This window comes from Streptomyces sp. NPDC015127 (assembly GCF_043080095.1).
Classification (GTDB): domain Bacteria; phylum Actinomycetota; class Actinomycetes; order Streptomycetales; family Streptomycetaceae; genus Streptomyces.
On the sequence record NZ_JBIBVE010000001.1, the window covers coordinates 1 to 115,084 of the forward strand.

Annotated in this window: 94 protein-coding genes, 2 tRNA genes, 7 pseudogenes and 2 riboswitches; of the genes and pseudogenes, 48 read left to right on the forward strand and 55 right to left on the reverse strand. The window is 70.5% G+C overall.

The genetic code is table 11. The annotated features are described in order from the left end of the window. Positions 1–89: 89 nt before the first annotated feature. A pseudogene (locus tag ACF08N_RS00005) lies at positions 90–460 on the reverse strand (IS5/IS1182 family transposase); the annotation flags it as partial. A gap of 103 nt (positions 461–563) precedes the next feature. On the opposite strand from ACF08N_RS00005, the gene ACF08N_RS00010 reads away from it, so the two are divergent. The 6 genes and pseudogenes from ACF08N_RS00010 (at position 564) to ACF08N_RS00035 (ending at position 5,520) form a co-directional block, all read left to right on the forward strand. Continuing rightward, positions 564–1,385 (forward strand): SH3-like domain-containing protein, encoded by an 822-nt coding sequence (locus ACF08N_RS00010; RefSeq protein ID WP_392322236.1) that lies wholly within the window; start codon positions 564–566, stop codon positions 1,383–1,385. 41 nt (positions 1,386–1,426) lie between these two features. Further along, complete coding sequence (scnC, locus tag ACF08N_RS00015) at positions 1,427–2,155, forward strand: thiocyanate hydrolase subunit gamma (protein WP_392322237.1); 729 nt, start codon at positions 1,427–1,429, stop codon at positions 2,153–2,155. Positions 2,156–2,172: 17 nt separating this feature from the next. Beyond that, positions 2,173–2,556, forward strand: coding sequence for a hypothetical protein (locus tag ACF08N_RS00020; RefSeq protein ID WP_392322238.1), 384 nt, complete (start codon positions 2,173–2,175; stop codon positions 2,554–2,556). 87 nt (positions 2,557–2,643) lie between these two features. Continuing rightward, positions 2,644–2,736: pseudogene (locus ACF08N_RS00025) on the forward strand (IS5/IS1182 family transposase); the annotation flags it as partial. A gap of 754 nt (positions 2,737–3,490) precedes the next feature. After that, complete coding sequence (gene ctaD, locus ACF08N_RS00030) at positions 3,491–5,134, forward strand: cytochrome c oxidase subunit I (RefSeq protein WP_392322852.1); 1,644 nt, start codon at positions 3,491–3,493, stop codon at positions 5,132–5,134. Beyond that, positions 5,131–5,520 (forward strand): cytochrome c oxidase subunit 4, encoded by a 390-nt coding sequence (locus tag ACF08N_RS00035; RefSeq protein ID WP_392322239.1) that lies wholly within the window; start codon positions 5,131–5,133, stop codon positions 5,518–5,520. The genes ctaD (ACF08N_RS00030) and ACF08N_RS00035 overlap by 4 nt, the downstream gene beginning before the upstream one ends. A gap of 10 nt (positions 5,521–5,530) precedes the next feature. On the opposite strand, the gene ACF08N_RS00040 is transcribed toward ACF08N_RS00035, so the two are convergent. The 6 genes from ACF08N_RS00040 to ACF08N_RS00065 form a co-directional block, all read right to left on the reverse strand. Continuing rightward, positions 5,531–7,174: a cytochrome bc complex cytochrome b subunit gene (locus ACF08N_RS00040; RefSeq protein ID WP_392322240.1), complete on the reverse strand. Its 1,644-nt coding sequence runs from the start codon at positions 7,172–7,174 to the stop codon at positions 5,531–5,533. A gap of 286 nt (positions 7,175–7,460) precedes the next feature. Next, positions 7,461–7,694 carry a hypothetical protein gene (locus tag ACF08N_RS00045; protein WP_392322241.1) on the reverse strand — a complete coding sequence of 78 codons (234 nt, stop codon included), beginning with the start codon at positions 7,692–7,694 and terminating at the stop codon, positions 7,461–7,463. 272 nt (positions 7,695–7,966) lie between these two features. Further along, positions 7,967–8,140, reverse strand: coding sequence for a GNAT family N-acetyltransferase (locus tag ACF08N_RS00050; protein WP_392322242.1), 174 nt, complete (start codon positions 8,138–8,140; stop codon positions 7,967–7,969). 276 nt (positions 8,141–8,416) lie between these two features. Further along, a complete protein-coding gene (locus ACF08N_RS00055) occupies positions 8,417–8,899 on the reverse strand; it encodes a hypothetical protein (RefSeq protein WP_392322243.1) in 483 nt (160 codons plus the stop codon). Beyond that, positions 8,896–10,755: a glycoside hydrolase family 15 protein gene (locus ACF08N_RS00060; RefSeq protein ID WP_392322244.1), complete on the reverse strand. Its 1,860-nt coding sequence runs from the start codon at positions 10,753–10,755 to the stop codon at positions 8,896–8,898. The genes ACF08N_RS00055 and ACF08N_RS00060 overlap by 4 nt, the downstream gene beginning before the upstream one ends. Positions 10,756–10,909: 154 nt before the next feature. Continuing rightward, positions 10,910–11,347 carry a hypothetical protein gene (locus tag ACF08N_RS00065; RefSeq protein ID WP_392322245.1) on the reverse strand — a complete coding sequence of 146 codons (438 nt, stop codon included), beginning with the start codon at positions 11,345–11,347 and terminating at the stop codon, positions 10,910–10,912. 84 nt (positions 11,348–11,431) lie between these two features. Between ACF08N_RS00065 and ACF08N_RS00070 the strand changes: the two genes are divergently transcribed. The 3 genes and pseudogenes from ACF08N_RS00070 (at position 11,432) to ACF08N_RS00080 (ending at position 14,153) form a co-directional block, all read left to right on the forward strand. Continuing rightward, positions 11,432–12,139, forward strand: coding sequence for a helix-turn-helix transcriptional regulator (locus ACF08N_RS00070; RefSeq protein ID WP_392322853.1), 708 nt, complete (start codon positions 11,432–11,434; stop codon positions 12,137–12,139). A 648-nt stretch (positions 12,140–12,787) separates the two neighbouring features. Then, positions 12,788–12,876: riboswitch (cobalamin riboswitch) on the forward strand. Then, positions 12,855–13,686, forward strand: a pseudogene (locus ACF08N_RS00075) (molybdopterin cofactor-binding domain-containing protein); the annotation flags it as partial. (Overlaps the previous riboswitch by 22 nt.) Further along, positions 13,683–14,153: an XdhC family protein gene (locus ACF08N_RS00080; protein ID WP_392322246.1), complete on the forward strand. Its 471-nt coding sequence runs from the start codon at positions 13,683–13,685 to the stop codon at positions 14,151–14,153. The pseudogene ACF08N_RS00075 and the gene ACF08N_RS00080, both read left to right, overlap by 4 nt. Here the strand turns inward: ACF08N_RS00080 and ACF08N_RS00085 are convergent. Genes ACF08N_RS00085 through ACF08N_RS00095 form a run of 3 tightly spaced genes read right to left on the reverse strand, consistent with a single transcriptional unit; the run spans position 14,072 to position 16,974 of the window. Then, the gene (locus tag ACF08N_RS00085; protein ID WP_392322854.1) at positions 14,072–15,094 is read right to left on the reverse strand and encodes an ABC transporter substrate-binding protein; all 1,023 of its coding nucleotides are present in this window, start codon (positions 15,092–15,094) and stop codon (positions 14,072–14,074) included. The two genes, ACF08N_RS00080 and ACF08N_RS00085, sit on opposite strands and share 82 nt — an antisense overlap. A 15-nt stretch (positions 15,095–15,109) precedes the next feature. Continuing rightward, positions 15,110–15,895 carry an ABC transporter ATP-binding protein gene (locus ACF08N_RS00090; RefSeq protein WP_392322247.1) on the reverse strand — a complete coding sequence of 262 codons (786 nt, stop codon included), beginning with the start codon at positions 15,893–15,895 and terminating at the stop codon, positions 15,110–15,112. Then, positions 15,895–16,974 (reverse strand): FecCD family ABC transporter permease, encoded by a 1,080-nt coding sequence (locus ACF08N_RS00095; RefSeq protein ID WP_392322248.1) that lies wholly within the window; start codon positions 16,972–16,974, stop codon positions 15,895–15,897. The genes ACF08N_RS00090 and ACF08N_RS00095 overlap by 1 nt, the downstream gene beginning before the upstream one ends. Positions 16,975–17,107: 133 nt before the next feature. Next, positions 17,108–17,241: riboswitch (cobalamin riboswitch) on the reverse strand. Between the two features lie 566 nt (positions 17,242–17,807). Here ACF08N_RS00095 and ACF08N_RS00100 point away from each other — a divergent pair. The 4 genes from ACF08N_RS00100 to ACF08N_RS00115 all read left to right on the forward strand — a co-directional run bounded on the left by ACF08N_RS00100 (position 17,808) and on the right by ACF08N_RS00115 (position 21,161). Beyond that, the gene (locus tag ACF08N_RS00100) at positions 17,808–18,806 is read left to right on the forward strand and encodes an anion permease (protein ID WP_392322249.1); all 999 of its coding nucleotides are present in this window, start codon (positions 17,808–17,810) and stop codon (positions 18,804–18,806) included. A gap of 18 nt (positions 18,807–18,824) precedes the next feature. After that, complete coding sequence (locus ACF08N_RS00105; RefSeq protein ID WP_392322250.1) at positions 18,825–19,448, forward strand: hypothetical protein; 624 nt, start codon at positions 18,825–18,827, stop codon at positions 19,446–19,448. A gap of 661 nt (positions 19,449–20,109) precedes the next feature. Then, entirely contained in the window at positions 20,110–20,466 is a 357-nt protein-coding gene (locus tag ACF08N_RS00110) for a hypothetical protein (RefSeq protein WP_392322251.1), read from the forward strand. A gap of 449 nt (positions 20,467–20,915) precedes the next feature. Next, on the forward strand, positions 20,916–21,161 hold the full coding sequence (locus ACF08N_RS00115) for a hypothetical protein (protein WP_392322252.1): 246 nt from the start codon (positions 20,916–20,918) through the stop codon (positions 21,159–21,161). Here the strand turns inward: ACF08N_RS00115 and ACF08N_RS00120 are convergent. The 3 genes from ACF08N_RS00120 to ACF08N_RS00130 all read right to left on the reverse strand — a co-directional run bounded on the left by ACF08N_RS00120 (position 21,158) and on the right by ACF08N_RS00130 (position 25,691). Continuing rightward, on the reverse strand, positions 21,158–22,654 hold the full coding sequence (locus ACF08N_RS00120; protein WP_392322253.1) for an APC family permease: 1,497 nt from the start codon (positions 22,652–22,654) through the stop codon (positions 21,158–21,160). The genes ACF08N_RS00115 and ACF08N_RS00120 overlap by 4 nt on opposite strands. Before the next feature lie 126 nt (positions 22,655–22,780). Beyond that, the gene (locus tag ACF08N_RS00125; protein WP_392322254.1) at positions 22,781–24,148 is read right to left on the reverse strand and encodes an aspartate aminotransferase family protein; all 1,368 of its coding nucleotides are present in this window, start codon (positions 24,146–24,148) and stop codon (positions 22,781–22,783) included. A gap of 70 nt (positions 24,149–24,218) precedes the next feature. Beyond that, on the reverse strand, positions 24,219–25,691 hold the full coding sequence (locus ACF08N_RS00130) for an aldehyde dehydrogenase (protein WP_392322255.1): 1,473 nt from the start codon (positions 25,689–25,691) through the stop codon (positions 24,219–24,221). A 243-nt stretch (positions 25,692–25,934) separates the two neighbouring features. Here ACF08N_RS00130 and ACF08N_RS00135 point away from each other — a divergent pair, with 243 nt between their 5' ends. Then, a complete protein-coding gene (locus ACF08N_RS00135; RefSeq protein ID WP_392322256.1) occupies positions 25,935–26,552 on the forward strand; it encodes a TetR/AcrR family transcriptional regulator in 618 nt (205 codons plus the stop codon). Positions 26,553–26,624: 72 nt separating this feature from the next. On the opposite strand, the gene ACF08N_RS00140 is transcribed toward ACF08N_RS00135, so the two are convergent. The 10 genes from ACF08N_RS00140 to ACF08N_RS00185 all read right to left on the reverse strand — a co-directional run bounded on the left by ACF08N_RS00140 (position 26,625) and on the right by ACF08N_RS00185 (position 37,783). Further along, positions 26,625–27,545, reverse strand: a complete 921-nt coding sequence (locus tag ACF08N_RS00140) for a LysR family transcriptional regulator (RefSeq protein ID WP_392322257.1) — start codon at positions 27,543–27,545, stop codon at positions 26,625–26,627. Between the two features lie 67 nt (positions 27,546–27,612). After that, a complete protein-coding gene (locus ACF08N_RS00145; protein WP_392322258.1) occupies positions 27,613–28,977 on the reverse strand; it encodes an MFS transporter in 1,365 nt (454 codons plus the stop codon). Between the two features lie 68 nt (positions 28,978–29,045). Next, complete coding sequence (locus ACF08N_RS00150; protein ID WP_392322259.1) at positions 29,046–30,488, reverse strand: aspartate ammonia-lyase; 1,443 nt, start codon at positions 30,486–30,488, stop codon at positions 29,046–29,048. Between the two features lie 364 nt (positions 30,489–30,852). Then, positions 30,853–31,998, reverse strand: a complete 1,146-nt coding sequence (locus tag ACF08N_RS00155; protein ID WP_392322260.1) for a M20 family metallopeptidase — start codon at positions 31,996–31,998, stop codon at positions 30,853–30,855. Then, positions 31,998–32,672 carry a DUF1028 domain-containing protein gene (locus ACF08N_RS00160; protein ID WP_392322261.1) on the reverse strand — a complete coding sequence of 225 codons (675 nt, stop codon included), beginning with the start codon at positions 32,670–32,672 and terminating at the stop codon, positions 31,998–32,000. The genes ACF08N_RS00155 and ACF08N_RS00160 overlap by 1 nt, the downstream gene beginning before the upstream one ends. Continuing rightward, positions 32,669–33,139, reverse strand: a complete 471-nt coding sequence (locus tag ACF08N_RS00165; RefSeq protein ID WP_392322262.1) for a RidA family protein — start codon at positions 33,137–33,139, stop codon at positions 32,669–32,671. Before ACF08N_RS00165 ends, ACF08N_RS00160 begins: the two co-directional genes overlap by 4 nt. Before the next feature lie 10 nt (positions 33,140–33,149). Next, a complete protein-coding gene (locus ACF08N_RS00170) occupies positions 33,150–34,466 on the reverse strand; it encodes a flavin-containing monooxygenase (protein WP_392322263.1) in 1,317 nt (438 codons plus the stop codon). Positions 34,467–35,216: 750 nt separating this feature from the next. After that, positions 35,217–35,729: a nucleoside deaminase gene (locus tag ACF08N_RS00175; RefSeq protein WP_392322264.1), complete on the reverse strand. Its 513-nt coding sequence runs from the start codon at positions 35,727–35,729 to the stop codon at positions 35,217–35,219. After that, on the reverse strand, positions 35,726–37,090 hold the full coding sequence (locus ACF08N_RS00180) for an amidohydrolase family protein (protein ID WP_392322265.1): 1,365 nt from the start codon (positions 37,088–37,090) through the stop codon (positions 35,726–35,728). Before ACF08N_RS00180 ends, ACF08N_RS00175 begins: the two co-directional genes overlap by 4 nt. A 213-nt stretch (positions 37,091–37,303) precedes the next feature. Further along, on the reverse strand, positions 37,304–37,783 hold the full coding sequence (locus ACF08N_RS00185; protein ID WP_392322266.1) for a solute carrier family 23 protein: 480 nt from the start codon (positions 37,781–37,783) through the stop codon (positions 37,304–37,306). 114 nt (positions 37,784–37,897) lie between these two features. On the opposite strand from ACF08N_RS00185, the gene ACF08N_RS00190 reads away from it, so the two are divergent. The 3 genes and pseudogenes from ACF08N_RS00190 (at position 37,898) to ACF08N_RS00200 (ending at position 39,952) form a co-directional block, all read left to right on the forward strand. Then, positions 37,898–38,869 (forward strand): LysR family transcriptional regulator, encoded by a 972-nt coding sequence (locus tag ACF08N_RS00190; RefSeq protein WP_392322267.1) that lies wholly within the window; start codon positions 37,898–37,900, stop codon positions 38,867–38,869. After that, positions 38,821–39,034 (forward strand): annotated as a pseudogene (locus ACF08N_RS00195) (IS256 family transposase); the annotation flags it as partial. The gene ACF08N_RS00190 and the pseudogene ACF08N_RS00195, both read left to right, overlap by 49 nt. 78 nt (positions 39,035–39,112) lie before the next feature. Further along, on the forward strand, positions 39,113–39,952 hold the full coding sequence (locus tag ACF08N_RS00200) for a hypothetical protein (protein ID WP_392322268.1): 840 nt from the start codon (positions 39,113–39,115) through the stop codon (positions 39,950–39,952). A gap of 285 nt (positions 39,953–40,237) precedes the next feature. Here the strand turns inward: ACF08N_RS00200 and ACF08N_RS00205 are convergent, their stop codons facing one another. Together ACF08N_RS00205 and larC are read right to left on the reverse strand one after the other, a co-directional pair. Further along, positions 40,238–41,128, reverse strand: a complete 891-nt coding sequence (locus tag ACF08N_RS00205) for an N-acetylglucosamine-6-phosphate deacetylase (RefSeq protein WP_392322269.1) — start codon at positions 41,126–41,128, stop codon at positions 40,238–40,240. Next, complete coding sequence (gene larC / locus ACF08N_RS00210; protein ID WP_392322270.1) at positions 41,109–41,483, reverse strand: nickel insertion protein; 375 nt, start codon at positions 41,481–41,483, stop codon at positions 41,109–41,111. The genes ACF08N_RS00205 and larC overlap by 20 nt, the downstream gene beginning before the upstream one ends. A 108-nt stretch (positions 41,484–41,591) precedes the next feature. Here larC and ACF08N_RS00215 point away from each other — a divergent pair, with 108 nt between their 5' ends. After that, the gene (locus tag ACF08N_RS00215; RefSeq protein WP_392322271.1) at positions 41,592–43,070 is read left to right on the forward strand and encodes a LamG domain-containing protein; all 1,479 of its coding nucleotides are present in this window, start codon (positions 41,592–41,594) and stop codon (positions 43,068–43,070) included. Between the two features lie 275 nt (positions 43,071–43,345). Here ACF08N_RS00215 and ACF08N_RS00220 read toward each other — a convergent pair whose 3' ends face one another. Beyond that, positions 43,346–44,059, reverse strand: a complete 714-nt coding sequence (locus ACF08N_RS00220; protein ID WP_392322272.1) for a nucleotidyltransferase — start codon at positions 44,057–44,059, stop codon at positions 43,346–43,348. A gap of 132 nt (positions 44,060–44,191) precedes the next feature. Here ACF08N_RS00220 and ACF08N_RS00225 point away from each other — a divergent pair, with 132 nt between their 5' ends. Further along, positions 44,192–44,602, forward strand: coding sequence for a four-helix bundle copper-binding protein (locus ACF08N_RS00225; RefSeq protein WP_392322273.1), 411 nt, complete (start codon positions 44,192–44,194; stop codon positions 44,600–44,602). Between the two features lie 279 nt (positions 44,603–44,881). Next, positions 44,882–45,469 carry a DM13 domain-containing protein gene (locus tag ACF08N_RS00230; RefSeq protein ID WP_392322274.1) on the forward strand — a complete coding sequence of 196 codons (588 nt, stop codon included), beginning with the start codon at positions 44,882–44,884 and terminating at the stop codon, positions 45,467–45,469. A gap of 75 nt (positions 45,470–45,544) precedes the next feature. Here the strand turns inward: ACF08N_RS00230 and ACF08N_RS00235 are convergent, their stop codons facing one another. Beyond that, entirely contained in the window at positions 45,545–46,153 is a 609-nt protein-coding gene (locus ACF08N_RS00235; RefSeq protein WP_392322275.1) for a TetR/AcrR family transcriptional regulator, read from the reverse strand. Between the two features lie 121 nt (positions 46,154–46,274). Here ACF08N_RS00235 and ACF08N_RS00240 point away from each other — a divergent pair, with 121 nt between their 5' ends. From ACF08N_RS00240 to ACF08N_RS00250, 3 genes and pseudogenes are all read left to right on the forward strand, one after another. Then, positions 46,275–46,922, forward strand: a complete 648-nt coding sequence (locus ACF08N_RS00240; RefSeq protein ID WP_392322276.1) for a peroxiredoxin-like family protein — start codon at positions 46,275–46,277, stop codon at positions 46,920–46,922. A 114-nt stretch (positions 46,923–47,036) separates the two neighbouring features. Continuing rightward, positions 47,037–47,282 (forward strand): hypothetical protein, encoded by a 246-nt coding sequence (locus ACF08N_RS00245; RefSeq protein WP_392322277.1) that lies wholly within the window; start codon positions 47,037–47,039, stop codon positions 47,280–47,282. A 117-nt stretch (positions 47,283–47,399) separates the two neighbouring features. Next, positions 47,400–47,837, forward strand: a pseudogene (locus ACF08N_RS00250) (glycosyltransferase family A protein); the annotation flags it as partial. Between the two features lie 40 nt (positions 47,838–47,877). Here ACF08N_RS00250 and ACF08N_RS00255 read toward each other — a convergent pair. From ACF08N_RS00255 to ACF08N_RS00300, 10 genes are all read right to left on the reverse strand, one after another. Beyond that, positions 47,878–48,615 (reverse strand): SAM-dependent methyltransferase, encoded by a 738-nt coding sequence (locus tag ACF08N_RS00255; RefSeq protein WP_392322278.1) that lies wholly within the window; start codon positions 48,613–48,615, stop codon positions 47,878–47,880. Between the two features lie 78 nt (positions 48,616–48,693). Next, entirely contained in the window at positions 48,694–49,056 is a 363-nt protein-coding gene (locus ACF08N_RS00260) for a hypothetical protein (RefSeq protein WP_392322279.1), read from the reverse strand. After that, the gene (gene ctaD / locus ACF08N_RS00265; RefSeq protein ID WP_392322280.1) at positions 49,053–50,804 is read right to left on the reverse strand and encodes a cytochrome c oxidase subunit I; all 1,752 of its coding nucleotides are present in this window, start codon (positions 50,802–50,804) and stop codon (positions 49,053–49,055) included. The genes ACF08N_RS00260 and ctaD (ACF08N_RS00265) overlap by 4 nt, the downstream gene beginning before the upstream one ends. A gap of 342 nt (positions 50,805–51,146) precedes the next feature. Beyond that, positions 51,147–52,157 carry an ABC transporter substrate-binding protein gene (locus ACF08N_RS00270; RefSeq protein ID WP_392322281.1) on the reverse strand — a complete coding sequence of 337 codons (1,011 nt, stop codon included), beginning with the start codon at positions 52,155–52,157 and terminating at the stop codon, positions 51,147–51,149. Positions 52,158–52,210: 53 nt separating this feature from the next. Continuing rightward, the gene (locus ACF08N_RS00275) at positions 52,211–52,984 is read right to left on the reverse strand and encodes an ABC transporter ATP-binding protein (protein WP_392322282.1); all 774 of its coding nucleotides are present in this window, start codon (positions 52,982–52,984) and stop codon (positions 52,211–52,213) included. Between the two features lies 1 nt (position 52,985). After that, positions 52,986–54,005 carry a FecCD family ABC transporter permease gene (locus ACF08N_RS00280; protein WP_392322855.1) on the reverse strand — a complete coding sequence of 340 codons (1,020 nt, stop codon included), beginning with the start codon at positions 54,003–54,005 and terminating at the stop codon, positions 52,986–52,988. 209 nt (positions 54,006–54,214) lie between these two features. Further along, complete coding sequence (locus ACF08N_RS00285) at positions 54,215–55,525, reverse strand: MFS transporter (RefSeq protein WP_392322283.1); 1,311 nt, start codon at positions 55,523–55,525, stop codon at positions 54,215–54,217. Beyond that, positions 55,522–56,367 carry a Rossmann-like domain-containing protein gene (locus tag ACF08N_RS00290; protein WP_392322284.1) on the reverse strand — a complete coding sequence of 282 codons (846 nt, stop codon included), beginning with the start codon at positions 56,365–56,367 and terminating at the stop codon, positions 55,522–55,524. Before ACF08N_RS00290 ends, ACF08N_RS00285 begins: the two co-directional genes overlap by 4 nt. Before the next feature lie 81 nt (positions 56,368–56,448). Further along, a complete protein-coding gene (locus ACF08N_RS00295; protein WP_392322285.1) occupies positions 56,449–57,453 on the reverse strand; it encodes a pyridoxal-phosphate dependent enzyme in 1,005 nt (334 codons plus the stop codon). Positions 57,454–57,466: 13 nt separating this feature from the next. Then, positions 57,467–58,252, reverse strand: coding sequence for a methyltransferase (locus ACF08N_RS00300; protein ID WP_392322286.1), 786 nt, complete (start codon positions 58,250–58,252; stop codon positions 57,467–57,469). A 184-nt stretch (positions 58,253–58,436) separates the two neighbouring features. On the opposite strand from ACF08N_RS00300, the gene ACF08N_RS00305 reads away from it, so the two are divergent. After that, entirely contained in the window at positions 58,437–59,396 is a 960-nt protein-coding gene (locus tag ACF08N_RS00305; protein ID WP_392322287.1) for a kinase, read from the forward strand. Positions 59,397–59,584: 188 nt separating this feature from the next. After that, complete coding sequence (gene pstS, locus ACF08N_RS00310; protein WP_392322288.1) at positions 59,585–60,664, forward strand: phosphate ABC transporter substrate-binding protein PstS; 1,080 nt, start codon at positions 59,585–59,587, stop codon at positions 60,662–60,664. A 33-nt stretch (positions 60,665–60,697) separates the two neighbouring features. Here the strand turns inward: pstS and ACF08N_RS00315 are convergent, their stop codons facing one another. The 5 genes from ACF08N_RS00315 to ACF08N_RS00335 form a co-directional block, all read right to left on the reverse strand. Continuing rightward, positions 60,698–61,267 (reverse strand): DoxX family protein, encoded by a 570-nt coding sequence (locus ACF08N_RS00315; RefSeq protein WP_392322289.1) that lies wholly within the window; start codon positions 61,265–61,267, stop codon positions 60,698–60,700. A 106-nt stretch (positions 61,268–61,373) separates the two neighbouring features. Further along, a complete protein-coding gene (locus ACF08N_RS00320; protein ID WP_392322856.1) occupies positions 61,374–62,738 on the reverse strand; it encodes a bifunctional transcriptional activator/DNA repair enzyme AdaA in 1,365 nt (454 codons plus the stop codon). Between the two features lie 59 nt (positions 62,739–62,797). Then, positions 62,798–64,078 carry an NAD(P)/FAD-dependent oxidoreductase gene (locus ACF08N_RS00325; RefSeq protein WP_392322290.1) on the reverse strand — a complete coding sequence of 427 codons (1,281 nt, stop codon included), beginning with the start codon at positions 64,076–64,078 and terminating at the stop codon, positions 62,798–62,800. Beyond that, positions 64,075–65,547: an FAD-dependent oxidoreductase gene (locus tag ACF08N_RS00330; protein ID WP_392322291.1), complete on the reverse strand. Its 1,473-nt coding sequence runs from the start codon at positions 65,545–65,547 to the stop codon at positions 64,075–64,077. Before ACF08N_RS00330 ends, ACF08N_RS00325 begins: the two co-directional genes overlap by 4 nt. Continuing rightward, positions 65,544–66,998 carry an FGGY family carbohydrate kinase gene (locus ACF08N_RS00335; RefSeq protein ID WP_392322292.1) on the reverse strand — a complete coding sequence of 485 codons (1,455 nt, stop codon included), beginning with the start codon at positions 66,996–66,998 and terminating at the stop codon, positions 65,544–65,546. Before ACF08N_RS00335 ends, ACF08N_RS00330 begins: the two co-directional genes overlap by 4 nt. Positions 66,999–67,536: 538 nt before the next feature. Here ACF08N_RS00335 and ACF08N_RS00340 point away from each other — a divergent pair. From ACF08N_RS00340 to ACF08N_RS00360, 5 genes are all read left to right on the forward strand, one after another. Next, positions 67,537–68,538 carry a hypothetical protein gene (locus tag ACF08N_RS00340; RefSeq protein ID WP_392322293.1) on the forward strand — a complete coding sequence of 334 codons (1,002 nt, stop codon included), beginning with the start codon at positions 67,537–67,539 and terminating at the stop codon, positions 68,536–68,538. Positions 68,539–68,645: 107 nt separating this feature from the next. Next, positions 68,646–70,211: an amino acid permease gene (locus ACF08N_RS00345; protein ID WP_392322294.1), complete on the forward strand. Its 1,566-nt coding sequence runs from the start codon at positions 68,646–68,648 to the stop codon at positions 70,209–70,211. Between the two features lie 204 nt (positions 70,212–70,415). Then, positions 70,416–70,847 carry a pyridoxamine 5'-phosphate oxidase family protein gene (locus tag ACF08N_RS00350; protein ID WP_392322295.1) on the forward strand — a complete coding sequence of 144 codons (432 nt, stop codon included), beginning with the start codon at positions 70,416–70,418 and terminating at the stop codon, positions 70,845–70,847. Between the two features lie 530 nt (positions 70,848–71,377). After that, entirely contained in the window at positions 71,378–73,072 is a 1,695-nt protein-coding gene (locus ACF08N_RS00355) for a S8 family serine peptidase (protein WP_392322296.1), read from the forward strand. A gap of 191 nt (positions 73,073–73,263) precedes the next feature. Beyond that, positions 73,264–76,101 carry an AAA family ATPase gene (locus ACF08N_RS00360; protein ID WP_392322297.1) on the forward strand — a complete coding sequence of 946 codons (2,838 nt, stop codon included), beginning with the start codon at positions 73,264–73,266 and terminating at the stop codon, positions 76,099–76,101. A gap of 189 nt (positions 76,102–76,290) precedes the next feature. On the opposite strand, the gene ACF08N_RS00365 is transcribed toward ACF08N_RS00360, so the two are convergent. Continuing rightward, a complete protein-coding gene (locus ACF08N_RS00365) occupies positions 76,291–76,773 on the reverse strand; it encodes a hypothetical protein (RefSeq protein WP_392322298.1) in 483 nt (160 codons plus the stop codon). A 697-nt stretch (positions 76,774–77,470) separates the two neighbouring features. Here ACF08N_RS00365 and ACF08N_RS00370 point away from each other — a divergent pair. Further along, positions 77,471–78,787, forward strand: coding sequence for a sugar transferase (locus ACF08N_RS00370; RefSeq protein WP_392322299.1), 1,317 nt, complete (start codon positions 77,471–77,473; stop codon positions 78,785–78,787). 3 nt (positions 78,788–78,790) lie between these two features. On the opposite strand, the gene ACF08N_RS00375 is transcribed toward ACF08N_RS00370, so the two are convergent. Then, entirely contained in the window at positions 78,791–79,762 is a 972-nt protein-coding gene (locus ACF08N_RS00375) for a GDP-L-fucose synthase family protein (RefSeq protein WP_392322300.1), read from the reverse strand. A gap of 231 nt (positions 79,763–79,993) precedes the next feature. On the opposite strand from ACF08N_RS00375, the gene ACF08N_RS00380 reads away from it, so the two are divergent. Continuing rightward, positions 79,994–81,106, forward strand: coding sequence for a glycosyltransferase (locus tag ACF08N_RS00380; RefSeq protein WP_392322301.1), 1,113 nt, complete (start codon positions 79,994–79,996; stop codon positions 81,104–81,106). Positions 81,107–81,226: 120 nt separating this feature from the next. Next, positions 81,227–82,261 carry a GDP-mannose 4,6-dehydratase gene (gmd, locus tag ACF08N_RS00385; protein WP_392322302.1) on the forward strand — a complete coding sequence of 345 codons (1,035 nt, stop codon included), beginning with the start codon at positions 81,227–81,229 and terminating at the stop codon, positions 82,259–82,261. 24 nt (positions 82,262–82,285) lie between these two features. Here gmd and ACF08N_RS00390 read toward each other — a convergent pair whose 3' ends face one another. Then, positions 82,286–83,542, reverse strand: a complete 1,257-nt coding sequence (locus tag ACF08N_RS00390; RefSeq protein WP_392322303.1) for a glycosyltransferase — start codon at positions 83,540–83,542, stop codon at positions 82,286–82,288. 141 nt (positions 83,543–83,683) lie between these two features. On the opposite strand from ACF08N_RS00390, the gene ACF08N_RS00395 reads away from it, so the two are divergent. From ACF08N_RS00395 to ACF08N_RS00415, 5 genes and pseudogenes are all read left to right on the forward strand, one after another. Further along, on the forward strand, positions 83,684–85,162 hold the full coding sequence (locus tag ACF08N_RS00395; protein ID WP_392322304.1) for a hypothetical protein: 1,479 nt from the start codon (positions 83,684–83,686) through the stop codon (positions 85,160–85,162). After that, positions 85,137–86,822 (forward strand): hypothetical protein, encoded by a 1,686-nt coding sequence (locus ACF08N_RS00400; RefSeq protein WP_392322305.1) that lies wholly within the window; start codon positions 85,137–85,139, stop codon positions 86,820–86,822. Before ACF08N_RS00395 ends, ACF08N_RS00400 begins: the two co-directional genes overlap by 26 nt. Continuing rightward, positions 86,819–88,360 carry an oligosaccharide flippase family protein gene (locus tag ACF08N_RS00405; RefSeq protein WP_392322306.1) on the forward strand — a complete coding sequence of 514 codons (1,542 nt, stop codon included), beginning with the start codon at positions 86,819–86,821 and terminating at the stop codon, positions 88,358–88,360. The genes ACF08N_RS00400 and ACF08N_RS00405 overlap by 4 nt, the downstream gene beginning before the upstream one ends. Before the next feature lie 70 nt (positions 88,361–88,430). Next, positions 88,431–89,969 (forward strand): fibronectin type III domain-containing protein, encoded by a 1,539-nt coding sequence (locus ACF08N_RS00410; protein ID WP_392322307.1) that lies wholly within the window; start codon positions 88,431–88,433, stop codon positions 89,967–89,969. Beyond that, positions 89,966–90,391, forward strand: a pseudogene (locus ACF08N_RS00415) (adenylyltransferase/cytidyltransferase family protein); the annotation flags it as partial. The gene ACF08N_RS00410 and the pseudogene ACF08N_RS00415, both read left to right, overlap by 4 nt. A gap of 21 nt (positions 90,392–90,412) precedes the next feature. Here ACF08N_RS00415 and ACF08N_RS00420 read toward each other — a convergent pair. Beyond that, the gene (locus ACF08N_RS00420; RefSeq protein WP_392322857.1) at positions 90,413–91,114 is read right to left on the reverse strand and encodes a CDP-alcohol phosphatidyltransferase family protein; all 702 of its coding nucleotides are present in this window, start codon (positions 91,112–91,114) and stop codon (positions 90,413–90,415) included. Positions 91,115–91,295: 181 nt separating this feature from the next. After that, positions 91,296–91,369 (reverse strand) — tRNA-Pro (locus ACF08N_RS00425). Between the two features lie 125 nt (positions 91,370–91,494). Here ACF08N_RS00425 and ACF08N_RS00430 point away from each other — a divergent pair. Further along, positions 91,495–92,010, forward strand: a complete 516-nt coding sequence (locus tag ACF08N_RS00430; protein ID WP_392322308.1) for a DUF309 domain-containing protein — start codon at positions 91,495–91,497, stop codon at positions 92,008–92,010. A 105-nt stretch (positions 92,011–92,115) separates the two neighbouring features. Here the strand turns inward: ACF08N_RS00430 and ACF08N_RS00435 are convergent, their stop codons facing one another. The 4 genes from ACF08N_RS00435 to ACF08N_RS00450 form a co-directional block, all read right to left on the reverse strand. Beyond that, complete coding sequence (locus ACF08N_RS00435) at positions 92,116–93,339, reverse strand: cytochrome P450 (RefSeq protein ID WP_392322309.1); 1,224 nt, start codon at positions 93,337–93,339, stop codon at positions 92,116–92,118. A 171-nt stretch (positions 93,340–93,510) separates the two neighbouring features. Then, complete coding sequence (locus tag ACF08N_RS00440) at positions 93,511–93,882, reverse strand: DUF488 domain-containing protein (protein WP_392322310.1); 372 nt, start codon at positions 93,880–93,882, stop codon at positions 93,511–93,513. Positions 93,883–93,995: 113 nt separating this feature from the next. After that, entirely contained in the window at positions 93,996–95,306 is a 1,311-nt protein-coding gene (locus ACF08N_RS00445) for an MFS transporter (RefSeq protein WP_392322311.1), read from the reverse strand. Next, positions 95,303–96,679, reverse strand: a complete 1,377-nt coding sequence (locus ACF08N_RS00450; protein WP_392322312.1) for a hypothetical protein — start codon at positions 96,677–96,679, stop codon at positions 95,303–95,305. Before ACF08N_RS00450 ends, ACF08N_RS00445 begins: the two co-directional genes overlap by 4 nt. Before the next feature lie 125 nt (positions 96,680–96,804). On the opposite strand from ACF08N_RS00450, the gene ACF08N_RS00455 reads away from it, so the two are divergent. From ACF08N_RS00455 to ACF08N_RS00465, 3 genes are all read left to right on the forward strand, one after another. After that, entirely contained in the window at positions 96,805–97,248 is a 444-nt protein-coding gene (locus tag ACF08N_RS00455) for an SsgA family sporulation/cell division regulator (protein ID WP_392322313.1), read from the forward strand. A 196-nt stretch (positions 97,249–97,444) separates the two neighbouring features. After that, positions 97,445–99,868, forward strand: coding sequence for a SpoIIE family protein phosphatase (locus ACF08N_RS00460; protein WP_392322314.1), 2,424 nt, complete (start codon positions 97,445–97,447; stop codon positions 99,866–99,868). A gap of 239 nt (positions 99,869–100,107) precedes the next feature. After that, positions 100,108–100,665 carry a nucleoside-triphosphatase gene (locus ACF08N_RS00465; RefSeq protein WP_392322315.1) on the forward strand — a complete coding sequence of 186 codons (558 nt, stop codon included), beginning with the start codon at positions 100,108–100,110 and terminating at the stop codon, positions 100,663–100,665. 43 nt (positions 100,666–100,708) lie between these two features. On the opposite strand, the gene ACF08N_RS00470 is transcribed toward ACF08N_RS00465, so the two are convergent. From ACF08N_RS00470 to ACF08N_RS00480, 3 genes are read right to left on the reverse strand one after another with little or no spacing between them, the layout of a single operon-like run. After that, complete coding sequence (locus tag ACF08N_RS00470) at positions 100,709–101,965, reverse strand: alginate lyase family protein (RefSeq protein ID WP_392322316.1); 1,257 nt, start codon at positions 101,963–101,965, stop codon at positions 100,709–100,711. 28 nt (positions 101,966–101,993) lie between these two features. Next, complete coding sequence (locus tag ACF08N_RS00475) at positions 101,994–105,329, reverse strand: alginate lyase family protein (protein WP_392322317.1); 3,336 nt, start codon at positions 105,327–105,329, stop codon at positions 101,994–101,996. After that, a complete protein-coding gene (locus ACF08N_RS00480; protein ID WP_392322318.1) occupies positions 105,326–106,852 on the reverse strand; it encodes a glycosyl hydrolase family 28 protein in 1,527 nt (508 codons plus the stop codon). The genes ACF08N_RS00475 and ACF08N_RS00480 overlap by 4 nt, the downstream gene beginning before the upstream one ends. A 404-nt stretch (positions 106,853–107,256) precedes the next feature. Between ACF08N_RS00480 and ACF08N_RS00485 the strand changes: the two genes are divergently transcribed. The 6 genes and pseudogenes from ACF08N_RS00485 to ACF08N_RS00510 all read left to right on the forward strand — a co-directional run bounded on the left by ACF08N_RS00485 (position 107,257) and on the right by ACF08N_RS00510 (position 114,693). Further along, on the forward strand, positions 107,257–108,270 hold the full coding sequence (locus ACF08N_RS00485; protein WP_392322319.1) for a hydroxyacid dehydrogenase: 1,014 nt from the start codon (positions 107,257–107,259) through the stop codon (positions 108,268–108,270). 171 nt (positions 108,271–108,441) lie between these two features. Continuing rightward, complete coding sequence (locus ACF08N_RS00490) at positions 108,442–109,530, forward strand: LacI family DNA-binding transcriptional regulator (RefSeq protein WP_392322320.1); 1,089 nt, start codon at positions 108,442–108,444, stop codon at positions 109,528–109,530. Positions 109,531–109,936: 406 nt separating this feature from the next. After that, positions 109,937–111,274, forward strand: a complete 1,338-nt coding sequence (locus tag ACF08N_RS00495; protein ID WP_392322321.1) for an ABC transporter substrate-binding protein — start codon at positions 109,937–109,939, stop codon at positions 111,272–111,274. Positions 111,275–111,284: 10 nt separating this feature from the next. Then, positions 111,285–112,168, forward strand: a pseudogene (locus tag ACF08N_RS00500) (carbohydrate ABC transporter permease). Next, complete coding sequence (locus tag ACF08N_RS00505; RefSeq protein WP_392322322.1) at positions 112,168–113,082, forward strand: carbohydrate ABC transporter permease; 915 nt, start codon at positions 112,168–112,170, stop codon at positions 113,080–113,082. The pseudogene ACF08N_RS00500 and the gene ACF08N_RS00505 overlap by 1 nt, the downstream one beginning before the upstream one ends. Before the next feature lie 21 nt (positions 113,083–113,103). Beyond that, positions 113,104–114,693 (forward strand): family 43 glycosylhydrolase, encoded by a 1,590-nt coding sequence (locus tag ACF08N_RS00510; protein WP_392322323.1) that lies wholly within the window; start codon positions 113,104–113,106, stop codon positions 114,691–114,693. 264 nt (positions 114,694–114,957) lie between these two features. On the opposite strand, the gene ACF08N_RS00515 is transcribed toward ACF08N_RS00510, so the two are convergent. Then, positions 114,958–115,031 (reverse strand) — tRNA-Pro (locus tag ACF08N_RS00515). Positions 115,032–115,084: the final 53 nt, after the last annotated feature.

Consider the following 115,084-nt stretch of genomic DNA (forward strand, 5'->3'; position numbering starts at 1 on the left):
CGGCTCTACGACGAGACGAAAGCCTTCCCAAACCAGCCACTGGCAGATCATTCCGCCATCGCGGCTTGACGCTTATCCGCGTGGGATGTCTTGTCGCCCCCGACGTGATCGGGCGAGTTCGTGGACGTCCACCAGCCTGTCGGGGCACTCGAATCTCTTCCAGCACGGCAATCATCTGCGGTGCGTCTCCCCACTGGCCGGGCGTGATGACGAACCCGAGCGGGCGGCATCCGCCTTCCCCGGCGAGGTGGATCTTGCAGGTCAGCCCGCCTCGCGAGCGTCCAAGAGTCTCATCGGAGGGGTGACGGGCCGGCCTGCTTCGGCGGCCTGGGATCTTCGGGCCACGAGTAGAGGCACCGGCCGCGTGCTGATGAGCGCGGCAGGTCGTGGAGTCGACGCCGACCATGCTCCAGTCGATCCAGTCTTCCGCATCGGCGTCGGCCTGGACGGCCCGCAGGATTCCTCAAGGGGGCGACGTCGGCCGCGTCGCACTGCGAAGCCGTGTGGCCGGCGTTACGGTGTGCTTGACGGTGTGCCGCCCGTCCCCAGCGGAGGTGACAGCCGTGGCCAACTCTGTCATGGACGATGTTTCCAGCCGGCTGCGCGTGGCGTTCCACCGGCTCCAGGACTGGTCCTACCCGGATGAGATCGATCACGCGCTCTTCCAGGCCTACATGAAGACCTCGCACGACGTCGGAGGCGAGCCGGACGCCCCGGCGACGTTCGAGGAGAAGGAAGAGGAGCAGTGGGAACTCAACACGTTCGTGACGTGTGAGGTCCTCGGCTGGAGAGGGATCTGGACGTCCGAGGAGCGCAGACGGCTCGGCAACGTCGACGTCGGAAGGACGACGTACCTCGGCTTTCCCTACTACGGCCGCTGGCTGTGGGCCGTCGCCCGCTGCCTCGTCGACAAGCGTCACATCACGCTCGGCGAGCTGATCGAGCGGGTCGGCGAGGTACGCGAACGTCACGCCCGTGGCAACGTTCCGGTCGATGCCGCGCCCCGCGCCACCGGGGAGGGAAAGGCGGTCCCCAGGAACCGCCATCACACCGAGGCGGTGGGCAAGGGAGACCCCCAGTGCTTCGCCGGCATGGCGGGCGCTCCCCGGCTCGCGGTCGGTGACGCCGTCCGGGTGCGGGATCTGCCGACGATCTTCTACACACGGACCCAGGAGTACCTGCGAGGCAAGCCCGGGACGGTCGTCAAGGTGTCGTACGAGAGCCCGGCGCCGGAGGACGAGGCCTTCGATCGCGAGGACGAGAAGCCCGAGTGGTTCTACATCGTGCGCTTCACGATGGCCGACCTGTGGGAGGGGTACGCGGGCTCCCCGAACGACACGCTCCAGGCGGAGATCTCGGAGCGCTGGCTCCAGCCGATCGCCTAGACCAAGACCCCCCCATCAGCGAGAGGACCAGGCTTGCCGAGATGACCCAGCACGAAGAGACAGACGAGGCGAGCCACGACCCGGCTCAACGACACGGAGCACCGATGGTCGAGGAGGTCACCGACTTCGAGGTGCTGGAGATCGCGTTGCGCGAACTCGCGATCGAGAAGGGACTGTTCACCGCCGAGGACCATCGCCGCTACACCGAGCACGTCGAGCAGCTCGGACCGGCGCCCGGTGCCCAGTTCGTCGCCAAGGCCTGGCTCGAGCCGGATTTCAAGCGACTGGCGCTCGAGGACGCCCTCGCCGCCTGCCGGGAGGTGGGAATCGACTGGCTGGAGCCGACCGGTTTCGGGACTCCCAGCGATTTCACGGCGCTGCAGGTGCTGGAGGACACGCCGACACTGCATCACGTGATCGTGTGCACCCTCTGCTCCTGCTATCCCCGCCCGCTCCTCGGCATGTCGCCCGAGTGGTACCGGACGCCGAACTACCGGCGCCGCATCGTGCGCTGGCCCCGCCAGGTCCTCGGAGAGTTCGGCCTCCAGCTTCCCGAGGACGTCGAGATCCGCGTCGAGGACTCCAATTCCAAGCACCGGTTCATGGTGCTTCCGGTCCGGCCGGAAGGGACGGAGGGATGGAGCCAGGAGCAGCTGGCGGAGATCGTGACGCGTGACTGCCTGATCGGCGTCGCCCTTCCCAAGCCCGGCGTGACCTCGAACACGGCCCGCCCGGTGCATCCCGCGATCCGCCCGGCGGACAATCATTAGCCACCGAGGAAGAAGAGATGCCGACCGATCACGACATCACGACGGTCAGAGTGCGGACGCTGGAGCGGATCGTCACGCGCGGACAGGTGTGGCCACGCATGGCGGAGAAGTACGGCGTCACCAAGCCGGTGCCACCCTGGAAGTCGAGTCTCGACGGGATGTGCGACGCGCTCGACAAGGAGGAGGGAGCGGTGTTGCCACCCCTCGCGCGTCGCGACGAGGAGGACCTGCTCTCCCGTGAGGTGTACGGGACGCTGCCGTTCCCGGAGAATCAGCTCGTCGCGCTGGCGCACTCCCTGATCGCCAGGAAAGTCGTGGACGAGACCGCGCTGGCCGACCGCATGGAAGCAGTGCGCGCGCGGCTCGAAGCGGGTGAGTCCTCGTACCTGTCTGATGATTGATCTTGTGGTGGGTCGTGGTGAGCTGACGGATACAGCGTGGCAGCGGATAGCGTCGCTGCTGCCGGGTGTTGATGGTCGTGGGCGGCTGCCGGCGGCAGGCGGCAGGCCTTCGGCCGAGAGCTCTACAAGCCCCGCAACGTCGTCGAACGCTGCTTCAACCGCCTCAAGCAGTTCCGCGCGTCGCCAGCCGTGGTCGTCTGCGCGGTGGAGGCAGCCGCGGTCGACTGCGCGGTCGTCGCCGCAGCGCCGGCGATGCCCATGCTGAAGAAGCGATCGGCGGTGCTCCTGCCCTGCGTGAGGAGCCGGCTGAATCCCTCTGCTCCGCGCAGCCGTGGGCACCGGCGCTGAACTCGTCGTGCCACACGACGAGATACCCATGGCCGACGGCGTAGGAATGTTCCTGCGCCATACCCCTGGCACGCCTTGAAAGTGCGTTGCCCTGTCGGTGACCTGGTCGGCAGTCCTCTGGCCGCGGCCAGCAGGCTCCTGCTTTACGCCCTGGGGACCGATCACCAGCCGTGGTGGGCCAGCCAGGGGTACGCACCAGATACACGTAGCCTGTGCCGTTCGGAATGACACACCGCCGATGCACCCGAGGGTTCGGTCCTCGGCGGGGCAAACAGTCGTTACGCTCGTGCCTTCCCACCCGCACAGCAGCGCCGGTACTCGGCGCCCCTCGCGCCTATGGTGACGACGTCCCGCTCACGGCCGCCGGGCATCCGGGACGCAACGGGAGCTGGGGGGCATCCGATCGGAGTACCGGTGAACTGGTGAAGTTCGGGGCGTCAGCGCCAGTCGTACGGCCTGTCCGTGGTGGAAGGCTCCACTATCGAGTCACCAGGCACGGGACGGAGAACCGATGGCGCAGGACCAGCAGGAGACCGTGCCGACCGAGCAGGCGCCCAACAGGCGCATCAGTGCCGGGGTCAGGCTCATGGGCTGGCTGACGACCACGGATCACAAGGTCATCGGCAATCTCTACATGGTCACCGCGTTCGGCTTCTTCGTGTTGGCCGGGCTGATGGCCATGATCATGCGGGCGGAGCTGGCCCGGCCCGGCATGCAGGTCGTCAGCGCCGAACAGTACAACCAGCTGTTCACCATCCACGGCACCGTCATGATGCTGCTGTTCGCCACCCCGATGTTCGCCGGCTTCGCGAACGCCATCATGCCGCTTCAGATCGGCGCACCTGATGTCGCCTTCCCCCGCCTCAACGCGCTCACCTACTGGCTCTTCCTCTTCGGCGGGATCATCGTGGTGTCCGGGTTCGTCATCCCGGGCGGCGCGGCCCACTTCGGCTGGTTCGCCTACGCCCCGCTGAACAACGCCGTCTTCTCCCCCGGTGCCGGCGGAGACCTGTGGACCATGGGCCTCGTGCTGTCCGGGATCAGCACGACTCTCGGATCCGTCAATTTCATCGCCACCATCGTCTGTCTGCGCGCGCCGGGAATGACCATGTTCCGGATGCCCATCTTCACCTGGAACATTCTCTTCACCTCGATCCTGGCGCTGCTCGCGTTCCCGGTGCTCGCCGCCGCGCTGCTCGCCCTCGAAGCCGACCGGAAGTTCGGCACCCACATCTACGACTCCGCCAACGGCGGTGCGTTGCTGTGGCAGCACCTGTTCTGGTTCTTCGGCCACCCCGAGGTCTACATCGTTGCGTTGCCGTTCTTCGGAGTGGTGAGCGAGATCATTCCCGCGTTCAGCCGAAAGCCGATGTTCGGGTATTTCGGCATGGTCATGGCCACGATCAGCATCACCATGCTGTCGGCAGTCGTCTGGGCTCATCACATGTTCGCGACCGGAGCGGTCCTTCTGCCGTTCTTCTCTGCCATGTCGTTCATCATCGCCGTGCCCACGGGCGTCAAGTTCTTCAACTGGATCGGCACCATGTGGCACGGCAGCCTCTCCTTCGAGACACCCATGCTCTGGGCGGCGGGCTTCCTTGTGACCTTTCTCCTCGGCGGTCTCAGCGGGGTGCTGATCGCCTCTCCCCCGCTGGACTTCCACCTCACCGACTCGTACTTCATCGTCGCTCACCTGCATTACGTGCTCTTCGGCACGGTGGTCTTCGCGATGTTCGGCGGATTCTATTTCTGGTGGCCCAAGTTGACGGGGCGCATGCTCGACGAACGTATCGGGCGTATTCACTTCTGGACACTGTTCTCGGGGTTCCAGATGACCTTCCTGGTGCATCACTGGCTCGGGGAGTCCGGAATGCCCAGGCGTTACGCCGACTATCTTGCGGCGGACGGATTCACCCTGCTCAATACGATCTCGTCCATCGGCTCCTTTCTGCTGGGCCTGTCGACGCTGCCGTTCCTTTACAACGTGTGGCGCACCAGCCGATATGCACCGAAGGTCGAAGTGGACGACCCCTGGGGGTTCGGCCGCTCCTTGGAGTGGGTGACCTCCTGTCCACCCCCGCGGCACAATTTCCATGCTCTGCCGCGCGTGCGCTCCGACTCGCCGGCCTTCGACCTGAACCACCCCGAGACGGTGAAGAAGGAGAAGCCACCCCTCGGCCCAGGTGGGTCCCCAGCCCCTGAGGGCACTGAAAGGGAGGTCGACGGATGAAGACCGAGGCCATCGTCTTCGCCGGAGTCGCGGGGTTCTTTCTCGTGACCGACGTTCTCTACGCCGTATGGTCCCGAGATCCGGCCGGTACGGCGGCGCTCACCGTCTCGTTCCTCATGGCGTTGCTGATCACGTTCTTCTTCGCCACCAACTACCGGAGGAAGGGACTTCGCCCCGAGGACCGCAGGGACGGGGACGTCCATGAGAGAGCCGGTCCGGTGGACTTCTTCTCTCCGCACAGCATCTGGCCGGTGACGACCGCCGTAGGGACGGCTCTGGCCGCCCTCGGGGTGGTGTTCGGCCTGTGGCTCTTCCTGATCGGGCTGGGTGTGCTGATGGCCGGGGTGTTCGGGATGGTCTTCCAGTACGCACGTCCGCAGGCCTGAGGCCAGCTCCTCACTCCTGGTGCTCGTCCACCCGCTCCGGCGGCGCCGTCCGTTCCGCGATCAGAGACCTCTGCTCGTCCGTGACAGGCAGCTGCACGACGTCTCCGTAGTACCAGCCGCTCAGAACGATCCTCAGCCGTCGACGACGAGAAACAGGCCCCTCGGCCGGTAGCTGCTCCAGGGGTGCCGGCACATCACGCATCAGCAGGCGGTAGCGGGCGGTCGGGTTCAGGCCGCGGTGGCCTTCGGAGAGTTCACCGTACGCCGACTGGATCACTTGTCCGGTTTCGTCGCCCACAGTCAGCCGGTCGCGGTCCCGCACCTGGAGCGCGAGGCAGAGGCGTTTGGTCAGCGCGAAGGCGAGGGGCGGGGCGACGACCAGCGCAACTCTGAGGATCCATGTCGTGGCCTCGACCGAAATCCGGAACGAGAACGCGACGACGTCGTTGCCGCCGGCGACCAGAAGCACGGCGTAGAAGACGATGCCCGCCACGCCCAGGCCCGTACGGGTCGGCCGGTTGCGCGGCCGGTCGCACAGATGGTGTTCCCCGCGGTCGCCCGTCACCCACTTCTCGAAGAAGGGATAGAGGAACAGCACCGTGAAGACGACGCCGGGCAGCACGATCGTCGGAACGAACACATTCCACATGATGGTGTGACCCGCGATGTTCGTCTCCCACGGAGGCATCAGCCGGAGCGCGCCCTCCAGGAACCCGACATACCAGTCCGGCTGTGCGTTTCCGGATACCTGGTCGGCGCGGTAGGGGCCGTAGTTCCAGACTGGGTTGATCTGGGCGAGCGCGCCCATCAAGGTCAGGACGCCGAAGACCAGGAGGAAGAAGCCGGTCGTCTTCGCGGTGAACTGAGGGAACATCGGCGAACCGACGGCGTTCCGGTTGGTCCTTCCCTGGGCCGCCCAGTGAGTGTGCTTGAGATAGACCACCAGGATGAGGTGAGCGGTGATCAGCGCCACGATCAGGCCGGGCACGAGCAGGACATGCACGATGTACAGGCGAGGGAGGATGACATTGCCCGGGAACTCCCCTCCGAAGACGAACAGCTCCAGATAGGTGCCGACAACCGGAATCGATCCCACGATGGTGGCCGCCGTCCTCAGGCCCGTACCGGACAGCAGGTCGTCGGGAAGCGAGTAGCCCGCAAAGCCTTCGAGGAGCGCGAGAACGAACAGTGTCACGCCCACGATCCAGTTGGCCTCCCGCGGCTTCCGGAAGGCGCCGGTGAAGAAGATCCGCAGCATGTGAACAGCGATGGCGGCGACGAACACCAGCGCCGCCCAGTGGTGGATCTGACGGATCAGCAGACCTCCGCGCACCGAGAAGCTGATGTTCAGGGTGCTCGTATAGGCCTGGGTCATCGTCTCGCCCTGAAGGGGCACATAGGCACCGGTGTAGACGCTCTCCATCATGCTCGGATCGAAGAACAGGGTGAGATACACACCGGTGAGGAGCAGCACCACGAAGGAATAGAGGGCGATCTCGCCGAGGAGAAATGACCAGTGGTCGGGAAATGCCTTCCGCAGCAACTGTCCGGCCAGCTCGCTGACGGGCAGCCGCCCGTCCACCGCACCGTATCCACGGACGGCCACCTGCTCGGCCTGGGCCTTCATCTGCGCCTTACGACTCCGCAGAGGCATGCACCACTCTCCCGTCGACCCTCCTTACGCCATGCGCTCCCTGATCAACACAGCCCCGTCAGCGCAGGGCTACTGGCCCACACCAGCACCCCGGCCAGGAGCATGTCGGCCTCCGGACATGGACAGAGGCGGTGACCACCGACGCCCTCCCGACCCCGCAGTCCCCGGCAGAGCCGGGGCGCAACGTGTCCTCCAGATCGCCCGGCGGCGGCATCCTTCGGGAGACACCTGCTCAGCTTCGGCCGACCGTTCGTGGTGGAATACGTGGGGATAGGGTGGGTGGCGTTCAGGCATGATCCACGAGTTGCGCAAAGCCCCGCTGGCGCGCGCAGTGTGCACAGCAGAAGAACTGACCGTCCGCTTGAAGGCCGTGGCCCAGGATGCGGCACTGGCAGTTGTCGCAGATCGGTGCCATCTTCTGGGCGGCGCACTCGATACTGTCGAAGGTGTGGACTGCCCCTGCGGCATGAACCTCGAACGCCATCTCGTAGTCGTTGTTGCAGACCTCGCACACGGCCATGAACGTCAGCTCCTCAATAAGCGATGCATGGACAAGACAGCGGCCTGTGGCAGACCTTCCTGGACGGTAGCGAGGAGGCGTGCCGAATCTGCGACGGCACGGTGACCGGGGTCCGGCCGACTTACCTCAATCACTCAGCTGGGTGCGGTGCGACTCCGCGGTCCTGTGGTGCGCAGTGTTGCTGCCGGCCTCGTCAGGCGGCAGCCCGGTCCCGGTGATCGCGCGGTTGGTCCAGGCCGCCGAGGACACGGTCCATAGCGTGAACCACCGGTTCAACGAGAGATCAGCCTGCGCGCGAAGCCCAGCGCGGCATAGAACCGGTGCGCGTCCTCCCGCCGCTTGTTGCTGGTCAGCTGGACAGGCGCGCAGCCACGCACGCGTGCCCGCGCCACCGCGCGATCCATCAACGTCCGGCCGAAACCCGCACCGCACGGCACGCTCCGCATCACCCTGCGGCCGTTCGCACCCAAGCCCGTGGCAGGTGATGCCCCGCAAGTTCTCACCGAAGCCGGAGGCGCTACGCGGCACGTTCGCCCTGCCGCCCGCGCCCAAGGCCCTCACGACAGCGATCTGATCCGGATCGGCCGCCACAACACACCTACATCACTGGAAGGTTGAAATGGGGATCCCCACACCGCGCCGGTCGCACCGAACATCCGGACAATACGCCCGCCATGCTGCGACGGGACCCGGTCCCGGGGACGCATCCTGGTCCCCCCGCATCAAGCTGCGGAATCCGTGAATCCGCCGACGATCGCTCCGTAGCCGATGTGGGCGAGGACGGTGACCACCGGGGTGCCGGGCCCGTAATTGCGCATCAGGAAGCCGGGCGGTTCCAGCAGCGCCACGTGTGGGGCGCTCGTCAGGGGGCTGCCCATGCGTGGGTGGACGAGCGGCAGTAGGAGGTTGACCAGTGCGGTGCCGGCGAACAGGCCGTGGGCGAGCCCGAACAGGGCACCCAGCCACCAGCCCGCCTCGCCGATGGCGGCGAAGACGGCGAAGTAGACGAACGCGAAGATCTGCCCGTTGAGGAAGTGCATCAGGTAGCCGATGGCCTTGGCGCGGGCGCGGTTGGCGGTCACCGCTGTGCCGAGGAGGAACGGCAGGTCCATGCGGGTCAGTCTCAGCTCGCTGGCGGCGCGCAGCGCGGTTGTCAGTGCGAGGGTGCCGACGAAGGCCCCTGCGGCAGTTCCCCACGCGTTCACCGTGCTGTGTCCTTGTTCGCGGCGGTGATGGCGCAGGCGGCGCTGATCAGTGCCAGGTGGCTGAGGCCCTGTGGCAGGTTTCCCAGGAAGTCGCCGGTGGCGGGGGCGATCTCCTCGCTGTAGAGGCCGACATCGTTGGCCAGGCCGACCAGCTCGTCCATCAACTCGATGGCCTGCGGCAGGCGGCCGGTGCGGCCGAGGGATTCTGCGAGCCAGAAGGAGCAGGCGAGGAAGGCTCCTTCGCCGCCGGCGAGGCCGTCTTCCCCTGAGTACCGGTCTACGTAGGGGCCGTGCCGCAAGCGGCGGTCCAGCGTGCTGATCGTGGCGTGCATCCGGTGTTCATTGCCGCCGTATCCGTAGAGGTGGCCCAGCAGGACGGCGGCGTCCAGGTCCTCGGCGCCGGCGGCGCGTACGTAGCTGTCGCGGTCGGGTGAGAAGCAGCCGGACTCGATGAACTCTGTGATCTCGTCGCGTGCGGCGTGCCAGCGCTCGAGGTGCCGGTTGGGGATCAGGCCGTGCTCGGCGAGGTCGGCGGCGCGGTCGAGTGCCACCCAACACATCATTTTCGAATGGGTGAAGTGCCGGGGCGGGCTGCGGACCTCCCAGATGCCCGCGTCCGGTTGCTGCCAGGCCGTGCAGACGAGGTCGGCCACCTCGGCGAGACGGCGGGCAACGTCGGCGTCGAGATGACCGGTCGCCAGCGCGTACTGCCAGGCCGTCTGCATCAGCTCGCCATAGGTGTCCAGCTGAACCTGGCCCACGGCGGCGTTGCCGACGCGAACCGGCCCCGAGCCGCGGTAGCCGTCCCAGGGCAGGGTCTTCTCCGGGGCGCGGTGCCCGCCGTCCAGCCGGTACAGCACCTTCAGCTCGGGGTGGGTGAGCTGGGAGGCGTGCATCAGCCACCAGAAGTAGGCGTGTGCCTCCGCCGGGCAGCCCAGCCGCAGGAACACGGCCAGGGTGAAGGCGGAGTCGCGCACCCAGGAAAAGCGGTAGTCCCAGTTGCGTTCTCCGCCGATCTCCTCCGGCAGCGAGGTCGTCACCGCCGCCGCGACCGCACCGGAAGGGGCGTAGACCAGCAGCTTCAGCGCCAGCAGGCTGCGCATCACCGCCTGATGCCACCGCCCGGTGTACGGGTGGTCGTGCGCCCAGCTCCGCCAGGCCGCACATGTGGCGTCCAGGCGGCCCTCGCAATCGGAGCGGGCCGGCAGGACGAGAGGCTCCTGATGGGCGAACGGCATCGCGATCAGCGCGCGTCGGCCCTGGCCGATTTCGAAGCGGCCGCTGATCGCCCTGTTGTGGCATGCGGGTTCGCCGGCGTCCCAGGCGCAGACCGCCAGCGCGTCCCTTCCGGCTGTTGCCACCGGGAAACCCGCGCGCCGGGCAAGCCTCGTGGGAGCGGTGCCGTAGGCGAAGCGGGGCTCGACGCTCCAGTGCAGCGGCACGGATCCGGACAGCCCGTCGATACGCCGCAGCAGCTCGCGCATCGGTGTGAGCGTCGCGTCGTCGTGCAGGGTGAGCGCGTCGATGACCCGGACAGTTCCACGGCCGGTGACGAAGGTCGTCTCCAGGACGTTGGTGCCGGGCAGGTAGCGGCGCTCGGTCCGGTAGGGCAGGGACGGTGCGAGCGTGAACCGGCCGCCGCGGGCGGCGTCCAGCACGGCGCCGAACACCGCCGGCGAGTCCAGGTCGGGCAGGCCCAGCCAGTCCACCGACCCGTCCCGGGCGACCAGCGCGGCGGTGCGGCCGTCACCGATCACCGCGTACCCCCGCAGCGGAGCATAGCCACCAAGGCGCACGTCCCCGGCCGACGGCATCGGATCAGTGGCCCTTGCCGGAGAACCGCTGGTGGTTCCCATGAGACCACCTTCCCATCCGCCCCGGCGTGCCGCCCGCGCGCCGGTTCTCCTACCGCCGGTATGCCACGGGGGCCGGTCGTCGGGCACGCGTGAGGCGGGTGAGCCCCGCTGGCGCTCACCCATCTCGTCGCCGTCTGTGCCCGCGTGGGAGCTGTCAGCGCGGCTGCCGCTTGCCGTGGTAGCGCTGAGCGAGCCGGGCCAGGGCCACCGCGCCGAGCAGCAGCCCGAAGTCGCGCAGCGCGATGTCGTAATGCCCGGGGATGGTCAGCAGATTGACGATGATGCCGGCCAGCCATCCGGCCACCAGCCAGCCCCCGAAGCGCGGAGCGAGGGCGACGACAAGGCCCGCGACGATCTCGATGACGCCGACCGCGTACATGGCCGCCTGGGCGCTGCCCGGGACGATGTCGTCGATCCACGGCGCGAGGTAGAGGGGCCAGTCCACGAGCAGGTTCATGAACTTGTCCAGCCCGAACAGGATCGGCGCCACGGTGAACCCCGTGCGCAGGATGGCGAACGCCTGGTAGCCGGGATCGGCGAGAGCGGCCCGACCGGGGGCGGCGGATGTGGAGGTTGTGCTTGGGGACGACATGACGCCCTTCCTTCTATCGGCAACTCTCACTGACAATAGAAGCGCGCAAACCTTCTTTAGTCAATGGCTTTGGGTTTTACACTGGTGTTCGTGGACCACCCGAAAGAAGCACCCCACCCCGACGTCTCCGCCGTCGCCGCGCTCGACGAGCCGACCCGCAGGAGGCTGTATGACCACGTCGTGCGCCAGCCGGGACCGGTCAGCCGCGACGAAGCCGCCGAGGCTCTCGGCCTTGCCCGGAAGACCGCGGCCTTCCACCTGGACCGCCTGGCCGACGAATCACTGCTCGACGTCGTCTACGAGCGGCGCAGCGGACGCACCGGTCCGGGAGCCGGCCGGCCCGCCAAGCTCTACAAGCGCTCCACCAAGCAGGTCACCGTCAGCCTGCCCGAGCGGCACTACGAACTGGCCGGACGGCTCCTCGCCCAGGCCCTGGAGGAATCCGAGGCCACCGGCGAACCGGTACGGACCGTCCTGCACCGAAAGGCCCAAGAGCTGGGCACGCAGATCGCCGGACAAGAGCCATTGGGTGTCTTCGACCTGCTGGAAGACAACGGGTTCGAACCTCGCTATGACGGTGGGGCCATCGTCCTGGGCAACTGCCCCTTCCACGCGCTCGCCCGCGACCACACAGAGACCGTGTGTGGCATGAATCTCCACCTGCTCCGCGGCGTGCTGGAAGGACTCAACGAACAGACGCTCCAGGCGTGCCTGGCACCCGGCCCCGGCCACTGTTGCGTCCGTCTGCAGCCGGATTCCTCACCGCCCGCGGGCGTCGCGCGGCGCCCCTGAGACCTGCCGTCACCTGCCGAGGCAGGGATCCTCCCTCAGCCACGAGTGGTACGTCATGGACTCGCCGTGGTCGGGTTCAACACAACCTGCTCCTCCTGCACAACGCCCTGCTTCCGCAGGACATGGGCCCGGGCATCCACCTCTGGTTGGTCGAGGCCCTCGTCTACATCCTCCTGACGATGCTCGCCCTGCTGGCCCCTGCCCGTCGTGGACTGCCTGGAACGGCGCTTGCCGTTCGGACTGCCCGACCGCACCCACATCACCGACGCGGGCACCGCGTTCTGGCTGTTCGCCCTCGGCTGGGCGGCAGCCCGGGCGAAAACGGTGCCCCAGAGGCTCCTCATCACGGTCGCCGCGCTCGCCACCGTCCCGGGGATTCTCCCCGGCGAGCCGCGCCGCGAACTGTTCGTCATGGCCGGCTTCCTGCTCCTGGTGTGGTTCCCTTACCTGCCGGGCAGGCACCGCGTCGACAAGGCCGCCGGCCCCGTGGCCGGCAGCTCCCTCGCCATCTACCTGACGTGGCAGATCTACCCGCTCGCCGACGGCTTCTCGAAGCACCTCGCTTTCGCCACCTCACTCGCCTTCGGCATCGCCTGCGCCTCGGCCGTCGCCCGGCTGGGCGCCGCCCGAGCGATGGCGGACGAGGAAGCCGGTGAGAGTCCGGCGCGGTCCCGCCACTGTGACTGGCGAGCGACTGCCACGCGTGGCCACCGCCACCTACACCTCCATGAGCCAGGTCGCCGCCGACGCTTTCGGCCTGACCATGCGCAACGTGACCTTCCGGCTCGGCGACTCCCGCATGCCGCTGACCCCGCCGCACGGCGGCTCCATGACCATGGCCATGGTCGGCTCCGCCGTCCAGGACGGCTGCGACAAGCTGCGCAAGCAGGCGATCCAACTCGCCGTCGAGGACGAGGACTCGCCGCTGTACGGCGCCGACGCCGCCACCGTCCTCGTACGCGGCGGCCGACTGCACGTGAAGGACAACCCCGGGCGCGGAGAGACGTACCAGCGGCTGCCGGCCCGCGACAACCGCACCCACCTCGACACGCTCGGCTCCTACGCTCCCGAAGAGTCCCACCGGTCCTCGGCGCACTCGGCTCGGCGTGTACGACGTGGGCCGGGTCATCAGCCCCAAGCTCGCCGACAGCCAGGCCCTCGGCCGCATGGTAGGCGGCATCGGGCAGGCCCTGCTGGAGCACGGGGTCATCGACCACCGCGACGGCCCGATCGTGAACGCCGACCTGGCCAACTACCTCGTCCCCGTCAACACCGACATCCCCGACCTCAAAGCCATCTACCTCGACGGCGAGGACTACGAGGCCGACCCCATCGGCGTCGAGGGCATCGGCGAAATCGTCCAGCTCGGTGTGGCAGCCGCCCCCCGCCACGCAGGGCACACCAGGGCCTGTCAGGAAGACCCGTCCATGCTGAACATCGCGGAAACGCTGTACGCCTGGTGCCGGGAAGCCCGTCCCCTCGCCCTCGCCACCGTCGTCGACGTCAGCGGCAGCGCACCTCTGCCCCCGGCACCGCCCTCACGGTGAGCGCGGACGGCGACGTGATCGGCAGCGTCTCCGGCGGCTGCGCGGAGGCAGCGGTCTACGAACTGTGCCGGGAAACGCTCGAATCGGGCGGTGCTCCGGTACTGACGCGCTTCGGCTACTCGGACTCCGACGCCTTCGCCGTGGGCCTGACCTGCGGTGGCGAGATCGAGATCCTGACACAGCGGGTGGACCCCGCGGTGCAGCCCCACCTCACCGCAGCCCTGGCCGAGGTGGTGGCGGGCCGGCCAGCCGCGGTGGCCCAGGTCGTGGGCGGCCCGCGAGGAGGCCGCGGAGAGCGAACCATCACCGACGGCGTCGGCCTGGTCGGCACCCGCGACGGCAATGTCGTACGCGTCAGACGAGACCGGGCCCTCTGCCGGTCAGGTCACGAGGCGAATTTCCTCAGGTCCGCGGCAAGTGAGGCGATGGCCGCGGGATTGCGCGGGCTTTCCACCAGCTCCGCGTAGTCGAGGACGACGATCCGGTCGTTCTTGATTGCCGAGACGCCGGCGAGCGGGGGGTAGGACTTCAGAAACTTCCGCTTCTGGTCCGCGGTGGTGTCTCCGTAATCGTTGATCACGATCACCTCGGGGTCTCGCTCGACCACGGTCTCCCAGCCCACCGTCGCCCAGCTGTCCTCGAGGTCCTTCATCACGTGATCGCCACCCGCCTTGGTGATGATGTCGTGCGGCCCGGCGTACAGACCCGAGGTCAGCGGCTTGTCCTGCCCGTCGTCGAAGAGGAAGACGCGCGGACGGTCAGCGCCCTTCAGGGCCTTCGCCTGCGCTGCGGCCACTTGCTTCCGGAAGTCCGCGATGAAGGCCTCGGCACGGTCCTCGACGTCGAAGATCTTTCCCAGGTTCCGCAGATCGGTGTACAGCGCTTCGAGCGGCGGCATCACCCCGCGTGCCTTTCCCTGCCCGTTGCGGCACGATTCGCTCAGCACATACGAGTCGATGCCCACCTTCTCCAGCTCGGCGGGACTGAAGCCCTCCCCCTCGTTGAAGCCGTAGTTCCAGCCCGCGAAGACCAGATCGGCGCGTGCATCGAGGACCAGCTCTTTGTTGATCGTCTTCTTCGAGAGCCACTTCGTCTTCTGGTAAGCGTCCTTCCAGGGAACGGATGTGAGATCGCCCCTGTCATCGGGCATCACATAGCCCGCCATACGGTCCTCGAGTCCGAGCGCGAACATGATTTCGGTGATGCCGACGTCATTGGTGACCACGCGCTGTGGCGCCTTGTCGTAGCTCTTCTTCTGGCCGCAGTTCTCGATGGTCACCGGATAGTGGCCGCCGCGTGCCTTGTCACCACCCCCCTCCTCGTCCTGAGAGGTGACCTCCGCGCCGCATCCGGTGAGCACCAGGGCGGTGGCGAGTGCGAGTGCAAAGGGGCGTACGAGATTCGGCATGATGGCCATGGCTCCTCATGAAGCGGGCTGAGTGGGCAGGAGACGGTCGAAGAGCAGCTGCACGGCGCCGGACTCCGGATGCGGTACACGGTGCGCCCGTACGCCGAAGACCTCGGCCAGCAATTCGGGCGTGAGCACGTCGTGCGGAGCGCCGGAGGCGACGATCCGGCCGCTGTCGATGACGTGGAGCAGGTCGCAGTGGAGCGCGGCGAGGTTGAGGTCGTGCAGCGCGGTGAGCACGGTCAGCCCACTGCCGCGCACCAGAGCCAGCACTTCCAACTGCTGGGCGATGTCGAGGTGGTTGGTCGGCTCGTCGAGCACCAGTACGCTCGGCTGCTGCGCGAGCGCGCGGGCGATCAGGACCCGCTGCTTCTCGCCGCCGGAGAGGGTGAGGAAGCCACGGTCGGCGAGATGGCCGGCGCCGACCCTCACCAGCGCGGACTCGCACGCCTTCCGGTCTTCGTCGGTGGTCCGGGCCACCGACCGCTGGTGCGGCAGCCGCCCCATCGCCACGACCTCGGCGACCGTGAAGTCGAACTCGGTGACCGCTTCCTGGGGCAGGGCGGCCAGCCGACGGGCGCCTTCGCGCGCGCTCAGGGAGTGCAGATCCTCACCGCCGAGCCGGACCGTGCCGGTCGAGGGACGCAGGGCCCGGTAGACGCAGCGCAACAGCGTTGATTTGCCGCTGCCGTTGGGCCCGACGAGCCCGACGACCTGTCCGTCCGCCGCGCGTAGCGTGGCCTCACTCACCAGCCGCGCGCCGGCGATCTCGACCGTCAGTGCGTCTATGTCGATCCGCATCAGGCACCTCCGAAGGTGTAGGAGCGGCGGCGCATCAGCAGGACGAAGCACGGCACGCCGATGACGGCGGTCAGCACGCCCACCGGCAGCTCGACGGGCGCGAGCACCACGCGCGACAGGATGTCCACCCAGATCAGCAGGACGGCGCCCGCGAGTGGGGCGACGGCCAGCAGCCGGCGATGGTCCGCGCCGACCAGCATTCGTGCGGCGTGCGGAACCATCAGACCGACGAAACCGATCGCACCGCTCACCGCGACCACGGCCCCTGTGACGGCGGCACAGACCAGGAACAGCTCCTTGCGCAGCCTCCCCGCGTCCACCCCGAGGGCGGCCGCGGTCTCGTCACCCATCGCGAGGGCGTTCAGGCGGCGCGCCGACACAGTGAGGTGGGCGAGGCCGGCGAGCACGGCTCCCGCGGCGATCGGCACGGAGGCCCAGTTGGCTCCGCCGAGGCTGCCGAGCAGCCACATCATCGCGGAGCGGGCCGCCTCGCCGCGTTCGGCCGCGAACACCATGGACGTGGTGACGGCCGAGAAGCCGTAGTACATCGCGGTGCCCGTCAGGACGAGCCGCAGCGGGGTCAGACCACCAGCGGTTCGGGCGATCGCGTACACCAGCGTCATGGCGAGCAGCGCGGAGAGGAACGCCGCCGTGGACAGGGCCCACAGACCGAGAGCGCCGAAGGCTCCGAAGAGGAGGACAGCATTGGCGCCGACGGCCGCGCCCGAGGAGATACCGAGGACGAACGGGTCGGCGAGGGCGTTGCGGACCATGGCCTGCACGGCGACGCCGACGGCCGACAGACCGGCCCCGACGACCGCGGCCAGCACGGCTCGCGGAAAGCGCAGTTCCCACACGATGGTGTACGCCGGGACTTCGTCATGGGATATGGATCCGCCGGTCAGCCCGGCCCACAGATGACGCAGCACCTCGCCCCACGACAGCCCCGACGCCCCCATCCCCGCCCCGCAGACGATGGAGAGCACGAGCGCGGCGCACAGGGCGGAAAGGAGGAGCGGCAATGACACGCGCTTGGACGGCGCGGGGCCGGTCACGGTGAGGGCCGTGGGTCGTGGCACCGCATGTTCGCATTCCAGGGGTGTGGCCACGGGCGGATCGCCTTCGCCTCAGGCCGTGCGCCCACGTGAGCAAAGGAGCGGCCCGGGACGCGGGGCGCCCTGTGCAGCACCCTCTCGCAGTCCACGGCGAATTGACAGGAGCCTTCACCACCGCGGGTAATCGGGCTTACGGAGCCACGTGTTGGGCTCCGCCTACCGTTGCGGGTCAGCGCCGGACTTCGACCGGACTTCCCCCGCGGGGCGCTTGCAGCATAGCGTGTACCCGCTGCGGGGCTTCGTACGGGAGCGGCCGGAGCTGACCGCCGCGCAGGTCGGGCTGTCGCCGGCCACGGCCCGGTCTGCGTTCGGGCACCGGGGTGTCGTCCTCGCCGGCGACCCGGCGGAGCGGCTTGCGGCCTGGACGCGCCGGCCCGCGGCGAGGACTCGCCCTCCGTGGTGCGGGGTGCCGCGATGAGCGGCCACAAGGTCGCGTTCCTGTTCTCCGGGCAGGGCACTCAGGGGCCCCGGGATGTGCCGGGAGCTGTACGCGTCGTCGCAGGTGTTCGCCGCGGCGTTCCACGAAGTCAGGTGCAGGGCCGGCGCGAAGTGCTCACCGTCCGTTCCTGCGAGCTGGCTGTCGAACAGTGGAGTAAGCCCGTTCCACGGTGCCGCACCCGGCGCCGTGGTTGGTATACCAGCCGGCCGTTCCGGTCCGAGCAGAGCGACCTTCATCGGCCGTGTGCGTGTCGCGTGTCCGTGCCCGGTACCCGCGGCGGTTTCGCGGCAGGATGGAGACAGGGCGAGGGCGCGTGCGGCCGTCCGGGACCGTGTGCGTGGCGAAAGGTGATCCGGCCATGGAGCTCACTCTGGTGGTGCTGATCATCATCGTGGGGCTGACGTTCGACTTCACCAACGGCTTCCACGACGCCGCGAACGCGATTGCCACCTCCATCTCCACCCGGGCCCTCACGCCCCGGATCGCCCTGGCCATGGCCGCCGTGATGAACTTCCTCGGCGCCTTCCTGGGCACCGAGGTAGCCAAGACCGTCGGCAGCGGCATCATCGGTGCACCTGAGGAACTGTCGGGCCTGCTGCTGGTGATGTGCGCGCTCATCGGCGCGATCGGCTGGAACATCTTCACCTGGTGGCGGGGGCTGCCGACCTCGTCGTCCCACGCCCTGATCGGCGGACTGGTCGGTGCCGCCCTCGCCGCCTCCGCCACCGTGCACTGGACCGGCATTGTGGACAAGGTCCTGCTGCCCATGCTGCTGTCCCCGCTGGTCGGCGTGGCCCTCGGCTACACACTGCACACGATCATCCTGTGGACGTTCCGCCGCTCCGCTCCGCGCCCCGTCACCCGCCGCTTCCGCATCGCGCAGACCATCTCAGCCGCCGCCATGGGTCTCGGACACGGGCTGCAGGACGCGCAGAAGACCATGGGCGTCATCGTCCTCGCCATGGTCACGGCCGGATGGCAGGACGACTTCTCCGTACCCCTTTGGGTGATCGCGGCCGTCGCCGCGGCTATGGCCGCCGGCACCTACAGCGGCGGACGCCGCATCATCACCACCCTCGGCCGACGAATCGTCCACCTCGACCCGCCGCGCGGCTTCGCCGCCGAGACCGCCGCCACGGCCGTCCTCTACACCACCGCGTTCGTCTTCAAGGCCCCGATCTCCACCACCCAGACGATCACCGCGGCCATCCTGGGCGCCGGCGCGACCCGGCGCATCAAGGCCGTGCGCTGGCAGGTGGCCCGTTCCATCGGCACCGCGTGGATCCTCACCTTCCCCGGAGCCGGTCTGCCCGCCGCTGCCCTCTACCTGATCCTGCAAGCCATCACTGGCCTGTGACCTCAGCGGAGGCCCACGATGCCCACCCCACCCACTCCCACGTCGGGCAGGCCACCACGCGCCGGACTCCCCGACGGCCTCCCCGTGCCAGCCCGCTTCGCCCATCTGCACCCCGACGACGGCGCCTGCCTGATGGAGGCGGCCTCCTTGCTGGCCACCGGCCGCTTCACCGACCGCCCGCCCGGCACCCATCCGGTACTCGCCGCGCTCGCCCGTGCGGTCAACGACGTCGTCGACGACACCACCCGCCAGGCCCTGTGGCCGCTGGCCGCCGATCTCGCCAACGCGGACCCCGCCGACCGCACCTACGGTCCGCTGCTGGTGGGCACGGTCGTGGACGCCGCCCGCCGCGTGCGGCCCGACTCTCGGCGCCTGAAATGCCGCAGCGCGGCCTGTCACGCCCGGGCCCAGCGGCTCGCCCGAGCCCGTACCTCGACGACACCGGCCCGCATCGCCGACACGCTGTGGTGGCACGGCCCCGGCCACCACCACTTCGAACACGCCCTCCGCGTCCTGCTCACCGCCCCCGACGCCGACCAGCGCCTGTCCCGGCTCCTTCACCGGGCCGTGACCGAGGCCCGGGTCCGAACCACCAGGGAACAGGCACCGACCCACTCGGAGAGCTCCTCGCAGCGCGGATGAATCCCGGCCTGCGAAGCCGGGCCGAATCCAGGCCATGGACAGCCGGCAGCTCCCGGCCGGGAACCACGTGACGGGCTCCGACATGGCGTCGTACACGACGTCCACCACGAACGCTGTTGCGACGACGGCGACGACGGCGACGACGGCGACGACAGCGGCGGTCGACTCGGCGGCAGCGAGCACGGGCAGGGCGGCTCTGGCCGCGAGCATCGTGCCGATCAGGGTGGCGCGTCGGCCGAGTCGGTCGGAGAGCCATCCGCACAGGAGCTGGCCGACGAGCCAGCCGACTCCGAATACGGCAATGGTCCGCCCTATCAGCTGTCCGGCTTGTCAGCCAAGCCAAACGATGTCGATGAGGCACAGGCGCTGCCCGGGCCGGTTTATCCAGTAGACGGCGCTCAAGGGCTATCCCGTAACTGTGGTCGCACCGGCACCTCTCGCCGAGTTTCGGTGCATGATCGGTGGCATGGATGCCGGCGCAGTGGCGTGGTTGGGGGCGGGGGCTGCTCTAGCGGGAGCGGCGCTAGGTGCTGGAGGCGCATTGGGGGCGGCCTATCTCAGCGGCAGGTCGCAGGCCCGGTCGACCCACGTGCAATGGCGTCGGCAAGTACGACGGGATGCCTATGCCGAGTTTCTTGCCGCTGCGATGGAGCACCACAACGTGACCGAAGAGGCACACCACCTCGTGCGGCGGGACCGGCAGGCACGTGACCAGATCAGGGAGACGTTCCGTCGGGGGCGCGAGTTACTGGGCGTTCTCGATCGGCGCGGAGCGGTGGTCGACGTTGAGGGACCGGAGCTGGTGGCGGCTGCCGCCCTGCGAGTCGTCGACTCCGAGCGGAAATGGGCGGCAACGGTCTTGGGCACGTGGTGCGTTACTCCTCCACGTCGCCTATTCCGTGACCACTTCCCACCTGACGAGCAGCGGGGATACGCGTTGGAGGCTCTGCGAGTCTTCCGGCGACTCGCGCGCACCGTGCTGGATGATCCAGGCGGTGCGCTGGCGCCGCGCACGTGACTCCAGGGGCGTTGTCAGGCCGCAAGGAGACGGGTGGCCGCACCACGGCCAACCACTCCCCGGGCAACTCACAGACCATTTACGGGACCCCGCTCAGCTGGCGGGCGGACGCGGAGCGAAAGTAGACGACCGATCCGGTGCCCTTGAGTCCCACGGCCGCGCCGATCTCGCGCACGTTGGGGACTGTCCCCCGTCCCTGCGATGTGGTCGCGGATGCGGCGTTGGCGATCGGTGAGGCCCATCCCGCCCACGGGGACAACGTTCGATTTCCTGCACAGGCCTGCCCGGCTTCACGGCTGCGTGGTCGGCTGATGTCCCGCGACATCGAACCTTGATCAGTGCCATCGAAGTTCAATGACCGCGAAGTTTGCCGCCGAAGGTTGGGCAAGCAGGCGCACACTCCTTGAGCTGGGCAGTTCTGCACGCAGCTGACCTGGCATGATGCCCCCATGGAAACTGGCTTCCCATGGGGGTCCAAGCCGACCGTCGATCTCCGCCTGTGGCGCCCCGACGCCATCGTGCTGTTCGACTGGCTGATGAGCACAGACCTGAACACCGTGCCGATCACGCACCCGGCTCAAAAGCAGGCTCTCGCTGACCTGTTGGCACGTACAAGCCTCATCGCCCCGGCACAGAAGGCACTTCCGCTCTTCCGATCACATTGGACTGTGTCGCAGCCGAAGCACGGAGACTAAGAACCGGCCCCGAAGGCTGCGCCCCGTACGGCGTCTTGGCGGCGGGCCACCGCCACGCCGATGACGCCGACGATCAGCAGGACGGCGACGGTGCCGAGGGTGAAGGCTTCGAACGCGGCACGGGAGACGCCCCAGACGTCGTGGAAGACGTAGTCGATGCCGACGAGTTGTTCCAGGACTCCGGGGAAGAGCGCCGACCACGACCCGATCAGGATCCACGCGTAGACGAGCGCCGCGCAAAGCAGGAAGCCGCGCGTGCCGAAGGGGACGCGATAGGGCCGCGGGACGTCCGTCCGGCGGATCCGCAGGACGACCAGCGCGGGAATGACGACCAGGTACGACAGCAGCAGGGTGGTGACCGCGACGGTGAGCACCACGGCGAACACGGCGCCGGCGTCGCCGTCCGCCACCTGCATGGCGACCAGCATGAAGACCGTGGCCACGGCGCCGGAGAGCAGGTTCGTTCGTACCGGCGTCCCGAGCCGGGGGTGGAAGGCGCCGAGCCCTCGCCTGAAGAAGCCCCCGTCGGCCGCGGCCATGGCCTGCATGCGGTCGCTGACGATCATCCAGGCGCTGCCCTGGGTGAGCAGGGCGAAGACGAACATGACGGCGGTGATCTTCAGCAGGGGGCCGGCCGCGCCGCCGTAGACACCGAAGACGAGGCGGGCGCCTTCCATGAAGCCGCCGATGCCCGTGACCTGGTCGGCGGGTACGACGGCAAGGAGGGCGAGGACCGGCAGCAGATAGCAGCAGGCCGCGACGGCCGCGGAGCGTCCGAGTGCGGCGGGCACGTCGCGCTGGGGGTCGTGCATCTCCTCGCCGGCGGCGTTGGGTGCCTCGAAGCCGACGTAGGCGAACAGCAGGATCGGCACGAGGGCGAGGAAGCCTGCGGTCGTCGGGGTGAAGCTGGTGTCGGTCAGGCCGTCGAAGCCGTGCTGCACCCCGTAGAACACAGCGGTGAGGGTGAACACGGCGAGGGCCAGTACCTTCATCGCCGCGCCCGCGGTGGTGATCCATTTGCCGCGGCGCAGGGACACGACGGCCGTGAGGATGGCGATCCAGACGAACAGCAGCTTGAAGGTGTAGTCGGCCACCGTGCCCGACCCCAGGTGGAAGACGAAGCCGTCCCAGGTCTGTGCGGCGAGGAAGACCAGGGAGCCGCCCAGCCAGATGGGGTTGGTAACCCAGTACATGAGCGTCGTGAGTGCGGCCGCGGAGCGGCCGAAGGCGAGCTTCACCCACACGTACGGGCCGCCCTCCTGGGGGAACGCGGCGCCGGTCTCGGCGAACAGCAGGGCGTAGGGGACGAGGAAGAACAGGGCGATGGCCGCCGTCCAGGTGGCGGCCTCGCCGCCGCCGGTGGCGATCTGCCCGACGGTGTCGAAGGAGATGACCGCCGCGATGGCCATGGCGGTGATGTCGAAGCGCTTGAGGCTGCGCTGGAGCGGAGAGGTTGCCGCTTGGGGTGGTCGCGACGTGATGTTGGAGGACACGGGCAGTTCCTAGGGGAAGGTGATGACTGCGGGGTGGCGCGTGCGGGGCGCCGGCAACGGCGTGGGGTTCCGTGTCAGTTGCTGCTGGGTGGGAGGCCGGCGGCATGCCGGCCTCCCCGGAGGGCGTCAGGCGGCGCGGATCTCACCGGTGGGTTCGGTGCGCTCCAGGACTCCGTGCAGAGCGGAGGCCGCTTCCTTGGCCTCGGCCTCCGTCATGATGAGCGGCGGGGACAGCACCAGGCTGTGAGCGGAGTCGCGGACGATGACGCCGGTCTCGCGGCGGATGACGTCGTGGGGCATCCGGTCGGGGTTCAGGGGCAGGGGCTCGCGGGTGGCGCGGTCCCGGACGAGTTCGACGGCGAGCATCATGCCGACGGAGCGGATCTCGCCGACGATCGGCAGGTCGCCCAGCTGGGCCTCCAGTTCGCTGTGGAGGAAGGCGCCCAGACTCGTCGCGCGGGCGAGGAGGCCCTCCTTCTCGATGAGGTCCAGGTTCGCGGTGGCCACCGCGGTGGCGACGGGGTGGCCGTTGTAGGTGTAGCCCATGGGGAAGCCGTGCTCGCGCAGCAGGACCTCGGCGATGTGGTCGCCCACCAGGAGCGCACCGAGCGGGACGTAGCCGGAGGTGATGCCCTTGGCGGTGACGATGATGTCCGGAGTGACGCCGAAGTGCTGGGCGGCGAACCACTTTCCGACGCGGCCGTAGGCGGTGACGACCTCGTCGAAGATCAGCAGGATGCCGTGCCGGTCGAGAACCTCCCGCACCCGCGGCCAGTAGTCGGCCGGCGGGACGAGCATGCCGCCGACTCCCATGATGGGTTCGCCGATCACCGCGGCGATGTTCTCGGGGCCGATGTCCGCGATGCGCTCCTCCAGTTCGCGGATGAGGAAGTCGGTGACCTGCGCGGGGCTCAGCGGCTGGTCGCCGTACAGCTCGGAGCGGTAGGGCCACGGCGGGGTCAGGTGGGAGACGTGCGGCATCATCGGGGCGAAGCCCTCGTGGTAGAGGGGGAAGCCGGTGGCCGAGCCGCCGCCGTAGCCGATGCCGTGGTACGCCTTGCTGCGTGCCAGGATCCAGGTCCGGCTGCTCTCCCCGCGCCGGTGGTGGTAGTACCGGGCCATCTTGATGGCCGCCTCGTTGCCCTCGGAGCCGCCCGAGGTGAAGTAGACGTGGTTGAGGGGGTCGGGGGCGATGGAGGCGAGGCGCGCGGCGAGTTCGATGGCGCGCTCGTTGGAGAACTCCCAGAAGCTGGTGAAGTACTCCAGTTTCTTCATCTGCTCGTGGGCGACGTCGGCCAGTTCCGTGCGGCCGTGGCCGACCTGGGCCAGCCAGAGGCCGCCGGTGGCGTCGAGGTAGCCGCGGCCCTCGCTGTCGGTGAGGCGGCAGCCGGAGCCGGAGGTCATGATGACGCGTTCGGTGGCGTTGCCCGGCAGGTAGGGGTGGATGATGTGCGCCCGGTCCAGCCGGGTGAGGTCTGCGGCGTCGAGGGCCATGAGTGGTGTGTCCTTTGTTGGATACCGGTGTTGCGTGGTGTGGGCGGAAGGTCTGTTGTCGCCGGCGCGGTCAGCCATGGGTGATCCAGGTCGTCTTCAGGCCGGTGTACTTGTCGAAGGAGTGCAGGGAGAGGTCGCGGCCGTGGCCGGACTGCTTGAATCCGCCGAAGGGGGTGAACGGGCTGAGCGCGTCGACGGTGTTGACGGACACGGTGCCCGCGTGCAGGGCGTCGGCGACGCGGTGGGCCCGGCCGAGGTCCCGGGTCCACACGGACGCGGCCAGTCCGTAGGCGGAGTCGTTGGCGAGGCGGACCGCCTCGGTTTCGTCGTGGAAGGGCAGCACGGTCAGCACCGGGCCGAACAGTTCCTCCCGGACGAGCGGGGCCTCGGGGCCGAGGCCGGTGACGACGGTGGGGTCGAGGTAGGCGCCGTCGCGGTCGGGCCGTGTGCCGCCGCACACGAGCGTGCCGTCCGATGAGCGCAGGGCTTCGAGGATGCGGTCCACCTGGGCCTGGTCGACGAGCGGTCCGAGGCGGGTCGCGGGGTCGAGCGGGTCGCCCGGCCGCCAGGCACGGGCGTGTTCGGCGACTCTGGCCGTGAACTCCTCGGCGACGGACGCCTCGACGAGCAGCCTGGTGTTGGCCGAGCACACCTGCCCGGCGTTGTAGACGAAGCCCCAGGCGGCGCGTTCCGCGGCGGTCTCCAGGTCGGCGTCGGCGAAGACCAGGTTGGGGCTCTTGCCGCCGGCCTCGGGCCAGACCTGCTTCATGTTCGACTCGGCCGCGTAGGCGAGGAAGCGCCGGGCCACGGCGGTGGACCCGGTGAAGACCAGGGTGTCCACGTCCGGGTGCAGACCGAGGGCCCGCCCGGTCGTATCCCCCGGGCCGGGGACGACGTTCAGCACGCCGTCGGGCAGTCCCGCTTCGGCGGCCAGTTCGGCCAGCAGCAGCGCGGACAGCGGGGACTGCTCGGCCGGTTTGAGTACGACGCTGTTGCCCACGGCCAGGGCCGGCGCCAGCTTCCAGCTCGCGATGTCCAGGGGGAAGTTCCAGGGCACCACGGCGCCGACGACGCCCAGCGGTGCGCGGCGCACGAGGGCGAGATTGCCGGGCGGGGCGGGGGCGACCTCGTCGTACAGCTTGTCGGCGGCCTCGGCGTACCAGGCGAAGACGCCGGCGGCGCCGGGCACGTCGGTGCTGTGGGACTCCGCGATGGGCTTGCCCATGTCGAGGGTGTCGCAGAGGGCGAGTTCCTCGCCGTGCTCCTCGATGAGGCGGGCGAGGGCGAGCAGGACCCGCTTGCGCTCCGCGGGCGCGCTGCGCGACCAGCGGCCGTCCTCGAAGGAGGTGCGGGCCGCGGTCACGGCCCGGTCGACGTCGGCGGCCGAGCCGGCCGCCACGTGGGCGGTGGTCTTGCCGGTGGCGGGGTTCACGGTCGGGATCCACCGGTCGTCGGCGGGGTCGGCCCACGCTCCGTCGATGAACAGGCGCGTCCGTGGCGTGAGGTCGGCGGCGCGCTGCCGCCAGTGGGCGTACATCTGCATGGTGTGGCCTTCGGTTGCGTCGTGGGACGTGGGTGAGCCGGTGCCCGTTCGGATCAGGTGCGGCGCGGGCCGTCTCGGAGCCCGCCGGCCGGGAACGGCGGCGCGACACAGGCGTGGCACTCCGCAGTGGAGTCCGCGCCGATTTCTTTGAGTCGAGATTCAAACAATAGGTGAAACGGCCGTCAAGACTCTCGGCAAGAGCTTCTTGCCAAGACTGATCCGGATCACAGAGAATCACGCACCATGGGGAAAGCAGGCAGACCACGCAACCAGACGGCACGCAGGCAGGCCCTCGTCTCCGCCGCCGGGCAGGCCATCGCGGAACGGGGGCTGGAGGGCCTGCGCATCAAGGACATCGCGGACGCGGCGGGCGTCTCCCAGGGCTCGGTCCTGTACTACTACCCCGAGCTCGACGACCTCGTCCTGGAGGTGCACCGGGGCGCGGTCGAGAGCTACCTGGCCTCCCGGCAGCAGGCCTACGACGAGGCGCCCGCCGACGGTCCCGCGGCACGGCTGCGCGCCCTGCTGGACAGCGGCCTGCCGAGCACGGCGGACGATCCGGTCCACGGGCTGCTGTACGAACTGCACCGGCGCGCCGGCCGCAGCCCGGGCCACGCCGAACTGATGACCTCGCTCTTCGCCCGGGAGGTCGCGCTCTACACCACCGCGCTCGAAGTCGGCGCGGCGACGGGCGTGTTCACCCTCACCGGGTCCGCGCACGATCAGGCGCACGGGCTGGTGGCGCTGGAAGACGGATACGGTCTGCACATCGTCAGCCACAACGCGGCTCTGCACCCGGCCAGGGCCCGTGAGCTGATGCTGGCCCATGCGCGGGCAGTGACGGGCTGCGCCGATCTGTAGGGTCCGGCGGCCACCGCTCGTCCACCCCTCCCCCGGAAACCGGCTGCCGGCTGCCGGCTGCCGGCTGCCGGCTCAGACCAGGCGGCGGGCGCCGATCTCCCGCAGCAGGTCCATCACCGCCCGGGCGCGGGCGGTCTGGGTCATGCCCTCCAGCGAGGCGATCGTGACTTCGAGCGGGCTGCCGTCCCGGAGCTGCAGTTCCGCGACCTCGCCGCCGCCGTAGGTCTGACTCGTCGCCGGCCGCTGGTTGAGCACGGAGTAGCCCAGTCCCCTGGCCACCAGGGAGCGCACGGTCTCGTAGCTCGTGGTCCGGTAGCGGACATCGGGCGCGGTGCCGGTGGCGGCCACCAGCGAGCGGAAGTAGTCGCGGCTGTGGGGCAGGTCCAGCAGGACGAGCGGTTCCGCGGAGAGCTCCGCCAGCTCCACACTGCCCCGACCGGCCAGCGGATGACCGGCCGGGACGATGACGTAGGCCGGGGCGCGGGCGATCGTCTCGCTGTACAGGGCCGGCTCGGCCGCCAGGCCAAGGTCGTAGGTGAGGGCGAAATCGACGCGCCCCGCGGCAAGGGCGCGCACGAGCTGGTCCGCCTCCCCCTCCACCACCTCGATCTCGATGCCTGGACAGCGGCTGGTGCACTCGCTGAACAGCGGCGGCAGGTAGTAGGGGGCCAGCGTCACGAAGCAGCCGACGGCCACCGGCCCGGAGAGGTTCTCGCCGTCTCCCCGCGCCTCCCGTTCCACCTCGCGGGCGCGGGCCAGCATGTCCCGCGCCTGCTGCCGCAGCCTCTCCCCGCCAGGTGTGAGGGTCAGTCCCCGGCCCCGCCGGCGGATGAACAGCTGCACCCGCAGGTCCCGCTCCAGGTTGAAGACGGCCGTGGACACGGCGGACTGCGCGATGTGCAGCTCCGCCGCGGCCTCCGTCATGGAACCGCGTTCGGCGGCGACGAGGAAATAGCGGAGCTGTACGAGGGTGAAACCCACTGGTGACGTCATGTGTGACCCTTGCGCCCGGTGATCCGTGTCGGTGCCGACCCTATGCGGCACCGTCCGCCGGTCCCGGTCAGTGCACCTGGCGGGCCTCGGGGGCCGTCCCGTCGGACACGTCCCCGGCGTGCAGCAGGGCGGAACCTGCGGTTTCCCGCAGGGACAGGGCTGCGACGAGACCGCCGGCGGCGAACACCATCAGGTACGGGCCCGGCACCAGGGTGCTGCCGGTCGCGGAGATGAGCACGGTCATCAGGTACGGCACGGTGCCGGCGAACAGGGCGGCGGTGACGTTGTAAGCGACGGACAGACCGCTCTGGCGCGTGCGGGTGGGAAAGGCCTCCGCCGCCCACACCGCGTACGTGCCGAGGATCGCCGCCAGGATCACGCCGAGCAGCAGACCGGCGATCCAGGTCCCGGCGAGCCCGGTCCTCATCAGGAGGAAGGCCGGGGTGGCGATGACCAGCAGGGCGGCCGTCGCCCCGACGAACACGGGCTTGCGTCCCACCCGGTCGGACAGCATGCCGAACAGCGGCACGAGCACGAGCCCGAGCAGTGAGATCACCGTGGACAGCAGGGCCGCACTGCCGGGCGAGTGCCCCAGGTGGTCGGTCTCGTAGGTGACCAGGTACGTCAGCACCGCGTAGAAGGGGACGTGCATGGCCGCCATCAGGCCCGCCGCCTGGAGCAGCTGCCGCTTGTGGGAGCGCAGCAGCTCCCGCACGGGACTGCGTGGGACGCTGCCGCTCGCTTCGAGCGTCCGGTATTCCGGGGTGTCCTCGATCTTGTCGCGGATGATGAAGCCGATGACGCCGAGCGGGGCGGAGATGAGGAACGGGATGCGCCAGCCCCAGGAGGTGAGCTGCTCGTCGTCGAGCCCGGTGGACAGCAGCAGGAAGACGAACGAGCCTGCCAGGAAGCCGAGCAGGGATCCGACCTCCAGCCAGCTCACACCCAATCCGCGACGGCGCCTGGGCGCGCTCTCGGCGAGAAAGCTCGCCGCGCTGCCGAACTCGCCGCCCGCGGCGAAGCCCTGGATCAGGCGCAGGAGAACCAGAAGCACCGGGGCGGCGATCCCGATCGACGCGTAGCCGGGCAGCAGACCGATCGCCAGGGTCGCGCCGGACATCATGAAGATGACCAAGGACAGGGTGCGCTTGCGGCCGATCCGGTCGCCCAGCGGCCCGAACACCAGGGCACCGATCGGCCGGATGCCGAACGACACGGCGAACACGCCGAACACGGCGAGCAGTCCGGTGGTGCTGTTCCCGGCGGGGAAGAACACGGTCGCGATGATACCGGCGAGATAGGCGTAGGCAGCCCAGTCGAACCAGTGCACGAACACGCCGACGGCTCCCGCGACGACGCTCCTGCGCAGGGCGACCACGTCGGTGGCCACCGCCGCGTCGGTCGTCGTAGCGCCGCTGTTACAGGTGCGCATGCGCGCCTCCTCGGGGGAATGGGTGGAGAAGCAAGTCACACTGGGCCGGGACCGCCGGCGCCGCGCCCTCAGAGCGCGGGCCTGCCGGTCAGAGAGGCGGGGCTGGTGAGCTCAAGCAGTTCCGCCTCGGTCAGCAGCTCGCGCTCGCGTATCAGCTCGAGCGCGGGCCTGCCGGTGTGGTGGGCCTCCAGCGCGACGGCGCAGGCGGTCTCGTAGCCGAGCGCGGGGCCGAGCGCGGTGACCAGTCCGGTGGAGGCGGCGACGGTTGCCGCGAGCCGGTCCCGGTTGGCGGTGATGCCGCGTACGCAGTGCTCGGCGAGGATCGCGATCCCCGCCGTCAGGTGGTCGATGCCGGCGCTCACACTCCGGTAGATGACCGGCTCGAAGGCGTTGAGCTGGAGCTGGCCGCCCTCGGCCGCGAGGGTGACGGTCACGTCGTTGCCGATGACCTCGAAGGCGATCTGATTGACCGCCTCGGGGATCACCGGATTCACTTTGCCGGGCATGATGGACGAACCCGCCTGCCGCGCGGGGAGGTTGATCTCGCCGAGTCCGGCTTGCGGTCCCGATGACAGCAGCCGCAGGTCGTTGCAGATCTTGGACAGTTTCACGGCGATGCGCTTGAGCACGCCGGACAGCTGGACGAAGACCCCGACGTCCTGGGTGGCCTCGATGAGGTCGGGCGAGGACACGAGTGTCGTGATCCCTGTCAGCCGGCGCAGGTGCTCCACCGCCCGCTCCCGGTAGCCCGGGCGGGCGTTGAGCCCGGTGCCGATCGCCGTGCCGCCGAGGTTGAGTTCGTGCAGCAGCCCTCTGGCCTCGGCGAGCCGCTGTTCGTCCTCGGCGAGGGTGGCGGCGAACGCCCCGAACTCCTGGCCGAGCGTCATGGGCACGGCGTCCTGCAGCTGGGTGCGGCCCATCTTCAGCACGTCGGCGAACTCGGTGGCCTTGGTCCCGAAGGCCGCGCGCAGGCCGGCCAGGGCGGCGAGCAATTCGGCGACGTGCGCGTCCAGCGCCAGTTTCAACGCCGTCGGGTAGACGTCGTTGGTGCTCTGACCGAGGTTGACGTGGTCGAGGGGGTGCAGGACCGCGTACGCGCCGCGGGAGCGTCCGAGCAGTTCCAGGGCGCGGTTGGCGATCACCTCGTTGGCGTTCATGTTGGTCGACGTGCCCGCCCCGCCCTGGATGAGGTCGACCACGAACTGGTCCCGCAGCGCGCCGTCACGGATCTCGGCGCAGGCGTCCGCAATCGCCGAGGCGAGGGTGCCGTCCAGGGCGCCGACCTCGGCGTTGGCGTGGGCCGCGGCGTGCTTCACCGCCGCCAGGGCGCCGATCAGGTGCGGCCGGGTGGCCAGGGTCTCCCCCGTGAGCGGGAAATTGGCCACCGCGCGGGCGGTGTGCGCACCGTAGTAGGCGTCCGCCGGCACGTCGACGTCGCCGAGCATGTCGTGCTCCGTCCGGCGCCTGGTGCCGGCCGGGGCGGTGCGCGTGGGGTCTGTGGTCAGGGTCATCGATGTCCTTCGAGGCGTCGGGGATCGAGGGGACCTGTGGACGACACACCGGGACGGGTCCCGCTGCCGCGGCAACGCCCGGTGGACGCGCCCCAGAGGCCGTCACCGGGGCGCCGGCGTCCGTCCACGCCCGGCCGAGTGCGCGGGCCGTCACCGTGTACCGGCCGGGGCCGGCCCACGCGTGGCCTGCGTCGAAGACGTCGGTGCGGCGCCGGGCGGCCGCGGTCGGCCGCAGGTGGCGGTGGCGCGCCTGATCGAGCCGGCCGGCGGCGACCGCCGCCGCACCGGAGTGGGCGGGGCGTGACCTCGCCCGGGTCCTTCCGCGGCGCGCGTCCGGCCGGTGCGGTCGCGGCGGCCGTCCCCGTCACGCCGCCCCTCCCCCGGCCGGCGCGCCGCGGTCCACGCCGGTCCAGGCCAGCGCGACCGCCCCGTCGAGCAGGGCCCGCTGCGCGGTGCCGCCCACGCAGTACGCGGCGAACTCGTGCTGGTGGTTGGTGGCGGGCAGGGATCCGATGCCGATGTAGGGGTGGATGGCCGGCACCACCTGCGAGACGTTGCCCATGTCGGTGGAGGCCCGGTTCATCCGCGCGGCCTGCCCGGGCGGCGCGAACTCCCGCCCGAGCGCGAGGGCGTTCGCCCGGTAGTGCCGGAGGGCGGCCTCGTCCGTGCGGAACTCCGCGTACGGCTTGCTCTCCGGCTCGATCTCCAGCTCGCAGCCGGTCGCCAGGGCTCCGGCCTCGAAGGCCCGCATCACCCGTGGCTCCAGCTCGGCCAGTTCGGCGAGCGTCTCGGCCCGCACGTACCACCGTCCGGTCGACCGCTCCGGGATGGCGTTCGGGGCGTCCCCGGCGTGCGTCACCACACCGTGCACCCGGGCCGAGGCCGGCAGCTGCTGGCGCAGCAGGCCGATCGCGACCTGGGCCACGGTGAACGCGTCCGCCGCGTTCACCCCGGCCTCCGGATAGGCCGCGGCGTGCGCGGACTTGCCGGTGTAGGAGATCTTGGAGTGGCTGACCGCGAACGGGCGGGCCTCGGCGACGTCGACCGGCGCCGGATGCACCATCATCGCGAGGTCCACTCCGGCGAAGGCGCCCCGGTCGAGCATCTCGATCTTGCCGCCGCCGCCTTCCTCGGCCGGCGTCCCGTAGACCTCGACGGTCAGGCCGGCCTCGTCGGCGACGGCGGCGAGGCCGAGGGCGGCCCCGACCGCACTCGCCGCGATGAGGTTGTGTCCGCACGCGTGGCCCAGGCCCGGCAGCGCGTCGTACTCGGCGCACAGCGCGATCCGGACGGGCCCGCTGCCGAAGCGGGCGTAGAACGCGGTCTCCAGGCCCAGATACGACGACGTGACGTCGAATCCGGCGCGGTCCAGCAGTTCCGGCACGGAGGCGGCGGCCCGGTGTTCCTCCCAGGCCGTCTCCGGGTCGGCGTGCAGCCGCTCGGAAAGACCGATCAGTTCGTCGGCATGACGGTCGACCGCCTGCCGGGCCGCCTCTTTCAGCGCGCCCATCACTGGTCCCCCGGGACGCCGTACGAGGGGGCGGAAGCGGGATCGACTCCACGCCGCACATAGTCGTCCCGCTGCGGCAGCCAGACGTCGAGGAGCTCGCCGAGCCGCTCCAAGGGATCGTCCGCCCAGTCCACCCGCAGGTCGGTCACCCGCCAGCCGACGTCCGCGACGACCGCCAGACCCGCGGAGTACACCGGCCCTTCCTCGCCGCCGGCCGCGACGGCGGCCTTCATGGCAGCGAGCAGACGCTCTTCGAGCTCCCCGGTGGCCGCGGCGTAGGCGTCGAGGAGAACACCGGGGATGTGCTCGCCGGACAGCATGTTGCCGGCGGCCACCGCGCCGTCCGCGGTGGCCGAGGCGTGCCTGCCCAGCGTCCGCGAACCGCTGTGGGCGAACCCGGGCCCGGAACGGCCCAGCACGGTCAGCTGACGGTATTCGATGGTGTTCGCGTTCCGGGCCGCACCGGTGACGTCGGCCAGCGCGCGGGCCGCGTCGCCGTGGGCCGCCAGCCCGTCCAACAGGCTCGTGCCGAGCGTGGGGTCGGTGACGTTCTGCGAAGCCGCCGCGCCGACCCCGGGCCGCAGATGAACGACCCGGGCGGCGACCGCCGGGCTCGACGAGCTGGCCGCTATGCCGAACCGCTCACCGTCGCGGACCACCAGGGAGAACGTCATGCCCGCTCCTCCCCGGGGATCACGGCGACGGCGTCGATCTCGCACAGCCACTCCGGGCGGGCGAGGGCCGAGACCACCAGGCCGGTGGAGATGGGATGCACGCCCTTGGTCCAGCGGCCCACGGTGCGGTACACCGCCTCGCGGTAGCGCGGGTCGATCAGATAGATGGTCAGCTTGACCAGGTGCTCCATCCGGCTGCCTGCCTCTTCGAGCAGCATCTTGATGTTCGCCATGGCCTGCTCGGCCTGCGCCTCGACATCGCCGATGCCGACGGATTCGCTGGTGTCGAGGTCCTGGCCGATCTGGCCCCGGACGTACACCGTGCCGCCGGCGACGACGGCCTGGCAGAGGTCGTTGTCGAGGTTCTGCTCGGGATAGGTGTCGCGCGTGTTGAACGGACGGATCCGGGTGTGCCCGCCGGCGACGATCGGGGCCTTCACCGGGCGGCCCTCGCTCGTGGAGGTCATTGTCTGCTCCTCAGCTCTTCCGAGTCGCCGGCGCAGCGCCGGCCCGGTCGGTGGTGTCGTACGCGAGGTAGCCCCGCCGGGTCGTGATGTGGTCGGCGATGTGCCGGGCGTCATGCCAGACACCCCAGATGAAGCTCGACCCGCGGCGGGACAGCCAGGGCAGGCCCAGGAAGTAGACGCCGGGCTCGCTGGACACTCCTCGTCGCTGGTCCGGTCGGCCGTTGTCGTCGAACGCGTCGACCTCGAGCCAGCTGTAATCGGTGGCGAAGCCCGTTGCCCAGACGATCGAGGTGACGCCTGCCTCGGCCAGGTCGAGCTCCAGTCGGGGTTCGGTCACGCATTGCGGGTCCGGCCCGAGGACGTGGGCCTCCGGCTCCTCGGGAAGGGCGAGACCATTGCGCTCGACGTACTCGTCGGCCGACCGGAGGAGCGCCAGGTACTTGGCGTCGCCGAGCGCGATGTTCGTGGCGAGGTCCGGTGCGAAACGCAGTACGCCGTCGTCGTAGGACGCGGTCAGGCCCACGAGTTCGATGCCGGTGCCGGCCAGGGCACGGAAGTCCACGGTGTGCCCGCCGCGGGCTCCGCTGACCGCGATGGTGACATGTTCGGCACCTCGGGGAGGCGTCTCCGCGTCCCAGAGCCCGAGCACACCGAGCCACCAGCAGAAGTCACGTCCGCGGTACTCGCGGGGAGGACGGTCGTGCGGACCGACGGAAAGGAAGACCCGGCGACCGGACCGGCGCAGCTCGTCGGCGATCTGGACCCCCGAGGAGCCGGCCCCGACCACGAGGACCGCGCCCTCGGGAAGCTGCTCCGGGTTGCGGTAGCCGCTTGAGTGGATCTGCACGTCGACGGCGCCGTGCGGGACGATGGGCGGGATCACGGGCCGCTGGAACGGTCCGGTCGCAGCCACGACGAACTGTGCGTCGATGGCACCCTCCGACGTCTCGACCCGGAAGCCGGGACGACCGGCGCGCTTGCGCACCGAGGTCACCTCGACACCGCAACGGATCGGGGCACCGATCTTCTCGGCGTACGTGACGAAGTAGTCCGCGACCTGATCCTTCGAGGCGAAGTCATCGGGGTCGACATCGGAGAACTCCAGCCCCGGGAACCGGTCGTGCCACGCGGGCCCGTTCGCGACCAGGGAATCCCACCGCTCCGAACGCCACCGCTCGGCGATACGGTGCCGCTCCAGCACGATGTGCGGCACACCGTGGGCCCCCAGGTGCTCGCTCATCGCCACACCTGCCTGGCCCGCACCGACGACGACTACGTCAGTCTCTTCGCTCGGCATTTCAGCCTCTCCACTCAGGCGGTAGTCCATCCCGGTGTCGCGTTGACCTGCGCTACCGCACGACACATCCTCGGGGCGCACCTGAAAAACTGTCCAACAGATGTTTCTGTTGAATGCGATCTGATTAATAGATCTGGTCGCGCGGGGCGCCCCTCGCCTGGCAGGCATCGGGAATTCCTGTTCCGCCCCCTCTGCGGTGGGCCGTCGATCCGGCGGGCGATGAGCAGCGCCGGATCGATTCGGAAGGCCCTCTTCGACGTGCTCTCCCGCAGCGGAAAGCTGACCCGGCAGCCGGACTGAGTGTTCACGGCCATCGCGGGGGTCCTGCGTCGATCGGTAGCAGGCCGGAGAGCCGGTGCGCGCCGATCCGGGCCTGTCCCTGCGGAACACGCCTTCGGTACATGGGGGCGCAGCACGCCCGTGACCGCCGACGCCCGGCAGGCCCTCGCCCGACCGGCTGTCGCCCGCCGGCGAGGACCGGTCATGGACAGGGACGGTGTGTTCTCCGCCGCGCGGGGCCGGGCGCAGCCCGGTTCGGACCCAAGTCCAGCCATGCCCGATGAGGGGTGGACGCACGGCCGGCTCGGGCATGGTCGCACCAGCCTGCGTGCGCCGACATCCTCGCCCGCCGGCGCGACATCGACGCCAAGGGGCCGCTCACTCGGACCCCGCGACGACCGGCCTGTCGGCTCGCCGCTTCAACCGAGCCCACCACATCCGTCTCCAGGCCACCGTCGGCGCACACCGCCACTGCGCGCCCCAATACCGGAACCGGCGAGCTCAGGACCAGAAACCGAGGTGCGCGGCCGCTGCTTCGTCCTCCAGCAGCGGACCGACCACCTCGACCCTGCGCTGGCCCCGGGCAAACACCTCGCGACAGGGGAGGGACAGCGTCGGGTTCTCGGGATGGTCGCCGGTCAGGGCGAGAAGTCGCGCCTCGGACAAGGCGTAGACGACCCGGCCGATTCCGGTCCAGTAGACGGCGCCCGCGCACATCGCGCAGGGTTCCGCACTGCTGTACAGCGTGGCCCGGCCGAGTTCGTCGAGAGAAACCGCTCGGGCTGCGGCTGCTGCAGCGATCAGTTCGGCATGCTGGGTGGGATCGCCGGGCGGCATGGAGTTGTTGACGCCCTGGGCGATCACGTCCCCCCGGGCGGCGACCACAAGCGCCGCGAACGGGTGCCGACCACGTGCCACCCCCTCTTCCGCCAGGGTGATGGCGCGTTCCAGGAACTCCACATCGCGCTCGGCGAGCGGGGCCTGTCCATCGGTCCGCGCAGTCGGCATCGTCATGAGAACAGCCCTTCCGGTTCGCCGGCCTCGGCCAACCAGGCAGTCCTGCGCTCGAACAGGCCCGGAACAACGGCTGCGGCACGCTCGATGATGTCCGGGAGATCCGCGGTCACGAGTGCGCCGTCGCGAACGACGATCGATCCGGCCACAACGGTCATGGCCACGTCGGACCCGCGTACCGCGTGTACGAGATTGTGGTGGACATTCGCGTACGTCCCCTGGGTGATGAGCGGCGTGGTGCGTGGCGTTCCAGTGCGGACAGCGATGAAGTCCGCCTGCTTGCCGGCCTCGAGCGAGCCGATGCGGTCCTGTAGCCCCAGGGCCCGGGCTCCGCCCATGGTCGCCATCTCGAGCACCTGCCAGGAGTCCATCGCTGCGGCGTCCATGGCGCGTAGCTTCCCGAGGAGAGAGGCGACCTTCATCTCCTCGAACATGTCGAGGTTGTTGTTCTCCTTCTCCCCGTCGGTGCCGAGTCCTACGTTCACACCGGCGGCGAGCATTTCGGCGATCGGCGCCATTCCGCTGGCCAGCTTCATGTTCGACACCGGGTTGTGTGAGACCCCGACTGCTCGGTCGGCGATCAGCTGGATCTCCTGCTCATCCAGCCACACCGCGTGGGCGATCATGGTGCGGGGCACGTCGAAGAAGCCGAGGCGCTCCAGCGCGAACATGGGACGGGTGCCGAACTCCGTGTCGAACTGCTTCAGTTCGATCTCCGACTCCGAGCAGTGCAGGTAGATTCCGGTCTGGTACTCGTTGGCGAGGTCGAGGGCACGCCGGCGGCCGGCGTCGTCGGCGTAGAACAGGTGCTCAAGTCCGACCCACGGGATGATCCGCCCGTCGGCGCCACCGCTCCAGGTACGCAGCATGTGCTCGTTGTCGTCGAGGGTGTCGAAGTAGTCGTAGTCGGGGTGCGCGCCCACATAGTTGACCGTGACAAGTCGGTTGCCGAGGGCACTGGCGGCGCGAGCGGCACCATCGAGATGGCGCCACATGTCGACGATGGTGGTGGTGCCGGACAGGAGTCCTTCGGCGTAGCACAGCCATGCTGCTGCCTCGGCTTCGTCGGGACGGAGCACCCGGTGCATGGGGTCGATGTGCAGGCGAAGCCATTCCCACACCGGCAGGTGCTCGGCCGTCCCGCGAAGGACTCCGGAGTGGTGGTGCCCGTTCACCAGACCGGGCATGAGGATGTGGCCGGCGAGGTCGACAACGTCGGCGTCTGGGTACTGGGCTCGCACGAGATCGGCCGTGTCGATCATGACGATGTCAGTGCCGTCGACGGCGATTGCCCCGTCGGTGAGAATCTCGCGGCTCGGGTTCATGGTGACGACGACATCGCCGGTGTAAAGGGTGGTCATGTCACTCCTGGATTCTGAGTTTCTAGGGGGTGTCTCGCCGATCAGGCCGGATCAGTGAGCGGCGTTCTGCGGCCCCGGATCCAAGGCGGAGGAAGGAGACAATGGCGGAGCCATGGCGACCGACGACAACGCGGGAGACGGGGTCGCAGGGCGTCGCGAGCCCGGCATGATCGGCGAGACACCCCCTACGGGGTTGGTCGGATACGGAGGGCGTCAGTTGCGGGGCTCCGGGTCGCGTGCCGCGTTGCGTCGCGCGATGCCAAGCGCATTCACCGAAGGGTCTTGGGGGGTTCCGGCGCGGATGTGGTTGAAGGCCAGGTTCAGCACAACCGCGAGGACGGCGGCCGAGCTGATGCCGGACCCGAAGATCACTTGGAACCAGGACATCCCCCCGCCGCCGTTGATGATCGCGATCATGGTGGCGACTCCCGCGAAGGAGACTCCCTGGACGAGCGGCAGACGGGATCCGAAGAACGGGAGCCCCAGCGACTGCAGCAAAGTGGCCACACCGCCAATGAACAACGATGCGGTGATCAGCGCGCCGACCTCACTCGCAGCGAGGCCCGCAGCGCTGCCGACGACGAGCGGAGTGGCGATGAGGCTGCCGTACATGGTCAGCATGTGCTGGAGACCGAACAGCAGGCAGCGGCCGACGCCGAGGCGTTCGTCCTCCGGGTTCACGGTGGCATTCATACGGATCTCCTCCGGACACCTGAGCGCTGGCAGGTAGGAGCGTGACGCTAAGTCCAGCACCGCCGAAGCTCCAAGTTGGTTAGCATCGGGTTTCCCGATGGATGGAGCCGGACCGTGGCAATCAACCTGGACCGTCTCGAGGCGTTCGTCGTGGCCTCCGAGGCCGGATCCTTCTCGGCAGCCGCACGCGTCCTGGGAAAGGCGCAGTCTTCGCTCTCGGAGGCGATCTCCCAGCTGGAGATCGAGCTCGGTCTTGACCTGTTCGACCGGTCCACACGGATCCCGCGGCTGACTCCAGCCGGAGAGCGGATGGTGCTGGAGGCACGGACCGTTCTCGATCGTGCACGGGCCTTCGAGTCGCAGGCGGCTGCGTTTGCCGCGGGCACCACCGACTCGCTCACGATCAGTGTGAGCGTGCCGTTGCGGACGATCGTTGAGCCATTGCAGGAGTTCGCTGGCCGCTACCCGTATACGAACCTGGTCGTACGCAGCCCGCTGGGTACCGGCCGTGCGAGCGAGGATGTGCTGGCCGGCCGGGCCGCGATCGGGGTGGCGTTCACCGATCCCGACTACGACAGAGCACTTGGCTTCCGTCGGCTCGGCAACCTGATCCTCATGCACGTGGTGCATCGCAGTCACGTTCTCGCAGGACGCCGGCGACTGTCGTTCGCGGATATGCGCGAGCACCGGCGCCTTCTCTATGCGGAGGCCGGGACGCTGCATCCCACGGCTGAGTATCTGCAGACAGCGCAAACGTGGCGGATCCACGACTACGGCGTCCTGATGGAGATGGCTCGCGCGGGTCTCGGCTGGGCCACTGTTCCCCGTCAGTTCGTCGTTGACGGCCTCGCCTCAGGGGAGTTCGTCGAACTCCGACTCGACGCCTACGAGCACACCGACTGGCTCGTCGGTGTGGACCTCCTCTACCGGCGCGATGGGCGCCACAGCGAGCCGGAGCTCTGGCTGCGCGACCGTCTTGCCTCACATCGGGTCTTCGAACTCGATGCGCCCCCGGCGCGGGTCGGGAAGGCACGCCCGTGCTCAGCGCAGCGAACGCCGACGGCTCCACCGAGTCCGGATCCTTGATTGACGAGATCGTCCGCGAGGGCGCCCGGCGGATGCTCGCCGCCGCGCTGGAGGCCGAAGTCAACCAGTGCATAGCCGAGTTGGCCGGCCGAGACCGAGGAGGCGGGGCGCCGCATGGTGGTCCGCAACGGCCACCACCGGTCCCGCACGGTGGTCACCGCCGCCTGATCACACGTCACGCGGACCACAGCGACAATTGCTCAGCCTCTTCGGAAACGGTCACTTTGCTACGGAGGACATCTGATGGACGCCCAGGTCACTTCCGCGCTCATCGGTGGCGGCTGCACACTGTTCGGCGTCGCATTCGGCGTGGTCGGTACCCTCGTAGCCGCCCGGGCACAGATCACCGGCGCGAAAGCACAGGCGGACGCGATGCTCGAACAGGCCAAAGCCACTTACCGTGCCGCGCTTGACCAGGCCCACGCAGCGCAGCGCGCCGCCCATGAGCAGTGGCGGCGCGGCGTGCAACGCGACGCGTACGCCGCGTTCATCGCCGCGCTCGCAGAAGTGGAGCGACAGGTGACGCAGCCGGATCTGCTCACCAGCGAGGACTCCGACAGCACGGGGCCGTTGGGCACTGCCCTTCGTACATTGCGCGCCACCCGTGCCGCACTCGAACTCGAAGGCCCGGCCCCGCTGGCCATGCGAGCTGCGGAGGCATGCATCCGCACCGATGCCGTAGTGCGGTATGCCATCCAACTCGCGCCCAGGGCAAACGCCTTGAGAATCCTCAGCCACGCCATAACGAACGCCACGACCGCCGAGCGCGAAAACCCCAGATCGCCTGTGGGCCTCTCCTTGACCGCCCACCAGGACCTCACTCGGTTCCGCGAAGCGTCGTTCCAGTACGAGGCCGGCCGCATCGACCATGACGCCTACGACACGGCCCGCCAGCGCGCGGCGTCGAGCCTCGACGCTTGTGGGCTTCTCACGGCTCAGCAGATCCGTGCCCTGCTGTCGGACCCGTCATGGGACGGCGCCCTGCAGACCGGCAGGGAACATGCTGACGCCACCCAACGCCTGGCCGAAGCTCGTACAGCATTCGTCGAGGCTGCGCGTGAACATCTGGACCCGCTGCGTTGACCGGGCGCCCCGTAACGGCCGCCTCGATGGCAGGGCAGCCGTCGACCGCGGCTGACCGGACGTCAAGGGAGGACATGACGACTACGGAGCCCGCGGCCGCCATTTTAGCCATGCCGTACAGACCGCACGAGGCCGGTCGTGGAGAGATTCGCTCCAGCGACGTGTCCGGGGGGCCACTCCGGGCGCAGCTCTCGGACACAGGGGTCCGCATGCCGCAGAACGACCCGAAGGCGCTCCGTGAGGTTGCTCCGACGGCCTCATCGGCGGTGGGTCGTGCCGGCTCGGTCATGCCTCCCCACAGACCAGTGTGGAGACCAGCCGCAACTGCCCCTCGGCCGCACCCTGTTGTTCTGCGACGCACAGGTCGGCGCGTGCGCCGACCTCGATGACGCCGCGGCCGGTGAGGCCGAGCGCCCGTGCCGGAGCGGTCGAGGCCATCTCCCACACCTCGGCGAGGGTGAAGGGGGTCTCCCGCACGGCCCAGCGCACGCAGTCGAGCAGTGACCGGCCCGACCCGGCGAGCAGGCTGGTCCCGGTCAGCCGCAGTGTGCCGGACGGTTCCACGGTGACCGAACCGCCCACCGGTGTGCGGTACTCGCCGGGCGGACAGCCCGCCAGCGCGACCGAATCGCTGACGAGTACCGCTCGTCCGGTCCCCTTGGCACGGACCATGGCGACGAAGGCGTCGGCCGGCAGGTGGTGGCCGTCCGCGATGAACGTGGCGGTCAGCGCGTCCTCGGCGAGCTGGGCCCAGATGTGGTTGGGGTGGCGGGGCAGTACGGCGTGCGTTCCGTTCCCCAGGTGTGTCGACAGTCCGGCTCCGGCACGGGCCGCCTCGCGTATCTGCTCGGGCGAGGCGTCCGTGTGTCCCACCGCGACGACGACGCCGGCCCGAGTCGCGGCGCGGATGTAGTCCGCGGAGCCGGGCCGCTCCGGGGCGAGTGTGACGATGCGGACCAGCCCCGGTGCGGCGGCGAGCCATCCGGCCAGTTCGTCCGGGTCGGGGTCGCGCAGGTGCCGGGCGTCGTGCGCGCCGCGTGGCCCGTCAGCGGCCGCAAGGTACGGCCCTTCGACATGTACTCCGACGACGGTCCGGGCGACGAGCGGGCTGCGCTCACGCGCCTCGGCCACGGCCCGAAGCGCCCGGAGGATCCGCTCACGGGAGGCGGTCACCACGGTGGGGCAGTACGAGGTGACCCCGCGCCTCGGCACGGGCCAGCCGCTCGAACACCGCCAGCGCACCGGCCCGTACGGACTCCGCGACATCGGCGTTGTGCAGCAGGTCGCGGACGGTCCGCCAGGTGCGGTGCGGCTGGTCCTCGCTCAGGACCTCGACCCCGGCCTTCACGGCCCGCATCCCGCACCGGGTCACGTCCGTCCGCGTCAGCCTCACACAGGACGGGAGCACCGCGTCGACCGCCGCCTGGACCGCGTTCGGCGCAGCCCCCGCGTCGAACAGCGCGCCCAGCAGCATGTCACCGGCGACGCCCGACGTCGCGTCGATCCAGGCGACTCGGCCTGACTCGTTCATACCGCGGGTCTCCTGAGTGTGAGCGGCCGCGACCCGGCCGTCGTCCAGCTGTTCGACAGGTGGCTACACTCTGCCGACCCTCTTGGTGCGAACGCAATGGAGTGACGAATGGTCAGCAGACGTGGGCTGTTGAGCGGAGCAGCTGTGGTGGGTGCGGGCGCACTGACCGGTATCGTCGCAAGCGCGGTGCCGGCGGCCGCCGAGGCACCGCTGGACACGCCGTTCACCCCGGTCGCTGCTCCGCATCTTGCACAGGCCGAACAGATGGTGCAGTACCAGCGGCTGCTGGCCGCCGGCTATCTGCCCGGCGGCCTTGTGGGTCACTGGCCGCTGGACGGCAAGGGCGCCGACCGGTCCGGCCGTGAACGGCCTGTCACGCTCGGCGCGGGGGCGCGCTGGACGACGCTGCGCGCGGGCGGTGAGCTGAGCTTCGACGGCACGTCGGGGGCGTACGCGGCCACGAGTTCGGTGCTGGACACCACGGCGCCGTTCACGGTGTCGGCGTGGGTGCGGCTGTCCGACGACCCCACGTCGCCGGCCGATCCGGCGAACATGTACACGGCGGTGAGCCAGGACGGCGCGGTGGCGAGCCGTTTCCTGCTCCAGTACGAGCCGGCCGTGCGGAATTGGGCGTTCAAGGTCCGCAGCGAGGACCAGAGCGACAAGGTCTCCGCGGTCGCCCACACGACCGCCGCACTGGGCGTATGGACGCACCTGGCCGGCGTGTGGGACGGCACGAGCATCCACCTGTACGTCGACGGACAGCTGGAGGGCAGCGCGAACACGACCCTGTCCTGGGCCGCCACGCAGGGCTTCAACATCGGCCGCGCCAAGTACGACGGCGCGCCGGTGAACCGGTTCAAGGGCTCGGTGGACGACGTACGGGCCTACAGCCGGGCCCTGGCGGCGGAGGAGATCGCCGTCATCAGTGGGCGTACGGCCCGGGAGAACAACGTCTACCTGGTGGGTTCGCCTTCGTCGATGGTGTGGGGCCGTGCGGACGACCCGGCGAGCTGGATCGCCCACGCCCGCTGTTCCTCGTTCATCACGTGGGTGCTGAAGCACACCTACACATGGGCGACGGACACGTACTTCACGCAGTACTTCCAGGACCGGATCCCGGAGGCCGCGGACTACCGGATCGCCTTCGCGGCCGGGACGGCCGGGCCGCGGTTCCAACGCGTCCGCAAGGTCACCGACCTCCAGCCCGGCGACCTGATCTCGGTCGACTACAACGGCGCAGACCCGGACAACACCGGCCACATCGTGATGGTGCGGGAGGTCAAAGGCGTCTACACGGGGTCGCTGACCTTCACCGGCGAGACGCAGTACGCGGTCGAGGTCGTGGACTGCACGGCGGATCCGCACGGGGTGTACGGCCTGTCCAGTTACGCCCCGTATCCCGACACGCGGATGGTCAGCAACGTCGACGGCGAGAACCTGCAGGGCGTCGGCATCGGCCACATGATGTTCTACGCCTCGGACACCACCGGCGAGTTCTCGCGCTACCGGTGGAGCGTCAACTCCGGCTCGACGAAGACCTACACGGTGGCGGAGCGGCCGATCGCCGCCGCCCGCCTCGTCTGACGGCCCACCGCGGGGGCGGGAACGTACCTGTCGAGGCGGACTCCCCCCCAGGGTGTACCGAAGCAGGGAAAGCCGCGCCCCTCCGGCGTGGGGCGGGACGCCTCATTCGCCGGGGGCCCGGCCGTGCCGCGCCATGCGCTCGGACTATGTCTCGCGACCTCGGGCGTCAGCCCCGTATCGGCGAACACGGCATCGACGCCCGACGGCCCGCGTGCCCGCAACCGCTCGTGGAGAGCGCGCGCACGGGTCGGCCTCGTCGGCCGGGATGCCGTCCGTCAGGGACGTGGGTCCTTCTCGCCGTGCACAGCCGTGTACTCGGCCGCGAGCCACGGGCCCAGGTCGTCGACGAGCATCCCGAGCACCGCTCGATCGGGACAGGGCGCGCGGCCGGTGGACGCGGCGATACGCATCTGCGCGGCGCGCTCGGGGTAGTAGCGGCCGAAGAGTTCCGCGGACTTCTCGAGGTCGCTGGTCCAGCCGCCCCACCGGGGCATGATCAGGGTGAATCCGGTCCGCGCGAGGCGGCGGCCGACGCGCCGGCCGAGGGTGCGGAGACCGGTGTCCATGACCGTTTCCGCAGCCTTGGCGCGCCAGCGCGGCAGCAGGAGGGCGAGGTCGCCGTTCGTCTCGCGCGCGAGCAGGGATGTGGGTCGGTAACGGGGCAGTTCGTCCGCGAGATCGGGGCCGACGCCGTCGACTCGGGGAAACGCGCCGTCCAGTGCGGCTTCGACCGCGCGGGCGTCGGCGCGGTCTGCCGCGGTGGGTTCGGCGTGCAGGACGAGCTGGAGATCGAGGTCGGAGACTCCGGGCGTGGCGGTGCCGCGCGGGATGCTGCCGTAGAGGTAGGCGCTGTGCAGGCGCGTTGCGTCGAACGTCCCGGCGATAGTGGCCCGGGCGGCGTCGACGACGGGGACGAACGCAGACGGCACCCGGTCCAGTGCGCCTTCGCGTGCGATCGTTCCGTCTCGGTCCAGTCCCCGTGCATCCATGGGACCACTGTGTCCGATACTCCCGTTCACCGGAGCCCGCCGGTGATACCCGTCAGGTTGCCGCCGCCGGCTCCCTGCCGTGAACCGTTGTGGGCCGCGGGCCACGGGCGCGCGACAAGGAGACGTTGAACGATGGCCACACCCGTCAAGAAGATGCTCAACACCTACCCGGCCGACCTCGGTGGCTTGGGCCAGGAGGCGATGGCCCGGTGCATCGAGGAATGCATCGCCTGCGCCCAGGCGTGTACCGCCTGCGCGGACGCCTGCCTGTCCGAGGGCATGGTCGGTGACCCGACCAAGTGCATCCGCACGGACATGGACTGCGCCGACATCTGCACCGCGACCGCCGCGGTCCTCTCCCGCCACACCGGCTACGACGCCGACATCACCCGCGCGATGCTCCAGGCGTGCGCCACCGCGTGCAAGGCGTGGCCGGACGAGTGCGCGAGCCACGCCGACATGCACGAGCACTGCCGCGTCTGCGCCGAGGCGTGCCGGCTGTGCGAGCAGGCGTGCAACGAGCTGCGCGCCACTCTCGGCTGACCACGACGACCGGATCACAACAGCCTGACCACAAGGCTCATCACGACAGCCTGACCACAACGACCGACCACGGCCGGGGTCTCGGCGGCCGGGGCCGCCGACATGACCGTCCGCCGTCGGGGCGAAGGCCGCGCAGTGGCTGGTCCGCCGCAGGCAGGTCGTCGCATGGTCGCGCGTCCCCTGCCCGCCGTAAGGAATTCGTCATCCGGCCACGGCGGACACGCGGCCCTCGCCTGACGTTGAATGGGCCGACAGCGCAAGCGGGTTCAGGAGGAGACCATGGTGGGTGGGCGACGGCGGCCGGGCAGACCGGTGGTCATGGCGGCGGCGACGGCGGTCGTGGTGGCCGCGGGGGCGGGGCTCTACTGGTTCCAGCCGTGGAAGATCTGGCAGGACGAGACCGTGCGCGAGGACTTCCCCGTTGTCGCCGGAGACGCCACACCCGGTCCGTCGAAGGGCCCGTCCGCGAGCCCGGAGCCGGGCGCGCCGTCGCCGTCTGCGCCCCCGGCCGGGCCGGTGACGCTGGCCACCGGGTCGTTCGTCACCCACGAGCACCCGACCTCGGGCACGGTGAAGATCGTGCGCCTGCCCGACGGCACGCGGACGCTGCGCCTGGAGGGCCTGGACACCAGCAACGGGCCGGACCTGCGGGTGTGGCTCACGGACGCCCCGGTGAAGGAGGGGAAGGCCGGCTGGCACGTCTTCGACGACGGGAAGTACCAGAGCCTCGGCAAACTCAAGGGCAACAAGGGCGACCAGAACTACGCGCTGCCCGAGGACATCGATCTCGGCGCGTACAGCAGCGTGAGCATCTGGTGCGACCGTTTCGACGTGTCCTTCGGCGCTGCCGAGCTCGCGCCCGCCTGACACCTCTGACGAGGCGCGCCGGCGCCCGCCCGTTGCGGGCCGCCTCGCAAGGCGGTCCCGTGCCGGTGCGCCTCGCTACTCCGCACCGCTCACCGACAGCGCCGCCACGGCCGAGGACACGGCCCGCCGCAGCGTCGCGGCGTCCGCGCCGGCGCGGGAGCGCAGGTTCACCCCGTACGCGAGGAGGGCGAGCACCTCGGCCGCGGCGTCCGGGTCCGTGACAGGTGCGAGCTGCCCGAGGCTACGGGCGGTGGTGAGCGCCGTGCGCAGCGCCTCGCGGAGGCTGTTGTGCTGGCGCTCCACGAGCGCCTGGACCTCGGGGTCGCCGTTCTCGGCGCTGCCGGCCCCGGCCAGTGCGTTGGCGACCATGCAGCCCCAGCCGGCGAACTCACCGGAACAGCGCACCTCGATCAGCCCGGTGAAGAAGTCGGTGACGGCCGGCAGTCCTCGGTCGTCCTCCGCCATGCCGCGGAACGCCCGATCGGCGCGCTGCTCCCCGTAGCGGCGCAGCGCCGCCAGGTACAGCTGCTGCTTGCCGCCGAACGTGGCGTACAGACTGGACCGGTTGAGCCCCGTCGTGTCGACGACGTCCTGGATGCCGGTCGAGTCCACGCCCTGACGCCAGAACAGTCTCATCGCCGCGTCCAGCGCCGCGTCCGGATCGAAGTGCTTGATGTCCGGCATGTGCCGCCCGCCAATCAACTGGGACCGTTGATTCCAAGATAACGGGCCGAAACGGTGGCGGCGGAACTCGTACGCCCCTATCTTGGAACAGTCGTTTCATGATCTGGAGGGGACAGCCCTGATGAGCCTCGACGCAGAACTGCGTGCCTTCTTCGAGTCCCGCTACCCCGAGCTCCCTGCCGCCGCCCGTGAGGTGATGGAACGGGCAGGCCGCCGTCTCGCGGAATCCGGCCAGGCCGAGCGCGCACTCGCCGTGGGCGCGCGGGCGCCCCGTTTCGGCCTGCCCTCGGCCACCGGCGCGACCGTGACGCTGGACGGCATGCTGGCCACCGGCCCGGTCGTGCTCACCTTCTATCGCGGCGCCTGGTGCCCCTACTGCAACATCGCGCTGCGCGCGCTCCAGCGGCACCACGCGGAGATCGGCGCGCGCGGCGCGACGCTCGTGGCCGTCTCGCCGCAGATCCCCGACGAGTCGCTGTCCCTGAGCGAGAAGCACGAACTGGCCTTCGACGTGCTGAGCGACATCGGCTCCGACACGGCCAAGCAGTACGGTCTCGCCTTCGACCTGCCCGACGACCTCGCGGCCGTCTACGACTCCATCGGCATCGAACTCCAGCACTCCAACGGCGGCCACCCCCGGACGCTGCCCCTGCCCGCGACCTACGTCATCGACCGCGAAGGGGTGATCCGCTGGGCCTTCGTCGACACCGACTACACCAGGCGCGCCGAGCCCGCGGACATCCTCGCGGCGCTGGACACACTGAGCTGAGGCGACCCGCGCCGCATCGCACGGATGACGCACCGATGGCGGACCGGTCCGGTTTATCCACCGGCTGCCGGGTGACCCGGTGCGGGCGACGTTACGTCCGGAAGGTGACGTGTCATGAGTGCACAACATCGCGGCATGGATCAGGACCCCGAGCGCAGGAACAAGGCCGACAGGCCCGCACAGGAGGAGGGCGTACCCGAGGACCGCGGGCCCGGCGCGCATTCCGGGCGGGAGCGGCAACCCGGGCGGCGCACCGTTCCCGGGACGGCGAGTGCCACCGAGGGCTACAGCCCGGGAGGAACGCGCAGCGGTGAGCCTCTGGAGGGCGTGGAGAGCGACGAGGAGAACGAGACGTCCTGAACCGCCCGCCGCCGGCCCGGCCCGCGAGGGCGAGCGGGCCGGGCCGGCACCCACCGAGCACGGCACCGTCGCGGCCGGCGGAGAACGCCACAACGATCGCAGGCGCCGCCGAACACCGCCGGCGGCCGCAACCTCGCTCTGGAGCACGTACGCACGCCGTGCGTCGCGTTCTGCGACGACGACTGCTGGTGGGACCCGGGCGCGCTCGCCCGCGTCGAGCGACTGCTGGACCGTCACGACCGCCTCGCGGCCGTGACCGTGCACCACGCCCCCTCCCCGGCCCGGGACGCCACCCGGCGCCGTATCGACGGCCTGCGCAACACGCTGTGGTTCTCCTGGCTGCGCCGCCCGTTGTTGCCGGCGCTCCGGCGGACGCTGTACCTCGCTCGTACCGTCCCGCACGACCGCGCCTCGCTCCGGGCCTTCGCCGACGCTCGCGCCGGGCTCGGCTGGGTCCTGCGCGAACGGCGGGTCGTCCCTCCCCCGATCGAACGACGGCTCGCCGCCCTCGAAGAGGCACAGAAGCGGTTCACCGCGCGCCGCTCCATCGGCTGACGAACCGTCACCGTCCCGCCACCGAGCGGACCGGGCCGCCTCAGTCGGACGTCCGGCGCAGTACGAGGCAGACGAAACCCCAGCTGTCCCGGTACGAGCGCAGCCATTCGGAGCGGCGGGCGGTGGCTGTCGCGAGAACCTCGGAGCTGTCCGGATCGTCGGGACGGTCCAGGGCCCAGGAGGCGAGCGACCCCCAGCACGCCCACTCGTAGTCGTCCAGCTCCCGGCGTGTGCTGACGTGCCCGTGGACAGGCGTCCACCCGTTCGCGGTGACGCGGTCCACGGTGGTCGCCAGGTCGGTCAACTCGCCCAGCATTTCTACGGCTTCCGGGGAAGGCTCCTTCTCCCAGAATCCGTCACCGACCAGGACGCGCCCTCCAGGAGCCAGGTGCTCGCGTACCGCCGCGAGAGTGGGCAGCAGGCCGCCGAATACGTGGGTGGCCCCGACGCTGAGCACCAGGTCGAACGGGTGCGCGGAGACGAAGTCGGCGGCTGTCCGATGGTGGAGGACCAGCCGTTCGTGGACGCCGAGCCCGCTCGCGGCCGCACGGGCCTGTGCGAGCGCGCCGGCGGAGGTGTCGACGCCTTCGGCATGCAGGCGAGGGTGGGTGGCCAGGGCACGGAGGAGCCACTCTCCCCCGCCGCAGCCGAGGTCGAGTACACGCGCGTCTGCCCGGGGGATCCCGTGGTCGAGCAGTTGGCGCACCGCATCGTCGTCGAGCGGGGACCTGATCGGATGGCGGGCATGGGCGATGTCGGACACCTGTTCACGGTTCACCGCCGCAGCCTGACATCGCCGAAGACCACTCGCACTCCTGTTTTCCGGGTCCTGGTGCGCCCGGCCGGTCCCGTCGGATCAGAAGGGGACGCCGCACGCGACGGCGAAGAGGCACAGGGCCGCGAGACCCAGGAGCGCCGCCACGCCCCGGCGCAGCAGGCGCTGTCTGAGTTCGTCGTAGCGGTTCGTGTACTCCTGGCGGAGCTCGGCGGCCCGTGCCACCAGGGCCACGAGGACACGGCGTGACAGGGCGACACGGTCCTCGGCGTAGAGGCGGACGACTTCCTCGCGCTGCCCGGTGGTGAGCCATGGCATCCGGTCGGCGAACGCCTCCGCCTCGCGCTGCGCCTCCTGCAGACGGCTCTGGGCCAGCAGATAGCCTTCGAGCGCCGCAATGCCGCCGGCCGCCTCAGCCTCCGGGTTCCGGACCGGCCTGCTCACCGGTCTCCCCTCTCGCCCAGTGGCGGAGCGATTCCCTTGCCCGGTTCGACCACGTCACGGCGGTGGGCGTCCGTGATGAAGTCGAGGTCGGCCATGCCCGGGTGGTGCAGCTCGAACGCGGGGGACTCGCTGCGGATGCGGGGCAGGGTGACGAAGTTGTGCCGCGGCGGCGGGCAGGACGTGGCCCACTCCAGCGAACGGCCGAAGCCCCAGGGGTCGTCCACCAGGACCTGCGTCCCGTACCTCGACGTCTTCCAGACGTTGTACATGAAGGGCAGGACCGACAGGCCCAGCAGGAACGAGCTGATCGAGGAGAACGTGTTCAGCGCGGTGAAGCCGTCGGCCGCGAGATAGTCCGGGTAGCGCCGCGGCATGCCCTCGGCACCCAGCCAGTGCTGCACCAGGAACGTGCCGTGGAAGCCGATGAACAGCGTCCAGAACGTGATCTTGCCGAGCCGCTCGTCCAGCATCTTGCCCGTGAACTTCGGCCACCAGAAGTGGAATCCGGCGAACATCGCGAACACCACGGTGCCGAAGACGACGTAGTGGAAGTGCGCGACGACGAAGTACGAGTCCGATACGTGGAAGTCCAGCGGTGGGGACGCGAGAATGACCCCCGTCAGGCCGCCGAAGAGGAACGTCACGAGGAAGCCGATCGCCCACAGCATCGGTGTCTCGAAGGACAGCGAGCCCTTCCACATCGTGCCGATCCAGTTGAAGAACTTCACACCGGTCGGGACCGCGATGAGGAACGTCATGAAGGCGAAGAACGGCAGCAGCACACCGCCGGTGACGTACATGTGGTGGGCCCACACCGTCACGGACAGACCGGCGATCGCGATGGTCGCGCCCACCAGGCCGATGTAGCCGAAGATCGGCTTGCGGGCGAAGACCGGGATGATCTCCGTGACGATGCCGAAGAACGGCAGGGCGATGATGTAGACCTCGGGATGGCCGAAGAACCAGAAGAGGTGCTGCCACAGCAACGCGCCGCCGTTGTCGGCGTCGAAGACGTGGGCGCCGAACTTGCGGTCCGCCTCCAGGGCGAGCAGCGCGGCGGCCAGGACCGGGAAGGCGAGCAGGACCAGCACACCGGTCAGCAGCACGTTCCAGGTGAAGATCGGCATCCGGAACATCGTCATGCCGGGGGCGCGCATGCAGATGATCGTGGTGATGAAGTTGACCGAGCCGAGGATCGTGCCGAAGCCGGAGAAGGCCAGACCCATGATCCACAAGTCGCCGCCGACACCCGGCGAACGTTCGATGCTGTTGAGCGGCGCGTAGGCGAACCAGCCGAAGTCGGCCGCACCCTGCGGGGTGAGGAAGCCGGCCACCGCGATCAGCGAGCCGAAGAGGTACAGCCAGTACGCGAACATGTTCAGCCGCGGGAACGCCACGTCGGGCGCGCCGATCTGCAGCGGCATGATCCAGTTCGCGAATCCGGCGAACAGCGGCGTCGCGAACATCAGCAGCATGATCGTGCCGTGCATCGTGAACGCCTGGTTGAACTGCTCGTTCGACATGATCTGCGTGCCCGGACGGGCCAGCTCGGCGCGCATGATGAGCGCCATCAGCCCGCCGATCAGGAAGAAGAGGAACGAGGTGAGCAGATAGAGCGTGCCGATCGTCTTGTGGTCCGTGGTGGTCAGCCACTTGATGACGACATTGCCGGGCTGTCTGCGCCGCAGCGGCAGCTCGTTCTCGTACGCGTCCTCGTCCTCGGACAGCGCGGCCTTCTCCGGGTTCACGCGAACTCCCACTCGTCGGGGCAGCCTCGGGGAACCTGCATCACGCCACCCAAAGGGACGCACACGTTCCCCAAAGGGACATCGAGGGGCAATCTAGCGCTCCTGCACTCCGCCTGCCCGAGTGACATGCCTGGCGCGACGGCCACCGGGCGGGCCCCGGCCCACCCCGCTCACCTGCCGTGACGCGCGGTGCCGCCGGTGCGCGAGCGGGACGGCACGCTCTCGCTCCGGGGACTTTTCACTCCATCGGGGCCACTCGGAAGGGCAATGTCCACAGGCCGGATGCGTACGGCGCCCCGTCCTGCGCAGCCGGCGTGGACCGCGCAGGACCGGGCCGCACGGTCATCCGCGGAGGTCGCGCAGGTACGTCGCGAACTTCTCCAGGCCGTCGATGTTGCGGGGCCCGCTGATGCCCTCGTTGTAGTCGAGGACGAAGAAGTTGTTCTTCTTGACCGCGGGCAGCTCGCGGGTGTGCGGGGACTTCTTCAGGAAGTCGATCTTCTTCTGGGCGGGCAGGTCGCCGTAGTCGAGGATGATGACGACTTCCGGCTCGGCCTTCGCGACGGATTCCCAGTTCACCTGGGTCCACCGCTGGTCGAGGCCGCCGAAGATGTTCCTCCCTCCGGCCGTCCTGATGATGTCGTTGGGAGGCACCTGGCTGCCCGCGGTGAAGGGCTGGTCCGTGCCGGAGTCGTAGAGGAAGACCGGCATCGGGTCGCCCTGGGGCGCCTGGTCCTTGACGGCCTGCACCCGCTTCTTCAGGTCCGCGACCACCGCGTCGGCCTTGTCCTCGACCCTGAAGATACGGCCGAGCCGCTGGAGGTCGGTGTACAGGGCCTCGAACGGGGTGACCTTCTCGGGGTACCGGGGATAGTTGAAGCAGCTCTCGGTGTGCATGAAGCTCTGGATGCCGAGCTTGTCCAGGATCTCCGGCGTGATGCCCCGCTCGTCCTTGAAGCCCGAGTTCCAGCCGGCCACCACGAAGTCGGACTTCGCCTCGACGACGAGTTCCTTGTTGAGGAGGTCGTCGCTGAGCATCTTCACCTTGGCGTACTCGGCCGCCCACGGGGATTCGCTCACCGGCGGGTTCGCCGGGGGCATCACATAACCGTGCACGTGCTCGGTCAGGCCCAGGCTGAACAGCTTGTCCGCGCTTCCCCCTTCGTACGCGACCGCCCGTTGGGGGACGGAGTACTCGACCGGCTCACCACACCTGTTGACGGTGACCTTCGCGGACGCCTCGGCGTCCGATGCGACGTCGGCTCCGCAGCCGCTGAGCAGCAGCGTGGCCGCGAGCGCTGATCCGAGAGCGGCGCGCCGCCGCACCGGGCCGGGGAATGGGGTTGTGGACATGGCGTGATGCTGCCTTTCGACGTTGGTTTCGACGGGAGAAGCGACGGGAGGAATCAGCGGGAAGGGGAGAGCGTGTACAGCAGCTGAGGATCGCCCGTCAGGGGGTGGGCGACGATGCTGGCCTTGACGCCGAAGACGTCGTCCACCAGTTCCGTGGTCAGGACGTCCTCCGGCGTTCCGGCGGCCACGAGGCGCCCGCGGGAGAGGACGCCGAGCCGGTCGCAGGCGGCCGCCGCGAGGTTGAGGTCGTGCAGTACGACCAGGACGGTGAGTCCCGACCCTCGCAGGAGCGAGAGCAACTCGACCTGGTGGCGCACGTCGAGGTGGTTGGTCGGCTCGTCGAGCACCAGGATCTTCGGTTCCTGGACGAGGGCCCGCGCCAGCAGGACGCGCTGGCGCTCCCCGCCCGACAGTGTGAGGACACCGCGCCGGGCGAGGTGGCGGATGTCGAGCTGGTCCATCACCCGCTCGCACAGGTCCCGCTCCCGCCGGCCGAGCGCCTGGTTGCCCTGGAGATGCGGTGTGCGTCCCAGTTCGACGACCTCCTGGACCGTGAAGTCGAGGTCGACGGACCCGTCCTGGGTCATGGCCGCGATGACCTGTGCGCTGCGGCGCATGGTGAGGCGGGAGAGGTCCTGTTCGCCCACCCGGACGGTGCCGGAGCTGGGGCGAAGTGCGCGGTACACGCAGCGCAGGGCGGTGGACTTGCCGCTTCCGTTCGGCCCGATCAGGCCGACGACCTGACCGCTGCGCACATCGAGGGACAGGTCGCGCACCAGGCTCCTGCCGTCGGTCACGACGGAGAGCCCGTCGAGGCTCAGATCCATCTCAGCGGCCTCCGAACAGGTAGCCCTTGCGGCGCATCAGCGTGATGAACACCGGCACGCCGACGAGTGCGGTGATGACGCCGAGGGGCAGCTCGCGCGGGGCGACCAGCGTCCGGGACGCCAGGTCGACCCAGACCATGAAGACCGCCCCGGCCAGTGGCGCCACGGCCAGCACCCGGGCGTGGCCGGCGCCGACGACCATGCGCACCAGGTGGGGCATCACGAGTCCGACGAAGGCGATGGCCCCGCTGACGGCGACCATCACGCCCGTCACGAGCGACACCAGCACGAGCAGGCCCTTGCGGTGGCGGTCGGGGCTGATGCCCAGGCTCGCGGCGGTCTCGTCCCCGAGGGCGAGCACGTCCAGGGCGCGGCCGTACCGGTACAGGACGGCCAGCCCGAGGATCACCGCCACGGACACGACGGGCAGCGAGCCCCAGGCGGCGGCTCCGAAGCTGCCCATCGTCCAGTACAGGACCATGCTGGTCGCCTCGCTGTCCGGCGCGAAGTAGATGATCACGCTCATCACCGCCTGGAAGCCGAGCGACATGGCCACGCCCGTCAGCACGAGACGCAGCGGGGAGAGCGACCCCCGGCTGGACGATGCGGCATACACCAGGAGCGAGGCGACCAGGGCGCCGACGAAGGCCCCGGCGGACACGGCGTAGACGCCCAGGGCCGCCAGTCCCCCGGTGACGGTGACACCGACGGCGCCGACGGACGCCCCGGACGAGACGCCGAGGACGAAGGGGTCGGCGAGTGCGTTGCGCACGAGAGCCTGGATGGCGACACCGATGGCGCTCAGCCCCGCCCCGACGAGCGCCGCGAGCAGCACCCGTGGCGTGCGGATCTGCCAGATGATCTGATACGTGGTCACCTCGTCCGGCGCGATGGTGCCACCGCTGAGCGCCGCACACAGGTACCGGGCGGTCTCCCCCGGCGTGATCACGGCGGAGCCGAGACCGATGGCCACGACGATCGAGGCGAGGAGTACGGCGAGCAGGGCGGCGCAGGCGGTCACCAGGCCCTTGCGGGACGTGAGCCGGTCCCTCACGCTCGGCGCGGGTGCGGGGGTTGGGGCGGCGGACGTATCGGCGCCGCTGCTCGCCGACGGCGCGGAGATCGCGGGCGGGGACATCGAATGGTGGCCTTCCAGATCGAACGGAACGTAACTGCCGGGCGTGCGCCGTCCGCCCGGTGACTCCGGGCGGACGGCACGTACCCGTCGGGCTACACGGCTGCGGGCGCTTCGCCCTCCTCCCCCGCCTCGTCCTCCTCCGCGGGGCCCGCGCGCAGCACGAGGGCGGCGGCCCCCAGCGCCACGACGACCAGGGCGCCGAAGACAGCGGCGACGCCCGGGTAGCCGGCCAGGCCGAGACCGGCGCCGCCCAGCGCGGCGCCCACGAAGACGCCGAGGCTCTGCCCGGCGGCGTTGAGGCTCAGGGCCGAGCCGCGCAGGGAACCGCAGCGCCGCACGAGCAGGCTCACGGCGCACGCGGCCACGACCGCGTGGGCGGCCGCGTGCACGGAGGTCAGCACGAGGGCGAGCGGCAGCCAGTGCGTGAAGTAGAAGCCAACGACGGAGGCGAGGGCCGCGACCAGGCCGATGACCAGCATGCGTTCGGTACTGATCCGGGACACGTCGGCGTTCGTGATCCGCCCGGTGAAGAGGTTGCTCACGAAGAACGACGCGCCGCTCAGGGTCCATACGAAGGCGAAGAGACCGGGGTCGAGGTCGAAGCGGTCGTCGTAGTAGGCCGCGAGGTAGGCCAGGTAGCCCATGAACACCGCGGTGCGGAGCAGGGAGACGAGGAGCAGCGGCACCACGCCGCGTACCGCTCCGAGGGCCTTGAACGACGCGAGGTAGCTCAGGCGTTGTTCGTTCCCGGCGGCCTGGAGTTCCTGCCGCGTGCCCCGTCCGAGGAAGACGAGGCCCAGCAGGAGGCAGGCCGCGGTCACCGCGACGAGGTCTCCCTGCCACCCCCAGAACAGGGCGGGCAGGGCGATGACGGGGGCGGCGAGCATCGCCGTCATCGACTGCGTCGCCGTGACCAGGGTCGCCGCCCGGCCGGCCGCCTTGCCCGAGCCGAAGCGGTCGGCGGCGGCCGCGGTGAGGGCCGGGTTCAGCACGGCGGTACTGGCACCGACCAGCAGGCAGAACACGGCGAGCAGGAGGAAGTCGCCGCTGGCACCCAGCGCCGCGGAGGCGCCGAGGGCGACGAGCGCACCGGCCGCGGCCCACTCCTTGCGCACCCGGTCGATGAAGGGAGCGAGTGCGGTGCCGACCAACAGGGCGGCGAGACCGCCGAGTCCACGCAGTCCGCCCATCGCCGCGACGCTGGTCCCGGCTCCGTCGGCGATCGGCACCAGGTAGGTGCTGAAAACGGTGAACGGCAGCAGACCGACGGCCGAGGCGAGCAGAACGGGCCACAGGGTACGGGCCATCCGCAGGTCGCCCGGCAGCGGTTCCTCACCCTCCGACGCCTTCGGCATCCTCGTGGTCTCCCGGTGCGTTGCCGATTCCTTGGCGTCCGTGCTCACGCACCCTCCCCGTCCGTGAGCACGGGCCGGTCGGCGCGGTAGCGGTACATGGGGGTCGGGTCGGCGCTGAACTGCGAGAAGGGGAACGGCTCGGCGTTCAGGGCGGTGACCCCGGCGGGCAGGAACGCGCGGGCGACGGCGCTGCCGGTCTGCGCGTAGACGACCAGCGGCACGTCCTGCTCCCGGCAGTGCTCCAGGACGAGGTCGAAGGTGCCGTTGCTCAGGGTCATGCCGGTTGCCACGACGGCGTCGGCTTCCTTGAGGACCTCGGTCATGTCGTCGGTGACCTGCTCGCCCCACTGCGTGGTGCGCAGGTTCAGGTCACAGGGCAGGCATACGCCGCCCCGGTCGCGTATCGCCGCGACCAGCGGGTTGACCACTCCGATCAGCGCCACCTTCGCGCCCGGTTCGATGTCGAGCAGGCCGGCGATGGACGCGTCGCGGGCCCGTGCGCGGACCTCCGGCGTTCCGGTGGGCAGCGTGACGACTTCGGCGTCGGGGGCGTCCCGGTGCGGCCGCACCTGGGCGAGGTAGGCGTCGAGGGCGGCGATACGGACGGGGGTCGACGGGTTGCGCAGCAGGGTGTCCAGCGTGTGGCCGGAGGCGTTCTCGCAGAAGTCCGGGGCGAGTTCACCGGCTTCGAAGGAACAGGCGCCGAAGGAGCGGCCGACGCGGAGCAGGAGGTAGTGGTTGTGGTAGGTGACCTCGCTCCCGGCCAGCCTGGTGGTGTGGTAGAGCCAGAAGGCGCTGGTGACGGCCAGCTCCCGGGGGTCGGTGCCGTAGGCGCCGGACAGTACGGCGTCGGTCAGTTCCGCGACTGTCTGCGGCGTGGGGTGTGACATGTCAGTTCTCTCGTCGGCGTGGTCTCGGTGCGGTCAGGGGATCGGGCCTGCCTCGGGGAGGCGGCCGGCGTGCGGTGGTGCTCAGCTCTCACCGGAGCTGCTGAGGTCGGGCCAGGAGGTGGTCGACCAGGGGTGTCTCAGCTCGTCGAGCGAGGTGATCTCGTGCGGCTTGAGGGTGTCGATGTCCGGGGCGTCGGCGTGCCGGGCGTAGGCGCTGTCGACGTAGCGGTGGCCGGTGTCGGCGGCGATGAAGACGTACGTGCGGGAGTCGCCCCTCCGGCGCTCCCAGGTGGTGGCCAGGTACGCGGCACCGGTCGAGAGGCCGGCGAAGATGCCGCTGGTCCGCAGGAGTTCGACGGAGCCGGAGAGCGCGCAGTCGAAGTTGACCCAGTGGATCCGGTCGTACAGCTCGTGCCGGACGTTCTGGAAGGGAATGGCACTGCCGATACCGGCGATGATCATGTCCGGGTCCGACACGTGTTCCGATCCGAAGGTGACGCTGCCGAAGGGCTGGACGCCGACGAGCGACACGTCCCGGCCGGCCTCGCGCAGATACGTCGCGAGGGCGCCGGTCGACGCACCCGAGCCCACCCCGCCGACCAGGGTCACGGGCCCGGCGGGCACCTCCCGGTCGATCGCGTCGGCAACGTCGCGGTAGCCGTAGTAGTGGATGCTGTCGTGGTACTGCCGCATCCAGTGGTACGACGGGTTCGCTTCGAGGATCTCGGCGATGCGCCGTACGCGCAGTTCCTGGTCGAGGCGCAGGTTCTTCGACGGCCGGACCTGCTCCAGCGTGACGCCGAGTATCTCCAGCTGCACGCGCAGGGTGCGGTCCACCGTGGTGGAGCCCACGATGTGGCACTTCATTCCGTAGCGGTGGCAGGCCAGCGCCAGGGCGTGCGCGTAGATTCCGCTCGAACTGTCGATGAGGGTGTCACCGGGTCTGACGGCGCCCGATTCGAGGAGGTGGCGGACCGCCCCCAGGGCCGAATAGATCTTCATCGTCTCGAACCGGAGGCAGACCAGGTCCGGCCGCAGGGATACGAGATCGGGCCTCTTGACGGCCTCTGCTATGTGCGGATGCATATCTGTCCCTCCGTCAGGCGGCGACGCGGCGGCGGAGTCTGAAGAGACAGGTCTGGACGTTGTCCGTGTCCCAGGTCTGCCGGTGGATGACCTCGGGGGTGAAGCCCGACTCGATGGCGTACCGGACGATGTCCCGTATCTCGGCGGTGTTGGAGACGATCAGGTAGACCTCGCCGTCGGCCGAGAGCAGATCGCGCCGGACGATCTGGTCGAAGAACCGCACGGCGATGTCGATGCCGACGCAGACGTTCCGCACCACGGCCGGATCGTCGCTGACCGTCTCGCGCACGGCCGGCGGATTGAACGTGATGACGTCGGCCTGCGCCCCCTCCGGAAACCCGTCGAACAGGTCGGACACCAGCGGGTGGAACGCTGTGCCCGGCCGTTCGCCGACGATCCGGGCGTAGTGCTCGGCCGCCGCCCGGACGCTGTCCGGGTCGACGTCCATCGCGTAGACCTCCCGGGCCTCTCGGACACCGGCGACCACGGCCTCGACGCCGAGGCCCGCGCCCATGGCCGCGTACGACCGGCCGGCCACCGGGATGGTGCCGTCCAGCAGCCGGTCGTGGACCATCCGGCTCGTCTCGCCCGGCATGAAGACACCGGGCGGCAGGTCGAACGACCATCCGTTGTACGTGTACGTCCGGTGCGTGTGCAGGTCCGGCTTCGGCTTGTTCACGGCGAGGATCTCGTCCGCGGGGAGCGTGTGCGGAAGGCTCCGGTGGAGCTCCCACACGTCCTCGCCGGCGGCGGGGACCCTCGAAACAGCCGTGGCCCGGCTGCCGTTGTGCTCACCCATGCTTCCTCCTCGGATGGGATGTCGACTGGGCAACGAGCCGAGAGCCTCCACTAAGTGAAAATGATTGTCAAGACCGATAACGGAGAGGGACCCTCGGACTTGCCCAGGAGAGGCACCGTCAGATAGGAATGATTATCACTTTCATAATGTGGTCCCTGGCGCAGGAAGACGTGAGAGGAGCTTCGTGAAGCTGTCCCAAGAGGTCGTGCCCCGGCCTCGTCCACCGCGGCAGGGAACGACGGGAGTCGGAGCGGGCACCGCCTTCGGCACCTTCGGCGAACTGCTCCAGGGCGTACTGCCGGAGAAGGACGGCGACTTCCTGGTGACACTGCCCGTCGCCCGATGGACGAGAGCCACCTTCCGGCAGGACCCCGGATCCCGTGACGTGGTGGTCCGGCCCGCCCAGAAGACGAAGGCCCTCCGACTCGCCCGCCTGATCATCGACGAGGCGCCGCGGCCGGCCGGAGGACTCCTGACGGTCAACAGCGTGATCCCGGAGGGCAAGGGACTGGCAAGTTCCTCCGCCGACCTGGTCGCGACCGCGCGGGCCGTGGGCCAGTCCCTGAACGTCGACATGCCGCCGTCCCGGATCGAGCGGCTCCTCGCGCGCATCGAACCCACCGACGGCGTCCTCTACCCGGCGATCGTCGCCTTCCACCACCGGACCGTGCGTCTGCGCGCCGTCCTCGGATCCCTGCCCGCCATGGGCGTGGTGGGGATCGACGAAGGCGGCTCCGTCGACACCGTCGACTTCAACCGCATCCCCAAACCGTTCACGACAGCCGACCGGCACGCGTACGCACGCCTGCTGGACCGTCTTGCCGACGCCATCCGGACGCGGGACCTCGCGGAGGTGGGCCGGGTCGCGACCCGCAGTGCGCTGATGAACCAAACCCTCCGGTACAAGAGGTCGTTGGAGCCCATGCGCCGGATCTGCCGCGACGTCGGCGGGCTGGGAGTGGCCGTCGGGCACAGCGGTACGACACTCGGCGTGCTGCTGGACACCAGGGACCCGGCGTACACGCACCGGGTCACGGCCGCGGCGCGGGCGTGCTCGGAACTCGCGGGCGGCGTGGCCGTCTACCGCACCCTCAGCTTCCCGAACACCCTCTACGCGGGGTCCGGCCCCCGCATTCCGGTGTGATCCGGGCGGCTCGCCGTGGGCGGCGCTGTGACGGATCCCGGACGGAAGAACACCTCAGCGACGCCCGTTGTTCGCCTTGGCGTCACCGAACGAGCATCAATGTCGGAAAATATCTGTGTTCCTGGCTCAGGGAGGGAACGCAGGTGCGGCAGCGACGGATCAATCGGCTACGACGACTCGGTGCGGGGTTGGCGGTCCTGGCAGGCATCGTGTCGCTGTCCGCCTGCGGGTCCGGAGCGGCCGACGACGGCGAGAGCGCCGCGGACAAGGCGCAGGCCGACATCGCCTGCGCGCAGCAGGGACGACTGGCGGCGTCCGGCTCCACCGCCCAGCAGAACGCGATGAAGCACTGGATGCGGGAGTACCAGCGGGCGTGCCCGGGCGTGCAGATCCGCTACGTGCCCATCGGCTCGGGCGGCGGAGTCGCCCAGTTCCTGCGCGGGGCGACGGTGCTCGCCGGCACGGACAGCGCGCTGAAGCCCGACGAGGTCGAGGCGTCCCGACAGACCTGCCCCGGCGGCCGGGCCATCGACCTGCCCATGGTCGGCGGGCCGATCGCCATCGGCTACAACGTCGACGGCGTCGACGACCTGGTCCTCGACGCGCCCACGCTCGCCCGCATCTTCGACTCGGAGATCACCCGGTGGGACGCCCCGGAGATCCAGCGGCTGAACCCCGGCGTCTCCCTGCCCCCGACCCCGATCGTCGCCGTGCACCGCTCCGACGGATCGGGCACCACACAGAACTTCAACGCCTACCTCGCCGCCGCTGCGCCCGAGCAGTGGCCTTACGAGGCGGAGAAGGCGTGGCAGGCGAAGGGCGGCCACTCGGCGGCGGGTTCCGACGGCGTCGCCTCGCAGGTGTACACCACGGACGGCGCGATCGGGTACGTCGAACTGTCCTCCGCCGCGGAGGAGAAGCTCCCCACCGTCAAGCTGGACACCGGTGCGCCGGAGCCCGTCGGGGTCTCGGCGAGGGCGGCGTCGGCGGGCATCGCCGCCGCCGAGGTGGGTGCCGGCGGGGGCAAGGACCTGACGGTGGAGTTCGACTACGCGACCGAGGCGCCGGGCGCGTACCCCCTGGTCCAGGTCACCTACGAAGTCGTCTGCGACAAGGGCACCCCGGCCGAGGCGCTCCCGGCCCTCAAGTCGTTCCTCACCTACACGGCGGGCGAGGAGGGCCAGAGCCACCTCGCGAAGATGCACTACGCGCCCTTGCCGGACGCTCTGGCCGCACGGGTACGGGACGTGGTGGCGAGCCTGTCCTGACCGGGGCAGCGCAAGCAGCGGCTCGCCGTCCGGTCACTCGTCGTCGATGTCCTCACCGTCCGGGTCCGGCTCCGCCTGGTCCTTGACACGCTTGCCGACGACGGCGGCCGCCGCGAGCGCGCTGGCGAGGAAGGCGGCCGCGACCGTCCACGGCTGGTTGAACCGGTGGCCGGTGGCGTAGTCGAGTGAGTACCGGCCGGGGCCCGCGACGCCGAGAGCGGCCGCGGTGAATCCGAGGAACGCCGGATACTCGAAGCCGCCCGACTGCATGAAGAAGCCGGCCGGTGCGTGCACGGAGACGGCCCCGGCCATGTTGCCCGCCGCCGCCGCGCCGGCGGCCGGTGTCGCGAGCCCCAGCGCGAGCAGCACGCCGCCGCCCGTCTCGGCGAGACCGGCGGCGAGAGCGCTCCCCTTGGGCGGATGGAAGCCCATGGCCTCCATCCCCTTGCTGGTGCCCTCCAGGCCGCCTCCGCCGAACCAGCCGAAGAGCTTCTGCGTGCCGTGGGCGGCCAAAACCGCGCCGGTACCGACCCGCAGGACGAACAGTCCGGCGTCACGGCGGTTGAAGGTCAGTCCGGTGTCACGGCGGTTGAAGGTGATCATGGCTGCTCCCGGTGCGGATGACATGGGCGACGCCCTCCACTCTCGGCCCGCCGGGGGCCGGGGCCGCTGCGTTGCTGGTCCGTACGGGTGACCGGACGGCGACCGCTCAGGCGGGGCGTTCCGCCAGGTACCGCATCGCGTACGAGCTCCAGGGCCGCCAGCGTTCCGGGGCTGCGCCGGCCGGCACCACCGGGTCGCCGGGGAGCGGGACGTCCGGGTCGCCGAGGGCGTGCATGCGGATGCGGGCCGCCGTCGGGGCGTCGATGCCGGCGAGGGCGAGCAGGCGGCGTTCGGTGTCCTCGCGGTCCGCGCCCGGGTCGAGCGTGATGTCTCCGGCGGCGAGCGCCGTCGTCAGGGAGCGCAACGCGGGCGGACCGGCCTCCGTCAGGCTCTCGGCGCGCGGGAAGAGGTGGGTGAGGCCGCCGCTGGGAACGCACAGCCTCTCGCCGTATACCGCCACGAGTTCCGCGGCGGACGCTCCGGCCACGACACGGATCGCGGCCTCGTGCGGGTCGGCCGCGCCCGGGACGCGCAGGCCGGGGCGGGCGGCGACCAGCGGGGCGAGGACCGGGTCGGCGCCGAGGCGTTCGGCGACCGCGCAGGGGTCGGCGTCCAGGTCGAACAGCCGGCGCACCCGCTGCGTCGCCGTGGTCAGGTCGCGCAGGTCGGCGAGGTGCAGACGGCACTCCAGCCAGCCTCCGGCGCCCGGCCGTTCGGACACCTCGGCGACGGAGGCGCCGCCGGGCAGGCGCAGGGTGCGCCGGTAGGTGCGCGAGCCGCTCTCGCCGACGACCTCCTCGACGCCCGGGACCGCCCGGGCCGCCAGGTCGTCGAACATCGCGCGCGCGTCGTACGGGCCCCGGTAGGCGAGCCGCAGCGGAACGCCCGCACCGCCGCCCTGCGCGGGGGCGCGGCCGGCGCGGGCGGAGCGCAGCTCGCTGGGGGTGGCGGCGTAGATCTCCCGGATGGTGTCGTTGAACTGCCGTACGCTCGCGAACCCTGCCGCGAACGCGATCTCCGCGGCCTGCAGCGTGGTGGTCTGCAGCAGGACGCGCGCGGTGTGGCCGCGCTGCGCGCGGGCCAGCGCGATGGGTCCGGCGCCGAGTTCGGCGTTGAGCTGGCGCTGGACCTGGCGGGCGCTGTAGCCGAGGCGGGTGGCGAGGCCCGCGACGCCCTCGCGGTCCACGACGCCGTCGCCGATGAGCCGCATGGCGCGGCCGACGACGTCCGCGCGGACGTTCCATTCGGCGGAGCCGGGCACGGCGTCGGGGCGGCAACGGCGGCAGGCGCGGTAACCGGCGCCCTGGGCGGCGGCCGCGGTGCGGTAGAACGACACGTTCCGGCGCTTGGGGGTGACCGCGGGGCAGCTCGGGCGGCAGTAGATGCCGGTGGTGGAGACGGCGAAGAAGAACACTCCGTCGAAGCGGGCGTCGCGGCTGCTCACCGCCTGGTACCTGCTGTCCTCGGTCAGGACGTCCGCGGCCCGCGTCGCTGTGGGGCTCTCGTCCGCCGTCCGGCTGCCGTCGATGGTCATAGGGCCAGTATCGGAGGCTCAGCGGTCGCCGGCTGGCGGGTATCGGACATGACGCTGATCCGGACCGGGCCGCCGTCCGGGTCCACCTCGGAGAGCCAGTACGACCGCAGGTGGATCGCGCGGTCGGGTACGGCGGTGCGGGGCAGCGGCTGCCGGTCGAGCGGCCGACCGTCCTGTTCGACGAGGAGGACCGCGCGGGGCAGCCGTTCGGTCGTGCGCAGCAGGAAGCGGCCCTGCGGGGGCGGAGGGTCCGAGGCGGTGACGAGGTTCGGGGTGATCCGCAGCAGCGGGGGCCCGCATCTGATGGGCGGGCCCGCGGCGGGCCAGGATGCGCCGGCGCCCAGATACCGCAGCACGGCGGCCGCGGCGTGCCGTCCCTCCTCGGCGGCCGTGGCGGCGGGCTCCGCTCCGCGCAGCAGGTTGCCGGCGGCGAAGACACCATGCCGGGCCGTGCGCAGAGCGGTGTCGACGGCCGGTCCACGGGTCGCGGGATCGAGCGGTACGCCGCCGTGCCGGGCCAGTTCGTGGTCGGGGATCCAGTCGCCGGTGAGCACCACCGTGTCGCAGGCGACCAGACGCAGCACACCGTCGGGCCCGAGCAGCCGTACGCCGGTGAGCCGGCCCCGGCCGGTCAGCTCGGCGACCGTGGTGCCGGTGACGACCGGGACGCGATGGCGCGGGGACTGGAGCGGGCCGTGCGCCCGGTCGGTGACGAGCGCGACGACCTGGGTGCCGGAGCCGCGCAGGGTGCGGACGGCGGTCAGCGCGACGGGCTCGGAGCCGACGACGACGGCGCGGTGGCCGGTGCGGTGGCCGTGGCGGTGCACGGACTGCTGGAGTTCTCCGGTGGTCAGCACGCCGTCGGGCCGGTCGCCGGGGATCAGGCGGGCGCTGCGGGGGCGCTCGCGGGCGCCGGTGGCGAGGACGACGGCCCGCGCGGTGACGCGTTCCAGACCCGCGGGGGTGGTGAGGTCGAGGGTGAGGGGTCCGGCCCAGTCCGTGACGGTGGCCGAGGTGCGCAGGACGGCTCCGGCCGCCACGGCGGCGTCGACGAGGCGTCGGGCGTAGGAGGGGCCGTCGAGCGGGCGGTGGCGGGGGCCGAAGCCCCGGTGGGGTGAGTGGCGGGGGATGCCGCCGGGTTCCTGTTCGCGTTCGACGGCCTCGACGGTGCCGGCGCCCTGCGCGGCGAGCCGGGTGGCCGCGGCGAGTCCCGCGGGGCCGGTGCCGACGACGAGGACGTCGACGGTCCGTTCCCGGCGCTGCTCCCCGCGGCTCATCGCCCGGCCCCGTCCGCCGTGTCCCCGGCGACGGGCGCGTCCGGGTCCACGGTGAGGGGAGCGTCCGGGTCCCCGGCGCGGTGGGCGTCGAACAGGGCGCGGACGGCTGCTCCGCAGTAGAAGCCCTGACAGCGGCCGCCGCGGGCGCGGGTACGGCGCCGCAGGCCGTCGAGCGACGCCGGGGGCAGGGTGCTGGTGAGCGCGTCGCGGATCTCGCCGCGGGTGACGCGCTCGCAGTGGCAGACGATCGTGCCGTACGCGGGGTCGGCGGCGATCAGGTCGGCTCGCTGGTACGGGCGCGGAAACGCCTCGCCGATGCCGGGCATGCGCACCGGTTCCAGCGGTTCTGCCGGACCGAGGTCGAGCCCCGCGTCGCGGAGCAGCCCGACGACGTACGCGGCGATGGCGAGGGACGCGGTCAGGCCGGTGGAGCGGATGCCGCCGACGGTGACGTACCGCTGTCCGGGACGGGAGCGGATGCGGTAGTCCTCCTGCCCGGTGGCGGCGCGCAGTCCGGCGTAGACGGCGGTGACCTCCTCGTCGATCAGGTCGGGCAGGATGTGCCGGCCCTTCTCGCGAAGGAGTGCGAGCCCCTGCGCCGTGGAGCCGGTGGCCCGCTTGTCGTCGAGGTCCTCGGCGGTGGGGCCGAGCAGTACGTTGCCGTACACGGTCGGTGCGACGAGCACGCCCTTGCCGAGCGCGGTGGGCACGGGCAGCAGGATGTGGCGGACGAGGGGGCGGGCGAGCTTGTCGTAGACGATCAGCTGGCCGCGGCGCGGGGTGACGGTGAAGTCGTCGTGGCCGAGCAGCCGGTCGAACTCGTCGGCGTGCAGTCCGGCCGCGTTGACCAGGTAGCGGGTGCGCAACACCCCGCGGTCGGTGGACAGTTCGTGGACCCGCCCCTGGGTCACCGACTCCACCCGGCAGTTGAGGTGGAGGGCGACTCCGGCGCGTACGGCCTGGGTCGCGTAGGCGAGCGTCGTGGTCCAGGGGCAGATGACCGACTCGCCGGGCACCTCCAGGGCGCCGAGTGCGCCGGGGCCGAGCCGTGGTTCTCGGCGGTAGGTCTCGGCGGCGTCCAGCTGGCGGGTGTCGTGGCAGCCGTTGCGTACGGCCTTGTCGGCGAGCCGGGGCAGCGCGGCGAGCTGCTCCTCGTCCCAGGCGACGAGGAGCGCGCCGACGGGTTCGACGGGGATCCCGCTCTCGGCCGCGTAGGCGGCCAGGCGGCGCTGCCCCTCGCGGACGAGCCGGGCCTCCAGGGAGCCGGGGACGGCGTCGAAACCGGTGTGCAGGATGGCGGTGTTGGCCTTGGACGTGCCGTTGCCCACGTCGTTGCTCGCGTCGACGAGCGCGGTGCGCAGCCGGTGCCGGGCCAGTTCGCGGGCGATGGCGGTGCCGACGACGCCGGCGCCCACGACGACGACGTCGTACGGGCGGCCGGGCAGTTCGCCGCTGGTGGTGACGGTCATACGGCCGGTGCCGCCGCGGGCGAGCGCTCCAGCAGGGCGTCCACCTCGGCGCGGAAGCGGGCGAGCCGTTCGGCGGCCTGGTCGGCGCCGATCCGCGGCTCGTAGACGGCGGACGGCGTCCACGGCGGGACGGCCTGCCGCGGTGACAGTGCCGGATCCGTGCCGAGCCGGGCCACGGCGGCCACGCCGAGGGCGGTGGCGTCGGGCAACGCCGAGACCTCGACGGGGATTTGGAGAAGATCGGCCTGGGTCTGCATGAGCAGCGCGGAGCGGGTCAGCCCGCCGTCCACCCGCAGTGAGGTGAGAGGGGCGCCGAGGTCGGCGGCCACGGCGTCGGTGAGGCCGGCCACCTGGGCGGCGATGCCCTCGCACAGCGCGCGGACGAGGTGTCCCGGCCCGGTGTCCAGACCGAGTCCGGTGACCGAGCCCCGCAGGTCGCCGCGCCACCAGGGGGCCGCGAGCCCGGCGAGCGCCGGAACGAAGGTGACGCCGCCGCTGTCGGGGACGGCCGAGCCGACGGGGTCGAGGTCGGCGGCGCCGGAGATCACGCCGAGGTCGGTGAGCCACCGCACCGCGGAGGCCGCCGTGTACACCTGGCCGTCGAGGCAGTAGCTGGTGTTCCCGCCGAGCCGCCAGGCCACGCAGCTGACGAGGCCAGTCGTGGCGCGCAGCGGCGCCGGCCCGGTCTGTGCCAGCAGGAAGGCACCGGTGCCGTAGGTGCACTTGGCGGTGCCCGGTTCGGTGACGCTCTGGGCGAGCAGGGCGGCCTGCTGGTCGACGAGCAGACCGGTGAGGGCGATGCCGGGACCGAACGCGGTCGTGACGCCGACCGGCCCGTCGGCGTCGACGACGTCCGGGAGCCGCTCGCCCGAGAGGCCGTAGATGTCGAGGGCGCGCGGCGACCAGGCCGTGCTGTCGAGGTCGAGGAGCTGGGTCCGGCCGGCGGTGGCCGCGTCGGTGACGAACGCTCCGGTCAGGCGGTGCACGAGCCATGAGTCGCTGGTCGTGACGACGCCGTCGCGGGTGAGCTCGCGGCGGATCCACGCCATCTTCGGGGCGGCGAAGTACGGGTCGAGCGGCAGCCCGGTCAGCTGCCTCAACTCATCGGCGTGCGGGGCGAGTTCGTCGCACAGCGGTGCGGCGCGCCGGTCCTGCCAGACGATGGCGTCGGTGAGCGGCTCGCCGGTGGCCGGGTCCCAGGCGAGGACGGTCTCGCCCTGGTTGGCGAGGCCGACGGCCAGGACCGGTTCGCCCGCACGGGCGAGGGCCTGGCGTCCGGCGTCGACGACGGAGGCGAGCAGCGCGCGGGGGTCCACCTCGACGCGGCCGCCCGGACCGTAGCGGGGGGCGACGGGTGCGAAGCCGCTGCCGATGACGCCGCGCTCGGGACAGACGACCAGCGCCTTCGTCCCGGACGTGCCCTGATCGACGGCAAGCACAGGGCCTGTCACGGCCACCCCGTTCTCCGCTCGAAGAAACCTGGATCGAACCTGGATCGACGCCTTCGTCGACACCTTCGTCGACACCTTGATCGCTGCGGAAAAGCGTGGTGCAGACCGCCGCCCCCGTCAAGGGCCGCCCGGCACCGGGTCGTCCTGATACATCATCAACTCCTTGTCCTGGGCGATCTGTTGAGTAAGATCGGCGCGTCACGGAAAGCGGAACGGGGACCGGCGCAGCCCCCCGCCGGCGTGACATCGCCTGCCGGCGTCCGGCCGACCACCGGACGTCTGCCCTGCACGACGGACGGCCGGTGCGTTGCCGGGCGTCCGGATCCGCCCCGACGGCGGCCGGCCGCTCCCGGACGTCTCCTGCCCGGTGGACGCCGATGCCCGCCGGACGGACACGCACGCTTCACCTCCTCCATCGTCCCGAGAGGCCCCATGACCTTCAGTTCAGCGCCCGATCCCCGCCGCCGACCGAAGGGATGGGAGGCGTACGGGTCGTGACGGCCGCGCCCCCCACGGCTCGGAACGGGAGGCCGGGCTGATGGCTCAGGACGACTTCCGGCCGGTGTACCACCCAGCCGGTCACGACAGCGGACTCCGCGCCGCGCTCCAGGACCTGCGCACCGGCCGCTGGCTGGCGATGCGGAATCTGCTGGAGACCACCGCCGACTGGGCCGTGTGGACACAGCGGACCCAGGTACTGGCCGCGGTCGCCGCCGGAACGGACATGGTCCGGGCCTGGCTCGCGGACGAACCGGCGAGCCCCGCGGCGGCCGTGATGCACTGCCGTGTGCTGGTCGAGCGCGCGCTGAGGGCGCACCGCGAGGGGCATCACCGCACCGGCGAGCTGTGGCAGGAGGGCCGGGAGGCGTGCCGTGCCGCGGCGCACGGCGCCCCCGAGGACCCGGTGCCCTGGGTGTGCCTGCTGGCCCTGGCGCAGCTCGACGAGGGGCAGCGACTCGAGGAGCACCGCACGGCGCCGCCCGGTCCGATGCTCTTTCCGGGACCGTGGGGTCTGCTGGCCCAGGCGGACAAGCGTGATCCGCACAATCGCGAGGCGTACCACCGGATGCTGCAGTTCGTGTACGGCCGCCGGGCAGGCGGGCATCTGTCCGACGCGGTCAACCTCGTCCAGTGGGCGTCGTCCTCGGCGCCGGCCGGGTCGGCGGTGAAGGTGCTCCCGCTGTACGTGCGGGTGGAGCGCTACCGCCGTGAGCACGGCCACGAGAAGGCGCTCGATCTGCACTGGGTGACCGACGACGCGGAGCGCGAGGCGCGGCGGGCGCTGGCCGACTGGTTCGACGTCACGGACCCGGCCCGCCGTTCGCTGCTGGACCTCGGCCATCTGGCGCACGCGCTGTGGGGTGCGCAGCAGTTCGCCGACGCGGGCCGCGTGTTCGAGGCGCTCGGCCCGTACTACACGCCGCAGCCGTGGTCGTACCGCACCCACGATCCCCGGGACGCCTCGCTCGCCAAGGAGGTGTTCCTGCGCGCCCGTTCCCGCTGTCTCACCGCGGCCCGGGAGGCGCGCCCCGGCCCCTGAAGACCACATCCGCACGCCCACGGGCCCCGCTCACCAGGCCCTTGCTGGACCGTCCCGCGCCCCCGTTCCTTCCGCTCCCCGCGTCGCCTTTCCCCGGAGGTTTCCCGATGTCCGTATCCCCACCGTCCCCGTCCTCCTCGCCGTCGCCGCAGGCCGCGCCTCACCGGCCCGTCCCGGGCCACACGCCGCACGGGGACGAGGAGGAGCGGCTGCGTGAACTCGGCTACCAGCCCGTCCTGGCCCGCCGCATGGGCGGTTTCGGCAATTTCGCGATCAGCTTCTCGGTGATCTCGATCCTGTCCGGCTGCATGACGCTCTACGGCTTCGGTCTGGGCACCGGCGGCCCCGCGGTGATGCTGTGGGGCTGGGCGGGCGTCGGTCTCTTCGTGCTGTGCGTCGGCATGGCCCTGGCCGAGGTCACGAGCGCGTACCCGACGTCGGGCGCCCTGTACTACATGGCGGACCGGCTCGGCGGCCGCAAGTGGGGCTGGTACACGGGCTGGCTGAACCTGCTCGGCCTGCTGGGCGCGATCGCCGGCATCGACTACGGCTGCGCGCTGTTCACGGGCGCGTTCCTCAATCTGCAGTGGGGCTTCGAGCCGACGCCCGGCTCCACGATGCTCATATTCATGTGCATCCTCCTGCTGCACGCCACGCTGAACCTGTTCGGCGTGCGACTGGTGAGCCTGCTGAACTCCGTCAGCGTGTGGTGGCACCTTGCCGGTGTCGCCCTGATCGTCGGCGCGCTGGCGATCGTCCCGTCCGACCACCAGTCGCCCGAGTTCGTCTTCGGTGAGTTCGTGAACGACACCGGCTGGGACAACCCGGTCTACGTGGCCGCGATCGGTCTGCTGCTGGCGCAGTACACGTTCTCCGGGTACGACGCCTCCGCGCATCTGTCGGAGGAGACGTCGAACGCCTCGGTCAGCGCGGCCAAGGGCATCGTCCGCTCCATCTGGGTGTCGTGGATCGCCGGCTTCGCCCTGCTGGCGGGACTGACCTTCGCCATCCAGGACTACGCGGGCACCCAGGAGACCGCGACCGGTGTGCCCCCGGCGCAGATCCTGATCGACGCGCTCGGCGACGGCGCCGCGGCGGCCCTGCTGCTGGTGGTGATCGTCGCGCAGCTCTTCTGCGGCAACGCGGAGGTGGCCGCGGCGAGCCGCATGGTGTTCGCCTTCAGCCGGGACAACGCCCTGCCGGGCTCGGCGCTCTGGCGCAGGGTCAGCAGCCGCACACAGACGCCGGTGCCCGCGGTGTGGCTGTCCGTCGGCTTCGCCTGTGTGCTGGCGCTGCCGTCGCTGTACTCGGCGACCGCGTACGGTGCGGTCACGGCGATCAATGTCATCGGTATCACCCCGGCGTACGCGATCCCGGTCTACTTGCGGCTGAGGGCGGGCGACCGCTTCCGGCCGGGCCCGTGGAGCCTGGGCCGCTGGAGCCGGCCGATCGGCTGGGTGGCCGTCGTGTGGGTGGCGTGCGTGACGGTCCTGTTCTGCCTGCCGCAGTCGAACCCGGTGACCGTCGACTCGATGAACTACGCCTCGATCGCGCTGGTGGCGGTGCTGGTGCTGGCCACGGTGTGGTGGTTCGTCGCCCGGCGCACGTACAGCACACCGGCCGCGTACGGGAACGCTCGTGAGCAGGCGGAGATCGCGGAGAACATCGTCTGACGCGCGCGCACGTTCCGGCGAGGGGGCCCGTCCGCACCGGACGGGCCCCCTCGGGGGTATCTCGCCGTGGTGCCGTCGCGGCCCACCCGTCGACCGTGATGGGCACCGGAATGCCCGACGCGACAAGGGCGTTGGGGCGATGTGCGCTCCGTTGCCGGAGCCGATGCCTGCCGAGTCGTGTCCTACCGAAGGAGTGCGTGTGCCATGGCCCTCTCCCGCCACGAACGTGAACAGTTCCTCGCCGAGCCCCATATCGCCGCGCTCGCGGTCGCCGCGGGTGACGACGGCGGACGGGCGCCGCTCACCGTGCCCATCTGGTACCAGTACGCACCGGGTGGCGACATCTGGATCATGACTGGCCGTGATTCCTGCAAGGGGCGGCTGATCGCGCAGACAGGGCGATTCAGTCTCATGGTCGACCGCGTGGAGCCGACGATCCGGTACGTCTCCGTCGAAGGCCCCGTCATCGACACCGTGCCGGCCACGCGGGAACAGCTGGTGGAGATCTCCGCCCGCTACCTTCCGGCCGAGAAGGTCGAGGCCTACGTCGACTTCGCCTGGAAGAACCACGGCGATCAGGTGGTCATCCACATGCGGCCGCAGCGCTGGGTGAGTTCGGACCTCGGCGAGGTCTGAGCCGGCCGGACCGACGCCGTCCCCCGGTCCCCCGGCCTGCCCTTGAGTCCCCGCACCCGAGCATGTGTCCCGTCGCCTCCAGCCGTCTCCCCCTCCCCCACCCTCGGGGTGCGCGAGGGGGACAAGGGTTTTCCCCGTATCGCGTTCACCTCAGGTTTTCCTACTGTCTGCCGCACCGGCAGATCCCGCCTCCCTGACTCGCGAGCCCTACGACTCTCCTGTCAGGTGCATGTAGATCGGGCCTGCCGGTACGGCCCCGGCCAGGGGCCGTTGTGCCGGCGGCGGCGCGCGGGCTACCCGGCCCGGGGAACCGTGGGAAGCAACCCCCACACCGCACCGCGGTTCCCGCGCCGCCCGCCCGGCTGAAGAGACCGTCATTCGAGAGGAACACCTTGAACGGTTCCAGGCGGAGACTCATAGCCGTCGCGGCAGCGAGCGCCACGCTCGCCGGCGTTGCCGCGACGACTTCCGTGGCGTTTGCCGCAACGCCCGCGAATCCCGCGCCGAAGCCCGCCCCGGCGTCGCAGTCGATGTCCACCCCGCCGGCCGCGCCGGTGGAGAAGGTCATCGTCACCTACAAGTCCAGGGCCGACGAGGCCACGTCCAACACCGCGGCCAGGAGCGACGCGGCCGAGAAGGCGGAGAAGACCGGCGAGAGCCTGTCCTTCGAGCGCCGGCTCGCCGGCGGTTCGGCCCTGGTCGACCTCGGTGGCGAAGCGTCCGGGACGACGGTCGCCGAGGTCATGGACGCCTTCCGCGCCGACCCGCAGGTCGCCTCCGTGGAGCCGGACATCCGCGCCTACGCGATGGCCGTCACCCCCGACGACACCGAGTACGCCAAGCAGTGGGACCTCTTCGAGTCCACCGGCGGCATGAACGTGCCCGGCGCCTGGGACAAGACCACCGGCAGCGGCGTGACCGTCGCCGTCATCGACACCGGGTACGCGGCGCACACCGACCTCGCCGCGAACACCGTCGCCGGCTACGACTTCATCTCCAGCTCCACCGACGCCCGGGACGGCGGCGGCCGCGACAGCAACCCCAAGGACGAGGGCGACTGGAACGCCACCGACGGCGAGTGCGGCACCGGTTCGCGGGCGAGCAACTCCTCCTGGCACGGCACGCATGTCGCGGGCACCATCGCGGCGACGACGAACAACGCCAAGGGCGTCGCGGGTATCGCGTACGGCTCGAAGGTCCAGCACGTCCGCGTGCTCGGCAAGTGCGGCGGTTCCTCCTCGGACATCGCCGACGCCATCACCTGGGCCTCCGGCGGCTCCGTGCCGGGTATCCCGGCCAACGCGACCCCGGCGAAGGTCATCAACCTGAGCCTCGGCGGCGCGAGCAGCACCTGCCCGAGCGTGTACCAGAACGCCATCAACGGGGCCGTGTCGCGCGGCACCACCGTGGTCGTGGCGGCCGGCAACAGCAACACCAACGCCTCCGGCTTCACGCCCGCCAACTGCGCCAACATCATCAACGTGGCGTCCACCAGCCGCGAGGGCAACCGTTCGTTCTACTCGAACTACGGCACCATCGTCGACGTCGCCGCGCCCGGCGGCGAGACCCGCCGCGCCACGGACACCCCCGGCACGGTGACCACCCCCGAGAACGGCATCCTCTCGACGCTCAACTCGGGCACCACCACCCAGTCGACCGAGAACTACAAGCCCTACCAGGGCACGTCGATGGCCGCCCCGCACATCGCCGGCCTCGCCGCGCTGCTGGAGTCGGCCAAGCCCACGCTGGCCCCGGCCGACATCGAGTCCGCCATCAAGGCGAACGCCCGGCCGCTGCCCGGCACCTGCACCGGCGGCTGCGGCGCCGGCATCGCGGACGCGACCAAGACGGTGAACGCCGTCTCGGGCACCACCCCCGGCGGTTCGGTCTACAGCAACACCAACAACGTGACGATTACGGACAACTCGACCGTCACGTCGTCGATCGCCGTCACCGACCGCACCGGCAACGCCCCCGCCGCCCTCAAGGTCGACGTGGACATCAAGCACACCTGGCGCGGCGACCTGGTCATCGACCTGATCGCCCCGGACGGCACGGTGCGCAACCTGAAGACGTCCGCCGGCTCGGACAGCGCCGACAACGTCCTCGCGACGTACACCGTCGACGCCTCCACCGAGGTCGCGAACGGCACCTGGAAGCTCCAGGTCCGCGATGTGGCGTCGGGTGACACCGGCTACATCGACTCGTGGAGTCTCACCTTCTGATCCACCGGATCGGATACATCACCGCTGGTCAAGGCGCGTCTCCGGCATCTGCCGGGGGCGCGCCGCCGCGCTGCATTAAGTCCAGACCTGTCCGCATGCCGGACGACTGCCCTGGACTGAGGGGACAGGCTTCGTATCCTCTGCTCGAACGGGCAGGGGGCCCGCGCACGCCGGAAGGTGGTGGTGGGCTCATGACATCGGCCGCAAACCGCGCCGAGCCGGTCGGCCGCGCGGAACTGCTCGCCCGCCTGGACCGTGTGCTGGGCACCGGCGGCCGTGCGCTGCTCACCGGTCCCCCCGGCGTCGGCAAGACGGAGGTCGCGCTGTCCGTCGCCGCGCGTGCCGAGGCACGCGGCGAGACCGTGCTCTGGCTGGCCGCGCTGCCCGCCGACCGCGGCATCCCGGGTGCGGCCGCCGCCGCGCTCATCGCCTCCGTCGCGGCTACCGCCCTGCCCGCGCAGGGCCCTGGATCCGATGCGGACGTCCTCGCGGGCCTGCCCGGTCCACAGCGCGCAGCCGTCGCCATGCTGTGCCGTGAGGCGCCCATGCCGGAGGGCGGCTGGGACCCGGTCGCCCTGCGTCTGGCCCTCGCCCGCATCCTGCGCACCCTGGCGGCGCGCGGGCCGGCCCTCCTGGTGCTCGACGGCGTCCAGTGCATCGACCCGGCGAGCGCCGACCTGCTGCGGTTCGCGCTCCGTCTGGCCCCGCCCGAACTGCGGGCCGTCGCCGTCGACACCCCCGCCGCGTACGGCACGGCCGACTGCGCGTCCGACGTGCGGCACGAACCGGAAGCGGCGGCAAAGCCGCTGTGGGAGCCGTCCGAGGCGGACGTGCTGAACGTGCCGCCCCTGCAGGCCGACGAGATCGCCGAACTCCTCATCCACCACCGGCTGCCCGCGCGCATGGCGGGCCGCATCCACAAGGCCAGCGGCGGCAACCCGCGGCTCGCCCTGGCCGTCGGCCGCTCCCTCGCGGACGCGCGTACGCCCGTGCACCACGCCGAGTCGCTGTCGTTGTCGGGGCGCGCCCGGGATCTGGCCCGCGCGCTGCTCGACGCCGTCTCCCCCGACGTCCGCGCGACTCTTCTGCTCGCGGCGCTCGCCCTGCGGCCCTCGGCCTCGCTCATCCGCCGGGCAGGGCGGCCGACCGCCGAGGCGGACCTCGCGGCCGCGGAGCGCGCGTCGCTCATCCGGCTCACGGAGGACGGCACGGTCGCGTTCTCGGCCGGCGTCCTGCCCTCGACGCTGGTGCACGACGCCTGCTGGACCGAGCGCAGCGCGGGCCATGCGGCGCTCGCCGAGGTCGTCGACGACCCGGTCGAGGCGGTGCGGCACCGGGCCCTGGCCACCGACATCCCCGAGGAGGGACTGGCCGCCGAGGTGTCGGCCGCCGCCGAGACGGCCCGGCGGCGCGGCAACAGCACGCTCGCCGCCGAACTCGCCCTCCTGGCCGCCGAGTCCACTCCCGGCCTGCAGGGCGCGCAGCGTATCGCGCGGCTCGTCGACGCGGCGGAGGAGGCGGCCCGCGCGGCGCGCGCCGATCTGGCGATGCGCGCGACCACGGATCTGCTGGCGCGGGACGCGTCCCCGGCCGACCGGGTGCGGGCCCGGCTCGCGGTGCTGGACACCGCCGGCCAGGGGCTGACGGGCCTCGACGAGATCTACGTCCACGCCACGGAGGACTCGGAGGGCGACACGGCGCTGCGGGCCGCGGTGCAGCTGCGGCTGGCCGTCAAGCACGTCCTGGCGGACGGGGATCCGGTGCGCTCACGCGCGGCGGCCGTGGAGTCGGCGGCGCTCGCCGCGTCGGTGGGCGACCGGGCCACGGCGGCCAAGGCGCTGACCGTGCAGGCGCGGATGGACCGGGTGCTCGGTTCGCCGGAGGCGGAGCGGGTGCTCACCGAGGCGCGGGCCCTGGAGATGGTGGAACGCCCGCTCGGGGTCCGCAACGCGGCCCAGATCCTGACCATTCGTCACGCCATGTTCGACGACCGCCTCACCGAGGCCCGCGACCAGCTGGGGGCGCTGCTGCCGCTCGTCGAACGCCGCGGTTCGGTGGAGGACACGATCGAACTGCTCCACACACTCGCGGAGGTCGAGGCCCGGCGGGGTCAGTGCGCGGCGGCGCTCGCGCACGCGGGACGCTCACTCGCCCTGACGCTGGAGGCGGGACTGTCCCCGGGCCCCGCCTGGTACACCCTCGCCCTCGCCGAGACCGCCGGCGGCAGCTTCGCGCGGGCGGCGAGTTACGCACGGCGCAGCGCAAAGGCGTCGGAGGAGGAGGGCGACCACGTCTTCCTCTCGCGCAGCCTCTACGCGCTCGGCCGGATCCAGTTGCTCACCGGTGACGTCGCCACCGCCCAGGAGACGCTGCGCCGGGTACAGGTGAGCGAGGCGGCCCAGGCGACCGTCGACCCGTCGATGCTGCGCTGGCACGAGGAGCTCGCCGAGGCGCTGGTGGCGGTCGACGCCCTGGAGGAGGCGGCCGCGCTGCTCGCGGACGTCCGCCCGGTGGCCGAGCGGCTCGGCCGCACGACGGTGCTGCTCGGCTGCGACCGGGCGCATGCGCTCCACCTCGCCGCGAGCGGCTGCCCGGACGAGGCGGCATCCCTGCTGACGGAGGTCGCCGAACGGTACGCCGAGGCGGGCCTGCCGTTGGAGCGCGGCCGGGCGCTGATCACCCTGGCCCGCGTCGAGCGGCGCCGCCGCAGGCGGTCGGCGGCGGCGAGCGCGTTGCAGTCCGCGGCCACGGTCTTCGAACGCGCGGGCGCCACCCCCTGGCTGGCGCTGGCGAGGGACACCCCGACGGCCCCGGCCGAGCAGGCGTCCACGCCCGCGCGGGGTGCTCTGTCGTCCCTGACGGACGCGGAGCTGCGGCTGGCACGGCTGGTGGGCCAGGGGGCGAGCAACCAGGAGGCGGCGGCGAAGCTCTACCTGAGTGTGAAGACGGTCGAGGCGAGGTTGACCCGCATCTACCAGAAGTTGGACGTGCGTTCACGGGCGCAGCTGGCGACGGCGCTGAACGGCTGACGGCTGACGGCTGACGGCAGCGCGGGCATGCGTATGGGGGCCCGGGAGTCCCGGGCCCCCACATCTCCCAGCAGGCTATGGACCGACGACGATCCTGCAGTAGCCGGTGAGGGCGGTCATGGCGCCCTTGCCGCAGAGCCGGCCGGTCGCACCGCGATGTCGGAGGTCGCGACAGTGCTCAGGTTGGGCTCAGCTGCCGTCTGCCGGAAGGAAGCAGAAGGTAACGTGGCTGATCTGGGGCTGCTGTCCGCCCTCGTTGGTCGGGGCGATGAGGTCATCGTCCTCCGCGATGCCGCCGAGGGGCCGGTAGTCGTAGAGGTTGCCGGCGTTTCCGCCCTTGACGATCACGGCGCCGGCGACGAGTTCACCGTCGAAGTTGAAGTTTTCGAGCGTCAGCAGGTCGTCGCTGAAGTCGACGTCGAGAGTTCCGGTGAGCGTGCCGTCCTCGCTGGTAACCGGGATGTCCGTGTCGTCCTGGGGAGCCACGTCGATCTCACCCACGAAGCCGTTCTGGACGTCCTCGCAGCCAGGGTTGTTTTCGTCCGGAATGACGGTGGGCTCGACCACGGCGAAGCGCTGCTGCTCGGCCGCCGCGGGGCCGGTGACGCCGAGCGCCAGCGCCGTGGCCAGGCCGAGACCGAGCGTCGCCAGCCTCGCTCGCCTCGATGTCATTCGAGTGGTTACTCGCATTACGAGTACTCCTTCTTCCTCTGGGTCAACCGGACACTGATCGGTGTGCCGGAATGCGCCCTGGCGGCCTTTCGCGCCTTTCCTTCGGCGATTCGAGCGGGAAAGAAGGCCTACTGGAAAACGCGGGCCACCGGGCGAGCCAACAATTACATGATCAGACCGCCACCGCTCTTCACAACGAGTCAGGCGTACGCCATCCGGGCTGGATTGAGCACCGGCGAGACGAGTTCCGTCGCAGCGGCAGGCCGAAATGCCGGGGAAAGACAGGGGCAGCCACCCGAAAGGACGAGCGGCTCCCCATCCGGGCGCATTTGGCATGAGCATTCCCACAACCTCAACCAGGCCCCGTCACCGCCCGCTCACCCCCTCGCGAGAGTCGGGCCACACCACCCCAATAAGTACGTAAAGCAGGTCATAGCTGTGGATACGTTGATATAAACGACACATGAGGCGCGTGAGCTGCTCACGTCCCCCGTCCCCGCAGCCGCGCCCTGCACCTGCGACGGGGGCCACGAGGAGAACCATGCAGCAGTTCACCAGCACGGCATCCCAGCAGACGGCCTCAGTCACGCCGCACCGGACGACTCCACGCAGACCCGCCAGAGCCGAGTGGTACACGGCGCTCGCTGTCTGCGTCGACTCCGCCGGAGTTGCGCTCCCGACGGCGATGACGTTCTTGATGATCGGGGAAACCCACCCCGTGCTCCGCGCGATGGGGATCACCGTCGCGTGGGTCCTCGTGGGCGTCCCCTCCAGGCGGTACGCCCAGTGGACATGGGACGAGGGCGCGCGCATCGGACCGGTCGTCAGGGACTGGCTGGTGCTGATCGGCGCCTTGGCCGCGCTGCGTACCGCCTTCGGTCTCAGCAGCGCTCCCCCCGCGGCTCTCGCCGCACTGTGTCCATCGCTGCTCATCACCGTGGCCTGCCGCAAGGCGATCCGCCGCCATCTGATGGTGGTGCGTCGGCGCGCCCAGGCCCTGCGGCGCGTCCTCGTCATCGGGGAGGCCCCCACGGTGGACGCCGTGGTGTCACAGCTCGCCGAACGCACCGACCACGGCTATGTGGCCGTCGGGGCCTGCGTCGTCGGCGAGGGCGAGGTGCTGTCCGGCGTACCGGTGTGCGTCCGGCTCCCGGCCGACGAGCCGGCCGGCCTCGACGACGATGCCGCGCCCGTCGGAGAGGCGGCCGAGGCTCTCGGAGCCGACATGGTCTTCGTGGCCGCCGGCCGGCACATGTCCGGGGACCGGCTGCGGCGCCTCTCCTGGACCGTGCACGACCGGGACTGGCCACTGATGGTCCTGCCGGGCATCACCGAGGTGGCCCGGCACAGGGTGCGCCTCACGTCCGCGGCCGGGCTCGCCCTGCTCGACATCTCACCGCCGGTGCGCCGCGGCCTGCCGACGGTCCTGAAGGCGGCCACCGACCGCGTCGGGGCTTTCATCCTGATCGTCGCACTGGCACCGCTGTTCGCCTGCCTGGCACTCGCCGTGTACATCGGCTCGCCCGGGCCCGCCATCTACCGCCAGACGCGTGTCGGTCGGAACCGCCTCCCTTTTTCCATGTGGAAATTCCGGACCATGGTCGTGGGCGCGGACCGGCTGCAGAGTGACCTGTCGGCGGCGAACGAGCACGACGGTCTCATGTTCAAGATGCGCCAGGATCCGCGGGTCACTCCCGTGGGCCGCTTTCTGCGCCGCTATTCGCTGGACGAGCTCCCCCAATTGGTCAATGTCCTGCTCGGCCACATGTCATTGGTGGGACCTCGCCCACCTCTCCCGGAAGAAGTCGCACGCTACGACCGGGTCGAAATGCGCCGGCTGAACGTCAAACCCGGCCTCACGGGGCTGTGGCAGGTGAGCGGACGGTCGGACCTGTCCTGGCACGAGACCGTCACCCTCGACCTGCGGTACGTGGACAACTGGTCGTGGACCAGGGACATGAACGTCATCGCCCGCACGGTGCGCGCCGTGCTGGACGGCCGAGGGGCGTACTGAGGCTCAGGCGCCGACCGCCGCCCGACGGGCGGCCTGGGGTTCTCCCGTATTCAGCCACGACGCGTACGTGGACGCGACGCCGTCCCGAAGGGTGATCCTCGGCTTCCAGCCGAGGGCGGTCATGCGGGAAACGTCCAGCAACTTGCGTGGGGTGCCGTCCGGCTTCGTCGTGTCGAAGGCGATCCGCCCTTCGTAGCCGACGACCTCCCTGACCAGGCCGGCCAGGTCACCGATCGTCAGGTCGTCGCCGCAGCCCACATTGACCGGCATGTCTTCGTCGTAGCGACGCAACAGCGTCACGCACGCGTCGGCAAGGTCGTCGACGTGAAGGAACTCTCGGCGAGGGGTGCCGCTCCCCCACAGTACGACCTCGTCGAGCCCGTCCCGCTTCGCCTCGTGGAAGCGCCGGATGAGAGCCGGCAGGACGTGTGAGGACTCCAGGTCGAAGTTGTCCCCCGGCCCGTAGAGATTGGTCGGCATCGCGCAGATGTACGCAGCGCCGTACTGCCGGCGGTAGGACCGCACCTGCACGATGCCCGCGATCTTGGCCAGCGCGTACGGCTCGTTGGTCGGTTCCAAGGGACCCGTGAGCAGGGCCTCTTCCCTGATCGGCTGGGGCGCGAGCCTGGGGTAGATGCACGAGGACCCCAGGAACAGCAGGCGCCGCACACTGCAGGCGTGCGCCCCGGAGATGACACTCAGCTGGATCTGCAGATTGTCCTCGATGAACGGAACCGGACGAGTGCTGTTGGCCATGATGCCACCCACCGTGGCGGCGGCCAGGACGACGGCGTCCGGGCGTGTGTCACGCAACCAGGCCGCCGTGGCGGTCGCGTCGCGAAGGTCCAGTTCGGACCGGGTCCGAGTGAGGACCTCGTATCCGTCGGCCCTCAGACGGCGGACCATCGCGGAGCCGACGAGACCACGGTGGCCGGCGACGTACACACGGGCGGGCGCGGCAAGGAGATCTTCCATGTGGCCGAGTCTGCCAGCAACACACCCATATATACCGGTTCACACTGAAATTCCGCGGAAACTCGCATGCTTGGACCGACCGTCGATCTCAGGAAGGGCCGGCCCCATGGCACCGACCGCAGCACCGCCCAGCACCGGTGCCGTCCTCCATGGCAACGATGTGGGCACCTCGACAGGCGCCCACCGCGGCATCCGTCCGGGTGGTGCGCTCCTCACGGCGGGAACTGCGGCATGAGAGTTGTCCATGTGGTGACGCTCGTCAGCGACAACGGAGCGTACGGCGGCCCGACGAGCGTGGCCACCGGGCAGTTGGAGGAGTGCGCCGCGCGCGGCCACGAGGTCGCGCTGGTGTCCCTGTGGCAGGGCCGGTCCCGGGCCCCGGCGCACATCGGCTCGGTGCCTCTGCGTACTCGCCCGGCATGGGCGATGCTCCCGGGACGCTTCACCGGGGTCATCCACCCGCTGCTCGTCAAGGACATGTGGCACTCCATGGGGAGGGCCGATGTCGTGCACATCCACGCGGGGCGTGACCTCGTCTCCCTCACCGCGCTCGTCGTGGCCGTGTTGCGGCGCAAGACGTTCTTCACGCAGACACACGGCATGGTGGAGCCCAGGCGCAGGGCAGTGGTGAAGTTGTTCGACCGCTTGTACGTGCCTCTCCTGCGCCGGGCCCGCGGCTGTCTGGTCCTCACGGAGCGGGAGCGGCAGGCGGTGGCCGAGGTCATCGGCCCGGACGGCCCCCCGCTGCTGACCCTGCCCAATGGGGTGCGATCGGCGTACGCAGGTGCGGCGCAGCACCCGCGAAGTGCGCGTGAGGTGCTCTTCCTCGGTCGGCTGCATCCCCGCAAGCGCCCGGAGGCGTTCGTCGAAATGGCCGCGCTCGTCCACCGGAGGTTGCCCGACACACGGTTCACCCTGCACGGGGCGGACGAGGGGTCCCTGCCATCGGTGCTCCGCCTCATCGCGAGCCGAGGTCTGGAGGAGGTCGTCGGCTACGCCGGCGCACTGGGGCACACCGAAGCTGTACGCGCCCAGGCGAGAGCGGCCGTGTACGTGCTCCCCAGCATCAGCGAGTCATTCTCCATGACCGCGATCCAAGCCTTGTCCGTGGGGACGCCCGTGGTGTGCACGGACGGCTGCGCCATCGCCGGGGAGCTGGCGCGCCGGGGGGCGGCGGTCGTCACCGACGGCAGCCCCCGAGCGATGGCCGACGCGGTGTGCGAGTTGCTGACCGACGAGGAGAAGCGAAGCGCCATGGTGAAAGCCGGTCACCAGGCCGTCGAGGAAGCCTTTTCCATTCAGGCCGTGACTGATCGCCTCGAGGAGATCTACCGCGACATCTGAATGCTGGGCCGTCCGGAGTACTTGGTCTCCGCGTCCCGCTCCGGCGGTTATCTGTGCCTTGAGTGACAGGCGCATTTCGCCCGCCTTCGTACACCCACCAGGCAAGGAGCACGTGCCACTGTGAAGACAGCTCTCATCACCGGTATCACGGGCCAGGACGGCTCGTACCTCGCGGAGCTGCTGCTGGAGAAGGGCTATACGGTGCACGGGATCGTCCGTCGCGCTTCGACCTTCAATACGCAGCGCATCGAGCACCTCTACCGCGACCCGCACGACCCCGAAGCCCGTATGTTCCTGCACTACGGCGACCTCACCGACGGGACCCGGATCGCGGGCCTGCTGGAGCAGGTGCAGCCGGACGAGGTGTACCACCTGGCAGCCCAGTCACATGTGCGGGTGTCCTTCGACGAACCCGAATTCACCGGTGACACCACGGGGCTGGGCACGACGCGGCTGTTGGAGGCCATCAGAACGACAGGCGTTGCCTGCCGCTTCTACCAGGCGTCCAGCTCGGAGATGTTCGGCGCGGAGCCGCCGCCCCAGCACGAGCGCACTGCGTTCCACCCCCGCTCGCCCTACGGGGCGGCGAAGGTCTACGCGTACTGGATGACCCGCAACTATCGTGAGGCGTACGGGCTCTACGCGGTCAACGGCATTCTGTTCAACCACGAGTCGCCACGCCGCGGTCCCACGTTCGTGACGCGCAAGGTGGCCGTGGCCGCCGCCCGGATCAAGGCCGGCCTGCAGGACGTGGTGCACCTCGGCAACCTGGACGCCCGCCGGGACTGGGGCTACGCCGCCGAGTACGTTCACGCGATGTGGCTGATGCTGCAACAGGACGACCCGGACGACTACGTCATCGCCACGGGCACCAGCCACAGTGTGCGCGACTTCGTCGACCACTGCTTCGCGCACGTGGGCCTCGACTGGCGCGACCACGTCCGCTTCGACGAGCGCTACCTGCGCCCCACCGAGGTCGACAACCTCGTGGGTGACGCCACCAAGGCAGAGCGCGCCTTGGGATGGCGCGCGAAGGTGCACGCACCCCAACTGGCCCGGCTCATGGTCGATGCGGAGCTCGGCGCCCTCACGCAGACAGCCGGGCCGGCGGTCCCAGCCGCTCCATCCGGAGTCCCCAGTCCGGCCCTGCGGTGACCTGCGCTTCAGGGGCACCGACGGTCACGCTCGGGCCGGGTCCGGGAGGGTCAGCGCCTCGGACAGCATCGCGGTGATCCGGCCCAATCCCGCCTCGGGGCTCAGCCGTTCCTGAACATAGGCAGGGCCGCGCGCGCCGAGCGCGGCCCGCCGTGCGGGGTCCCGGATCAGTTCGCCCACGGCCCTGTACAGCGCCTCCGGGTCTTCGGCGGGAACCACGATTCCCGCTCCGGAGCGACATACTTCCGCAGCCGTGCCGCCCTGCGGGGCCACCGAGGCCACGACGGGGCGGCCGCTCGCGAAGTAGGACGTCAGCTTGGACGGCAGACTCATGTCCAGGACGGACGCCCGTTGGGTGACCGCGAGGAGGTCCGCGGCGGCCAGCACGTCGGGGAAGTCCTCGTGGGCAGCGGGTGGCAGCAGGTCGACGTTGGCGAGGCCGGCGGCGAGACGCTCCAGGTGTGGCCGCTGACTGCCGTCCCCCATGAGCACGACCCGCAGGTGCGGGCCGGCGCCGGCCGCGATGCGTGCGGTCTCGACCAGCACGTCGAGCCCCTGCTTCAGACCCATGTTCCCCGAGTGCAGCACGACGAACTCTTCGTCCCCCCAGCCGAGTCGCGCCCGTACCGTCCGGCGGTCCGCGGCGGGTGGCATCACGTGGGACCAGTTGGGCACGACTCGGACGCGTGACGCCGGCACGCCCGTCGCGGTGACGCGGTCCACGAATGATTCGTGGACCACACCGACCAGGGCGGCCGAGCGCAGGACCTTCGCCTCCACACCGGCCGCGAAGGACGCCACCCGGCCGCCGCCCCTGATGCCGCTCTGCGCGGCAGCAGCCCCCATCAGGTCCTGCACGACGAGTACGTGCGGCACACCGTGGCGTCGTGCGAGCCGGCCGCCGATGACGCCTCCAGCGAGTGCCGGCATCTGACTCACCACGATGTCGGGGCGCCCGGACGGCGGGCGGACCGATCCGTGCGCGAGGAAACTCAGTTCGTAGGCCGCCCTGAGCAGCGCGGTCTGACGCGGGGGAAGAAAACTGCGGCGGCGGTGGACCCGAACGCCTCCCCGGATCTCCACCATGCGCCAGCGCCCACGGTAGTCGTCGTGGACGCGCCAGCTCGGATAGTGCGGCATTCCCGCGAGGACGTCGACCTTGCCACCGCAGGCAGCCACATGTTCCGCGGTCCCGGTCGAATAGGGCGCGATTCCGACGTCCTCGGGCGCGTAGTTGGCCGACACGAGAAGTACACGACGACCCGAAAGCATATGAGACATTTCCTCATATTACGATGCAAATGCGGCACCATCTTTGAGCGAAACGCCCACTCCACATCGGTCCGTTATTTCCCATTCATGGGCTATAACTTCATCAATGTCGATTTGATCTATTTGATCGCTTTGATGAGGGGGCGCCAGGTGCAGAGCAGTCAAGGACGTCATACGGCTGCCCTGTGCGGCTGGGTCATCGTCCTCGTCGTCTTGCTGCCCTCGCTGATCCTTCAGACCCCCGACCTGCACTTCGGGCCGGCACTCGCCCTGCAGTGCGTCGTCGTCGCCCACAGCGGTGGGGCGCTCACGAAGGTGCTCACTGCCGAGTCGGTGCGGCTCGTCGCGCTCGGCTTCTGGCTGTTCGCCTACGTATGGCTCGGACTGGCACCGCTCGCCATGCTCGCCACCGACGCCTACCCCCTCGCCTACCGCGCCGGTCAGACCACGGCGTTCGCCGCCACGGCCCTGACCGAACTCGGGCTGCTCGCCTACAGCGCCGGGGCGGCATTCGCCGCCCGGCGCGCCGACCGCCGTTCGGTCGTCCTCGAACCGCTGCTCTCCCGCACGCTCGCCCCCGTGCCCGTGCTCCTGCTGTGCGGACTGTCGCTGGCTCTCGCGGCATGGCTGATCCCCCAACAGGGGGGAGTGGAACCCTACTTCACCAGTCGAGAAGCAGCGCGCCTGGAGGGTGTCGACTCGGACTCCGAGCGGGTGCTGCGTGCCTGGATCCTCTCCGTCACCGCCTTCTGGGCGCTGCTGGCCCTGATGCATCTGGTCCGCCTGCCGAGTGGCGACCGGTTGTTGCGCGGGCTGCGCTGGATGCTGCTGCCGCTCCTCGTCGCGGTCAATGTCGTCGTCAACAACCCGATCAGCAAGCCGCGCTTCTGGGCGGGAACCGTCCTCCTTGCGCTCCTCTTCGCATCGGCCCGGTTCAGCACACCGCGAGCCTTCCGCATCACGGCCGCGGCACTCACGACCGTCGTGCTGCTCATGTTCCCTTACAGCGACTACTTCCGTTACGACGAGCGCGAGACCCTTCGCGCGGTGGCCCTGACGGAAATGTTCACCTCGAACATGGACTACGACGCGTATCAACAGATGCAGACCGGCCTCGACTACGTGCACGAGACCGGCTTCTCGCCGTCGGCCGCTCTCGGTCCGGCCCTGTTCATGGTGCCCCGCTCCGTCTGGCCGGACAAACCGCAGGACACCGGTGGCCTCATCGCACAGTACGCGGGCTACGAATTCCAGAACCTTTCGGCACCCCTGTGGATCGAGACCTACCAGTGGGCCGGAGCCCCTTCTGTGGTCGTCGCCTTCTGGCTGCTCGGCGTCGGCGGGCGCCGTATGGACGACATCCGGGCGAGGCTCGGGAACAGGCAGGCCACGCTGGCGGCTCTGATAATCCCGGGCCTCGCCTTCTATCAGATGATCGTCCTGCGGGGAGGCCTGATGGCCATCGCGGGGCCGCTGCTGCTCCTGCTCACCATTCCGCTGTTCATCACCACCCGCGCCGCTGCCCGGGCATTCCGCTTCCCTTCACCGTCGCTGCCGCCCGCGACCGCCGGCCCGCTCCCTTCCCAGGAACAGGAGGCCATCCATGACCAGCCCCACCGGATTCGATGACCGGTACGACGAGCCGGACCAGCTCCGCGACCAACTGCGCCAACTGTTGAGATACCGCGCGACCATCGCGCTGGGCATTGTCCTGGGCCTGCTCGCCGGACTGCTGCTGACGCTGTTCCGCGTGGGCAGCTACACCTCCACCGGCGAGGTCCTCGTCCGCTCGACGACGGACCCGTTCAGCCCGTTCGGTGTGTCCGTCGAGAACCAGGTCAGCATGGGCACGGAGCGGCAGATCGCGCTCAGCGCCACCGTGGCCGCCCGTGCGGCGAAGGACCTGCGTGAACCGTCCCGATCCGCCGTGCTGTTGAAGGACCTGCGCGTCAGCAACCCGCCGGAGACCCAGGTACTCAGGTTCGAGTACACCGCCGGCACCGCGCAGCGAGCCGCCAGAGTGGCCAACGCCTTCGTCGACGCGTACCTGGCCGATCGCAAGGACAGAACCGACGCCACGGTGAAGCGGATGACGGAGGGTCTGGAGCAGCAGGTCGCGCGGCTGACCAAGAAGATCTCCAAGAAGGCCAACACCGCCCAGGACGCGAGCCTTCGGGACCAGATCAACACCATGCAGAAGCGGATCTCGGACATCGAGTCCCGTGACACCAGCGGGGGCGATGTCGTACGCGAGGCCGAGCCGCCGGCGCTGCCGTCGGGGCCGGGGACTGCCATGCTCCTGAGCACCGGTGTGGTGGGCGGTCTTTTCCTGGGCATCTTGCTTGCCTGGCTGCGCACGGCCCTCGAGCCCCGGGCCCGCTCGGTCAGCGAGGTCCAACGCGCGTTGGGCGCTCCGGTACTGGGCATCGTCCCCGGCGCCGCCATGGACGGCGAACTGCTGGACGTGGGCCGGACCGGCGGTGGCCGAGCTGAGACGTACCGAACGATCGCTTTCCGTATCCGGCCCGCCGAGGCCCGTACGGCCGTGCGCACGCTTCTGGTGGTGTCGCCGAAGCCGGACCACTTGGCGGCCGAGGCCGCGGAGGCCGCCGCGGTGAACCTCGCGGCCGCATTCGCCGAGTCGGGTGATGACGTCCTGCTGGTGGACGCCACCGCGAGCGCACCCGGCCTCGCGGCACGCCTGCCTTTGGTGCCGGAGGACGACGTCGACACCGAACTGGCGCGGCTCTCCGATGACCAGGTCGTCGTCGACGCGGGGACGGCGGGGCGCTTCACCCTCTTCCCCGACACGCGGGGCACCACCGCCGACCACGTCCCGGCACCCCCCGCGGCGACGCGCGTCCTGCCGTCCGCCGACTTCGGAATGTCGGCCCTTGTTCTGGCTCGGCCGTTGCTGGAACACGCCGACAGTCTCGCGGTCGCCCAGCGTGTGGACGGCGTCCTCGTGGTGGGCGGTCTCGATCGACTCAGGCGCGAGGACCTCAAGCGGGTGCGCGAGCTGGTCAGTTGCTCGGGCGGACACATCGTCGGTGCCGTACTCGACACCGGCAAGCGGGAGAACCGGCTCGCCCGCGTCCGCAGTGTTCTGGACGACGCCCTCAACCGCTGTCTGAAGAAGCGGAGTTCCACCACTCCCTCTGAGGACCGGGCCGGAGATCTGTCCGCTGCCGCCCAGGACGCCCCCGCCGCCACACAGGAGGAAGCGGCCGCTCCGCCGGAGCAGGAGTCGTCCGGCCAGGACGCCACGGTCACCACCTCCCGAGGATGAGCGCCTCCGGAACGGCCGTACCCGCCACCGGCGGAACGTCCGCCCGGAGCGGGGTTGCCGCCACGGCGCGGGGCGGATGGTGGGGCTTCCTCGGGTCGGTGGTGAACGCTGTCTTCGGCTACTTGCTCGTCGCCCTGGTCGCCCGCGTCCTCGGCGCGCACGGGTCGGGCGCGGTCTTCACCGGAGTCGCCGTCTTCACCATCCTCAGCAACACCTGCAAGCTCGGTGCCGACACGGGGCTGGTGCGCTTCGTGTCCCGCGATGTGGCCATGGGCGGCGGCCGGCAGGTGGGCACGCTCCTGCGCACGTCCCTCGTACCGGGAACCGTTGCGAGCACCGCAGCGGCCGCGCTGCTGTTCTTCTCACCCACCACGGCCACCTCGCTGCTGCCGAACTTGGCCGCGGACGACGCGGTCACCCTTGTCCGGCTCTTCGCGGTGTTCCTCCCCGCGGCCACGATCAGCCTGATCCTCCTCGGCGCCAGTCAGGGATACGGCACCGTGCTCCCGTTCGTCGGGGTCGAGCAGATCGGCAAACCCGTGCTGCGCGTCCTGATCGCCGTACCGGTCGCGCTCCTCGTACCGGGTGTACTGACTCTGGCCGCCGCCTGGTTGATTCCTTCTCTGGCCGGTGTCTTCGTCGCCTGGGTCGCGCTGCGCCGGTGCCGGCCGGGCCGGACGCCGCCGCCCGGCCCGGAAGCGGCTGCTGTCCGGCGGGGATTCTGGGCCTTCTCCGCACCACGCGCCGTCGCCACCTTCTTCGACATCAGTGCGGTGTGGGTGGGCGTCATCCTGCTGTCGGGCCTCGGTACGAGCGAAGAGGCCGGCATCTACACGGCCACCACCCGGGTCATCGTGGCGGGAATGCTGATCCAGCAGGCCATCCGTCGGGCCGTCGCGCCCCAGATCAGCAGCCTGATCGCCATGGACGAGATGCAGCAGGCATGCCATCTGCACCGCATCTCGACCCGCTGGATCGTGTTGTTCTCAGCGCCTCTGTTCGTCCTGCTCATGAGCTTCCCCGGCACGGTCCTCTCCCTCTTCGGACCGGAGTTCACCGACGGGACGGACGCCCTGGTCGTTCTCTGCGTTGCCACGGCGATCAACATCGGGGTGGGAAACGCACAGACCGTGCTGCTCATGGCAGGCAAGAGCTCGTGGCAACTGGCGGTCAGTGGAGTGGCGTTGGCCGTGCAGCTGACCGTCGGCATCCTCGCCGTGCCCCGTTGGGGAGTCCTCGGGGCCGCCCTGTCCTGGGGAGCGGCCATCGTCGTCGAGAACCTCACAGCAGCTGCTCTGGTGCGGCGAAATCCCGGCTTCACGACCGTAGATCGCGGGTACATCGCCGCGACCGGCGCCGGTCTGTGCCTCACGGCTGCCGTGGTACTCCCCGCCAGGTTCCTGGCCGGCGACACGGCGATGGGACTCGCCGCAGGAATGACCATGGGGATTTGCGTATTCAGTATAAGTTTGATCCGCTTTCGCACCGCGCTCGGGGTGCACGAGCTCGCCGGCGTCCTCCGGAAAGGCGACGCCTGAGTCCGTCGCTATGGCGCGGCCACCCGAATTCCTCACTTCTCCCCACCCGCTTCGAAGCCTGGGATGTTCCATGCGCCTGAGTAATCGCCCGACGAGGTATGTCACCACAGCATCCGCCGTGGCCTTCCTCACCGCCGCTTCACTTGTGACCGCTTCCGGCGCGGAGGTCGCCGGCAAGCCCGCCGTGACAGCCGACCCGTTGTCCACCTGGCAGACGGACGGCATCGTCTGGTCGCTCGCGTACGCAGGCGGTGTCGTATACGTCGGCGGCACGTTCGACCACGTCCGCCCGCCAGGCGCGAAGCCCAACGAGAAGGAGATCGCGCGCAAGAACTTCGCCGCGTTCGACGCTGCCACCGGCGAACTGCTGCCCTGCACCCACTCCTTCACCGGCGGCTCAAGCACGGTACGGGCGCTGAAGGCGTCCCCCGACGGCAAAGTGCTCTACGTCGGCGGCTCCTTCAGCCACGTCGGCAAGACCGGCGTGGCCAGTGCAGTCGCGCTCGACACGGCCGACTGCTCGCTGCGCAAGGACTTCCGGCCTGCCATGTCGGCACCCGTCCACGCCATCGAGACCACGGACAAAGAGGTCTACCTGGGTGGTGCCTTCACCTTCGTCAACGGCGAGACCAGGAACTACATCGCGTCGTTCACCCCGGCCGGCTCGCTGCTGCCGTTCAGGGCGGACCTCGACGGGACGGTCAGGGCCATCGCAGCCGCGACCGAACACAGGAAGCTCATCGTCGGCGGCTCGTTCAACAGGGCCGGCGGCGAGCGGTCGCGTGCGCTGGTCGCCCTGAATCCCTCGACCGGCTCGACCGTGGCGACGTATCACCGCTGGCTCCCGCGAAGGTCGTCGGTGAAGTCCCTGGCACTCGACGGCAACAACTTCTATCTGGGAGCGGAAGGCTACGGGACGGGCGTCTTCGACGGTCGCATCGCCGGCAGTCTGTCCGACGACTCGATGGTGTGGAAGGACACCTGCCTGGGCGCTACTCAGGCCGTTGTCGTGCACAAGGAGGTTCTGTACAGCGGTTCCCACGCCCACAACTGCTTCGACACTCCCGGGGGCTTTCCGGAGCACAACAACCGCCAGCACTTCCTGGCCCAGTCGGTTCACAACAAGCACATCCTGCACTGGTTCCCCGACTCGAACGGAGGACTCGGCGAGACCGCGGGGCCCCGGGCGCTGGTGATGGCCAAGGACATCCTCTGGGCCGCCGGCGAGTTCACCGAGGTCAACGACAAGCCGCAGCAGGGCCTGACCCGATTCGGAGCCGGACCCGACACCGGAGCCCCGGAAGAGGCTCCCCGGCTCACGGCCACCGACTCCGGCGGCGGCAAGGTCACGCTCTCGTGGCGTGCCGCATGGGACCGGGACGACGCGGAGCTGAAGTACCTGATCTACCGTGACGGTCGCCTCGTGGCCTCGCCGACGCAGCGCTCCACCTCGTGGGACCGCCCGGACATGCAGTACACCGATTCCGTCGCCCCCGGCTCTCGCCACAAGTACGCGATCGCCGTGACCGACGGCGACAACACCTCGACCAAGTCCGCGACGATCGAAGTGACCGCAGCCGCCGGAGCGCAGCCGGCAGGCGAGCTGTGACAGGAAAGCGCCTCGGTTACGCGCCCGGAGCCTTCGACCTCTTCCACATCGGCCACCTCAACATCCTCCGCCGGGCCCGGGAACACTGCGACCACCTCGTCGCGGGCGTGTGCTCCGACGAACTGGTGGTGCAACTCAAAGGCAGGCCGCCCGTCGTACCGCTCTCGGAGCGGCTGGAGATCGTGCGCAGCGTGCGCTACGTCGACGACACGTACGTGGCGACCATGGACGACAAGGTCGAGATCTGGAAGGAGATCGGCTTCGACGTCATCTTCAAAGGTGACGACTGGCTCGGCACTGATGTGTGGAAAACCTTCGAAGCCCAATTCACGAAGGTCGGTGTGGAGGTCGTCTACTTCCCGTACACCGCGCACACCTCGAGCACTCTTCTGCGCGCAGCGCTCGACCTGCTCGCCTCGCGCGATCCAACCGGGCCACCGCCGTCAGGAGAGCTCGCGAAACCACTTCACGAGGAAGGCCACCATGAAGACGACATGGGCCACGAGCAGCGCGCTGTACACCACGAGAAAGAGATCCTGGCTCCCCAGGAATAGGAAGCTGACGCAGACCGTCCCGTAGTCGACGGGGAGCATGAGCACGGACCGCAGCGCGGACGGCTGCGCCGACGGGGCCTTCCTCCCTGTCCGCCTCTTCAACTGCTCCGTCAGGATCCCGCCGACGAAGATGACGACGGCAGCCAACTGGAAGGCCATCGGCACGAGCAGCAACGACGCACTGGACAGGTCGAAGAAGCGGTAGAACGACACCAGGACGACCATGTGGATGCCCACGATCTTGACGGTGTCGACCACATGGTCCAGCCACTCCCCCGAGGCGCTTTCCGTCCCCTGGCTCCGTGCAAGTTGTCCGTCCGCCGCGTCCAGGGCGAAGCCCAGAGCCAGGGCCGCGAAGACACAGACCGCCATCACCGGCCCGGGTGGCAACAGCGCCACGGCCGCCAAAGCCGGAAATGTGAACAGGGTGCTGAGGACGGTCACCTGGTTGGGTGTGACCCCGATGCGGTACGCCACCGCCGCAAGCATGCGACCTGCCGGACGGTTGACGAACTGGCTGTAGACCGAGACCCCCTTCGGCGACTTCTGGGCAGTCGAAAGGAGTCGGAACACATCAGGAAGTTCTGACATTTCACCCTCTTCAGGCAAATACCACCGTGGGGTACTATTTATCACGGAAGTGACGTCGTCACCCTCTACAAGGGGTCTCGCCGCTCAGTCGCGGCGTCGTTGGTGGACATCCCCAGAAAAACGGGGAAGAGGCCGTGTCGGATGCCTCCGACACGGCCTCTTCCCGTACGACTCTCTCGAGTCGGGACGACAGGATTTGAACCTGCGACCCCTTGACCCCCAGTCAAGTGCGCTACCAAGCTGCGCCACGTCCCGGTGCCCGTGTGACCTGGGGTTTCCCCCTGACCGAACGTGCAAGAGAACAATACATCACTTCGCCGGGCCGCCGGGCGGGTCCACCGTGACCGGGCGCCGCCGCGCGGGCGGGGGACAATCGCGGTATGGACGAGCAACGCAGTGCCGGGCCCCGCCGCGACCGCGACGCCGAGGGCCGCGCCCGCAGCGCCCGGCCCCGCGACGGACTCGGGCGTCCCCTCCCGTACGGCGCGCCGGGGGTGGAGCGCCAGCCCGAGGGGGTGCGGCGCACCGGGCCCGAGACCGTGGCGGAGGCGCAACGGCTGCTGGACGCGGGCATGCCGTTCCATGCCCACGAGGTCTTCGAGGACGCCTGGAAGTCGGGCCCCGAGTCCGAACGCGAACTGTGGCGGGGGCTCGCCCAGCTGGCGGTCGGCCTCACACACGCCGCGCGCGGCAACATCACGGGCGGCGCCCGGCTACTGGTGCGCGGGGCGGAGCGGATCACGCCGTTCGAGGGGCCGTACGGGATCGACGTCCCGGGTCTGGTGCAGTGGGCCCGGCAGCTGGCGGACGGGCTGACGGGCCCGGTCGACGCGGCGGCCGAGGCCCCGAAGCTGACAGGTGGTCCGGCGGACCGAGCGTCGAGCTCCGGTGCCTGAGGCACTGGGCCCGGACGCGCTCACCTGTACGGTTCCGGTACGTCCGTGAGCCCGAGGCACACGCGACTCGCGCGCGGCCCGGCAGGTGCCGCCCCGCCCGACGCGTCACCAGCGGACGTGCACTGCCTCCGGTGAGCGGTGGATCAGGGTCGGGCGCATCACCGGACGCGGTCTGTCCTCGTCCAGCCGCAGACCGGGCAGCCGCCGGGTGAGGAGACGGATCGTCAGTGCGAGCTGCTCGCGGGCGAGCTGGGAGCCGGGGCAGCCGTGTGCCCCGTGGCCGAAGGCCACATGGCGGCGGGACAGCGGCCGGGTGACGTCGAAGACGTCGGGCCGGTCGTGGTGGCGCTCGTCGCGGTTGGCCGAGCCGTAGGCGACGAACACGGTGGCGCCAGCCGGGAGTTCGGTGCCCGCCACGGTCACGGGCCTGGTCGTGGTGCGGCGGAAGCCCTGGACGGCGGTGTCGTAGCGGGCGGCCTCCTCGACCGCCGCGGGTATCAGGCCGGGATCGTCGCGGACCAGCTCCCACTGGCGCCGGTCGCTCAGCAGGTGCAGCAGGGTCGTGCCGATGAGCGCGGTGGTGGTCAGGTGCCCCGCGATCAGGAGGTTCTGGAAGCTGGAGACGAGCTCGTGGCGCTGGTCGACGGTCAGTTCGCCGGTGCCGGGCGCGAGCGCGGCGACCATGCCCGACAGGAGGTCGTCGCGCGGGTCCGCGCGCCGCGCGCGGATGTACCGGTCGAGCATGGTCTGCAGCGCGACCACGTCCTCGGCGGCCGCGACCTGCTCGTCCTCCGCCATCGGGCGGAACAGCAACTGCTCGGCGCGGTAGCCGCCGTGGACCGCGGCGGGCACGTCGGCCGGGTCGATGCCGATGAGCCGGCCGATGACCTGCCCGGGGAGCCTGCGCGCGTAAGCCGACATCAGCTCGGCCCGGCCGTCGCCGGCGAACGCGTCGACGAGTGCCTCGGCCCGTTCGACGGCGTAGGGCACGAGCGCGGCGATGCGCCCGGCGGACAGGCCGTGGTTGAGCGGGGCTCGATGGCGCTGGTGCGCGGCGCCGTCGGTGGAGACGACAGTGGGCCGCTTGCCGTACCCCTTGGCGAGCACCTGAAGGGCCGCGGGTGACGGCATCACGTCGGGCAGGAGCGCGCGCTCGGAGGAGAAGTCGTCGGCGCGGCGCAGCACGTCGCGTACGTCCTCGTCGCGGGCGACCAGCCAGGCGTCGAGCTCCGGTACGAAGGTGAGGCCGGTGGCCGCCCGGGCGCGGGCGTAGAGGGGATAGGGGTCGCGCTGCAACTCGTCGAGCCGGGCATGGTCCTTGCTCGCCACGCGGCGCCTCCAGGGATCGGCGGTGGCCGGGCCACAGGACGGTCCGGGCCGGCCCCGGCCGCGCCGCCCGGCTCGCGGTGGTGCGTCCGGTCATCCTGCACGACCCGCGTGGCAGCCGTGAAGAGCACATCGGCGGAGGTAGGGACTCCGTATCAGCCCGCCGGGGGCGCGCTACCGCTTCGCGCGGAGCAGGCGCATCAGCACCGACGCATGGCTGGTGTCCGGGTCCTTGGCCGCCGTGAGCAGGGTCAGCGGCCCGTCGGCCGCGAGGGCCCGGAGCCGGTCCAGGGCCTCGGCCGCCTCGGGCTCGGCGAGTTCGTCCTCGTAGCGCCGGCAGAACTCCTCGTACGTCCCGTCCGGACCGTGGTACCAGCGGCGCAGTTCGGTCGACGGCGTGAGCGCCTTGGGCCATTCGTCGACGCGTGCCTCGGTCTTGGCCAGTCCGCGTGGCCAGAGCCGGTCGACGAGGACGCGTACGCCGTCGTCCGGGTCGGGCGTCTCGTAGACCCGGCGGACCCTCACCCTGTCGGAACGTCGCTGCATTCCCCCAGGGTCTCCGCTCCGCCGCGCGGGGCGCAGCGGAACACCGCCGTACGGTCTACCCGTCCTGCCCGGCCCGGACCCCGGCGGTCCCTTCCCGGCCAATGCCTCTCGCGTCAGGCTGGCTGCTCGTTCTGTGTGTCCGGGAGCCGCAGCAGGCACAGCAGGCTCACCGCGCACACCCCCACCAGGTACGCGGCCACCGCCCACGGCACGCCCTCGCCCGTCGTCTGCGACAGCCTGGTGTCGATCAGCGGCGTGAGCGCTCCGCCGAGCACCGCCCCCAGGTTGTACGAGACCGCCGTCCCCGACGCACGCACCCGTGGTTCGAACAGCTCCGGGATGTACGCGCCCTGCACGCCGAGCATGGTGATCAGGGCCAGCAGCATCGCCGTCGTGCTGGCCCACAGCACCGGCAGGCCGCCGGTTCCCAGCAGCGCCGGATACGGCACGGCGGTGGCGCCCATCGCGACGCAGCCGGCGATGCCGACCCGGCGCCTGCCGTAGCGGTCGCCGAGTGCGGCGGCGACAGGCGTGGCGGCGGCCATCACGGTCATCGCCGCCATGAGGCACAGCAGTGTCCCGGTGCGAGTGAAGCCCGGCCGGCCGGCGAGGTGGGACATCGCCCAGGCGGTGGCCGTGTAGTGCACGGCGTACGTGCACATGACCGCGCCCGCCACGAGCAGGACGCGTCCGCGATGCTGCCGCAGGACGGTCCGCAGAGGGGACCGGGCGAGGGCATCGTCGCGCGCGAGCTCCTGGAAGACCGGCGTCTCGACGACCCGGGACCGCAGCAGGAAGCCGATCAGGGCGAGGAGCCCCGCGCACCAGAACGGCACGCGCCAGCCCCAGGCCAGGAACTGCCCCTCGGTGAGCGCCGCCGAGAGGGTGAGGACACAGCCGTTGGCGAGCAGGAAGCCGATCGCGGGGCCGGTCTGGGGCAACGAGGCCCACAGCCCGCGGCGGCCGGCCGGTGCGTGCTCGCCCGCGAGCAGCACGGCCCCCGTCCATTCGCCGCCGATCCCCAGGCCCTGGACGAAGCGGAGAACGACGAGGCAGACGGGCGCGGCGACGCCCAGCTCCCGGTAGCCGGGCAGCAGTCCGATGGCGAACGTGGCGAGGCCGGTGACGAGCACCGTGGACTGCAGGACCGCGCGCCTGCCCAGCCGGTCGCCGATGTGGCCGAAGAGGGCCGAGCCGAGGGGGCGCGCCACGAATCCGGTGGCGAAGGTCCCGAAGGCGGCCAGCGTCGCCGCGGCCGGGGCGAAGCCGGGGAAGAAGACGGGGCCGAACACGATCGCGGCGGCCGTGGCGTAGAGCGCGAAGTCGTAGAACTCGATGACCGTGCCGACGAGCGCCGCGCTCGTGACCCGGTTGACGGAGGCCGCTGTCCGCAGCGGGCGCTCGGTCGGCTGCCGGATGCTCACGCGTCGTCCTTGGCCGTCCACAGCCGGACGCGTTCCTCGAGCTCGACGGCGGCCTGCACCTTGCGATGCCGGTACGGGGCCAGCTCGCGCCTCATCCCGGCGACCGCGCGGGTGACGCGGGCCGAGCGCACCCCGTCCATCAACTCCAGCGCCTGCTCCCACGTGTCGCACGCCTGCTCCACCAGACCCTGGCGGCACTGCATCGTCCCGGTGTGCGCGACGCTCAGCGCGGTGATGCGCCGGTGCTCACCGCCGGAGCGGTTCCACACGGCGTGGCTGAAGTGGCGTTCGGCGACGTCGTAGGAGCCCAGGTGCTCGGCCGTCTTGGCCGTGTGATTGCCCACGCAGGCGCTCGCCGATCCCCACAGCGCCGCCCAGAACGGCATCTCCCGCTCGTCCGCGCCCTCCACGAGCCGGGCCGCGCGCGCCGCCTCGGCGACGGCTTCCTTCGCCCGGCCGGCCATGGCGAGCGCGCGGGCGCGGGTGACGACGTACAGGGACTCCGTCGCGGGATCTGTACGACCCCGCACGCGCCGGAGCGCTTCGTCGACGAGGGCGAGCGAGTGCTCCGGGCGGCCGACCTCCATGCCGTGGTGGGCGAGGACGCGCAGGACGAACGCGCCGTGCAGGTCGTCGCCGGCCTCATGGGTCAGGGCGTACGCCTGGAGGTAGTAGCGCTGGGCGAGGCCCTGTTCCCCCGCGTCGTACGCCTTCCAGCCGGCGAGGTAGGCCACGCACGCCCCGGCCGACAGCATCTGCCGCTTGAGCTCCTCGGTCCGGAACCGGGCGCGGCACAGCGCGGCCACGTCGCTCCTGAGGTACTGCACCAGCGCGGTGCGTCCGTGCTGCCCGCCGAACCGCTCGTCCACGGCGGTGAACAGCCGGGTCATCTCGCGCACGGCCGCCACCTCCGTCGCGCCGACGGTGCCGGTGCACTGCCGCGGGACGTCTCCCGTGGCCGTGCCGGGTGCGCCGGCGTCCAGGGGAAGGGCGGCGGCGGCGACGCTGTAGGGAACGGTTCGGGACCAGGGGCTGCGCTCGATGTCCGCCCCGGCCAGGGCGTCGAGGACCTCCAGCGGGTCGCGGTCCTGACCGGGACCGGGGAGGGGGTCGTCGGCGTCCTGCGAGGTCAGCAGGCCGAGCTGGGCCGGCGACACCGGCAATGGCAGCCGCCGCGACAGCGTCTCGGCGATGAGCCGGGCGGTGGTGCGGCCCGGCCGGGTACCGGCGATCCAGTGGGCGACGGCCGAGGAGTTCGTGCGTGCGGTGATGCCGTTCTCGGCGGCGACGGCCCGTATCTGCCGGGCGAGCTCGGCGTAGCTGTATCCGGCTTCGCGCACGGCGCGTGCCAGTCGCTCGTTCCTGGGGCGCACACAGAACTCCGTTCTGGTTTAAGCGGTCTAAGCGGCCCTGCCGCCGACGGACGCTATCCAGGGGCACGGCGGTCCCGTTGAGTGCTCGTCAGAAGACCGCACGCATGGGTGAGGAGCCCCGCCAAGTGCCTGCACGCACGCACGGTTTCCGGGAGGATGCGCCGGATGCGCGCACGGTCGTGGAGCGCGAGCTGGAGTTCGAACTCGTGCTCGCCGCCCGGCCGGCCGCGCACACGCCGGTGGCCGTACCGACCCGGCTGACCTACCGCGTCGGCGAGCCGTACGCCGTGCACATCGCCTTCCACATCGACACCCCGGACCCGGTCAGCTGGACGTTCGGGCGGGACCTGCTCATCGACGGGGTGTACCGGCCGAGCGGCCAGGGCGACGTGCGGATCTGGCCCGCCACCGTCCACGAGGAGCGCAGCGCGATCTGCCTCTCCCTGTCCACGCCGGAAGGAAACGCCGTGCTGCGGGCCCCCTCCATGGCGCTGACGGCCTGGCTGGAGCGGACGATGCGGCTGGTGCCGCCGGGCCAGGAGCGGCTGATCGTCCCCGCAACCCCCTGAACCCCTGCCATCACGGCATTCCCCGCACAGGTGAAGATTTCGCTCACTTGTCCAAGGACTGCTGCCCTCGGCCGCCCGCACGGGCATCATTCAGTCCCTGCTCCTTGCTCCTGACGCCTGACTAGCTGCGAAGGTCCGGTGAACGGCAGCATGGGAGGAAGGCGACGCCTGTCCGCGTACGGAGGCGGTACAAACTTTGACAAGGCAAGACTTTGCGTTCTGCGGGGCCGAGCTGGCAGCTGTCTACGTGCTGGCCGAGGAGTCCGACGGCCTGCGCCTGGCCGAGGTCGCCGGGGACCGCGGCGGGACGCACGGGCTGCCGACGCACGTCCCGCTCACCGGTCACTCCCCCGCCGCCGACGCGTTCCGCGCCGGCCGGCCGCTGTGGCTCAGGCCCTCGGACGTCGCCGCGTACGGAGCGGGCGCGGACGCCCCCCTCCTGCACCCCGCATCGGGCACCTCACCGGGTCCCTTGTCACTGGGTGCCCTGCCGTTGGGCCGGGGCGCCACGGAACTGGGGTGCCTCGTGGTCGCCGGCGAGGTCGGCGACGGTTTCGACGCCGACCGCCGCACCCTGCTGGAGCTCTACGCCGACCAGGTCGCGGCCGGGCTCGAGTCGGCCGCGGCCCGCGCCTCGGGCCGAGGCCCTCAGCCGCGGTCGCACGGCCCGTCCCTGGTGCCGCCGCAGGGCGGCGCGTTCACGCTGACGCTGGGCACGGGCGCGATGGACGCGGATCCCGAGATGCTGAGGCTGCTCGGCATGCCGCCCGAGCGGTTCGACGGCCGGGCGGAGACGCTGCTCGCCTGCGCGGTGCCGGACGACGTTCCCGCGCTGATGGAGATCGTGGAACCGGGGCGACTGGCCGCGTCCGGAGGTCAGTTGGCCTTCCGTGTCCGGCGCCCGGGCGGCGAGCTGCGCTGGCTGGGCCTGCGGTGCCGGCTGCGGTTCGATGCCGACGGAATGCCCGAGCGCATACTCGGCGTGGTGGCCGACGCCGCCTACCTGCGGCCCACCGCCGACGAGGTGGCCGTCGTGCAGGAGCTGTCGGCGAAGCTGGCGGGCGCCACGACCGTGCGGGACGTCAGCCGGCTGGTGGTCTCCGCGCTGCGCGGCCCGCTGGACGCCGACCGCATCGCGGTGGCGGAGCTGGAGGGCGACCGGCTCTTCGTCACCGTCCTCGAACCGCCGGACCACCATGCCTGGCCGCAGGTGTGGCAGTCCGAATGGCGCTCGGAATGGCCGGACGCGTCGAGCCATGCCCTGCCGACGCTGCGGAACGCGCTGCGCGACGGCCACGTGAGCCTGTGGACCTCGGGCGCCGGTCTGGAGCCGGGCCTGGCCGGGATCGGTCCGGGCGGTCTGGCGGTGCTGCCGCTCCCCGCCGACGGGCGCATGGTCGGGGTCTGCCTGGTGGGATGGGACGAGCCGCACGGGTTCGGCCCGGAGGAGCGGTCGCTGCTGACCGCCGTCGCGGGCCTGGTGGGCCAGGCCCTGACCCGCGCCCATGCCCTCGACGCGGGCCACGAACTGGCGACGATGCTCCAGCGCAGTCTGCTGCCGCGCAAGCTTCCGGTGCTGGTCGGCGGCGTGGCCGTCGCCCGCTACCTGCCCGCCACGGTGGGGCTCGAGGTGGGCGGCGACTGGTACGACGTGATCCCGCTCGGCGACGGACACGTGGCGCTCGTCATCGGCGACGTCCAGGGCCACAGCGCCGGCGCCGCGACGATCATGGGCCAGATGCGCACGGCCGTGCGCGCGTACGCGGTGGAGGGGCACCCGCCGGACGTGGTGCTCGCCCGTGCCAACCGGCTGCTCGTCGGCATGGAGACGGACCTGTTCGCCACCTGCCTCTACGCGGACCTGGACATGGAGGAGGGCACCGCCCGGTTCGTACGGGCCGGGCACCTGCCTCCCGTGGTGCGCCACCCCGACGGGACGACACAGGAGCTCCCGGTCGAGGGAGGGCCGCCGCTCGGTGTGCTGGCGGACGCCGGGTTCCCCATGACGGAGGTGGGCCTGGCCCCCGGAACGCTCCTGACGATGGTGACGGACGGACTCGTCGAGTCGGCGCATCTCGCGCTCGAGGACGGCATGCTGCGGGTGCGCGAGGTGCTCGCGGGCGCCGACCCCGCCGACGCCGGGCGCGTCGCCGACCAGCTGCTGGGCAGCGCCGACGGCCGCGACGACGACGTGGCCGTGCTGCTGCTGCGCTACGACGGCACCCGCGCCCGGCCCCTGCGGACCCACTGGACGGTGTGGCGGCTCCCGGACGCCGTGATGCACGCACGCCGCTTCACGGCGCGGACGCTGCGCACGTGGGGTGTGCGGGAGGAGGTGGACGTGGCCCTGCTGGTGGTGTCGGAGCTGGTCACGAACGCCATCGCGCACACCAGGGGCGAGGTGCGCCTCAATCTGGCGCTGTCGGCGGACCGGCTCCGCGTCTCGGTGAACGACGCGTCGCCGCGCAGCCCGGTGAAACCGGGCATCGTGGACTGGGAGGCGACGGGCGGCCGGGGACTGCTCATCGTCGAGGCGGTGTCCGCCGCCTGGGGCGCGGTACCGCTCAGCGGCGGCAAGCAGGTCTGGGCGGAGATCGCGGTGACGCGGCCGGAGGCCTGAGGGCGGGGGCTCAGGGCTTCGCCCTACGGGCGCCCGACCCCGAGTGGGGGCACGGACTCGTCGACGCGAACCGCTTCGGACGTCCGTGACTCCGCTCCGTGACACCCTTCTGTGACAATCGAGGACGTGGACCACGGAATGCCCGACGTCTGGCTCGCAGCCGCCGTGGACGCCGCGAGCGGCGATCCGGACGCCCAGAACCTCCTGTCGTCGGCGCGACGCCCTCCGGGTGGGGACAGGTGACCGCGGCGGCCAGGTCCGGCCTCCCGTGCAGCAAGATCCTGCTGGAGGGGCGCCCCGGCATCGGCAAGACCACCGTCGTCCGCCGCCTGGCCGCGCGTCTGCACACCCGTGACATCGTCGGCTTCACCACCGAGGAAATCCGGCAGGGCGGCGCCCGGGTCGGATTCGCTCTGGAGACGACGACGGGGCACCGCGCCGTGCTCGCCCATGTCGACTTCCCTGGCCCGCCGAAGGTGGGACGGTACGGCGTCGACCTGGGCGTCATGGACCGTTTGGCGCTGCCGGCGCTCCTCGCGGCGTCGGCGGAACCCGTTCCGGGGCAGCTCGTACTCATCGACGAGCTCGGGCGGATGGAGTTGCACTCCGCCTCGTTCAGGGAGGCCGTCGGGTCCGTGTTCGAGACCGGCATCGATGTGGTCTCGACCGTTCAGGCGCACAGCAACCCGTTCACCGACGCCCTGAAGCGGCGCACCGACGTCGAGCTCATCGTCGTCACCCGGGCGAACAGGGACGCTCTCCCGGAGCAGCTGGCGGCACAGCTGGAGCGCCGGTGACGCGTGCGGACGTGCTGCCGCGGGCCCCTCTTGCGTGCGTCGGCTACTTGGCGTACATCAGCGTGCCGAAGCCCAGCTGGTCGTAGCCTCCGCTGTTGGGGCCGTAGTCACCGCCGCCGCCCTCCGGGCGGGTCCCCTCGGCCATGGCCCTGATGTACGGGACGTCGAGCCCGCGTCGGCGGCCGTAGTGGTACCACAGGATGTCCCACACCGGCCTGAGCTGGCCGCGGCCCACGGAGGAGATCACGGTGTGCGACTGCTGGGCGCAGTTCTGGCCGCTCCCCCACGTGTACGTGGTGAAGGGGACGTCCTGGCCCAGGTTGTACTTGGCGACGTACTGGGCGGCCTTCATGAACCGGTTGTTGTCGTAGCCGTACAGATCTTCGCCCTGGGACCAGGCCATCTCGCAGAAGGCGCCCATCTGGCCCATGCCCATCACGGTGTGCCCCTGGTCGCGGCCGGACTCCTGCCACTGGCCGAGGGCGTATCCGGCGGTGTCGTTGTGGAGGAACGGCACGGCGTGCCTGATGGAGCCGTTGCCGGCACCGTTCTTGAAGTAGCCGACCGCCTGGTCGTACTTCGCGCCGTCGTCGCACAGGATGCCGATCGCGAGAATCGAGTTCATGGTGCACAGGTCCCAGTTCGCCCAGTAGTTGGTGATGCAGGCGTCGTTGTGATGCGTGAGGAACTGGTTGTTGAGCGGGTAGAAGACTCCGAGCATCATCTCCTTGAACCGGTCGAGGTCGAAGCCGCTGTGGCCACGCATGAGTTCGGCGACGTTGGCGAACTGGTAGCCGTAGATCCCGGCGGCGAGGAAGCGGTCCGCGTTGCCGGTGACCGAGGTGAGGGTGGACGACCAGGCGTTGAGGATCCGGACGGCGCAGTCGCCGTTGGCGGTGGTGCCGGCGATCTTCCAGCGCAGCGCGTTCTGGTAGGCGGCGTGGATGTCGTTGTAGAGGATGGTGTAGTTCTCGCCCGTGCCGCCGCGGATCACGGTGGCCTGCGGGCGGGCGGTCCAGGTGGCGGCGGAGTGGGAGTTGCCGGTCAGTCGGTTCCAGCCGGACAGCCAGGGATCGTCGCCGGCGGCGACGCGCACCTTGGCGCGATTGAGTTCGCCGTAGGCGTGCAGCATGCCCGGGTGGGTGAAGGTGACCGGCGCACCCTCGGCCGCGGTCCCGGTGAGGGCTGCGGCCGAGGCGCCGGCGGCGAGTGCGGCGGTGATACCGCCGGCGGTTTTCAGCAGGCCGCGGCGGCTCAACTCCAGCTGTCGACGGCGCCTGTGGGGGGAGGTGCGGCTCATCGCTGTGGGTCTCCAATCCGGTGGGGGGTCAGGTGCGGGCGATGCCCACATCGGTGAAGCGTGCGGTGCTGTGGGCCAGGGGGCTGCGGGAGCAGGCCACCAGGCCCACGTAGGAGGGGGCGTCCCCGAACCCGGGGAGCTCGCCGGAGGCGAGCAGGGTCCAGGAGGCGCCGTCGTCGCTGGAGATCGCCGCGGCGAAGGCGGATCCGGTGCGCTTCAGACGCAGCAGCAGGGGCAGTTGAACGGTCGTGGCACCGGAGAACGCGGACGCGCCGGCCACCGTCCTGCGCAGCATCAGCTGTGCGGTGGTCCCGCCGGTGACGATCGCCCCGGCCGCCTGGTCGAAGGGGGACAGGGACTTGGCCATCAGCAGACCCACCCGGTCGGCGACGGCTCCGGTACGGGAGACCAGCCGGGCGGTGATCTCGCAGTCGCCGGTGACGGGCTGTCGTACAAACTGGCCGGTCATCCCCTGGTTGTTGACGGTGAGGTCGGTTCCGGCTCCTCGCACGACGAAGGTCCGGTCCTCGTAGGCGGTGCTGCCCGGAGTGCGGACGGCCACCACGCCGAGCGTCCCGAAGGCGCGGTCGTCGAGGATCACGTCGCCGAGGTCGCCGTACGCCCAGGGGGCGGGCGGCGGCGTGCCCACCGTGAGGGTGAGGGTGGCGGTTCCGTCGCCAGCCGCGTTGCCCGCACGGGTCGCAACGCCGAACTCCCCCGTCTCGGTGGGTGTTCCGGTGATCAGGCCGGTGCGCCTGTCCACGCTCAGCCCGTCGGGCAGCCCGTCGGCAGCGAACCGCACGGGTTCGTGCGAGCCGCGCAGCTGGTGCCGGAAGGGGACGCCCATGTTGGCGAACACCGTGCCGACGGAGGTGAGTTGCGGTACCGAGGGCTCCGGCATGCGGGCCGAGACGGACTCCGAGTGCGGGCCGCGGCCGCCGTGGTTCGTCTTCGCGACGACGTAGTGGTACGCCGTCCCGGGGGCTCCGGTCGCGTCCGCGTACCGGATTCTGGCGCCGAACCCGACCGGGCCGACGCCGGTCGCGATCGTGGCGTAGGGGCCGTCGGCCGCGGTGGCGCGCAGCACTGTGTACCGGGCGGCCAGGTCGGGGTCGGTCCAGGCCAGCTCCACGGCGTCGGCGCCGGCGGTCGCCGACAGCCCGGTGGCGGCACGCCGCGGGCGTGGCACGGTCCAGACCTCGCCCGCCGAGGCGGAGGTCACGCTCACGTTGTCGAAGGCGCCGGTGCCGGTCTCGGCGTACTCCTCGTCGACGCCGAGGCAGGAGGTGAGGACGAGGCCCGCGTATGCGGTACGCCCCAGCATCACCTCGGTGGAGCCGACTTCGGTCCATCGGATGCCGTCCGGGGAGATGGCACCGGTGCAGCGGCGGCCCTTGCGGGTGACCCGCACCCAGTACGGCGCCCGCAGCCGGTAGCCGTCGCCCGCGCCCTCCACGTACGGGGCCTCCAGCGGCGTCGCCGACTCGGGCAGGCTGCCGAGGTCGGAGATCGGGAAGGCGGCGGAGGTGGTGATGGCCTGCTGCTGGGTGGGCGGTACGGGGGTGCTGCCCGTGGCCGAGACCTCCGCTCCGGCCTTCGGACGCACCGTCCAGACACCGCTCCAGGTGTGCAACGGCAGGCCCTGGAGCAGCATCGAGGCGTGCGCGGCGCCCGCGTCGAGGGAGTCGCGGAGAGTGACACCGATCGTGGAGTACTGCGAGCTGAGCGGGAACACGATCCGCGCGGTGACCTCACCGTCGCCGGCGAGGGAAAGGTGCACCAGCCGGTGGCTGTCGGCGGTGCCGGACGCCTCGAGAACGAAACGCTCCCCGTCGAACGCCGCGGCGCCGGGGATCTTCACATCCCCCAGATCCTGGGTGGACCAGGGCTCGGGGAGCCCCGCTGTGGCCGCGGCCGGGCTCGACTCGGTGCTGCTCCCGTGGGAGCCGGTGGCGGCGACGGTGTAGTGGTACGTCCGTCCCGCGCGGACGTCTCTGTCCGTGTACGCCGGTGTGTCGACCCCGGTCGCGATCTCCTCGTAGGGGCCGTCCGGGCGGTTGGCCCGGCGGACGGTATAGGTGGTCGCCCATGTGGACGGCAGCCAGTTCACGTTGATGCCCCGGTCGCCGCCCACCGCCGTGACTCCCGCGGGGGGCGTCGGCGCGGCCGGCTCGGGAGCCTTCGTCCCCGCGCAGGTGAGGGTGCCGAAGCCGGGCAGGTCGTCGTTGCCGCCCTCGACGAAGCGGGCTCCGCCGGTGCCGCGGAAGACGGCCGCCTTGATGTACGGGGTGTCGAGGGCGCGGACGCCGGAGTAGTGGGCGTAGTACATCTCGTAGACCGGCGGAAGACTGCCGCGGACCTTCGCGGAGACGGCCGTCTTGATGTACTTGCCCGTCCGGTCCAGGTCGGCGGTGAAGGGGACGTCGCCGCCGAGGTTGTAGCGGGCGGCGTACTCGGCGTTCGCGAGGATGCGGTCGCCGTCGTGGCCCCACAGATCGACGCCCTGGTTCCAGGCGATCTGCGCGGCGTCCCCCATCAGGCCGATGGCGAGCTGCTCGTGGCCCTGGTCGCGGCCGCTCTCCTGGCCCTGGCCGGTGTCGGTGACGACACGGCCCCGGACGCTGCCGTTTCCGGCGCCGGCCGCGGCGAAGCGCAGCGCGTCCTCGAAGAGCGTGCGCTCCTCACAGAACACGCCGATGGCCAGGACGGACTGCACGGCCGTCAGGTCCCAGTTGCCGTTGGCGTACAGCATGTAGCCGGATATCGCCGGGTACCAGACGTTCAGGAAGGACTGTTCGCAGCGGGCGATGTCCGCCTCCGTCCACCCGTCGTAGTCGCTGTGGCGGAGCAGTTCGGCCGCGTTGACGAACTTGAAGACCTGCAGACCGGCGCCGAGCGGGCCGTCGGCCCCGGTGATCGTCGCCAGGGACGCCGACCAGGCGTTGAGGATGTCCCGGGCCTTGTCCGCGTGGGCACGGTTGCCGGTGACGCACCACATCAGCGCGTTCTGGTAGGCGGCGGCGGAGTCGGCGACGGCCTGGTTCTGGAAGTTGGTGGGGCCCCGGCCCCAGGAGGTGATGTGGCCGGTGTTCTGGATCGTGTACGTGGCCTTCGACCGCGCGTGCGCCGCGAACGCGAGGTAGCCGTCGTGGACCGGGGATTCCCGCGCGGCGACCGCCGCTCTCATGCGGGCGAGGTCGTCGGCGGTGTGCAGCAGCCCCGGGTGGGTGAAAGGTCTGGAGCCCGTGTCGTTCCGAGCCGCGTGGGCCGCCCCGGGCACGAGCAGTCCGCTCGCGCCCGTCGTGAGCAGCAGGGCGGCCGCGCCGCCGATGAAGCCCCGGCGGCTCGGTGCGGGAGTGCTCATGACGCGGTCACCGCCGCTGCCTCGGCGGTGGTGAGGAACCTGAGGTCGGTCACGTGCTCGTTGACGTGCATCGGGACGAAGTCGGTGGTGAGGTACCAGCCCGGCTTGCGCATGGAGTCGGCGATCACCGTGCCGTTGAGGACGAGGTTCTCGAAGGTGACGTCCTTGATGCGGTGATCGGCGTCGTATCCGAGCAGCATGCAGGTCGCGAGCGGCTTGCCCGAGTAGGAGAGGTCCTTGACCCAGACGTTCTCGATGCCGCGGCCGACCGAGGTGTTGTACTTCGTGTTGTACATGACCCGCATGTGGACGAGCTGGCCCCACCGGAAGTCCTCGACGCGGACGTCGTCGACCCTCACGTTCCGGATGAGGTTGCTGTCGCCCGCGTTGAGGGCGATGCAGCCCTGGTAGCCCATCTGGGGCTCGCGGTGGTCGCAGATGTCGATGTTCTCGAAGACGAGGTTCTCCATGACCTCGGGGTTGTCGGTGTTGCCGTGGGTGCCGACATTGACGGGGTGGGCGACGTCCGCCCAGAGGGTGGAGTTGCGGACGGTGATGTTCCTGGTGTCGCCGTAGTAGTTCCAGCGGTGGGTGTAGAGCGCGACGCAGTCGTCGGAGTTGCGCATGAAGACGCCGTCGACGGTGACGTCGGTGCTGGAGAAGACGTCGATGCCGTCGCCCCAGCCCTTGGAGCTGAAGGCGCACATGCCCTTGATGGAGACGTCCGTGGATTCGCCGATCTGGCAGGCGTAACCATTGGGGTTGAGCATGGTGACGGCGCCGACGGAGATGTCCGTCGAGCCCTCGACGAGCACACCGCCCGCCTTGGTCCCGGCGAGCACGCCGCGCCCGACGAGCCGGGCGTCCCGCACGTCCTTGAAGACGACCGTCGCCCTGAGTACCGCGCCCCCGTGCACGTACACGGTTTTGCCGGATGGCACATTCAGGAAGCCGTCCGCGGTGGTGTGGATGCCGGGGCCGAAGTAGATGACGTCGGAGTCGTCCGCCTTCGGGCGGTCCTTCTCGATCTCGCGGGCGAACAGGTGGAGGCAGTCGAAGAGGTCGTCGTTGATCTGGACGACGATGTTCCGTGGCTTGTCCAGGGTGAACCGCATGGTGTCGGCGAGGACTTCCGGCTTGATGCCGTACGAGTCCGGCCGCACCCGCACCTTCTGCACGCCGCCTCTGATGTACGTGACCTGGACCTCGACCTGGCCGGAGAAGTCGAAGTAGGCGAGGCTCGAGTTGAACTGCTTCTTGCTCCCGGTGGCCGGGTTGATCTCGGCGAGGGTGGGGCGGTGGACGCCGAGCGCCTGCCAACTTCCCCCAGGATTGCGGACCTTGACGGTGAAGCTGTCGGTCTTGACCGGAGCTCCGGCCGGCACCGGGTACGTCACCAGCGCGGATGCGACGGGGGGCTCCTCCGCCCTGGCCGTCGTCGCCGTCAGGCCCGACAGGCCGGCGGCGAGCGCGGTGGCGCCCGCAGCCTGGAGGGCGGAACGGCGTGACAGGGACGGGTTCATGTGCGACTCCTTGCGAGAGGAAGGGGAGCAACGGGCGAGGCCGGCCGAGATGACGTCGGTGGTCGTGCCGACGACGGTGAGGGTGAAGCCGCCCGGACATGACCGCCACACGGCCTGAGAAGTTTCGGGAACCGGTTTCTACGGGCGCTACAGGAGCTTGTTCCCGCGAGCCCAACACGTCAAGAGGTGTGACGGACTTTCCGAGTCCTCCGGCTCCCGCGGTCGCAAGGGACCGAACCAGCCAAGCCGTCGATGACCAGCAACAACACCCCGCCGGCGCTCTGCTGTTCAGCAACCGAACGCATGCCCGGTCCCGACAGGAAGCGATTGACCACCTGTTCTCGGCAGATCTACCGTAGAAGGCGCTTTCAGAAAATGTTTCCACCTAGCCCATCAGGAGAGTCATGCCCAGCGCCCAGCTGCCGAGGGCCGTGTTCGCGATGGATCCGGTGCACCTCCCCCTGCTCTTCCCGCCGCCGCTCATGGCGCGGCTGCGTCATGCGTCCGACATCGACCCCGCACTTGTCGTGCAGGACTTCGCCGATCCCGCCGCGGCCGAGGCTCTGGCCCGTGCCGAGGTGATGATCACCGGCTGGGGCTGCCCCGGCCTGGACGCCGGCGTCCTCACCACCGCACCCCGGCTGCACACGGTCCTGCACGCCGCGGGCTCCGTCCGCTCGCTGGTCGGCGACGCCCTGTGGGAACGCGGGATCACCGTCTCCAGCGCGGTGACCGGCAACGCGGTGCCGGTCGCCGAGTACACGCTCGCCATGATCCTGCTCGCGGGGAAGGACACCTTCACCCACCGCGAGCGCTTCCGCACCAGCCATGCCTATCCGACCCACGCCGAGACCGCGCACACGGGCAACAGCGGCCGCCGGGTCGGCATCATCGGCGCCTCGCGGGTGGGCCGCCGACTGCTGGAGCTGCTGCGGCCGTTCGACTTCGAGGTCCTGCTGCACGACCCCTACGTCGGCCCCACCGAGGCCGCCGCCCTCGGCGTCCGGTCGGTGTCGCTGGACGACCTGCTCCGCCTCAGCGACATCGTGAGCCTGCACGCCCCAGGCATTCCCGAGACCTACCGCATGCTCGACAGGGACCGGCTCGCCCTCGTCCGGGACGGCGGCGTCCTGATCAACACTTCCCGCGGTGCCCTCGTCGACCCGGACGCCCTCACCGACGAACTGGTCTCCGGCCGGCTGCACGCGATTCTGGATGTCACCGAGCCCGAGCCACTGCCCGCCGGATCCCCGCTGTACCACCTGCCCAACGTCTTCCTCACCCCGCATATCGCCGGCTCGCTCGGCAACGAGCTGGAGCGGCTCGGCAGTATCGTCGTGGAGGAGCTGGAACGCCTGGCCTCGGGCCTGCCGCCGGCCCACGAGGTGCGTCACGCGGACCTGGCCCGTGTCGCCTGAGCCGGGCGCCGACCGGCAAAGTCGTCCGGAGAAACCATGGGATACGGTTTCCGCACCGGCGCGGAGCCGGCCTCCCGCTCGTTCGGCGAGGGGACGGATGTCCGTCGCCCGGCGGGCAGCCGGGCCCCTGCCGGCCGGCGCACGAGTCGCTACGGTGAAGGAGCCGCAAGGGTGAGTCAGCGCAAGGCGTCCGGCGACGCCGGACGGGCCACCATCCGGGACGTGGCGGAGCGGGCGGGCGTCTCGGTCGCCAGCGTGTCCCGCGTCCTGTCCGGCAACTACCCGGTCTCGGAGGATCTGCGCCGACGGGTGATGAAGGTGGTCCAGGACCTGGACTACGTCACCAACGCGCACGCCCGCTCGCTGGCCGGCGGCGGCACTCCGACGGTGGCCATCCTCATCAACAACATCACCGGAGCCGCCTTCGCCCACGTGGCCAAGGGCGTCGAGAGCGCCGCCACGCTGCGCGGTTGGCTGTCGCTGGTCGGCACGACCGGGGACGACCCCGAACGGGAACTCACGCTGGTCAACCTCATGCGCCAGCAGGGCGTCGCGGCGGTGGTGCTGCTCGGCGGCGCCTACGACTACGACGAGTACCAGCTGCGCATGGCCCGCTTCGCGCGTTCCCTCGACGCGGCCGGCTCCCACCTCGTCCTGGTGGGCAGGCCGCCCCTCGAGGGCGACGTACCGGCCACGACCGTCGACTACGACAACGAGGGCGGCGCCTACGCGATGGCCAGCCACCTGCTGTCCGCCGGTCACCGCCGGGTCCTCGTGCTGCCGGGACGCGCCGAACTCACCACCGCGCAGGGCCGCCTGAAGGGCGCCCAGCGGGCCTTCGAGGCGTACGGCGTGCCCTTCGACCCGGGCATGGTGCGGCACGGCCCGTACGACTACGAGCACGGGTACGAGGCCGTCGAGGACTGCCTGCGCGAGGGGCTGGACTTCACGGCGGTGCTCGCCGGGACCGACGTGGTCGCCGCCGGCGCCATGCAGGCCCTGCGCGCGGCCGGGCTGCGTGTGCCCGAGGACGTGTCGATCGTCGGCTACGACGACATTCCGCTCGCCTCGCAGCTCACGCCCCAGCTGACCACCGTGCACGTGCCGTACGAGGAGATGGGCCGCGTCGCGCTGCGCGCGGTGGCCGACCGGCGCGACGGCGGCGCGGGCCGGCGCAAGGGCAGCGACGGTGACCACCTGGTGCTGGGAACCCATGTCGTCGTACGCAACTCCGTACAACCGCCGGCCCGAAGCGACTGACGGAACGACGGAGAGACGGAGAGAGGGAGAGACGGAGAGACGGAAAGCGTTTGTTTCGTAATCGTTTTCCAGAGCTTTTCGCGTTCCGCCAGTACCACCGGGGAGCGCTCGTCCGGCGCTGAACAGGTCGGCCCAACACGCCTGTGACCTGCCCATATTCCCTTCGTGCGGGGCACGGACGACGCTGGTCCGGAGACAGCCCTCCGGACCGTCCCGCCCAACAAATTCCCGCGCACCTCTTGCTATGGGCTCGGACGTCGGCCTACCGTCCTGGAACCGCTTACTACAGCTTGTGCTTGGCCGATCCCCGCAGCTGCGAGCCGACGTCTTCCGGCCGCGGCGCCCGGCCTGCACCACAGAGCCGCTGCCTCTTTCACACGCCCTCGTTCCGAAGGATCACGGTCAGATGAACTTCACCAGCTCCCGGAGAAGGTTCGCCTCCGCCGCCGTCGCGGGAATCGCGCTGACAGGTCTGCTCTCCGCCTGCGGCGGGTCGGGCTCCGGGGACGACGCCTCGGGGTCCTCCGGTCCGGTCACCCTCGAATTCTGGGGCTGGGCCAACGGCCAGGAGGACGTCGTGAAGGCGTTCAACACCTCGCACAAGGACGTCCAGCTCAAATACACCAAGGTCACGGACCAGCTGACCATGCAGAAGCAGCTGACCAATGCCGTCAAGGCGGGCAACGCTCCCTGCCTGGTGCAGAACACCGGCGAGTACGTGACGAGCTGGGTCTCGCAGGGCGCACTCGCCGACGTCACCGAGCACGTCGAGTCGGCCAAGGGCAAGTTCAACGCCGGCTCCTGGGGCACCGCGCAGGTGCAGGGCAGGCTCTACGGCGTCCCCACCAGCTCCTCCCCGAACTTCACGGTCTACCGCACCGACATCTTCGAGAAGTACGGCATCGAGCCCCCGGCGACCTGGGACGACTTCATCGCCGCGGGCAAGGAGCTGAAGAAGCACGGCATCAAGATCACCAACTACGCCGGTGAGGACCCGAGCACCCTGGAGGTGCTGGCCATGCAGGCCGGGGCGCACTGGTACTCCATCGACGGCAACGCCTGGAAGGTGGACTTCCAGGACGAGGGCACACTGAAGGCCGCAAAGGTGATCCAGGAGATCATCGACAACGACCTGAACGCCAAGCTGTCCTTCGCCGACTACGCGGCCGTCCAGCGCAGCTTCGACAACGGCGACACCGCGACCCGGCAGATCTCCACCTGGCAGATGGCCGGCATGGTGCAGAACTTCACCAAGTCCTTCGGCAAGTGGGCGGTGTCCCCGTGGCCCACGTACACGGGCGAGGCGGCCAAGACCCCGTCCGGCACCAACCTCACCGCCGGCGTCACCCTGGTGACCAAGGAGTGCAAGAGCCAGGAGCAGGCCGCCGAGGCCGCCTTGTGGATGTCCACCGACATGGGCGCGGTCAGGACGATGGCGAGCCCGGAGACCGGCAACGGCGTGATGCCGGCGCTGGCGGACAGCGACGCGTACGTCAATGAGGCGATCTCCGAGAAACTGCTCGGCAAGAAGTACGAGCCGGCCCAGAAGGTCGTCACCGACAGCCTGGGCACTGTCACCACCGACTGGACCTTCGGTCCCAACTGGACCGCGATGTTCACGGAGATGCAGGCGGGCTGGGCCAAGGTCGTCAACAAGGAGCAGAAGGTCACCGATCTGCTGGCGCACATGCAGGAGTGGACGGTCAAGGACCTGAAGGCCCGCGGCATCAGCGTCAAGGACTGAGGCACATCCGATGATTCGCTCCCTGCGCTGGAAGGGCGCCGCCTTCACGGTGCCCTTCCAGCTCGGCTTCGTCTTCCTGTACCTGCTCCCCATCGGTTACGCCGTCCACCAGTCGCTGTACCGCGAACAGCAGTCCGGCCTCGGGCTGGGCGGCGCCACCGAACAGTTCGCCGGCTTCGACAACTACCTGCAGGGCCTGACCGACTCGGCGTTCATGGGGTCCGTGCTGCGGGTGGTGCTGTTCGCCTGCGTGCAGATCCCGGTGATGCTCCTCGTCAGCCTGGTCCTGGCGCTGTTCCTGGACGCGGTCGCCTCGAAGGTGGCGGGCCGGTTCCGGATCCTGCTGCTGGTGCCGTACATGATCCCCGGGGTGGTCGCCGCCATCGTGTGGATCAACCTCTACAGCCCCGAGGTCGGTCCGCTGACACCTCTGGGCGAACTCTTCGGCCTCGACTGGAACTTCTTCTCCCCGTCCATGGTCTGGCCGTCCATCGGCAACCTGCTCACCTGGCACGGTATCGGCTACAACATGGTGATCATCTATTCGGCGCTCCAGGGCGTGCCCCGTGAGCTGTTCGAGGCCGCGCGCCTCGACGGCGCCTCCGAGCGGCGGATCGCATTGAGCATCAAGATCCCGCATTGCGGGGGGCGCTGGTGCTGACCGGCATGCTGTCGATCATCCAGATGCTGCAGATCTTCAACGAGCCCGCGCTGTTCCGGAACGTCACACCGCAGACGGTCAGCGACACCTTCACTCCGATCGTGATCATCTACAACCAGGCGTTCAACGCCGGCAATTACCACTACGCCGCGACCCTGTCGGTGTTGCTCGCCCTGATCCTCGGCTTCGCCTCCTTCCTCTTCTACAGGCTCACTTCGAAGGAGGTGGACTGATGCTGACGACCGATTCCGGAACCAGGCGTCCGGAGGTCCGCACCGTGCGGCGCCTGCCCCGTCCGGACGCTGCCTCGCGAGGCCGGGGCGGCCAGCGCTTCCTGCTGCTCGGCCTGGTCCTGGCGAGCGCGTACAGCCTGTTCCCGGTGTGGTGGCTGATCATCGCTTCCACCAAGGACCGGACCGGGCTGTACCAGACCAACGGCCTGTGGTTCTCCGGCTGGCACCTGTGGGACAACCTGCACCAACTGTTCACGTACGAGGGCGGCATCTTCCTGCGCTGGACGGCCAATTCGTTCCTGTACGCGGGCGTCGGCTCGCTCGGCGGCACTCTCCTCGCACTCGCCACGGGCTACGGCCTGGCCCGCTTCGACTTTCCGGGGCGCAATCTGGTCTTCGCCTGCGTGGTCGGCTCGTTCCTGATCCCGATCGCCCTGCTCACCCTGCCGCTGTACCTGCTGTTCTCGGAGATCGGCCTGGTCGACACCCCGTGGGCGATGCTGATCCCCTGCCTGATCAACCCGTTCAGCGTGTACCTGGCCAAGGTGTACACCGAGGCCACGATCCCCTTCGAACTCCTGGAGGCGGCCCGCATCGACGGCGCCGGCGAGCTGCGGATCTTCTTCAGCATCGTGCTGCGGATGATGACGACGGGCGGCGCCACGGTCTTCCTGCTCGCCTTCGTGAACACCTGGAACGCCTTCTTCCTCCCCCTGACCGTACTGCGGGGCGAGGAGAACTGGACCCTCAACCTGGGCCTGTACAACTGGTCCGGCAAACGCCTGGAGTCCGGCGTCGACCTGACCAGCCTCGTGCTGACCGGTGCGCTGTTGTCCATCGTCCCGATGGCGATCATGATGGTCGCGATGCGCCGCTACTGGCGCACGGGCGTCACGCTGGGGGCCCTCAAGTGACCGCCCTACGGGAGCCCTGACGTGACCGTGCTGCACAACCCCGTCATCCGCGGCTTCGCACCGGACCCCTCACTGGTCCGGGTCGGCGACTGGTACTACGTGGCGACGAGTTCCTTCGAGTGGTTCCCGACGATTCCCGTCCACCGTTCCCGGGACCTGGCGCACTGGGAGTACGCGGGCCACGTCCGGGGCGCGGTCCCCGGCGATTCGCTCGCCGGGGTCCCGGACTCGGGCGGCATCTGGGCGCCGTCGCTGAGCTGGGACGGCGAGCGGTTCTGGATGATCTACTCCGTTGTGCGCTCGGTGGGTACGCCGTATTTCGACCTGGACACGTACATCTCCACGGCCACGGATGTCAGCGGAGCATGGACGGCCCCGCGCCGGGTCGCCGGCCACGGTTTCGACCCCGCTCTGTTCCACGACGAGGGCCGGCTCTGGCTGCTCAACCTGCAGACCGACCACCGCCCCGGCGGGCAGCGCTTCGCCGGGATCGTCCTGACCGAGCTGGACCGGGGCACGCTGGCTCCGATCGGGGACACCCACCTGCTGCTCCAGCACGAACGGCTCATCGAGGGGCCCAAGCTGCTGCGGCGCGACGGTTGGTTCCACCTGGTGCTCGCGGAGGGCGGCACGGGATTCGAACACGGGGTCCTGATGGCGCGCAGCCGCACGCTGACCGGCCCGTACGAGCTCGACAGCAGGCCCCTGCTGACCGCACGGGACGATCTCTCGTGGCCGTTGCAGAAAGCCGGTCACGCGGAGCTGGTGGAGACGCAGGGCGGCGAATGGGTTCTGAGCCATCTGACGGCCCGCCCGCTGCGGACGGCGCAGGGTCCGCGCTGTCCCCTCGGCCGTGAGACGGCGATCCAGGCGCTGACCTGGGACGAGGACGGCCGGCCCAGGCTGCGGCACGGCGGTTGGCACCCGGCGGTCGAAGTCGACGTACCGACGCCTCCCGATGCGCCCGTGCCTCGACTGGCCGGTCCTCACGAGCCGTTGGGCTGGCCTTGGAGCACCCTGCGTGCCGCCCCGGACCCGTCCTGGGCCGACACGGACTCCCGGCCGGGGTGGATCCGCCTGCGCGGACGGCACGGTCCCGAATCGCTGTGGGCCCACAGCCTCCTGGCCCAGCGGATCACCGAGCACCGTGCCGAGGCCGAGGTCACCGTCGAGGCACGGCCGCAGACGTTCACCCAGGCCGCCGGTCTGGTGCTCCGGTACAGCCGAGACGCCTACCTCAGCCTCGACCTCACCTGGGCAGAACCTGCGGGCGAGGGCCAGCACGGCCAGCAGTGGCGGGGCGAGGGCCGTACGGTGCTGAGCCTCGTGGAACGCGACGAGGGCGACATCCGGCAGACGGCCGTCGTGGACGTCGAGGCGGACGCACCGGTCACGCTGGGCGTGACCGTCGACGGCGCCGAGGCACGGTTCTGGTACGTCCACCACGGCGTGCGCACGCCGGTCGGGCCCCCGTTGGACTTCAGCAGGCTCTCCGACGACCACGGATCAGGACTGCGCTTCACCGGGGCAATGGCCGGCATCCACGCGTGGGACCTGGTCGACGCGGCGTTCACGGCCGACTTCGGGGGGTTCCGGCTCACCTGCGGGTGACCGGTGTGCCGTGCGGGAACCGGCGCGCCTGCTACCACACCGGCACCACCGAGCCCCGGTATGCAGCCGACGGCCGTCCGGCCACGCAGGGCGGTGCGGGAAATGCGGGCGCTGCAGCCCATGGGTGCTGTCAGTCCGCGTCGCCGCCGGTGTGTGCCCCGCCCCGGCCATGCTCGGGCAGACACCCGGTCCGGCCCCCGGAAACGATCAAGGGGCCGTTTCAGATTGCTCTGAAACGGCCCCTTGACCTGCGACTCTTTCGAGTCGGGACGACAGGATTTGAACCTGCGACCCCTTGACCCCCAGTCAAGTGCGCTACCAAGCTGCGCCACGTCCCGGTGCCCGTGTGACCTGGGGTTTCCCCCGGCCGAACGCGCATGAGAACAATACC

What these genes read in the sequence shown, in the direction of transcription:
- scnC (WP_392322237.1), top strand. Translation starts at nt 1,427, where the DNA reads ATGACCCAGCACGAAGAGACAGACGAGGCGAGCCACGACCCGGCTCAA.
- ACF08N_RS00020 (WP_392322238.1), top strand. Translation starts at nt 2,173, where the DNA reads ATGCCGACCGATCACGACATCACGACGGTCAGAGTGCGGACGCTGGAG.
- ctaD (WP_392322852.1), top strand. Translation starts at nt 3,491, where the DNA reads ATGGGCTGGCTGACGACCACGGATCACAAGGTCATCGGCAATCTCTAC.
- ACF08N_RS00035 (WP_392322239.1), top strand. Translation starts at nt 5,131, where the DNA reads ATGAAGACCGAGGCCATCGTCTTCGCCGGAGTCGCGGGGTTCTTTCTC.
- ACF08N_RS00040 (WP_392322240.1), bottom strand. Translation starts at nt 7,174, where the DNA reads ATGCCTCTGCGGAGTCGTAAGGCGCAGATGAAGGCCCAGGCCGAGCAG.
- ACF08N_RS00045 (WP_392322241.1), bottom strand. Translation starts at nt 7,694, where the DNA reads ATGGCCGTGTGCGAGGTCTGCAACAACGACTACGAGATGGCGTTCGAG.
- ACF08N_RS00050 (WP_392322242.1), bottom strand. Translation starts at nt 8,140, where the DNA reads ATGCGGAGCGTGCCGTGCGGTGCGGGTTTCGGCCGGACGTTGATGGAT.
- ACF08N_RS00060 (WP_392322244.1), bottom strand. Translation starts at nt 10,755, where the DNA reads ATGGGAACCACCAGCGGTTCTCCGGCAAGGGCCACTGATCCGATGCCG.
- ACF08N_RS00065 (WP_392322245.1), bottom strand. Translation starts at nt 11,347, where the DNA reads ATGTCGTCCCCAAGCACAACCTCCACATCCGCCGCCCCCGGTCGGGCC.
- ACF08N_RS00085 (WP_392322854.1), bottom strand. Translation starts at nt 15,094, where the DNA reads ATGCCGAATCTCGTACGCCCCTTTGCACTCGCACTCGCCACCGCCCTG.
- ACF08N_RS00090 (WP_392322247.1), bottom strand. Translation starts at nt 15,895, where the DNA reads ATGCGGATCGACATAGACGCACTGACGGTCGAGATCGCCGGCGCGCGG.
- ACF08N_RS00100 (WP_392322249.1), top strand. Translation starts at nt 17,808, where the DNA reads ATGGAGCTCACTCTGGTGGTGCTGATCATCATCGTGGGGCTGACGTTC.
- ACF08N_RS00105 (WP_392322250.1), top strand. Translation starts at nt 18,825, where the DNA reads ATGCCCACCCCACCCACTCCCACGTCGGGCAGGCCACCACGCGCCGGA.
- ACF08N_RS00115 (WP_392322252.1), top strand. Translation starts at nt 20,916, where the DNA reads ATGGAAACTGGCTTCCCATGGGGGTCCAAGCCGACCGTCGATCTCCGC.
- ACF08N_RS00125 (WP_392322254.1), bottom strand. Translation starts at nt 24,148, where the DNA reads ATGGCCCTCGACGCCGCAGACCTCACCCGGCTGGACCGGGCGCACATC.
- ACF08N_RS00130 (WP_392322255.1), bottom strand. Translation starts at nt 25,691, where the DNA reads ATGCAGATGTACGCCCACTGGCGGCAGCGCGCCGCCGACCTCACGCCA.
- ACF08N_RS00135 (WP_392322256.1), top strand. Translation starts at nt 25,935, where the DNA reads ATGGGGAAAGCAGGCAGACCACGCAACCAGACGGCACGCAGGCAGGCC.
- ACF08N_RS00140 (WP_392322257.1), bottom strand. Translation starts at nt 27,545, where the DNA reads ATGACGTCACCAGTGGGTTTCACCCTCGTACAGCTCCGCTATTTCCTC.
- ACF08N_RS00145 (WP_392322258.1), bottom strand. Translation starts at nt 28,977, where the DNA reads ATGCGCACCTGTAACAGCGGCGCTACGACGACCGACGCGGCGGTGGCC.
- ACF08N_RS00150 (WP_392322259.1), bottom strand. Translation starts at nt 30,488, where the DNA reads ATGACCCTGACCACAGACCCCACGCGCACCGCCCCGGCCGGCACCAGG.
- ACF08N_RS00155 (WP_392322260.1), bottom strand. Translation starts at nt 31,998, where the DNA reads ATGGGCGCGCTGAAAGAGGCGGCCCGGCAGGCGGTCGACCGTCATGCC.
- ACF08N_RS00160 (WP_392322261.1), bottom strand. Translation starts at nt 32,672, where the DNA reads ATGACGTTCTCCCTGGTGGTCCGCGACGGTGAGCGGTTCGGCATAGCG.
- ACF08N_RS00165 (WP_392322262.1), bottom strand. Translation starts at nt 33,139, where the DNA reads ATGACCTCCACGAGCGAGGGCCGCCCGGTGAAGGCCCCGATCGTCGCC.
- ACF08N_RS00170 (WP_392322263.1), bottom strand. Translation starts at nt 34,466, where the DNA reads ATGGACTACCGCCTGAGTGGAGAGGCTGAAATGCCGAGCGAAGAGACT.
- ACF08N_RS00175 (WP_392322264.1), bottom strand. Translation starts at nt 35,729, where the DNA reads ATGACGATGCCGACTGCGCGGACCGATGGACAGGCCCCGCTCGCCGAG.
- ACF08N_RS00180 (WP_392322265.1), bottom strand. Translation starts at nt 37,090, where the DNA reads ATGACCACCCTTTACACCGGCGATGTCGTCGTCACCATGAACCCGAGC.
- ACF08N_RS00185 (WP_392322266.1), bottom strand. Translation starts at nt 37,783, where the DNA reads ATGAATGCCACCGTGAACCCGGAGGACGAACGCCTCGGCGTCGGCCGC.
- ACF08N_RS00200 (WP_392322268.1), top strand. Translation starts at nt 39,113, where the DNA reads ATGGACGCCCAGGTCACTTCCGCGCTCATCGGTGGCGGCTGCACACTG.
- larC (WP_392322270.1), bottom strand. Translation starts at nt 41,483, where the DNA reads ATGAACGAGTCAGGCCGAGTCGCCTGGATCGACGCGACGTCGGGCGTC.
- ACF08N_RS00215 (WP_392322271.1), top strand. Translation starts at nt 41,592, where the DNA reads ATGGTCAGCAGACGTGGGCTGTTGAGCGGAGCAGCTGTGGTGGGTGCG.
- ACF08N_RS00220 (WP_392322272.1), bottom strand. Translation starts at nt 44,059, where the DNA reads ATGGATGCACGGGGACTGGACCGAGACGGAACGATCGCACGCGAAGGC.
- ACF08N_RS00225 (WP_392322273.1), top strand. Translation starts at nt 44,192, where the DNA reads ATGGCCACACCCGTCAAGAAGATGCTCAACACCTACCCGGCCGACCTC.
- ACF08N_RS00230 (WP_392322274.1), top strand. Translation starts at nt 44,882, where the DNA reads ATGGTGGGTGGGCGACGGCGGCCGGGCAGACCGGTGGTCATGGCGGCG.
- ACF08N_RS00235 (WP_392322275.1), bottom strand. Translation starts at nt 46,153, where the DNA reads ATGCCGGACATCAAGCACTTCGATCCGGACGCGGCGCTGGACGCGGCG.
- ACF08N_RS00240 (WP_392322276.1), top strand. Translation starts at nt 46,275, where the DNA reads ATGAGCCTCGACGCAGAACTGCGTGCCTTCTTCGAGTCCCGCTACCCC.
- ACF08N_RS00245 (WP_392322277.1), top strand. Translation starts at nt 47,037, where the DNA reads ATGAGTGCACAACATCGCGGCATGGATCAGGACCCCGAGCGCAGGAAC.
- ACF08N_RS00270 (WP_392322281.1), bottom strand. Translation starts at nt 52,157, where the DNA reads ATGTCCACAACCCCATTCCCCGGCCCGGTGCGGCGGCGCGCCGCTCTC.
- ACF08N_RS00275 (WP_392322282.1), bottom strand. Translation starts at nt 52,984, where the DNA reads ATGGATCTGAGCCTCGACGGGCTCTCCGTCGTGACCGACGGCAGGAGC.
- ACF08N_RS00290 (WP_392322284.1), bottom strand. Translation starts at nt 56,367, where the DNA reads ATGTCACACCCCACGCCGCAGACAGTCGCGGAACTGACCGACGCCGTA.
- ACF08N_RS00295 (WP_392322285.1), bottom strand. Translation starts at nt 57,453, where the DNA reads ATGCATCCGCACATAGCAGAGGCCGTCAAGAGGCCCGATCTCGTATCC.
- ACF08N_RS00300 (WP_392322286.1), bottom strand. Translation starts at nt 58,252, where the DNA reads ATGGGTGAGCACAACGGCAGCCGGGCCACGGCTGTTTCGAGGGTCCCC.
- ACF08N_RS00315 (WP_392322289.1), bottom strand. Translation starts at nt 61,267, where the DNA reads ATGATCACCTTCAACCGCCGTGACACCGGACTGACCTTCAACCGCCGT.
- ACF08N_RS00325 (WP_392322290.1), bottom strand. Translation starts at nt 64,078, where the DNA reads ATGAGCCGCGGGGAGCAGCGCCGGGAACGGACCGTCGACGTCCTCGTC.
- ACF08N_RS00330 (WP_392322291.1), bottom strand. Translation starts at nt 65,547, where the DNA reads ATGACCGTCACCACCAGCGGCGAACTGCCCGGCCGCCCGTACGACGTC.
- ACF08N_RS00340 (WP_392322293.1), top strand. Translation starts at nt 67,537, where the DNA reads ATGGCTCAGGACGACTTCCGGCCGGTGTACCACCCAGCCGGTCACGAC.
- ACF08N_RS00345 (WP_392322294.1), top strand. Translation starts at nt 68,646, where the DNA reads ATGTCCGTATCCCCACCGTCCCCGTCCTCCTCGCCGTCGCCGCAGGCC.
- ACF08N_RS00350 (WP_392322295.1), top strand. Translation starts at nt 70,416, where the DNA reads ATGGCCCTCTCCCGCCACGAACGTGAACAGTTCCTCGCCGAGCCCCAT.
- ACF08N_RS00355 (WP_392322296.1), top strand. Translation starts at nt 71,378, where the DNA reads ATGTCCACCCCGCCGGCCGCGCCGGTGGAGAAGGTCATCGTCACCTAC.
- ACF08N_RS00360 (WP_392322297.1), top strand. Translation starts at nt 73,264, where the DNA reads ATGACATCGGCCGCAAACCGCGCCGAGCCGGTCGGCCGCGCGGAACTG.
- ACF08N_RS00365 (WP_392322298.1), bottom strand. Translation starts at nt 76,773, where the DNA reads ATGACATCGAGGCGAGCGAGGCTGGCGACGCTCGGTCTCGGCCTGGCC.
- ACF08N_RS00370 (WP_392322299.1), top strand. Translation starts at nt 77,471, where the DNA reads ATGATCGGGGAAACCCACCCCGTGCTCCGCGCGATGGGGATCACCGTC.
- ACF08N_RS00375 (WP_392322300.1), bottom strand. Translation starts at nt 79,762, where the DNA reads ATGGAAGATCTCCTTGCCGCGCCCGCCCGTGTGTACGTCGCCGGCCAC.
- ACF08N_RS00380 (WP_392322301.1), top strand. Translation starts at nt 79,994, where the DNA reads ATGAGAGTTGTCCATGTGGTGACGCTCGTCAGCGACAACGGAGCGTAC.
- ACF08N_RS00390 (WP_392322303.1), bottom strand. Translation starts at nt 83,542, where the DNA reads ATGTCTCATATGCTTTCGGGTCGTCGTGTACTTCTCGTGTCGGCCAAC.
- ACF08N_RS00400 (WP_392322305.1), top strand. Translation starts at nt 85,137, where the DNA reads ATGACCAGCCCCACCGGATTCGATGACCGGTACGACGAGCCGGACCAG.
- ACF08N_RS00405 (WP_392322306.1), top strand. Translation starts at nt 86,819, where the DNA reads ATGAGCGCCTCCGGAACGGCCGTACCCGCCACCGGCGGAACGTCCGCC.
- ACF08N_RS00410 (WP_392322307.1), top strand. Translation starts at nt 88,431, where the DNA reads ATGCGCCTGAGTAATCGCCCGACGAGGTATGTCACCACAGCATCCGCC.
- ACF08N_RS00420 (WP_392322857.1), bottom strand. Translation starts at nt 91,114, where the DNA reads ATGTCAGAACTTCCTGATGTGTTCCGACTCCTTTCGACTGCCCAGAAG.
- ACF08N_RS00430 (WP_392322308.1), top strand. Translation starts at nt 91,495, where the DNA reads ATGGACGAGCAACGCAGTGCCGGGCCCCGCCGCGACCGCGACGCCGAG.
- ACF08N_RS00440 (WP_392322310.1), bottom strand. Translation starts at nt 93,882, where the DNA reads ATGCAGCGACGTTCCGACAGGGTGAGGGTCCGCCGGGTCTACGAGACG.
- ACF08N_RS00470 (WP_392322316.1), bottom strand. Translation starts at nt 101,965, where the DNA reads ATGAGCCGCACCTCCCCCCACAGGCGCCGTCGACAGCTGGAGTTGAGC.
- ACF08N_RS00475 (WP_392322317.1), bottom strand. Translation starts at nt 105,329, where the DNA reads ATGAGCACTCCCGCACCGAGCCGCCGGGGCTTCATCGGCGGCGCGGCC.
- ACF08N_RS00480 (WP_392322318.1), bottom strand. Translation starts at nt 106,852, where the DNA reads ATGAACCCGTCCCTGTCACGCCGTTCCGCCCTCCAGGCTGCGGGCGCC.
- ACF08N_RS00485 (WP_392322319.1), top strand. Translation starts at nt 107,257, where the DNA reads ATGCCCAGCGCCCAGCTGCCGAGGGCCGTGTTCGCGATGGATCCGGTG.
- ACF08N_RS00495 (WP_392322321.1), top strand. Translation starts at nt 109,937, where the DNA reads ATGAACTTCACCAGCTCCCGGAGAAGGTTCGCCTCCGCCGCCGTCGCG.
- ACF08N_RS00505 (WP_392322322.1), top strand. Translation starts at nt 112,168, where the DNA reads ATGCTGACGACCGATTCCGGAACCAGGCGTCCGGAGGTCCGCACCGTG.